72 protein-coding genes and 3 pseudogenes (1 of these 75 only partly in view) are annotated in these 86,042 nt (G+C 60.9%); 39 read left to right on the top strand and 36 right to left on the bottom strand.

What is annotated here, in order from left to right:
* Positions 1-1,161: 1,161 nt before the first annotated feature.
* From VSR34_RS21760 to VSR34_RS21745, 4 genes are all read left to right on the top strand, one after another.
* The gene (locus VSR34_RS21760) at positions 1,162-1,809 is read left to right on the top strand and encodes a hypothetical protein (RefSeq protein WP_342963477.1); all 648 of its coding nucleotides are present in this window, start codon (positions 1,162-1,164) and stop codon (positions 1,807-1,809) included.
* 18 nt (positions 1,810-1,827) lie between these two features.
* Positions 1,828-2,436, top strand: coding sequence for a hypothetical protein (locus VSR34_RS21755; protein ID WP_342963476.1), 609 nt, complete (start codon positions 1,828-1,830; stop codon positions 2,434-2,436).
* Between the two features lie 452 nt (positions 2,437-2,888).
* Entirely contained in the window at positions 2,889-3,290 is a 402-nt protein-coding gene (locus VSR34_RS21750; protein ID WP_342963475.1) for a hypothetical protein, read from the top strand.
* Positions 3,291-3,542: 252 nt separating this feature from the next.
* A complete protein-coding gene (locus tag VSR34_RS21745) occupies positions 3,543-3,836 on the top strand; it encodes a hypothetical protein (RefSeq protein ID WP_342963474.1) in 294 nt (97 codons plus the stop codon).
* 72 nt (positions 3,837-3,908) lie between these two features.
* On the opposite strand, the gene VSR34_RS21740 is transcribed toward VSR34_RS21745, so the two are convergent.
* Positions 3,909-4,262 carry an H-NS family nucleoid-associated regulatory protein gene (locus VSR34_RS21740; RefSeq protein ID WP_342963473.1) on the bottom strand — a complete coding sequence of 118 codons (354 nt, stop codon included), beginning with the start codon at positions 4,260-4,262 and terminating at the stop codon, positions 3,909-3,911.
* A gap of 323 nt (positions 4,263-4,585) precedes the next feature.
* Between VSR34_RS21740 and VSR34_RS21735 the strand changes: the two genes are divergently transcribed.
* Positions 4,586-5,038, top strand: a complete 453-nt coding sequence (locus VSR34_RS21735; RefSeq protein ID WP_342963472.1) for a hypothetical protein — start codon at positions 4,586-4,588, stop codon at positions 5,036-5,038.
* A 784-nt stretch (positions 5,039-5,822) separates the two neighbouring features.
* Here VSR34_RS21735 and VSR34_RS21730 read toward each other — a convergent pair.
* The gene (locus VSR34_RS21730; RefSeq protein WP_342963471.1) at positions 5,823-6,197 is read right to left on the bottom strand and encodes a helix-turn-helix domain-containing protein; all 375 of its coding nucleotides are present in this window, start codon (positions 6,195-6,197) and stop codon (positions 5,823-5,825) included.
* Positions 6,198-6,587: 390 nt separating this feature from the next.
* On the opposite strand from VSR34_RS21730, the gene VSR34_RS21725 reads away from it, so the two are divergent.
* Together VSR34_RS21725 and VSR34_RS21720 are read left to right on the top strand one after the other, a co-directional pair.
* Positions 6,588-6,746, top strand: a complete 159-nt coding sequence (locus VSR34_RS21725) for a hypothetical protein (protein ID WP_342963470.1) — start codon at positions 6,588-6,590, stop codon at positions 6,744-6,746.
* A 1,113-nt stretch (positions 6,747-7,859) separates the two neighbouring features.
* Positions 7,860-9,956 carry an AAA family ATPase gene (locus tag VSR34_RS21720; protein ID WP_342963469.1) on the top strand — a complete coding sequence of 699 codons (2,097 nt, stop codon included), beginning with the start codon at positions 7,860-7,862 and terminating at the stop codon, positions 9,954-9,956.
* 286 nt (positions 9,957-10,242) lie between these two features.
* Here the strand turns inward: VSR34_RS21720 and VSR34_RS21715 are convergent, their stop codons facing one another.
* Positions 10,243-10,998 carry a hypothetical protein gene (locus VSR34_RS21715; RefSeq protein ID WP_342963468.1) on the bottom strand — a complete coding sequence of 252 codons (756 nt, stop codon included), beginning with the start codon at positions 10,996-10,998 and terminating at the stop codon, positions 10,243-10,245.
* Between the two features lie 319 nt (positions 10,999-11,317).
* Between VSR34_RS21715 and VSR34_RS21710 the strand changes: the two genes are divergently transcribed.
* Positions 11,318-11,467, top strand: coding sequence for a hypothetical protein (locus tag VSR34_RS21710; protein WP_342963467.1), 150 nt, complete (start codon positions 11,318-11,320; stop codon positions 11,465-11,467).
* 1,007 nt (positions 11,468-12,474) lie between these two features.
* On the opposite strand, the gene VSR34_RS21705 is transcribed toward VSR34_RS21710, so the two are convergent.
* Entirely contained in the window at positions 12,475-12,876 is a 402-nt protein-coding gene (locus tag VSR34_RS21705) for a nuclear transport factor 2 family protein (protein WP_342963466.1), read from the bottom strand.
* Between the two features lie 1,734 nt (positions 12,877-14,610).
* On the bottom strand, positions 14,611-14,868 hold the full coding sequence (locus VSR34_RS21700) for a hypothetical protein (protein ID WP_342963465.1): 258 nt from the start codon (positions 14,866-14,868) through the stop codon (positions 14,611-14,613).
* Between the two features lie 168 nt (positions 14,869-15,036).
* On the opposite strand from VSR34_RS21700, the gene VSR34_RS21695 reads away from it, so the two are divergent.
* From VSR34_RS21695 to VSR34_RS21685, 3 genes are all read left to right on the top strand, one after another.
* Complete coding sequence (locus VSR34_RS21695) at positions 15,037-15,306, top strand: hypothetical protein (RefSeq protein WP_342963464.1); 270 nt, start codon at positions 15,037-15,039, stop codon at positions 15,304-15,306.
* 750 nt (positions 15,307-16,056) lie between these two features.
* Positions 16,057-16,617 carry a patatin-like phospholipase family protein gene (locus VSR34_RS21690; protein WP_342963463.1) on the top strand — a complete coding sequence of 187 codons (561 nt, stop codon included), beginning with the start codon at positions 16,057-16,059 and terminating at the stop codon, positions 16,615-16,617.
* Complete coding sequence (locus tag VSR34_RS21685) at positions 16,574-17,155, top strand: hypothetical protein (protein ID WP_342963462.1); 582 nt, start codon at positions 16,574-16,576, stop codon at positions 17,153-17,155. The genes VSR34_RS21690 and VSR34_RS21685 overlap by 44 nt, the downstream gene beginning before the upstream one ends.
* Before the next feature lie 368 nt (positions 17,156-17,523).
* Here VSR34_RS21685 and VSR34_RS21680 read toward each other — a convergent pair whose 3' ends face one another.
* Positions 17,524-17,823, bottom strand: coding sequence for a hypothetical protein (locus VSR34_RS21680; protein WP_342963461.1), 300 nt, complete (start codon positions 17,821-17,823; stop codon positions 17,524-17,526).
* Between the two features lie 2,195 nt (positions 17,824-20,018).
* Between VSR34_RS21680 and VSR34_RS21675 the strand changes: the two genes are divergently transcribed.
* On the top strand, positions 20,019-20,309 hold the full coding sequence (locus tag VSR34_RS21675; RefSeq protein ID WP_342963460.1) for a type II toxin-antitoxin system CcdA family antitoxin: 291 nt from the start codon (positions 20,019-20,021) through the stop codon (positions 20,307-20,309).
* Entirely contained in the window at positions 20,309-20,632 is a 324-nt protein-coding gene (locus VSR34_RS21670) for a CcdB family protein (protein WP_342963459.1), read from the top strand. The genes VSR34_RS21675 and VSR34_RS21670 overlap by 1 nt, the downstream gene beginning before the upstream one ends.
* A gap of 647 nt (positions 20,633-21,279) precedes the next feature.
* On the opposite strand, the gene VSR34_RS21665 is transcribed toward VSR34_RS21670, so the two are convergent.
* The 6 genes from VSR34_RS21665 to VSR34_RS21640 all read right to left on the bottom strand — a co-directional run bounded on the left by VSR34_RS21665 (position 21,280) and on the right by VSR34_RS21640 (position 27,762).
* Positions 21,280-22,053 carry an enoyl-CoA hydratase-related protein gene (locus VSR34_RS21665; RefSeq protein ID WP_342963458.1) on the bottom strand — a complete coding sequence of 258 codons (774 nt, stop codon included), beginning with the start codon at positions 22,051-22,053 and terminating at the stop codon, positions 21,280-21,282.
* Positions 22,054-22,505: 452 nt separating this feature from the next.
* Positions 22,506-23,954, bottom strand: coding sequence for an NAD(P)(+) transhydrogenase (Re/Si-specific) subunit beta (locus tag VSR34_RS21660; protein ID WP_342963457.1), 1,449 nt, complete (start codon positions 23,952-23,954; stop codon positions 22,506-22,508).
* Entirely contained in the window at positions 23,955-24,290 is a 336-nt protein-coding gene (locus VSR34_RS21655; protein WP_342963456.1) for an NAD(P) transhydrogenase subunit alpha, read from the bottom strand.
* Positions 24,291-24,310: 20 nt separating this feature from the next.
* Positions 24,311-25,465 carry a Re/Si-specific NAD(P)(+) transhydrogenase subunit alpha gene (locus VSR34_RS21650; RefSeq protein ID WP_342963455.1) on the bottom strand — a complete coding sequence of 385 codons (1,155 nt, stop codon included), beginning with the start codon at positions 25,463-25,465 and terminating at the stop codon, positions 24,311-24,313.
* Positions 25,466-25,595: 130 nt separating this feature from the next.
* Complete coding sequence (locus VSR34_RS21645; RefSeq protein WP_342963454.1) at positions 25,596-26,519, bottom strand: NAD(P)H-binding protein; 924 nt, start codon at positions 26,517-26,519, stop codon at positions 25,596-25,598.
* Between the two features lie 70 nt (positions 26,520-26,589).
* A complete protein-coding gene (locus VSR34_RS21640; RefSeq protein ID WP_342963453.1) occupies positions 26,590-27,762 on the bottom strand; it encodes an iron-containing alcohol dehydrogenase in 1,173 nt (390 codons plus the stop codon).
* A 209-nt stretch (positions 27,763-27,971) separates the two neighbouring features.
* Here VSR34_RS21640 and VSR34_RS21635 point away from each other — a divergent pair, with 209 nt between their 5' ends.
* The 3 genes from VSR34_RS21635 to VSR34_RS21625 all read left to right on the top strand — a co-directional run bounded on the left by VSR34_RS21635 (position 27,972) and on the right by VSR34_RS21625 (position 32,071).
* Positions 27,972-29,792 carry an acyl-CoA dehydrogenase C-terminal domain-containing protein gene (locus tag VSR34_RS21635; RefSeq protein WP_342963452.1) on the top strand — a complete coding sequence of 607 codons (1,821 nt, stop codon included), beginning with the start codon at positions 27,972-27,974 and terminating at the stop codon, positions 29,790-29,792.
* A gap of 67 nt (positions 29,793-29,859) precedes the next feature.
* Entirely contained in the window at positions 29,860-31,161 is a 1,302-nt protein-coding gene (locus tag VSR34_RS21630) for a CoA transferase (RefSeq protein WP_342963451.1), read from the top strand.
* 34 nt (positions 31,162-31,195) lie between these two features.
* Positions 31,196-32,071: an SDR family oxidoreductase gene (locus VSR34_RS21625; RefSeq protein ID WP_342963450.1), complete on the top strand. Its 876-nt coding sequence runs from the start codon at positions 31,196-31,198 to the stop codon at positions 32,069-32,071.
* 187 nt (positions 32,072-32,258) lie between these two features.
* Here VSR34_RS21625 and VSR34_RS21620 read toward each other — a convergent pair whose 3' ends face one another.
* The 5 genes from VSR34_RS21620 to VSR34_RS21600 form a co-directional block, all read right to left on the bottom strand.
* Positions 32,259-34,136: an AMP-binding protein gene (locus VSR34_RS21620; protein ID WP_342963449.1), complete on the bottom strand. Its 1,878-nt coding sequence runs from the start codon at positions 34,134-34,136 to the stop codon at positions 32,259-32,261.
* A 61-nt stretch (positions 34,137-34,197) separates the two neighbouring features.
* On the bottom strand, positions 34,198-35,334 hold the full coding sequence (locus VSR34_RS21615; RefSeq protein ID WP_342963448.1) for a thiolase family protein: 1,137 nt from the start codon (positions 35,332-35,334) through the stop codon (positions 34,198-34,200).
* A gap of 28 nt (positions 35,335-35,362) precedes the next feature.
* Entirely contained in the window at positions 35,363-35,824 is a 462-nt protein-coding gene (locus VSR34_RS21610) for a MaoC family dehydratase (RefSeq protein WP_342963447.1), read from the bottom strand.
* A gap of 54 nt (positions 35,825-35,878) precedes the next feature.
* Positions 35,879-37,972, bottom strand: a complete 2,094-nt coding sequence (locus tag VSR34_RS21605; protein WP_342963446.1) for a 3-hydroxyacyl-CoA dehydrogenase NAD-binding domain-containing protein — start codon at positions 37,970-37,972, stop codon at positions 35,879-35,881.
* Positions 37,973-38,224: 252 nt separating this feature from the next.
* Positions 38,225-38,920, bottom strand: coding sequence for a TetR/AcrR family transcriptional regulator (locus VSR34_RS21600; RefSeq protein ID WP_342963445.1), 696 nt, complete (start codon positions 38,918-38,920; stop codon positions 38,225-38,227).
* A gap of 356 nt (positions 38,921-39,276) precedes the next feature.
* Between VSR34_RS21600 and VSR34_RS21595 the strand changes: the two genes are divergently transcribed.
* The 7 genes from VSR34_RS21595 to VSR34_RS21565 all read left to right on the top strand — a co-directional run bounded on the left by VSR34_RS21595 (position 39,277) and on the right by VSR34_RS21565 (position 46,461).
* Positions 39,277-40,101, top strand: coding sequence for an ABC transporter ATP-binding protein (locus tag VSR34_RS21595; protein WP_342963444.1), 825 nt, complete (start codon positions 39,277-39,279; stop codon positions 40,099-40,101).
* 4 nt (positions 40,102-40,105) lie between these two features.
* Positions 40,106-40,870 carry an ABC transporter ATP-binding protein gene (locus VSR34_RS21590; RefSeq protein WP_342963443.1) on the top strand — a complete coding sequence of 255 codons (765 nt, stop codon included), beginning with the start codon at positions 40,106-40,108 and terminating at the stop codon, positions 40,868-40,870.
* A gap of 50 nt (positions 40,871-40,920) precedes the next feature.
* Positions 40,921-42,174 carry a branched-chain amino acid ABC transporter substrate-binding protein gene (locus tag VSR34_RS21585; RefSeq protein ID WP_342963442.1) on the top strand — a complete coding sequence of 418 codons (1,254 nt, stop codon included), beginning with the start codon at positions 40,921-40,923 and terminating at the stop codon, positions 42,172-42,174.
* A gap of 32 nt (positions 42,175-42,206) precedes the next feature.
* On the top strand, positions 42,207-43,154 hold the full coding sequence (locus tag VSR34_RS21580) for a branched-chain amino acid ABC transporter permease (protein ID WP_342963441.1): 948 nt from the start codon (positions 42,207-42,209) through the stop codon (positions 43,152-43,154).
* 22 nt (positions 43,155-43,176) lie between these two features.
* Positions 43,177-44,487 (top strand): branched-chain amino acid ABC transporter permease, encoded by a 1,311-nt coding sequence (locus VSR34_RS21575; RefSeq protein ID WP_342963440.1) that lies wholly within the window; start codon positions 43,177-43,179, stop codon positions 44,485-44,487.
* Between the two features lie 209 nt (positions 44,488-44,696).
* Entirely contained in the window at positions 44,697-45,770 is a 1,074-nt protein-coding gene (locus VSR34_RS21570; protein ID WP_342963439.1) for a porin, read from the top strand.
* A 124-nt stretch (positions 45,771-45,894) separates the two neighbouring features.
* Complete coding sequence (locus VSR34_RS21565) at positions 45,895-46,461, top strand: helix-turn-helix transcriptional regulator (RefSeq protein ID WP_342963438.1); 567 nt, start codon at positions 45,895-45,897, stop codon at positions 46,459-46,461.
* Between the two features lie 132 nt (positions 46,462-46,593).
* Here the strand turns inward: VSR34_RS21565 and grxC are convergent, their stop codons facing one another.
* Together grxC and VSR34_RS21555 are read right to left on the bottom strand one after the other, a co-directional pair.
* Positions 46,594-46,845 carry a glutaredoxin 3 gene (gene grxC / locus VSR34_RS21560; RefSeq protein ID WP_342963437.1) on the bottom strand — a complete coding sequence of 84 codons (252 nt, stop codon included), beginning with the start codon at positions 46,843-46,845 and terminating at the stop codon, positions 46,594-46,596.
* A gap of 100 nt (positions 46,846-46,945) precedes the next feature.
* Positions 46,946-47,197, bottom strand: coding sequence for a hypothetical protein (locus VSR34_RS21555; protein WP_342963436.1), 252 nt, complete (start codon positions 47,195-47,197; stop codon positions 46,946-46,948).
* Positions 47,198-47,967: 770 nt separating this feature from the next.
* Here VSR34_RS21555 and VSR34_RS21550 point away from each other — a divergent pair.
* Positions 47,968-49,515: an amidase family protein gene (locus tag VSR34_RS21550; protein WP_342963435.1), complete on the top strand. Its 1,548-nt coding sequence runs from the start codon at positions 47,968-47,970 to the stop codon at positions 49,513-49,515.
* Between the two features lie 116 nt (positions 49,516-49,631).
* Here the strand turns inward: VSR34_RS21550 and VSR34_RS21545 are convergent.
* The 6 genes and pseudogenes from VSR34_RS21545 to VSR34_RS21520 form a co-directional block, all read right to left on the bottom strand.
* Positions 49,632-49,781, bottom strand: a pseudogene (locus VSR34_RS21545) (hydroxylase); the annotation flags it as partial.
* 224 nt (positions 49,782-50,005) lie between these two features.
* A complete protein-coding gene (locus tag VSR34_RS21540; RefSeq protein ID WP_342963434.1) occupies positions 50,006-51,097 on the bottom strand; it encodes an alpha/beta hydrolase in 1,092 nt (363 codons plus the stop codon).
* Between the two features lie 55 nt (positions 51,098-51,152).
* A complete protein-coding gene (locus tag VSR34_RS21535) occupies positions 51,153-52,145 on the bottom strand; it encodes a carbon-nitrogen hydrolase family protein (protein ID WP_342963433.1) in 993 nt (330 codons plus the stop codon).
* A gap of 75 nt (positions 52,146-52,220) precedes the next feature.
* Positions 52,221-52,877 (bottom strand): MarR family transcriptional regulator, encoded by a 657-nt coding sequence (locus VSR34_RS21530; RefSeq protein ID WP_342963432.1) that lies wholly within the window; start codon positions 52,875-52,877, stop codon positions 52,221-52,223.
* Between the two features lie 293 nt (positions 52,878-53,170).
* Positions 53,171-53,545: pseudogene (locus tag VSR34_RS21525) on the bottom strand (methyl-accepting chemotaxis protein); the annotation flags it as partial.
* Between the two features lie 57 nt (positions 53,546-53,602).
* Entirely contained in the window at positions 53,603-54,031 is a 429-nt protein-coding gene (locus VSR34_RS21520) for a nuclear transport factor 2 family protein (RefSeq protein ID WP_342963431.1), read from the bottom strand.
* 820 nt (positions 54,032-54,851) lie between these two features.
* Between VSR34_RS21520 and VSR34_RS21515 the strand changes: the two genes are divergently transcribed.
* From VSR34_RS21515 to VSR34_RS21500, 4 genes are all read left to right on the top strand, one after another.
* Positions 54,852-55,253: a tautomerase family protein gene (locus tag VSR34_RS21515; protein WP_342963430.1), complete on the top strand. Its 402-nt coding sequence runs from the start codon at positions 54,852-54,854 to the stop codon at positions 55,251-55,253.
* Between the two features lie 206 nt (positions 55,254-55,459).
* Positions 55,460-56,386, top strand: a complete 927-nt coding sequence (locus tag VSR34_RS21510) for an alpha/beta hydrolase (protein ID WP_342963429.1) — start codon at positions 55,460-55,462, stop codon at positions 56,384-56,386.
* 154 nt (positions 56,387-56,540) lie between these two features.
* Positions 56,541-57,434 carry an alpha/beta hydrolase gene (locus tag VSR34_RS21505; protein WP_342963428.1) on the top strand — a complete coding sequence of 298 codons (894 nt, stop codon included), beginning with the start codon at positions 56,541-56,543 and terminating at the stop codon, positions 57,432-57,434.
* A gap of 26 nt (positions 57,435-57,460) precedes the next feature.
* Entirely contained in the window at positions 57,461-58,249 is a 789-nt protein-coding gene (locus tag VSR34_RS21500) for an enoyl-CoA hydratase/isomerase family protein (RefSeq protein WP_342963427.1), read from the top strand.
* A 160-nt stretch (positions 58,250-58,409) separates the two neighbouring features.
* On the opposite strand, the gene VSR34_RS21495 is transcribed toward VSR34_RS21500, so the two are convergent.
* Positions 58,410-58,895, bottom strand: coding sequence for a MarR family winged helix-turn-helix transcriptional regulator (locus VSR34_RS21495; RefSeq protein ID WP_342963426.1), 486 nt, complete (start codon positions 58,893-58,895; stop codon positions 58,410-58,412).
* Positions 58,896-59,390: 495 nt separating this feature from the next.
* Here VSR34_RS21495 and VSR34_RS21490 point away from each other — a divergent pair, with 495 nt between their 5' ends.
* A complete protein-coding gene (locus VSR34_RS21490; RefSeq protein ID WP_342963425.1) occupies positions 59,391-59,684 on the top strand; it encodes a hypothetical protein in 294 nt (97 codons plus the stop codon).
* Positions 59,674-60,129 carry a MaoC family dehydratase gene (locus VSR34_RS21485; protein WP_342963424.1) on the top strand — a complete coding sequence of 152 codons (456 nt, stop codon included), beginning with the start codon at positions 59,674-59,676 and terminating at the stop codon, positions 60,127-60,129. Before VSR34_RS21490 ends, VSR34_RS21485 begins: the two co-directional genes overlap by 11 nt.
* Before the next feature lie 574 nt (positions 60,130-60,703).
* Here VSR34_RS21485 and VSR34_RS21480 read toward each other — a convergent pair.
* Both VSR34_RS21480 and VSR34_RS21475 read right to left on the bottom strand, forming a co-directional pair.
* Positions 60,704-61,678, bottom strand: coding sequence for a hydroxymethylglutaryl-CoA lyase (locus VSR34_RS21480; RefSeq protein WP_342963423.1), 975 nt, complete (start codon positions 61,676-61,678; stop codon positions 60,704-60,706).
* Positions 61,679-61,704: 26 nt separating this feature from the next.
* Positions 61,705-63,027 carry a CoA transferase gene (locus tag VSR34_RS21475; RefSeq protein ID WP_342963422.1) on the bottom strand — a complete coding sequence of 441 codons (1,323 nt, stop codon included), beginning with the start codon at positions 63,025-63,027 and terminating at the stop codon, positions 61,705-61,707.
* Positions 63,028-63,605: 578 nt separating this feature from the next.
* Between VSR34_RS21475 and VSR34_RS21470 the strand changes: the two genes are divergently transcribed.
* Both VSR34_RS21470 and VSR34_RS21465 read left to right on the top strand, forming a co-directional pair.
* Positions 63,606-65,198 (top strand): MDR family MFS transporter, encoded by a 1,593-nt coding sequence (locus tag VSR34_RS21470; protein ID WP_342963421.1) that lies wholly within the window; start codon positions 63,606-63,608, stop codon positions 65,196-65,198.
* A 244-nt stretch (positions 65,199-65,442) separates the two neighbouring features.
* Complete coding sequence (locus VSR34_RS21465; RefSeq protein ID WP_342963420.1) at positions 65,443-67,224, top strand: Rieske 2Fe-2S domain-containing protein; 1,782 nt, start codon at positions 65,443-65,445, stop codon at positions 67,222-67,224.
* 225 nt (positions 67,225-67,449) lie between these two features.
* On the opposite strand, the pseudogene VSR34_RS21460 reads toward VSR34_RS21465, so the two are convergent.
* The 4 genes and pseudogenes from VSR34_RS21460 to VSR34_RS21445 form a co-directional block, all read right to left on the bottom strand.
* A pseudogene (locus VSR34_RS21460) lies at positions 67,450-67,626 on the bottom strand (porin); the annotation flags it as partial.
* A gap of 1,005 nt (positions 67,627-68,631) precedes the next feature.
* Complete coding sequence (locus tag VSR34_RS21455; RefSeq protein WP_342963419.1) at positions 68,632-71,730, bottom strand: efflux RND transporter permease subunit; 3,099 nt, start codon at positions 71,728-71,730, stop codon at positions 68,632-68,634.
* A complete protein-coding gene (locus VSR34_RS21450; RefSeq protein WP_342963418.1) occupies positions 71,727-72,848 on the bottom strand; it encodes an efflux RND transporter periplasmic adaptor subunit in 1,122 nt (373 codons plus the stop codon). Before VSR34_RS21450 ends, VSR34_RS21455 begins: the two co-directional genes overlap by 4 nt.
* A gap of 79 nt (positions 72,849-72,927) precedes the next feature.
* Positions 72,928-73,545, bottom strand: a complete 618-nt coding sequence (locus VSR34_RS21445) for a TetR/AcrR family transcriptional regulator (protein ID WP_342963417.1) — start codon at positions 73,543-73,545, stop codon at positions 72,928-72,930.
* Between the two features lie 87 nt (positions 73,546-73,632).
* On the opposite strand from VSR34_RS21445, the gene VSR34_RS21440 reads away from it, so the two are divergent.
* From VSR34_RS21440 to VSR34_RS21410, 7 genes are all read left to right on the top strand, one after another.
* Positions 73,633-75,135: an efflux transporter outer membrane subunit gene (locus VSR34_RS21440; protein ID WP_342963416.1), complete on the top strand. Its 1,503-nt coding sequence runs from the start codon at positions 73,633-73,635 to the stop codon at positions 75,133-75,135.
* A gap of 240 nt (positions 75,136-75,375) precedes the next feature.
* Positions 75,376-76,314, top strand: coding sequence for an AraC family transcriptional regulator (locus tag VSR34_RS21435; RefSeq protein WP_342963415.1), 939 nt, complete (start codon positions 75,376-75,378; stop codon positions 76,312-76,314).
* 426 nt (positions 76,315-76,740) lie between these two features.
* Positions 76,741-77,628: an MBL fold metallo-hydrolase gene (locus tag VSR34_RS21430; protein WP_202905111.1), complete on the top strand. Its 888-nt coding sequence runs from the start codon at positions 76,741-76,743 to the stop codon at positions 77,626-77,628.
* A gap of 69 nt (positions 77,629-77,697) precedes the next feature.
* Entirely contained in the window at positions 77,698-78,219 is a 522-nt protein-coding gene (locus VSR34_RS21425; RefSeq protein ID WP_342963414.1) for a TIGR01244 family sulfur transferase, read from the top strand.
* 46 nt (positions 78,220-78,265) lie between these two features.
* Positions 78,266-79,153, top strand: a complete 888-nt coding sequence (locus VSR34_RS21420; RefSeq protein ID WP_342963413.1) for an alpha/beta hydrolase — start codon at positions 78,266-78,268, stop codon at positions 79,151-79,153.
* Between the two features lie 120 nt (positions 79,154-79,273).
* Positions 79,274-80,014, top strand: a complete 741-nt coding sequence (locus tag VSR34_RS21415; protein WP_342963412.1) for an SDR family NAD(P)-dependent oxidoreductase — start codon at positions 79,274-79,276, stop codon at positions 80,012-80,014.
* Between the two features lie 34 nt (positions 80,015-80,048).
* A complete protein-coding gene (locus VSR34_RS21410; RefSeq protein ID WP_028232128.1) occupies positions 80,049-80,855 on the top strand; it encodes an oxidoreductase in 807 nt (268 codons plus the stop codon).
* 372 nt (positions 80,856-81,227) lie between these two features.
* On the opposite strand, the gene VSR34_RS21405 is transcribed toward VSR34_RS21410, so the two are convergent.
* From VSR34_RS21405 to VSR34_RS21390, 4 genes are all read right to left on the bottom strand, one after another.
* A complete protein-coding gene (locus VSR34_RS21405) occupies positions 81,228-82,352 on the bottom strand; it encodes an ATP-binding protein (protein ID WP_028213533.1) in 1,125 nt (374 codons plus the stop codon).
* Positions 82,353-82,602: 250 nt separating this feature from the next.
* Positions 82,603-83,568, bottom strand: a complete 966-nt coding sequence (locus tag VSR34_RS21400) for a hypothetical protein (protein ID WP_028232129.1) — start codon at positions 83,566-83,568, stop codon at positions 82,603-82,605.
* Between the two features lie 28 nt (positions 83,569-83,596).
* Positions 83,597-84,796, bottom strand: a complete 1,200-nt coding sequence (locus VSR34_RS21395; protein ID WP_342963411.1) for a glycosyltransferase family 2 protein — start codon at positions 84,794-84,796, stop codon at positions 83,597-83,599.
* Between the two features lie 984 nt (positions 84,797-85,780).
* Positions 85,781-86,042: the end of a GntR family transcriptional regulator gene (locus tag VSR34_RS21390; protein ID WP_028213530.1), read on the bottom strand. It continues 446 nt past the right edge of the window; 262 of the gene's 708 nt are visible here — the last part of the coding sequence; its start codon lies beyond the right edge, outside the window — the gene reads right to left on this strand; it ends in the stop codon at positions 85,781-85,783.

The following is an 86,042-nucleotide window of genomic DNA, read 5'->3' as shown; positions in this document are numbered from 1 at the left end:
TTTGAACACTACAATGAGCGCCACCCGCACAAAGCCCTGAAATACCGCTCGCCTCGCGAGTTCAGGCGTCATGCGGTGTCATCAACCTAACGGTGTCCAAGTGTCCTGAGTTACAGGGGCAACTCCAGTGCCACGTAGTGCACCCGTGAGTGTCGTGACGAGCCAGGGCGTGCTCAGGAGTGACTCTAGCAGGGACCATGCGCGATCACAGTTGTGACTAAATGTGACTATAGGAGGGAGCGTCCCTGTGAGCGTCAGTGCGAGCCATGGCGTGCTCAGTGGTGACTACTGGAGGGACCATGCGCGATCGCAGGTGTGACTATAGGAGGGAGTATCCGCGCGCGTCGACGGGACCAAATGAGACGAGTTGAACAGGTGCGCGAGCGTGATCTGGGACGGCTGTTGTGCTCCGGGACATGAATCGCGGCACCTCTCGACGAGCACGCCACTCTTTTGCGCGGTTCGCGTTTTGGATCGGGTGAGAGGGACGGTGCTCCACGGCCTGCGCCCGTTGCGGTTGTGATCACCGATGTATGAGATCGATACGATCGATACCTCAAGTGCGACTATCTGTGACTAGTTGCGTGACCTTCCAGGAGCGCAAAAGGGAGCACGTGGGACCACCAGAATGATTAAGAGTTCGCAACGGAGGGACCATAGACTGAGACCGAGAAAGTGCCCGAGAAGTGCGGAGTGAAGATGCCGCAGCAATCGGCGCGCGTGTTCGCCCTGAATCATTGCGGGAGCGCCCCCGGGGCAAAGTTAACCGGTCCGGCGCGCCACGCCGGCATCAGCTACCGGCTTAATGAGTGACCAACACCCCCCCTTTTTCGGGCCCACTACAAGGCGTGACAAGGTGAGAATGGTTCCCACGATGCGACCACGTGTGGGACCAGATACGTGCGGGCCCGTGACTTGTAAAGTGACCATATGTGACTAGCTGATCGACTATCCGGGACCCCCGCCAGTGACTTACAGGGATCATCTCAGTGAGCATCCGCTGCGATCCGCGTAGTGAGGGTGTGAGACATCCGGGGAACTATCCGCGGATAGATCGGGGCGTGTGTGGCGCGATGAGCCCGGGCGACGTGTGGTCGGTCCCGACTCGAGTGCTCACGGCCGGAGCGTGGCCTCAGTGATTGAACCGTTACGACAACAGATATGCACCAAAGAGAATCGCTTGCACCAGACGCGGCCGAGTTCCTGAGCCAACGTCGCCAAAGAAAGAGAAAGCTGGAGGGCAACACTGACCTTATCGTGGAACTCCTCGCGAAGGGGTTCACCCGGTACATGGTTTGGCGCTACCTCGTTGAAAGGCGCGAGGTCGACGTATGCCTGATGACTGTTCTACGGTTTATCCAGTCGCTTCCAACAGTCAATCAGGGCGGTGCATCGCCGTCATTGCAAAGTCGCTTCGACGTGTCAAACCTGGCCGTGGTTGCCGAATCTCGCGCACGTCCGTTAGTAGAGGCGTCGTTGTCGCCCGGGCTGCACGCATCCTCTGTTGAATCAGAGCGGGGGTGTTCGTCAGAGCCCGACGTTGAGAACGGAGCAAATGTCACTTCGCCAGCAGTGAGCCAGATAGCCGGTGAACCGTCTCGCCAGGAGACCTCGCAGGGAGCGAATAACGAAGAAACGCAGCCAGTTTTCGTTCCAGGCGACAGTCAAGCAGAAGCCAGAATGAGTGCACCTAACCAGGTCGTGATAATTCCGGAACCTGGGATCGTGAAATATGACTCGCTATCGCGGGAGCACCGTGAGCGTGAGCGGGCGATGCGCTTTCCAATGTTGCAACGCAATCCAAAGTAGACCAGCAAGGAGCGAAAGATGAGCGAAGTTCAGCAACAAACACAAGCGGTGAAAGTAGCGAACGCGAGGACTGGTGCGCCGGCTGTTGCCGGGCCTAAAGTCCTGGTAATTTGCCAGGTCGGGATGACGGGCAAAACCACGGTCGCAGCAAACGTGCTTCATCCGCGCCTGGGGGGGCTGCTGTTCTCCGTCGACTCGGTCAATCAGGACGCGGCGCAGCAATACGGGGGCGCAGCGCAGGCAGTGCATACAGACGACCTTTTCGAGATGCGTCAGGAGATGGTCCGTACAAAAGCGGCGGTCGTGGTAGACCTTGGCGCATCGGACTTTTCCGTGTTCGTCGACGAGATGGCGGCAAACAACATGGCCCGTTTGTTTGATTACTGCGTCATCGTGTCCGATACCACCCGCCGGGCGCAGGAGGAGGCGATCTCCACGTACGAGACGCTTCGCAAGCTCGGCATGCCTGCGACTTGCTTCCGCATTGTCCTTAACAAGGGGAAAGGCGGTAGCCGGGAGATCGCTGAGCAGTATCGGGTTCTGTTTGCCTATAAGAGCATGCAGCCAGATTTCCCGCTGAACGAGAAATGCTACATCCCTAGCAGCCACGTTTCGTTTGCCCACTGACGTCAGCGGGGCCGGCATGGCCGGCCCTCCTTCCTCTCCCCCTCCCCGCCTCCCCCCCTCACTTCGCTGTAGCATTTTTGCACCATCGAAGCCGCGATGGCTCGCTCAGGTCCGGCTCATGCCGCGAACCGAGTTGTTTTCGCACCGTGCGGCAACCGGAATCAACCGGATGTCGAAAAATCAATGACTTACGCTTGATCAAAGCCGCCAATCTGTCCGATAGCCGCGCTTACGTAGAGGGCTGCGGGACAAATTTCGCGTTCCTTTTCTGGTGGTATGAACTTTTTTTTGAAGACGCTCTTAATTTAACGGGCTTTTGTCCGATTACCGACCGTGAGCAGAGCGGAACGGCTGCCCGGCGATTGGAACCGGTAGCGGCCTCGTGGCAGAGATTGCTGTCAGATTTTGCCGCGACGCCCGGACGACGTGTCTAGATTAGGAGCCCTCCAACGATGTCAACGCAGACGCAGATTTCAGTAACTCCGGATTCGGTGTGGGTAGCACGTGGCAGCCTGCCTTCCGAGATGGACGTGTCGACGCGCGAGCAGGTATTGATGCTTGCGACGTCAATCCTGAGCGGTCACCAGCGGGCCGACCTCCAGATCGCACAGACTGCCCACGAACTGGTGAGTCTTAAGGGCTTTTTCGCTAACGAACGTGAGTTTCACCAGTTCTGTACTGAGGCGTTCGGGTGGCACAGGTCCCGCGTCTATCGTTACCTGAAAATCGGCGAGGTTGTCTGGACCCATTGGCTCGTTGACAAAACCACCTTGCACCCAGCGCTCGCCAACATGTCGGGCAAGATTTTCACGATGCTCGACGGCGATACCGCCCCGGAAGTCATTCAGCAGTAGACAGTCGCCGCCCAGGATCACGAGATCTCAACGGCAGAGGCGCAGAAGATTCTTGCCGAGGCGGCCGGCAAGTATGAGGCGCGTGAACGGAGCAATGCAGAGCGAATTTCCGATCTCACCGGCACGGTTGCGAATCGCGATGCGCAGATAGCTGAGCTGTCCAGGGAGCTGCGCGACGAAAAAGCGCGCGGTGATCGCGCGGAACTCCAGCTCTCGGCGCGGGTGGAGGCCTACTCAGTACTTTCCAGCGAGATGGACGCGCTGGTTCAGGACAAAACACGCGTCGATCAGGAACTCGCCGAGCTTCAGGCCAGGCCCGTTGAGATCCGGTTTCAGGATAAGGAGGTTGCGCCGCCCGGGTACACGTCGATCGCGGAGGCGATTGAGGCGGCCACTGCTCGCAGCGCGGAACTCGAACGGCAGATCGCCGCTCGCCAGCAGGAGCTGGACGCGATTGAAGCTCGTGCTGCTGCAGTTCGCGCGGCGGATGAGGCGGTCGCCAAGCTTCGCGCCACTATCAAGGCGGGGTCGTTGCGCAGACACTAGAGATCGTGGCGGTCCCGAAGGCCAGCCCTGCGGCCATGGGCGATGTGAAACTCCTTGGTCAGGAACTGGGCGTCATCGTGGGCCTGATCGAGAACGCGGCGGCGGCCTATGCGTGACCTGTCGAATGTCGATCTGAGGATCGCGGAAGGACCGCGCGAGAAGATTCTCTGTCCGGGGACAATTTGCCCGGCCTGCCTTCTTCGTGGCAACAGTCGTCTTTGCCGCCGTCTTCGCGACCTTCTTCGCGACGGCACGCTTCGCGGCCGCCTTCTTCGCAGGAGCCGCCTTTGCGCCGGCATCCTCTGCCGTTGCACCGGCTTCAACCAGGAATTTTGAGCGATCCTTCACATCGCGAATCCAGAGCTGTGCAAGGCCACGGCCCGACCACGTCGCGCCCGTTTTCGGATCCGCGTATTTCGGTGGCAACGTGATGAACAGCCGCGCGCGGTGCTTTCGCTGCTGCCGATTTCGTTACGGATAAAAGGCTACGCATTGCGCTACGCGCGAGAACCACCTTGCGTTCGCGGGACAGGGACGTAATGCCAGCACTGATGGATCTGGACGGTCATCGCTTGCCACCTGGTGGCGAACAAGCATCGCGGAACTGTTGCGCGCACCTTCTGCAAGTAGCGTGAGATAAAGCACGCAAACCCACAAGAGCCCGACAAGGCTTCGCGTATGACGCAAGACTTGCATCTGCAGAAACGTGGGTAAAGATGGAGGCATCCAGCACGAACAAACCATGAACGATGGAAGCCGCCAATCACATCAAGATTTCCGCAGAGCTTTCGGCCTGCGGCTACAGCATCGACATGAGTCCGCACGCACGTCAGCGGGCAGTCGAGCGAACATCCTTCGCCCCAAGCCGTGTGCTCGAACTGGTCGCGACGCGCCATGCTGTAACGCTGCCGTTTCGCGCCTCGAACCGTTCGTACCACCTCGTCCTTGACGCGAAGAAGATGGATTTCATGGTCGCGATCGTGGCTATCGACCGCGCGGGCAAGAGCCACTCAGCCAGCGTCGTGACGGTTCTGACGCGCGAACAGTTCGAGGCCGACGCAGGTCCGATCGGGAAAATGCGCCTACGTACGGCTGCGAGCCGTGTGCTCGACCCTGTCGCCTTCAGACGATGGGAGCAACGGGAATTCGGACAGGGTAGCGCACGCCGTCGATACCGTGTTCTCACTTACTACAGGAAGTAGGACGGCAGTATCGACCACAAGATCTTCAGGAACGCGCCGATCTGCGACCACTTCGTCGACGAATATGCGCTCACGAATGCGGCTGGCCACCCCGGCTTCTGGGACTGGTACGCCCGCGAGGCGAGTCGTGCCGACCTGCCCGTCGCCTCTGTCACCGCGATTCGCATTGCCGACACTGACAAGGTCTGGCTCGATATATCGGCTCCAGCACGCGAGTGCCCGTGCCGCCGGGCGAAGAAGCCCCATACTGCAGCTGCCGGTCGCCGGTTGTGACCCGCACCGCGTCAGATCGCCGGGTGCGGGAGCGAAAACGACACGGCTTCCCCGGCGCGGTGCGTTCATTGTCGTGGCGTGTATGACAGAAGCGTCAATCCAGGGTGGCACGAAGCGCATCTCAATCGTCTACCGAAGGAATCCGCCTTCCATTCACTTCGCGGCCCCGGTAATGGATTCAGGTTCGAGGCGAAAGAGAAAGATGCATGCGCGCTGCTACCTCAAGTCCGGACCCGGTCCCTGCCGGCAAACGGGGAACCTGGAAAAGGCCCGCTCCGGCTCAATGAAATCTGTTGCGCCCCGGTTCACGAACGGCAGATGCAGCGGGAGAGGTGTCAATCCAGCGGTGGCGCCCAACGTGGCACATCCCGCTCCACCGCATGCGGGGCGCCCCGCCAGCGTTCCATAACTGGCTTTCAGGAAGCATCTCACTTTCCTGAGACCGATTGAGAAGCGATCTTCTAACCGGCGCGTAGATCTCCTGAAGGTTGGCGTCTTCATGCCGGTCAGTTCATACGATGCGGGCATGCAGTTCGACGTGCGCTGCGGTGGCACGAACGATTTCGCGCGCACCACGACCCGCGTGGGGCATGTTTTCCACGACGACAAGCCCGGCGTCGCGCAAAACATCCACATCGCGCTTGACAGCGCTTCGGTCACGATGCAGGCGCCGCGCGATGACCGTCACCGAAGCCGGCTCAGCTTTAACGGTTCGGAAAACCCCGATGCGCGCGCGTGTCAAAAGCTGCAGAAGATCTGCCGGGTCCTCGAACGCGATGCTGAATGTCTCTGCAATGGGCTCCCCCCGATCCGCCGCGCGGGCAATGCGCCTGCCTTGCGCAAAGAAATCGTCAGGCGTGCCAGGTCCAATGCACAACTTCTTCATGCTTCTCTCCCCAAGGCGACCGACGTGTCTGCGACGCAGCACAGCAGTTCGACGCGAGCTTCACCATCAACGGGCCGCGGCATAAATATGCTCCATCATGCGTATCGCTGGATGGAGCATCATGGCGCGCAGTCCGTCCGCCAGCCACGCCACTCGCCCCCGGACGTTGCATCCCAGGTCTTCCGACGCCTCACGCGCTAACCAGCTCGGGCCGCCACTCGCGCACAATGGCCTCGAACTGCGTGCCATAGCCCAGCGTATCCGGATATTGATTAACGCGCGACGCCAGGCGGAACACCGTGATGATGTCCTCGACAACCGATGTCGGCGAAACAGCAATTATGGCCCGGAATCGGATGAAAACGAAAGCGGATCCGAGGACAATTTCCCGTGACCATTCGCTGGGATACCCTTCCAGCGCAGATTTCTGCCTCCGTGAACAAGCCGATATCCTTCATGGGCGACCCGATGTCGATGATGCATCTCGCATGCGTTAATGAAACCTGCGCGGTCATCTACGGAGCCTTCGACGTGCGCGCTTTCTCTTGAAGGTAGCCACATCCCATGGACCGCGACCTTGCCGCCGCCCCACCTCCGCGCATGTCACAGGGAATGCTGCCTCGCGACGCTGAAAACTCCATGAGTCCCCGTGTCAGACGACACGTTCTTTGCTCCCCACGATTCGACACCTACACGGATGAGCAGGCCTAACGCGCCTGCCCACAATGGCTTTTGTCGCCGTGCACAGCCCCTCGCCTTCAGTCCCGACGCACGAGTTCCTTTGTTCCCGCCGTCTATTCGGGAAGCTGATGAGCCTCACGAACGTCACGCACGAAGCTTGCGGTTGCGCCGTGGTGGCGCTCTGTTAGCCGCCGGCGCTACCCATCTCCGGCCACGTGCTGTACCCGGATCTTTCCCAGGCGACTTGCGCCCTGAAAATCTCATGAGAAGCTGAAAGTGTCACGAACATCAGCGAGCGTCGTGACAACGCGGCCCACGCGCTCCGCCCGGGTGTTTTTGCATCCACCACGGTAAAGCATGCGACATCACGCGTACAAGCTCGCCATCTAAATTTGGAGTACGAATAAATGAACTTCAAGAGGCTTCTGACGATTGCCATCGATGAGGCGCATGGGTTCCTTATTGACGTCCTTGGCCCTCTCATTAACTTCGTCAGATGGCTACGTCGACTCGGCAGGAAGTGAGTTCACCGCACCCCAACTCAACGGCCACCTCCTTCGGAGTCAGCTTATGAAGATTCGCCGGTTTACCTACAAGCCAAATGGGAAATCAGTGACTCGCGTTTCGAGCAAACGGATGACGCTTTATGTACCCGACGAAGTTCCTGTCGAGGTTATCCGGCTCTGGCTCGCCCGTCTTACCGTAGACCTGCCTCGTCGCCTGTCGACGCTGCGTTACGTCCGACGGCGCGAAACCAGGAGAAAACGCGTCCCGGTTTGCCGGTTCAAAAGACGTCGCACCCAGCGCAGGCGCGTGCGTGTGCCGGTCCGCTTCTGGCGTCACGAAGCGGCCAGGTAAGGCACCCCTCTGGTAGCCCCGCTTCTCGCTGTCGATTTGCGTCGCGAGGAGCGGGTCGCATACTGGATCCAGATCACCCGGACGACAATCTTCGCATCATCCCAAACCCGCTCTCATGAGATCATGATGAAAACCCTACATTTCGCATTGCTTACCATATTACGCGTTGCCGCAATTATCGCCTGCCTGGCTTATGTGCATCACGAATGGCACGCGCTACTTCACCACGAAACCGTGCATGCTCTTGCTGTTTCCGTTGTGACGCTTGTTGCTGCATCACTAATCTGGGTTCCAAACCGCGACGTGCGTGGCTGGACCTGGACAGCATTCGTCGTGCTTGTTTTCGGCATGACGCTCGCAGCGCTCACATTCACGACATGGAGTCCCGCTGCCATTGCCGCCATCGCGGCCGCTTCTTTCAAGCTTTGGCGTCTGCACCAGCGCCGTGCGCCTGTCGGGATTGTTGTGGAAGGCACGCGCGTGTTCATCCCGCTTGAAATGAAGATCACGTCCCGGCAGCCTGTACCCGATGTGTGTCCTGAAAATCGGGCACCGGCGGCACGCACCAGGCTGGCAGCTTCAGCAAACGAGTTGCCGGCTGTTCAGGAGCTACCGGTTGCTCCGACGCCGGCACATCAGCCGGCCCCCAGTCACGAGCCGCGCGCAGTACCGGCTGCGCAGGTAACCACGCCCGGCTGGGATTTCAGCGAGAACGTTCGAAAGCCGCGACATGACTTTTCAGCTATCGTCGGCATGGAGGACACGAAATCGCGCCTGTTGTGCTCGGCTCGGGAAATTATTGAAGGTGCGTCAAAAGCGCACCGGAACGGCATCCTGCTGTTCGGTACTCCGGGGAATGGCAAGACCCTCCTCGCGGAAGCGCTCGCGGGCGAACTGGACGTGCCCTTTCTCTCAATAAGCTACGGTGATATCGCGTCGAAGTGGGTCAACGAAACCCCTGCGAAGGTCAAGGCAGTCTTCTCAGAGGCTCGAAGGATCGGAACCTGTCTCCTGTTCATCGACGAGATAGACTCCTTCATCAAGCCGCGCGACGGAAACGTTCACTCGATGGATCGCGACTTGACCAACGTAATGTTGACCGAGATCGTTGGACTTCGTAGTACGAAATCTAATGTGGTCCTCGTGAGCGCCACCAATTTTCCGGAAGGGCTTGATGGCGCCGGCAAACGCGAAGGCAGATTCGACTACAAGATCGAAATTCCTCCGCCTGACCTCTCTGCTCGAGTCGCGCTGCTCTGGCGTTCGATCACCGATGAGCTGGGTGACGGTTTTGCACAGCGCGAGCCGATCACGGCGCTCGCCCGCCGATGGGAAGGATTCAGCGCCGCGCGATTGACTGCACTGGGAGGACAACTGCGCGAGATGAATCGCGACGGAAAATTCAAGGGCCCGGTGACGTTCGAGGTCGGCATGCAGGCGATGCGTCTGCTGCAGGGACGCAAGGGGCGACTACCCGAAAGCGTCAAGGACATCTCTGAAATCATCATGCCTGATACATCCCGCGGCGCGCTGCGCAATCTCGCTTACCGTATGAAGAAAATTGAAAATCTTGAGAAGCTCGGCTCGACACTTCCGCGCGGCGTGCTATTTGTTGGGCCGCCGGGTACGGGGAAGAGTCAGGCATCCCTGTCCCTTGCCAAAGCAGCTAACTTCGCATTCTTAAAGATTACTGGTGCAGATATCGTCGCAGATCCACGTTCGTGGGACACGCTATACCGCGAAGCCTGTGACATTCGTCCATGTGTTGTGTTTATCGACGAGTTAGATGGAATCCTGGGGGATCGACGACACAGCGGACATGGAATGCTGACCGAAAAGATCCTCGACACACTAGACGGGGCTTCCGGCCTGACACCCGATGTGCTCTTCATTGGGGCTACTAACCATTACGAACGAATTGACACGGCCGCAGTACGTAGCGGCCGGTTTGAGGAAAAGATCCTTTTCGACATTCCCACGAACAAGGCGATGTCCGCGTACGTGCGAGCAGCCGTCGCCAATAAACTGGATGGCGCCTGGAAGGTGGAACCGGAAGCCGTTGCCCAGATGATCAGGCTTCTCGGCGGCCGGACTATCGCCGACGCCGACGCGCTCCTGCGCAAGGCGGTCACCATCGCGGCGGTACGGCGCATGCGCGAACGAACGGCGGAATTCCGGGCGGTAGACGTGATACTTGGGGCGCAAGCAATCTTCCCCTGATGACACGTAGACACCAGCGGTCCGATGTGGCTGTTTGACGTGGAAGCGTGGCCGGAAAGGTCAGGGTTAAACGAACCAAACTGCGGATAGTTCGAACCTAAGCGAACCAAGGGTTCAACGTTGCCGGAACACTGGTCTCGCAAAGCCGTATCCCAAGAGGCGACGAGTGTCGAGATTCACTTAACTTGGGACCATACGCGCGTCAGAAATTCCGAACCGGCGCCATCCAGCCACTGAAGAACTGCTTCAACCTGCGTCTCGAATGGCGCCACCTGCTCAACTTCACTCATGCAAGGGTGTTCTTTTTGCTGCCCGACGGAACAGGGACGACGGGGTCACGCCGCTCGCCGCCCGGTGCGGACTTAATCAACGAATTTAAAAGGCCCGACGGCGCCGGGGCAAGACTGGCCTTCCATGCCTTGACACCATCCTCACCGAAAACCTTGCGAATCTGTGCCTCGCCGCTACGCGAATACGAGTCGGCAAACAGCGCGTTAAGGTCCGACTTGAGCTGTCCGTGCCACTTGTAGAAGGCACGTGCACGCATGCCGTCATCTTCATTCCAGCGCTCAGCAAAGTTCTCGCCTTCGTGCTCCGGATTGCATACGCTGTACCGACCACCGCAAACGCCAATGTAATCGGGCATGCTCTCAACCACATCAAGCAGAACCTCGATAGCGTTCGAATACATGTGGCGATTCGCGATGGCAGCGTTGTACGCGTGCGTGGCGAGTGACTTAACAACCTGACACATATTTTTACTGTGGTGCAATGCACAATAACGCTGCGGAGTGCCGGAGGCCCGATTTGTGCGACCGACGTTGCCTTGTATTGCCGGGCAGCGCAGGCTAGTGTTCATGTAAGTTCTGAGGTCTGCTGTGCGCTGCAACAGAAGCAATGCCTTGGGGGGCGCCCCGTGTGGAGACCACTCTGCCCGCTGCCACGAGGAGTTGAAATGAAACTTGATGTCGCTGTTTTCCGGCAACTGCGTCACCTGGCTCCCAACCTTGACGACGTCATTAACGCTGGCGAGGTCGAGCATGCCGGCCAGGCCGTGCATCTCGGTGCGCTGGCAACGGTGTGCTCACAACTGTTCGACGCCTACCACCAACTGCATCCAGACGATACAGAGCAAGCGGGCCGAGATGCGCTGCGATCGAGTTCTATCTCACCGGATGACGCGCACCAGTAGCGCGGACTTACGCCTGAGCGGCAGCGCCAGCAAATGATGCGGAGCGGATACCACTTTGCCTGGGTGCTGCCGAGCGAGTACAGTGTTGGCGCGGACTGCACGCCTGAGCGAAACCCATTTGGCAAAAGGTGGCGCCGGCGGTGAGCCAGACCCGCGACAGGGAACGAAGATGAACCTGAAAAGAATGAAGGCAGCGGGCCCGCTGGCCTGGGCTCGCCCGCTCAGCAAACCGGTCGTACTGTGGCTGGCGCTGGCCGGGCTGATATCGGCGACGCCGTTCGCCCTCTATGGCTTGGGCGTGCGCACCGCGAGCGATTGATCAAGCACGATGCGGTCACGCCGCCAATTTTTGAGCACCGATTCGATGTCGTTCGCTTCGCCACGAAGTCTGGCACGAACTGAAGGGTCTCTGAATAACATCCAGAGTTCCTCATCGGAAACATTCAAGGCTGGTCGCCACGAATCGAATACTGCTTGCCAGCTCTGTGGTATCCAGCGCCTGTCCCTCTCAAACTTGGCGAACTGAGCGCCACCCAGCTGTAGCCAGGTCAGTATCTGGTCGTACACGTGGTTGAACAGATACGAACGCTCGTACGCATAAATTGCCTCCTCTAGTTCTCGCGCTTGTTCATTCGGTAGTCCATCGATGCGGAATGCGTCTGGTTGTGCGGCTCGAAAGGTGATGTCTGTTCAAAACACCCCCCGCCTAATGCGCGGCCGGCTCTTACCGTCAAGGTCGAGCCTGATATTTACCTTGCCGCTGACGAAGAGAACCAGAGCGCCATCTACCAGCCGTAGAACCCAGTTTCTTGATTTTGTGAATATCTGGCCATAGTGAGAAGGCGCCCACTGCTTGTCGCGATCCGCGTTGGTCATTGAAATTAGCGGGCGTATGTGGTGCCCGGTAGTTGCACCGGCGCCGGCCTTTTATCTCAAAAACAGTAGGGTATCCGGTTCGAATGGCAAACGGAAGTCGTTGAGCTGGCGAAGCTCGGTCGAAGCCGGTGGCCGCCGGTCTATCAAGCACGAAGAGCGCACGAAGGTACCGACACGCCACTCGAACCTGCCCGTCACCGGCTCAGGTGCGGTCCCGCCGCGACGAGCAGAGGAACTGGCTCCGTAAACAAGGCGACAATTGCGACAACCTGGCCCGCGCGCAGGGGAAAATGCGCGCGGGCCAATCGAACTACTGGCGCGAATATCGGGCGGCGCATCCGGCGTATCGAGAGAGCAACCGCACTCTGCGGCGTTTGTGCAATGCGCTGCGGAGTCACAATCCAATTGAAAAAAGCCTCATCTCGCAACGCCGATTCGGCAAAGCGCTCTTCAATCGTGGTGATAGGCTTTATTGATAATCTTCCACCCGTCATCAAACTGGACCAGAGTCAGATAGTCGGTGAAACGTAGACCAAGGTATAGCGTAGCTGTCTTTACTGTCGCTACCTTGCCTGTAACGTCGGTCGCAACAATGCGCATATCGAAAGGCTCGTTGCTCTCTGACGGTTTTGGCTCGCTTCGCACTTCCTCCATCCAGTCATCGAGTGAAAGACGGGAGAAACTGCCTTTGTAGTATCCGAACAGATAGGCATCGGGATGGAATGCGTGCCGAAGGCAGTCCACGTCGCCGGTATGCATACCTGTAAAAAAAACGTCGATGGTTGCGCCAATGGCGCTGAGCTCATTACTCGTTTGCATAGTTTCGTTTTCCATCATCGCCAGCACGGTCATTCATTGATAGACCAAAATGACCTGAACGCAAGAGATTTCGATGATAGCCCGAGCGCTTCCCTATGCGAGAATTTTCAAGGTGCCGGCTTCAAAAGCGATAGCCAGGTCTTCTCGGTTCATGGCTTGGCTGCCTGATAAGCAGCTAGCGAAACAGCCGCTTCGTTTTGGTGTAAGGTCATGAACAATGGACACCGTTAACCGAAACAAAGGCGGAGTCGTGTCGTCGTGACGCCATATCGCAGTGCTATATAACGAGAAGCTCTCCGCCATATAACGAAATGGCCGTATATTTTTTCGGCAGACGAAGCATCTTTGTTAGGCATGCTTTATTTTACACACCGGGCTTACTGGCCCGATGGTGGTTCTTCAAATGCACCCGTCACCTCGACCACCGCGCGCGGAACTGCCGCGCTGTTGGTTCGCTTCAATCCGGTAGGAAGGGAAAGCCAAGAATAACGTTGTCGCAACCGGGTTACGGCACATGGTGGAATCGTTGGCGTCGCCATTTACTATGCTCACGCTGGCACGTTTGCCCAAGCCCACTCCGGTCGCCGCTGGATAAACTTCAAAACCTGTTTTCGTCGTAAAGGAGCAAGCCATGAAGACGACGTTTCTCATCTCTGCAGCGCTCGTGGGCATGCTCTCGTTAGCGTGCGCAGTGCAGGCTCAGGACATGTCCGTGCAGCAAAATGCTCAATCGGCCCCTTCGAGTGCTTCTCCCGATACGTCGTCCGGTGCCGCTCGCGGCACTTCGGAGTACGGTGGCGTATCTGGCGGCACCAGTTCAACTGGCCAGTTAAATCACTCGGGTTGGGCGCCGTGTGGTCACCTGCCCAAATGCAGCCCTGATAGCGGTCACTAAGCCAAGCACCACGCGCGCGCCAGTCATCGTCGTCGCGATAGGCCACCGCGACCGGAGCAGGCGCGTAAGCAACAGGCGGAGGAGCAACGTACACCGGTTGGGGACGCGAACCAGCCCGGACGACGTGTGAACGCGCATATTGGGCGTTGGGTCACTGAGGTCGCGACCGGTGCGTGCATGCGACGACACGCGGCCGGCGGCGAGGCCGATGCTCTCGCAAGCGGCGTTGTTGCCGCTGCATACATAAAATCCCAAGAGAATGATTCGTAATGTGCGGTCGCCGACGTTAGTCGGCAAAATAAGCGTATTTGATGGCGTAGCACTCCACACCATCAGAGCTCCTCCATCTCGCGCTATCCCATGAGTCCAAACAAGTGGATAACAATCGGCACAGTCTTGTTTGTCGCGGCGCTCTGTGCTTTCGTTGCACTGCTCGTTCGGGTATTCGGTTGACAGCAAGAGGACAAGGCGAGCTGCGGCAGGCTTTTTCCGTCATTGGGGGAAAGCAATCGACAGATTGGAAAGCGACCGGCAAAAGGGTCCCGGTGCGCAGAAAAAGTGCCAAAAACGAAACTCTTCCAGATTCGAGACGGTTTAAAGGGGCAACGATTGCACGCCCGGAATGCGGAGCCCCACCAAGTTTCGTCCGGGTACGCGCCGACACTTCCACAGTCGGTGGATGCTCGCCCGCCAACGGCGCACGCGCTTCAAGTGTCCGCCCTGCGCGAGTCTGACGGCAACACGTGCCCGTCACGACATCCGCACGTACGACGTGGCCTATCGAGCCGGAGCGCGCGCGGGCGCTGACCCGCGCGCGGGCGGCGTGGACGACCTCAGACGCCGCCGGCTTTTACTGCACGTTACCGGGGCGGTTACTTCAGCGTATCCTTGCTGCCCACTTTCGAAGTATCCAGCTTGACCGGCTTTGCCTTGTGATGGGTGGTCACCTTGTGGGTGTGCTTTTTGTGCGCAGCGGGTGCGGCCGCAGCGGGCGTGGCCGGTGCGGCAGCCGATTGGGCGGTTGCCGATTGGCCCGCACCGGTTGTAGCCGGTGCCGCCGGCGCGGCAGTCTGGGCGAAAGCGACAGTAGCGAACAGCGATGCAGTCAGAGCGGCAGCGAGCTTCTTCATGTCTGTTTCCTCGTAGGGGATGGCGGCGCATGGTTGCGTCGTCCCTATCCTTAACGCCGCAGACGCGGGTCGGTTGACGTCACCGCACGGCGCACGGATGTCCGGCTTAACCGGCGCGGTAGGCTGCCTGAGTGTGGTGCGGCGTCCACGGAATGAACGGCGCCACTGGTGAATATTGCCGCCCTGCCGGTGCTGCCCGGTATCGCAACGTTGACGATTGCGGCGAATAACAACAATGCAGGCATCGCCGCCGCCGACGAATGCAGCATGAAATGGCCCAATCCCGGTTGCGATGTGTACATCGTCAGCGAATCCGATTCGTACCGGCTGCGCCGAGAGCCCCAGATGGTGGTACCAGGCATACCGACTTGCAGGTGGCGAAAAGATAGTCGCAAAGCTGGAATTCCTGCTTTGCCGGTGAATCGCCGGGATAGATGACTCGCTCACCTCGCGCGCGGGTTTACCTGTCTGGATTAGCCGCGCGGCGGCGCATACCGTTGTGGTTGAGTAGCAGCGACCTCGCCCGCCCAGCGCGGGCTTTTTTCGTTCGCCAGCGAACGATTGCAGGGGCAATCGGCAATGGACGGGAGTTCTATGCCCACTGCTACGCATTCAAAACGCCGTCAAGGACCAGGAAAACCCTGCACAAGGCTAGGCAGCGAGCCGTCATGACCCTGAGGATTGAGGCTCGACCGGGAAGTCGTAGGGTCGTTTCCATACCATCCCGCAGGTTAGCTGGCCGTCGGCGCGGCTAAGCTGAAAGACCTCGCGTCCGCACATGAGATGCGACCTGCTCGCGTACCGCGCGCGGGCATCCTCAATTGCCGGGTGGGTGTCCGCGAGTAACGCCCAGATAGGCGTATCAGAATGAAATCGCGTCCGCCATGCCGGACAGCAATCGTCCGCATGGAGCTGAACAGCCGACCGATGCAATGTCACAGCTTTGGCGCAAACGCGTCTCCGCAGTATGTGCGCTCGACCACACAATAATCTAAAACCCATCTCGGCCCCAGTTGCGAATTTGTATCCTTACCGAAGTTACTTGAAGGCGACTCCTTCCTCACGAGATTCAGTGAGACGGGAGTCCCGACAGGCGCTGCCCATATTCCAATTACTTGATGCCGCAATAAGGTCATGGATCGTGTCAAGTAAGCGATATTTAAACGTTCAACGTATCGGAGGTCGAGCATGAGCAAAGATGCCCCGAAGCGTCTTGCGGTTGCTGTGCAGGGAGGCGGAGCACATGGTGCGTTCAGCTGGGGTGTGCTCGACCGGCTGCTAGAGGAAGTACAACGCGGCGAACTCGAAATTGTAGCGCTGAGCGGCACAAGCGCCGGCGGATTTAATGCTACCCTCTGCGCGTATGCTCTTGGTATGGATGGCGACCAGGCGTCTCGGGCTCATAGAGCACGACAGCTGTTGAAGGAATACTGGCTGGCAGACGCCGCAGATGCGCCCTTTAGCACATATACAACAACCGCAAACTGGTGGCACAGGGTGGTTGGTTCATGGAATATCGACAACTCTCCGGCTGCCTTGATGGCGGCACTAAATAATCAGCTTTTGTCACCCGCGTTCTTCCTGCAATACGACTGGCTCGCGCAGGTGCTCGGAAACAAGATTGACTTTCAAGGCATCGGCGAGCATCCCGCAGCTCTTCTTGCCTGCACACTTCGACAAGACATACTACTGGGACGGGGGCTTTATGGGCAACCCGCCTCTGAGGCCTTTGATTTATCACGCAACTGACCTCGCAATCATCCAGCTCAACCCATTCTCCCGCAACGCCCCGCCTCTAACAGCAATGGAGATTACCAATCGAATCAATGAGGTGACTTTTAACTCCTCCATGATTCATGAAATCAATGCCATTGTTGCCGTTAACAACGTTAACAAATACCTGAAAGACAACTCTGCAACGCATCCATCTCTTGAGGAGGCACTAAACCTGCTGCCAGTCAATCCGGTCAATCTTTACAGCATTACCAATCAGGACTATATGCGCACGCTTGGTTATGCATCCAAGGCGGTCATCGTGAAGGAGTTTCTCGAAGAACTCCATAGAGAAGGTCGGAATGCGGCGGACGAGTGGGTACGCTCCGAATCCTACCAGTCCCTTTCCACGACTGCGCCACCGGCCGCGGGCTTTCCCGACGACGCACGCGAAAAAGGCTTTCCCGGGGACGTCCTTGACAGGCAGCTTAAAAACATCATCCGGGCTCCAGGCAAGGTATCGCTCAAGCCTTCGCAAGCAAAGTATTCGGAGATTGCCACCAGTGTTAAATAGAGAGCAACTGGGGGACCTTGGTATTGCGCCGGGCATTCCCGCCCAAAAAATCTGAGCAGTGCAAATGACAATGGCGGGGCGTGCGCTCGCTACGCCAGGCAATCAAAGCACTCGAATTGCGCCGCCCCGAAGATTCCATGGTTAGGCGCGCTCGCTGCGACGTCGGAGGTAGTGTCACATAGTCAGCCGAGCGTCGGCATACTAGTCAATATCGCGTCGGCGCCGACCAAACTGTTCCTCGTTCGTATAACTAAGCTAGGTAGGTATAGCGTCCGACGAACAACGCTTTGATGCAGCGGTTGATACGAACGCGGTGAGAATTGGCCCAATCGCCGTATTGCACTGCCAGGCAGGCGTACCTAGTCACATCAAATCTGCGCCAGCGTGAGCGCCGCCAATCGGTCAATTTCCGCCATTTGGTTGGCCCACCGGGCAAAGCGCATCTGTTTAATGTCGTCCGGCATCTTGTGACATGCAGGTTCCGCACTTTTCGTGCCCTCCGGCCAGCGAAGGAACGTGGCGGTTTCGACGAACTTCGCGTGACGCCCGTCGGCGGCGCGCGCATCCGCACTACGCCAAGATATTCGCTGCGACAAACAACCGCTCGACGGCCGGCGTTTCAACGTACGGGCTTCTGGCAGAAGGTTGCCTACTTTAACTTCATCCAACAGTTCTTGAGGGCATCTCGCGACGAGCCGCCTGGAGAAGCATGGGCGCGCGGAAAGCCAGCTTTCTTCGAGGTGTTGCACGTGCTCCAGCCAGAGTTGGTGCTGTGCTTCAGTTCACGCAATGGAGGACGAGTGCGCGCACTCGCCGGCGACGTGGCCAGTTGCTGTAGTCAACCATCCATCGGCTCACCTTTCCTACGCGCGCGCAAATCCGGTCATCGCCAGGGGCTTCGAAGTGGCGCTTGGCGGTCTTTGATAGTCTTTTAGATAGCCAGGCGGCAGTCCGACCAACTTAATTGCTGCGCGACAGACTTAATTGTTTTGCATCACTGAAGACCGGTTTCGCGCTCCCGCGCCCTTGGGGGTGAAATGGGGGAAGACTGTTAGTCTCGTTTCATGGCCAGGCGACCACCGCGGGAAATGGCGGACGACGGTTTGACAGTTGGCCCGGTAATGTTAAAAATCGCACCCGGTGACGGGTGCCGGGCAGTTGGCATGTCGCTGGCGGACGCTCACATTACGCGGTCACTATTTCATTAGTATTCCTCTTCTAATGCGTTGATTGCATATATCACCGCTTCGCTTATGACGAGTCGCACTTTTTCAACTCGTGAGCCAACGGGTCGGGGCGACGCTCACCATGCACCTCATCTGCGCAGTTGCCCTGCAAGCCGATCGCCCAAAACCCTTTAGGGTCTTTGGGGTTGCGGCATCGTAAGGGGTCCCTTCGAAGTCAGCCCAGAACGCTGAATGTGCCATCGTTAATGGCGAATGTGCCGCGGCCAGGGGTAGAAAAGAGGAGGAAAACGGCCGGCTCTGTCGCCCGCAAACCCTTGCGGGGCAAGGCTCCGGTTGAATTGTGCCATCGCCAGGGCCGCCTTCGCAGGCGGTCCAGGACCCTGAATGTGCCATCGTCAATGGCGAATGTGCCGCGGCCAGGGGTAGGAAAGAGGAAGAAAATGGCCGGCTCTGTCGCCCACAAACCCTTGCCGGGCAAGGCTCCGGCTGAATTGTGCCATCGCCAGGGGCCGCCTTCGCAGGCGGTGCAGGACCCTGAATGTGCCATCGTCAATGGCGAATGTGCCGGTAGGAAAGAGGAAGAAAATGGCCGGCTCTGTCGCCTGCAAACCCTTGCCGGGCAAGGCTCCGGTTGAATTGCGCCATCGCGAGGCCGCCTTCGCCGCCGGTCCGGGACCCTGAATGTGCCATCGTCAATGGCGAATGTGCCGCGGCCAAGGGTAGAAAGAGGAGGAATATGGCCGGCTCTGTCGCCCGCAAACCCTTGCCGAGCAGGACTCCAGTTGAATTGTGCCATCGCCAGGGAGCCGTCTTCGAAGGCGGCCTGGGCCCTGAATGTGCCATCGTTAACGGCGAATGTGCCGCGGCCAAGGCAGAAGAGAGGAGGACAGCGGCCGGTGCTGTCGCCGTCAACCCTTGGCGGGGCAAGCCTTCTCGGGAATTGTGCTATCGATAATGGCGCATGTGCCACGACTTGGATCTCAAGACGCGCAATTCGGAGTGCCGTCGCGATACCCCGTTCCTTGTCAACAGTTGTGTGGCCGGCGCGCCATTTCGATGGGTCTGGCATCACACGTCACCAAAGGTCCGCCTTTCGAATTTCAGCGATGCGCAATCAGGAGCGACACAGGCAGAAATCGATTTCGCGAGAGGTCCGTGGTCGTGGGCGCAATTGACTTCGCGTAGGTCAGAATGCCATAGCGGCGAGGTCGCAGCTATCAGAAGCCCCTCGCCCATGCCTGATTTTGCAGTCGGTTCAGTTCGGCTCCCGGTATCGGCCTCTACGCACTGCCCCGGTATCGCGATTCCGGCGAAGCCGTGCACCACAGGGACCTCTGCTCGCGTCTCGGCGATGCACTCCATCTTGAGAAGATGGCAAAAGCACGAATCCATAGATTCCGTCGCGTGACCAATCAACCTAGCCATGCCGAGCCGGTGCCGTCCCCACGAACGCGTGGCCCTCGGGCACCTTTCCGGATTGCGCACGCGCTCTTCCACGAGAACGCCTGCGGGAGCTCCCTTTCAGTGACAGCAGTGCCACCCGTGCGACATAAGATAGAGCCGCCCCGAGGTCGCCAAATTGCTTCTATCGTTTAAGGGACGGCCAGTCCGAAGCTAGGTTCATGGCGGAAAGTATGGCAAACTATGCGCATGATTCATGCACATCGGAGATGCACATGATTAAGGCGTCTGTGGCGCAACCAGACGGCGTCAAGCGGGCCGCTCAAGCACATGCCCCATCAAAGGTTACGCGAAAACCCACCAACGTTTCACTTCCGGCGGATCTGCTCGAGCGCGCCAGGGAACTGAACGTCAACGTTTCGCGGGCGAGCGAACGTGGCTTGCGCGAAGAAGTTCAGGCGGCCGAGGCTCGTGCCTGGGCGGAAAAGAACGCGGACTTCATCGCGGAAATGAACGCACGTATCGAGCGTGACGGCCTGCCCCTGGAAGAACACCGGATGTTTTGATGGCGCGGTTTGACCTTTACAACAATCCTTCGACAAGTTCCAGGATCAAGTCGCCGTTTCTGCTCGACGTGCAAAGCGATCATCTCGGCAATCTCATGTCACGCGTAGTCATTCCCTTGACGCGCGTAGCAGGAAATTACACGACGAGCAAGGTTGCACAGGATCTCGCACCGATCATCGAGATCGAGGGAGAGCCGTTCGTGCTGGAAACTCCGTTGCTCGGCGCGGTCCGGACAAGTGATCTCGGCCCAGCGATTGGTACGCTCCAAGGTGAACAGGACCGGATCAGTGCCGCGCTCGATCGTCTATTCGGCGCTTACTGATCCCATTTAACCAGCGTCTGCAACGAGAAAGTGATGACTGACGCGACAGTATCGGCCACGCACCTCTCACGTCGCGGCACCACTGCTCACCGCGACACGCCCCAAGGCCGCAGCGGCGTGTTTAATACCTCCGCCGCACAACGCCCTTGCGGACTCTGGTCCGACAGCACTGCCGCTGGACAGCAGCCTGAGCATCAATCGCCAACCGCCTGAGCAGAGACTCACGCGCTCTCCTCTCCTGAAAGCGCATTTAATAGGCGCATAATATTTAGCTATCCGAATTAACATTCGCTCTTATAAATCATGTTAAAGAACAGCGATGCCAAGAACGCTAGTAATCCGAGAAGCGTCGGTTCAAGCAGTTTTATTCCCGCTCTGCAAGTGATTTTGGTCCCGCGCCCTTAACCATCAAAACCAGATATGCGCTCGGTAAAGACGTCTTCCCTGGTCCATCAGGCCGCTGACGGCAGCGGGAGGCGACCATCTGCATTCCATATTCGCGCAAGATTGCCGGTCCCCCTATCAATCGAGGCGTTGTCGTTCAGGTTTCGTGCCAGCATCGGATTCCGGACGTTTCAGCGTTACTTCCCGTCAGACGGGCGATCTGCTCCACACTTAGGCTTTCGCTGTTTTCGTCCGGGGTCCTGTCACCGACGCGGATTTCCGAAATTCGGTTGGCGCTTTTCCGCGAATGCGGCAAAGGCCTCTTTCGCTTCCGCGCTTACAAGGCGTTCCGCGAAAACAGCGCTCTCCGCGTCTATCAGCGCGATCAGTTTTTCTGCGTCCCGCATCAGCCGCTTCATCGCAATCAGCGATCCACTGGGCCGGGTGGCGATTTGTTCGGCAATGTTTCGTGCCTCTGTACGCAGTTCCGCCGCAGAGACGGTCCTGTTTGCGATGCCCCACGCGACGGCAGCTTGCGCTGAAACGGGCAAACCGAGCGCGAACATCTCGAACGCCCTGACATGTCCAATCCGCAACGGAAGCAGATAGCTCGAAGCGGCCTCCGGGACCAGCGCGAGATTCACGAATGGCGTTATCAACTGCGCGTCTTCGGACAGAAGCACGTAGTCACAGTGGAGCAACATCGTCGCGCCTACGCCGACGGCCTTGCCCTGCACCGCGGCAATGATTGGTACCGTCGCATCCGCAAGCGCGCGCAGAAAGCGACCGACATGGCGCTCTTTCGGACCGTCGCCCTTTGCCTGCGCTGCAAATTCCGACACGTCATTGCCCGCCGTGAAGCTGTCGCCATCGGCCTGAATCAATAGCGCACGAATCCCCGCCTCCTCGTTCGCCTTCGCCACGGCATCGGCAAGTACGCCGTACATGTCGTTAGTGATGGCGTTTTTTTTGTCCGGGCGTGAGATCGTGACGGTCAACACACCACCTGAAAGCACGACCTGAATTTTCTCAGCCATTGCGTTATCTCCTGAAACATGGGGTTTTGCCTCGCGAGCGAAGCGGAAAGTCATTCGCCAACGAGCGGCTGGCCAGCAGGATGACGGCGCGTTTGACCAGAGCTGCGTTGCCGGGAGCAGGTTCTCCTTTACCGCGATACAGGATCCGAGGCCTAAACGGAATCTAGCTGCGTCTGTCACGACGGCGTTGCGATTTGACGGCCGTGCGCGAGACGATCTCCCCTTGGAGAACCGGCCGCAAGCATCGACGCCTGAACGGGCGATCTGCGGTCAGATCTGTCGCCATGCAGGATTGCCGCGCCATTCAGGTTTACCTGAAAGGTCAATGACACGTCCTGCATCGCACGTCATCAGTCTATCTGGCTGCCCAATCTACCCGGAAACTGAGCAAAGCTGACAGACGTGCCGCCTCCCGTATTCTGGAGTCGGTGCTCAGGCGGCCAGCGGTTCCGTCATGCAGCTGCCTTCGACATCTCCTCAATCACCTTCTTCGCATCGCCAAAGACCATCATGGTCTTATCCATGTAGAAGAGATCGTTATCGAGCCCGGCATACCCAGCCGCCATCGAACGCTTGTTGACGATCACAGTCCGGGCCTTATAGGCCTCGATAATCGGCATCCCGGCGATCGGCGACTTCGGATCGGTCTTCGCAGCAGGATTCACAACGTCATTGGCGCCAAGCACGAGCACCACATCGACCTGAGCGAACTCCCCGTTGATATCCTCCATCTCATGAACGATCTCATAAGGCACTTCGGCTTCCGCCAGCAGCACGTTCATATGCCCCGGCATCCGCCCGGCAACCGGGTGAATCGCATACTTGACGTCGACACCCTTCTCGATCAGCAGATCAGTCAGTTCCTTCAACGCGTGCTGCGCGCGCGCAACCGCCAAACCATAGCCCGGCACAATCACGACCGTCTCAGCATTGCCGAGCATGAACGACGCGTCTTCCGCAGAACCCGACTTCACCGGTTTCTGTTCGCCCGACCCAGTCGCCGCCGCACCCGCCTCACCGCCGAAGCCGCCCAGAATCACGCTGAAGAACGAGCGGTTCATCGCCTTGCACATGATGTACGACAGAATCGCACCCGACGAACCGACCAGCGAACCGGCGATGATCAGCATCGCGTTGTTCAGCGAGAAGCCGATGCCCGCCGCCGCCCAGCCCGAGTACGAGTTCAGCATCGAGACGACCACGGGCATGTCCGCGCCGCCGATCGGGATGATGATCAGCACGCCCAACGCAAACGCGATCAGCGTCATGACGATGAACGACAGCCACGATTGCGTGAGGAAGAAGATCACGCCGAAGCCGATCATCGCGAGCGCGAGCAGCAGGTTGATCAGATGCTGGCCCGAGTACACGACGGGCGCACCCTGGAAAAGCCGGAACTTGTACTTGCCCGAGAGCTTGCCGAACGCAATCACCGACCCGCTAAACGTAATGGCACCGACGAACGTGCCGATGAACAGTTCGATCCGGTTGCCGTACGGCAGGAAGCCCGGAATGCCCTCTTCTGCGCCGAGGCGGAATGCAGCCGGCTCCGACACCACCGCATACGCGATACACACTGCCGCCATACCGATCAGCGAGTGCATCGCCGCGACGAGTTCCGGCATCCTGGTCATCTCGACGCGCGCGGCCACGAATGCACCCACCGCGCCGCCGACCACCAGTGCAAAGGACACCAGCGAAAGACCCAGCGACAGATTCGAGCCCAGAACGGCAGCCTGCTTCGCAATCAGCGCAACGGTCGTGAGAATCGCGATCGCCATGCCGACCATGCCGAACATGTTCCCGGTTCGTGCCGTCTTCGGATTGGACAGTCCCTTGAGCGCCTGAATGAAGCACACCGAGGCAATCAGATAAAGGAGCGTAACGACGTTTATGCTCATTTACGTACCCTCCTTCGCGGAATTGCCAGACCCGGCCAGCCTCTTGGGCTCTTTCTTCTTGAACATCTCCAGCATTCGCCGCGTCACGAGGAATCCGCCGAACACGTTCACCGCCGCCAGCGCGACAGCCACCGTGCCGAAGAACTTTCCCGTGCCGCCGACAGTCAGTCCCGCCGCAAGCATCGCGCCGACAATCACGATCGCCGAAATAGCATTCGTCACGGCCATCAGCGGCGTGTGCAATGCGGGTGTGACATTCCAGACAACGTGGTAGCCGACGTAAATCGCCAACACGAAAATGCTCAGGTTGATCACGGTATGGTTGATGACTTCCATGTAGCACTCCTCCCTTGGGTTCATGCCGCTTTGCGAGTCAACGAACCATCGCGTGTGATGAGCGTCGCGGCCAGGATGTCGTCATCGAGATCGATATTGAGCGTGCCTTCCTTCGTGACGATCAGCTTCATGAAGTCGAGCAGATTGCGCGCGTACAGCGCCGAAGCATCCGATGCGACCATCGATGCGAGATTCGTGTAGCCCGCGATCGTCACGCCATGCTTGACGACCACCTTGTCCGCTTCCGTCAGCGGACAGTTGCCGCCGCGCCGGCCGGTAGACTGGTCGACGACGGGGCCCCGCCCGGCCGCGAGGTCGATCAGCACGGATCCCGGCTTCATCGCCTGAACGGTTTCGACGGACAGCAGCGTCGGCGCAGGGCGGCCCGGAATCAGCGCCGTCGAGATGACGACGTCGGCCTGCTTCGCGCGCTCGTGTACGAGTGCCGACTGACGCGTGAGCCACGACGGCGGCATCGGCCTCGCGTAGCCGCCGACGCCTTGAGCGGCTTCGCGCTCCTCATCGGTTTCGTAAGGCACGTCGAGAAACTTCGCGCCGAGCGATTCGATTTGCTCTTTCACGGCAGGGCGCACGTCCGACGCTTCAATGACTGCGCCCAGACGCCTGGCGGTCGCGATCGCCTGCAAGCCCGCAACACCCGCGCCGAGAATCAGCACGCGCGCCGCTTTCACCGTGCCCGCCGCCGTCATCAGCATCGGCATGAAGCGCGGGTACAGGTCGGCAGCAAGCAGCACCGCCTTATAGCCGGCGATGTTCGCTTGCGACGACAGCACGTCGAGACTTTGCGCGCGCGTCGTGCGCGGCGCGGCTTCGAGCGCGAACGCAGTGATGCCCGCAGTTGCCAGCTTCGATGCGTTTTCAGGATTAAACGGCTCCAGCATGCCGATCAGCACTGCGCCCCGTTTGAGAAGCGGGAGTTCTGAATCGGTCGGGCTTTGAACCTTGAGAACGAGTTCTGCGCCGAATGCGGCTGGCGCATCGACGAGTTCGGCGCCCGCATTGCGGTAAGCGTCGTCCAGATAACTTGCGGCCGTCCCTGCACCGCGCTGTACGCTAACTCTATGGCCCTGCGACACGTACTTCTTGACCGTCTCGGGCGTCGCGGCGACGCGTGTTTCGTACGCGCGCGTTTCAGTCGGTATTCCGATATGCATGTCTGCGATCGTGACGTGGTTGATCCGCATGGCGCGGCGGCCGACGGCTCCGGCGCCTCATTTCGCACCCCGAGTCTCGCGTGATGCGCCTGCGCACGCATCGCCGCGCGCACAGGCGCATCGCAACGACTCAAGCTCCCTTTGGCGACGATGTAAACGTGGCTGCATGCTTCCTGACGAAGTCCTGCACGCTGAGCGGCGCCTGCCCAGACAGCGTGAGCACGTCGTCCGACATGCGGTCGTAGCGTCCCGCGCGATGCAGGTCTGCCATCGTCGCGAGGTGATTGACGAGGTGAATCGGCAAGCCGCGTTCGATCAGGCTCTCGCGCCACGGTCCCACGGGAATGTCCTGATACGTGATCGCGCGGCCGAGCGCCTTCGAATACTCCTGCGCGTAGAACGCCATGTTCTCGGATTGCGGGCCCGTCAGGTGATAGGTCTTGCCGATATGCGGCTGAGGATTCGCCAGCAGCGCCGCCACGACGCGCGCGACGTCTTCCGCCGCCACCGGTGACGTCTTGCCCTCGCCGCACGGCAACCTGATCTGATCGGACTTCTTCACCGAAGGCGATGAGAACATCAGGAAAAAGCCTTCGAGAAACACCGTCGGCCGCAGATGCACGACGGGCAGGCCCGACCAGTTCAACGCCTGCTCGGCGAGCCAGTGCAGCTTGTGCTGCGGGCTGGCAGTCGTTTCCGTGATGCTCATCTGCGAAAGCGTCATCTGCGACATGTTGACGAAGGCCTTCACGCCATGATGCTTCGCGACGGCCGCCGCGTTGATCGTCGCAGCCAGATACGCATCGGATACGGACATCGCGAAGTACATCGTCTCGCAACCGGCCACCGCCTTGTGCATCGAGTCGAGATCGAGCAGATCGCCGACCACCACTTGCGCACCCAGGTCGCGCAGCGCCTGCGCGCGTTCGTCGTCCGAGCGCACCATTGCGCGCACCGCTTTGCCCTGCTTTAACAGCAATTCCGTGACCGTACGTCCGACGGCACCTACACGCCCCGCAGCGCCCGTCACCAGAATAGGACTTTGCTCCGCCATTTCACTCTCCTTTTGAACTTCGCTATACGAGCAGACCGCCGATACGACGCAGCGGCATGCCCCTGCGCTTCTACGCGGCCAGCTTCAGGATCTCCAGCACGCCAGCCGGTTCCTGCACGGGCCGCGGATTGCTGAAGATGAAGAACTCCGTCATCGTGTTGCGTGCAATCAGATCGAACTGATCTGCGCCGATGTGGACTTCGCGCAAGCTGGTGGGCAAGCCGAGCGACTGGCAGAACGCGCGGAACGCATCTGCCGCCGCCATGTCGGGCCGACCGAGCGCGGCAGCGAGCGACTTCTGCGCATCGGCAGTGAACGGCTCGTTGTACGCGAGAATGCCCGGCATCATGACGGGCGTGCACAGGAAGTGAGGCACGTCGCAGGTGCCGCCGAGCACGTGGCCGATCGCGTGGCTCGCGCCCATCGGCACGCGCGCCTGCAAGCCGAACGAACACAGCCACGACGCGACCTGGCACTGCGTCGCCGCCTCGATGTCGTCGCGATTGCTGCGCGCGCGCGGCAGCCATTCGCGCATCAGTTCGATGCCGCGCAGCACCGTCGCATCCACGAGCGGATTGCCTTGCGGCGAGCACAGCGCCTCGATCGCGTGATCCATCGCGCGCGTGCCCGAGCCGAGCAGCAGCGACTCCGGCGCATAACGGAGCAATTGAGGATCGAGCACGATCGTGAGCGGCATCATCTTCTGATGAAAGAAGGTTTGCTTGAGCTTGCGGCGGCCGTCCGTCACAAGACAGGCCGCGTTGTACTCGCCGCCCGACAGGCTCGACGGCACCGCGATCATGCGCACCGACGGTCCGCGGAAGTTGCCGACCTTGCGCCGCCCCTTGTCGTCCACCTTGATCTCGAAACCGTCGAGTCCGTCTTCATCGGTGATGTGGTGTTCGAGACAAAGCGTCGTAATCTTTCCAATGTCAACTACGGAACCGCCGCCGATCGCCACGATCAGATCCGCGCCCGCTTCGCACGCGGCCCGCGTGGTTTCGATCGCACCTTCACGTGTGGTGTGCTGCGCGACGCCGTCGAACACGCCGGCGTAGCGTTCGCCGAGCGCCTCGGCAATCTTGCCGATTTCCGGCGTGGTCGTGTTCAGCGTCCGGCTGACGATCAGAAAAACGCGCTTCGACCCTAGCCGCTCGGCCTCCGCAGCCAGCGTGGCGCCGGCAGGCCGGCCAAAGACCACGCGGTCCATCATCGGGAAAAGATGGGTTCCCCGGCTCCTCATAGTGCCTCTCCTACATTCGGTTGATCGATGTGCGATCCATGACGACCCGTGCCTGAGCATTCGGGTTTGTCGCAGGATTATCTCCTCTTGCGTTGTCAAGTATCGGCAGATAACATAACAGTGTCAAGTTTAAAGTGCGACGGCTCGATGAATCACTGCGCAAGGTGACGAGCCGCAACGGTTAAGCCTCTCTTGAGCGAGTCCATGACATGCCCGGCTACGATGCCCCCATCCGCGAAATCCGCTTCCTGCTCGAAGACGTTTTTGGCTATCAGCAGAACACCCCGAACCTGCCTGGCTTCGAGGAGGCCACGCTCGACCTCGTGATGGCCGTGCTCGACGGCGCGGCCGAGTTCGCTAAAGACGTGCTCGTGCCCATCAACCTGCCCGGCGACGATGAAGGTTGCCACTTCGACCAGGGCGTGGTGAGGACGCCGCGCGGATACCGGCAAGCGTACGACCTTTATCGCGAGAACGGTTGGCCAGCCCTCGCGTCGGCGCCGGAATGGGGAGGCCAGGGCCTGCCGCCGTCGCTCGCGCTGATGGTGCGCGAGTTCGTGGCGTCGGGATCCATGTCGTTCGGCATGTACCCCGGTTTGTCCCAAGGCGCGTATCGCGCGATCCTCGCGCACGGCAGCGACGAGCTGCAGCGCATTTACTTGCCGAAACTCGTCGACGGCTCATGGACGGGAACCATGTGCCTGACCGAGCCCGACAGCGGCTCCGACCTGTCGAGGCTGCGCACGCGCGCCGAGCCGCAGCCCGACGGCAGCCATCGAGTGACGGGCACGAAGATCTTTATTTCAAGCGGCGATCACGACCTCACCGACAATATCGTGCATCTCGTCCTTGCGCGTTTGCCCGACGCGCCGCCCGGCACACGCGGCCTCAGCCTGTTCGTCGTGCCGAAGCGCCTTGCAGCGGACTTGCCTGACGCACCCGCGGGCACGCCGAACAACGTCAACACAGGCTCGATCGAACACAAGATGGGCATTCGCGCGCAGGCGACCGCCGTGCTGAATTTCGACGGCGCGCGCGGATGGCTGATCGGCAAGCCCAATGGCGGGTTGCGCGCGATGTTCACGATGATGAATTCGTCGCGCGTCGGCGTGGCGGTACAAAGCGTCGGCGTCGCAGAGATCAGCTATCAGAACGCGCTGGCCTATGCGAAGGAACGCCGTCAGGGTGTCGCACCCAAAGCGCCCAACGCGGCCGCGGGCGACGCGCAGACGAGCGGCGACACGCGTAGCGCCATCATCGACCATCCCGACGTGCGCCGCTCGCTGCTGACGATGAAAGCGCTGGTCGAAGGCATGCGCGCGTTCTATATCGAAGCGGCGCTGCTGCTCGACGTGCGGGCTGCGCACGCGGGCAGTCCCACCGGCGAAGCCGCCGAAAACCGGCTCGCGCTGCTCACGCCCGTTCTGAAAAGCTTCCTCAGCGACTGCGCGCTGAAGGTCACCGACCTCGGCGTGCAGCTACACGGCGGCCACGGCTACGTGCACGAGAACGGCATGGAGCAGTTCTATCGCGATGCGCGCATCGTGCCGCTCTATGAAGGCACGAACGGCATCCAGGCGGTCGATCTTGTGCTGCGCAAGATCGGTCTCGACGACGGCCGCGTGTTCGAAGCGTGGCTCGCGACAGTCGACGAAACCAGCGTGCGGGCTGCGTCCATAGCGGAGTTCGGGTCGATGGTGGCGGCGCTGCGGCTCGCCGCTGCACGGCTGCGCGACGCCACAGCGACCTTGCGCAGATGGCAAGCCGACGACGAGCGCGAAGCCGCGGGCGGCGCGACCGACTATCTGCAGCTGTTCGGCCTGGTCGCGCTCGGTTCGTTGTGGCTGCGCATGGCCTGCGCCGCACATGTGGGCCGCGAGCGGCAGCCGCAGTTGAAACCGTTCTACAACGGCAAGCTCCGCGCGGCCGAGTTCTTTTTCAAGCGGCTGCTGCCCGCCACCGAGGTGCATTTCGATGCAGTGATGAGCGGCGCAGACGCCTTGATGACGCTGCATGCAGAGGAGTTCTGAACGCCGCCGTCGTCTGACCAGAATGCCGGCCTCTACCACCGGCTTCGTACACTGAGGAGACAAGTAAATGTCCGTTGAAACCCCGCGCGGGCCGCTTGCAGGCGTGCGCATCCTCGACTTGTCGAGCATCGTCCTCGGACCGCTGGCGACTTTGACGCTCGCGGGACTCGGCGCCGAGGTGATCAAGATTGAAGCGCCTGACGGCGACAATGTGCGCGAGGCCGGCTCTATGCGCGTCGATGCACGCGGCAACGAACACGAAAAGATGGGCCACGTGTTCATGCACAACAATCGAGGGAAGAAGAGCGTCGTGCTCGATCTGAAGAAAGCGCCCGCGCGCGAGGCGCTGCTGACCCTCGCGAAAGACGCCGACGTGCTGCTGTCGAACATTCGCCCCGCGGCGATGGACCGGCTCGGGCTCGGCTATGAAGCGCTCGCTGCGGTCAATCCACGCCTCGTGTACGTGACGGCATGCGGCTACAGCGCGCGCGGGCCATATGCGGATCGCCCGGCCTACGACGATCTGATCCAGGGCGCGACCGGCCTGCCGTGGCTGATGCAGCAGTACGGCACGGGAGCACCGATGTTCGCGCCGGTCTCGCTCGCGGATCGTGTCACGGGACTGCACGTTGCCTATGCTGTCAGCGCCGCGCTGTTCGCGCGCGAGCGAAACGGCACGGGCCAGCACATCGAAGTATCGATGTTCGAAAGCGTCGCGCACTTCGTGCTCGCCGATCATATGGCGGGCCGCACGTTCGCGCCCGGCGCACATGGCGAGCACGTGAGCGCAGGCGAAGCGGGATACGACCGTCTGCTGTCGCCGCATCGACGCCCGTATCGGACAGCAGACGGCTATCTGTGTGTGCTGATCTACAACGACAAGCACTGGCGCACGTTCATGGCGGCCATCGGCGAACCAGAACTGTTCAACGACCCGCTGTTTTCCAGCCAGCGAAACCGTTCACGGCGCATTCGCGAAGTGTACGCATGGGTCGCGGGCGTCATGCCGACGCGCACCACGGAGCAATGGAAAGCGCTGCTCGACGTAGCGGACATTCCGTACCAGGCGGTCAATTCGATCGAGGATCTGCTCGACGATCCTCATCTGAACGCAACAGGCTTCATTGGCGAAGAACTGCATCCGACGGAAGGCCGCATCCGCACGCTCGGCAATCCGACCACGTGGTCGGGCACGCCGCTGCCGCCCCTTGCACCCACGCCGCGCCTCGGCGAGCACAGCGTCGACGTGCTGCTCGCGGCGGGCTATACGCACGATGAAGTGAAACAACTGATCGACGAAGGCGCAGCCTGCGCGCCGCATGACACTCACTCCGCTACGGCCGGCCACGCAGCGACCGCTGGCGCATGAACGATTCATCCATTCACCTGACCAAGGACTCACCATGTTCAAACACGATCTGCTCAAGGGAAAACGCATTCTGGTCACGGGCGGCGGCTCGGGCCTCGGCAAGGAAATCGCCGCACGGTACCTCGAACTCGGCGCAGACCTGTACATCTGCGGTCGCCGCGAAGGCATCCTGAACGAGACGGCAGACGAGCTGATGGGCCGCTTCGGCGGCTCGGTCAAGAGCGTTGCCGTCGATATCCGCAACGCCGAAGCCGTCGACCAGATGATCGATGAGATCTGGAAAGATGGCCCCCTGACGGGGCTAGTCAACAACGCGGCGGGCAACTTTGTGAGCCGCACGGAAGACCTGTCGTCGCGCGGCTTCGATGCAATCGCCAACATCGTTCTGCATGGCACGTTCTATGTGACGCAGTCGGTCGGCAAGCGCTGGATCGCAGGCAATCTGCCCGGCAGCGTTGTCTCGATTCTCGTCACGTGGGTCGTTAATGGCGGCCCGTTCGTCGTGCCGTCCGCAATGTCGAAGGCAGGCGTGAACGTGATGACGAAGTCGCTGGCCGTCGAGTGGGGCCGTCATCAAATCCGCCTTAACGCGATCGCGCCCGGCGTGTTCCCGACGGAAGGCATGAGCAAGCGCCTCTATCCGGGCCGCGACGACGCAGGCCGCGCCGAAGGCAGCAGCCCGATGGGCCGTGCGGGGCGCATGGAAGAGTTGCAGAATCTCGCGACCTTCCTGATGGCGGATGGCTGCGAATGGCTCACTGGTCAGACGCTGACGATCGACGGCGCCAACTCGCTCGCGACGGGTGGCAACTTCTATCACTTCAAGGACTGGACGGACGGCGACTGGGAGCTGGCACGCTCGTCGATCCGCGAGCAGAACGATAAGGACCGTCTCGCGCGTACGGTGTGAGTGATTCCTGAATCCCTGCTAGCGCCCGCCCTTTTCAAAGCGCGGGCTTTTTTGCGTCGCGCGTTTCGATACTTTCTGCGCGGCAGAAATAAAAAGATCCCGGCTCACACGAAATAAAACGTCGTGCAGACCGGGACCAGGCCAAGACAAACTGTTACGACACTCAACTACGAATAGCGTCCCGCACTTATAACGGCGACGCGACCACATGCTGCGCGCAATGCGCAGCGAACAGATCGTCGACGCAATGCTTGCGACGCTCGTTCACCGCGCGCTGGTTGATGCTACCTTTGTCGGTAACTTCGTAGTGCTGCATCGAAGGCGGCTCATCCAGCAGCATCAATCGTTCGATCCGCATCGACGCGCCCTTCTGCCCCGTGTTGACAGCCGCCAGCCGCCGTGAGAGTTCCTCCAGCAACAACGGATGCCGCACGAGTTCGGCCGCGCCGAGACCGGCCAGCGCGGGCAGCAGTTTCGCGCACGCGCCGAAATCCGGCCACGCCAGCGCGCCGACGGTATCCGCGCCGTCATGCGCGATCACAGCCTCCTTCACGAGCGGACTGCACGCATCGATCAGCCGCGTGCGCAGCGCCGCCGTGCGCACCCAGGTGCCGTTCGCGAGCTTGAAGTCCTCGGCAAAGCGCCCGGCAAAACGCAGCCCCGCAACGGGCCGCTCGGGATCGACGAAACGCACGGCGTCGCCGAGCATGTAATAGCCCTCTTCGTCGAATGCGGCAGCCGTTTTTTCGGGCGCGTCCAGATAGCGCTCGATGATATTCGGCCCCTTGATGCGCATTTCGTAGCGTCCGGGCAGATGCGGATCTTCGATCAGCTTCAGCGTCACATCGGAAACCGGCAAGCCGATACAGCCGACGTCGTCGACGGCCCAATATTGCGTGACGGCAGGACCCGAACTTTCCGTCGCGCCAAACACGGAAGTGAGCACGACACGCTCTCCCGTCGTGCGCACTGCAATGTGCTGAAAGCGGTCGTATAGATCGCGCGACAACACCGCGCCACCGTAGTACACATACTTGAGCCGCGAGAAGAAATGCTCCGCGAACAACACGTCGCGCTCGAGTGCAGCCACAAGCATCGCGAGACCCGCCGGCACGTTGAAGTACAGCGAAGGCGCGACGTCTGCGAGATTTCTCAAGGTAACGTCGAAGCGCTCGGGCAGCGGCTTGCCTTCGTCGATATAGAGCGTTGCGCCGAAACGCAGAATGCGGTTCAGCACGATATTGCCACCCATCACGTGATGCCAGGGCAGCCACTCCAGATAGACGGGCTGATCGTCGGGGTCTTTCTCGAATACGCGCGCCGTCATTTCCTGCGCGGCGGCGAGGTTGCGGCGCGATTGCACGACAGCCTTGGGCATGCCCGTCGATCCCGACGTGAACATGTATTTCGCCGCGAGATCGCCAGAAAGTTCGCGGTGCAGCGCTTCGAGATTGGGGTCAATTGCCGTTTTCACGAGCGATGTGAACGACAGCATGCCGGGCGCAGCGTGCTTGACGGCGATCACACGTTCGGGCGGCACACCGAGCGCAGTGAGGGCGCCCGCGAAGCGCTGCGCGTCCTCGACGAAGACCAGATGCGGCTTGACGAGCGACACGGCGTCCGTCAACCGTTTGTAATTTCCGTTGCCGCCCATTAGCGAATAGGCGGGCGACACGGGCGCAACAGGCACGCCGGCATAGAGCGCGCCCCACGTGACGAGCGCCTGCGCGCTCGAGTTCTCCGAGAGGATCACGATGGGCGCGCTCTGGCTCGCGCCGTGCCATAGAAACGCCGTCGCTAGCGAGCGGATCGCCTGCCACACTTCGCCGATGCTCAGCGATTCCCATGCGCCGGCGGGATTGCGTTGCACGAGCATCGGACGCGCCGGGCGCACGCTCGCCCAATGTTCGAGCCAGTCCGTCGTGCACGCGCGCGTCGGCGGCAGTGGCGGACCGGACTTGACGATCAAGGTGCCGTCGCCGCGTTTTTCGATATCGACCGTCGGCTCGCGAAATCCGACTTCACGAAACGGCCGGTCGATTGTCTCCATTACATTCGATGTCATTGTTGCCTCTGATACGTTTCCCTGCGCTAGTGAATGATCGGTCCGATCGCGCGGACCTGCATCAGACCGCTTCGAGCACGGTCGCGATGCCCTGTCCGCCGCCGATGCACTGCGTCGCGAGCGCGTAGCGGCCGCCCGTGCGTTTGAGCAGCGCCGCTGCTTTGCCGACGAGGCGCGCGCCCGTCGCGCCGAGCGGATGACCGATCGCGAGGCCGCCACCGTCGAGGTTCACGCGCGCTTCGTCGAGCTTCAGGTCACGCATGCACGCGATGGCCTGGCTCGCGAAGGCCTCGTTGATTTCGACCACATCGAGCGCACCGACGTCGATACCCGCGCGCGCAAGCGCCTTGCGCGAAGCGGGGATCGGTCCGATGCCCATCAATTCTGGCGCCACAGGCGCGACGGCAGCCGAGCGGATCTTCGCGAGCGGCACGAGTCCATGCTCGCGCGCGAATGCCGCGCTGCAAATGAGCGTGGCGGACGCACCGTCCGTCAATGGAGACGACGTGCCCGCCGTCACGCTGCCGTCATCGCGAAACGACGGCTTGAGCGCCGCGAGCGCTTCCATGCTGGTGCCGGGACGGATGCAGCCGTCTTCCGTGACGAGGCCGGCGGGCGTCCTGATCGGCACGATTTCATCCGCGAGCCGGCCATCCGCGCGCGCGGCTGCCGCTTTCGCGTGCGACACGACAGCCAGCTTCTCCTGCGCGGCGCGGCTCACTTCATAACGTTGCGCGACGTTCTCTGCGGTGATACCCATCGGCGTGTACACCTCGGCATGCGTGTCGAGCAGGAATGGATTCGGAATCTTGTTGAAGCCGCCTTGCGGCACGCGCGTCATCGACTCGACGCCGCCGCAGATGAACGCGTCGCCCATGCCAAGCGCGATCTGACCCGCGGCGTAGTGAACAGCCGACATCGATGAGCCGCAAAAACGGTTGATCGTCACGCCCGGCACGTGCTCGCCGATGCCCGCCCGGAAGCTGACGATGCGTGCGATATTGTGGCCCTGCTCCGCTTCGGGATACGAACAGCCGAGCACGATGTCCTCGATCAGTTTCGGATCGACCTTCGTTCGTTCGAGCAGACCGATCACCACTTGCGCCGCGAGGTCGTCGGGACGCATGTCGATCAGCGCGCCCTTGCGCGACGGATGAAATGGCGAGCGCGCAAAGCCCGCTACCACGATGTCGTTCATGTTTGTCTCCTGTTTCAGGTGCGTAATTTCACTGCGCGCCGTCGAGCGGACGACGCGGGATACTGGTCAGTCCATACATGCGCATCACGGTTTCGCCCCGCTGGTTGATCAGGTCGATGCGCGCTTTCGCGACACCGCGCCTGGGCCGGTCGGGGATGGTCTGAATCTCGACGAGTTCGCGTTGCACGTGCAGCATGTCGCCGGGGCGCACGGGCTGCAGCCAGCGCAGTTCGTCCGCGCCGACACCGACGATGGGCGTTTCCCCGAACAGGCGCGCCTTCACGCACAACTGCATCGACAACGACGCGAGATGCCAGCCGCTCGCGATGAGGCCGCCGAACGGACTCGCGCGCGCGGCATCGGGGTCGGTATGAAACGGTTGCGGATCAAACTTGCGGCCGAACTCGATCACGTCGGCGGCCTCGATCGTCACGGACTCGCTGGTCCATGTTTCGCCGACTTGCAGGTCTTCCAGATAACGCCTTGTCATTTCGCTGTTCCTTGCGGTGTTGCCCCGTGTTGCGTGCAGCGGACGCATCGACGCTCAGGCGAAGCTGTTGCCCTGTTCGGCGAGCTTCATGAGCAGCGCGCCCGGTAGCCACTGTGCGCCCTGATAGCCCTGCTGATAGCGTCGGATGCGCGCGAGCACCTCACCGAGCCCAAGCGTATTCGCGTAGTGCATCGGGCCGCCTTTGGTCACCGGGAATCCGTAGCCCGTCGCATAGACAACGTCGATATCGGATGCGCGCTGCGCAACGCCTTCATCGAGTATCTGCGCGCCCTCGTTGGCGAGCGCGAGCATCAGCCGGTCGACGATCTCGACGTCGCTTACCTCGCGCTGCGCGACGCCTGTTTCCGCGCGATACGCATGCAAGATCTGCGCGACTTCCGGATCGGGCAGTCGCTTGCGGCTGCCGGGCTCATAGCGATACCAGCCCTTTCCCGTCTTTTGGCCGAGGCGTCCCGCTTCGCAGATGCGATCGGCGATACGCGAATAGACCATCTCCGGCTGCTCCACATAACGGCGTTTGCGGATCGACCAGCCGATGTCGAGCCCACTCAGATCGCCAACGGCGAACGGCCCCATCGCCATGCCGAAGCGCTCCATCGCACCGTCGATCTGTTCGACGCTGCACCCTTCGTCGAGAAGAAACAGCGCTTGCTGCAAGTAGCGTTGCAGCATGCGGTTGCCGATGAAGCCATCGCAGACGCGCGAAAGCACCGCTGTCTTCTTCAGCTTGCGCGCAAGCTGCATTACCGTGACGAGCACTTCGTCGGAGGTATGAGCGCAGCGCACCACCTCGAGCAGCCGCATCACGTGCGCCGGGGAGAAGAAATGCATGCCGATCACATCGCTTTGGCGCTGCGTGACAGTGGCGATCTCGTCGATATCGAGCATCGACGTGTTCGTGGCGAGAATGGCACCCGGCCGCGCGAGACGATCGAGATCGCGGAAAATCTGCTGCTTCAGGTCGAGCCGCTCGAATACGGCTTCGACGATCACATCGGCGTCCGCGACGGCGGCAGCCAGTTCGAGTGTCGGCGTAACGAGCGCAACGGTGCGATCGTGAGCTTCTTGCGTCAGCCGTCCCTTGTCGAGTTGCGCGTCATAGACGCCGCGGATCGTCGCCATCCCGCGGTCGAGCCCATCGCGCTGTGCATCGACGAGGACGACGGGAATGCCCGCGTTGGCGAGGCACATCGCGATGCCCGTGCCCATCGTGCCCGCGCCGATCACGGTGGCCTTGCGGATCTCGCGCGGCCGCACATCGGACGAAAGACCGGCGATTTTCGCGGCCTCGCGTTCGGCAAAGAAGTTGTAGCGCAGCGCCTTCGACTCGGGACTCGCCAGCAATTCCAGGAAACGCGCGCGCTCGAATTCGCGGCCCGCTTCGAATGGCAGCGTGATCGCCGCTTCGCAGCAATCGACGATCGACAGCTTACCCTTGTGGCCCGGCGTGCGTTTGTCGATGTCGGCGCGAAGAGTCGAAAACAGGTCGGTCGGCGCCGTCGCCATGCGAGCGGGTAGCGCGCTCGTGCGGCGCAGCGGCAGGCGTTCCGCGATCAGCTGGCGCGCGTAGGTCAGTGCGTCTTCCACGAGGTCGCCGTCCGACAGCGCATCGACGAGCCCCAAGTCGTACGCCTGCTGCGCGCTCACGGGCGCGCCGCTCAACATCATGGTTGCCGCATGCTCCATCGGCACCAGACGCGGCAGACGTTGCGTGCCGCCAGCGCCCGGCAGAAACCCGAATTTCACCTCGGGTGAACCTAACTGTGCATATACACTTACGAGCCGATAATGCATGGCCATTGCGAGCTCGAGACCTGCGCCGTAGGCAAAGCCGCCGATAGCGGCAATCAGAAGCTTCTTGATTCCGTCGAGCCCTTCGATCAGATCTGGCATGGTCGGCGATGCCTTCTGCGCGGGCGTATTGAATTCGCGAATCTCCGCGCCGCCGCAGAACGGCCCCGCGCCTCCCGTCACGACGATCGCCTGAACGTCGTTGCGTGCGGCGGCATCGCGAATCTGTTCATGTAGCCGCTTGCGCTGCGCGGCGGACAGGCTGTTGACGGGCGGGTTGTCGAAGCTCACGACGGCAATGCCGTCTGTAACCACGTATGCAGACTCCATGTCCATCGCGTCTCCTGATTGCTGTTTCGTTTGCTCCACCGCGTACGCGGTTCGCTCGCAGTTCACGGCAGGTGATTTGATTGTGACAGCGTCAAGTTTAAGTGTCAACAGCGCAGACGGCAGGATGCGCATGCCATTGATCAGGTAGACATAGAGGATGGAGAGGACCGTGAATGGTGCGGTGCATGAAGGCCGCAAAGACAGTGCAGACGCGACCGTGCCGTCCGATGGCGACGCGGCCGTGCTGCGCGGAAAGACTTACTTCTTGCTGCGCGAACTGCTTCGCGTGGCGGGTGCGGCGCCCGCCTCGACATGCGGCGACTTGAGCCCGCCGAGCAACAGATTGATTACGCCCGTGCAGACGTCCTCGATCATCTCATCGGGAACCTGGCACAGGCCGCTGTCGCGATCCGCGAGCAGGGTCGCGAGGCCGTGCATGCCCGACCACACGGCGATTGCGGAGAAGCGCGGCGGGCGGCCGTCTTCCGAATGGTCGGCCATGAATTCCGCGATCGTGTTGCTCACGAACTGGAACGAGCCCGCGCTCGCCTCCATCAGCGGCAGGTACTTGCGCTTGTCCGGGATGCGCGGGCCGAACATCAGATGGAACAGTTCGGGCCGCTTCAGCGCGAAGTCGACGTACACGCGCATGACGACGCGCAGCCTCCGCTCTTTCGTCATGCCGTCTTTCAATGCGGACAGACGTTCGCTCATCAGCGCGTGGAAGCCTTCCGTCGCGAGCGCGGCGAGCAGACCTTCCTTATCGCCAAAGTGATGGGTTGGCGCGGTTTGCGACACACCGGCCAGCCGTGCGACTTCGCGCAGCGACAAGTCTGCCGCGCCGCGCAGTTCCAGCAGCGCGAGACCGCGCTGCAGCATCTCTTCGCGCAGATTGCCGTGGTGCCACGACACCTTCTTTGTCGGTTCGATATCGGTCAATGTCGTAGTGGACATGATCTTTTCACTGAAAAATTTACAGCTCGCCTGACTTTGCGTATGACACCCGTCGGCCGTTCAATGCGGTGTCATACGCCTCGTTCGCGTCATTGTACTCTCGCCGCTCGCGCACTTCCAAAGAGCACCTGCCAGTCAGTCAGAAAATACGCCGAACCCGCTCACGGCGGGCGTCTTATCCGACTAGGGAAATCCCCGACGCGAAACCGATTGCCAGCGCACGGGCCCGCTCCTATGATTCGTTGAACTTGACACTGTAACAATTCGAGTTGGCCTTTCAATCGAGACAGCCGCGCCGTGAGCAAGGTTCGACTGAGCAGGATTCAGCAGCAGGTCCAGATGTTCAGGATATCCAAATGACAGAAACGCATGCCGCAACCGCCCATGCGCCGAAAGCGGCGCTCAGGCTCGAACGAGTGAAGAAGGCGTTCGGCGCCACGGAAATCATCCGGGGCGTGGACTGGTCGATTTACCGGGGCGAATGCCATGTGCTGATCGGGCCGAACGGCGCGGGCAAGTCCACGCTGTTTCATTTGATGAGCGGTCGTTACCTCGCATCGAGCGGGAACATTTATCTGAACGATGTCGACGTCACGCACGACGGCGCGAACCGCATCAGCCGTAGCGGACTCGGCCGGAGCTTCCAGACTGCGAATCTGTTTGGGCGCATGACGGTGTTCGAGAACGCGCGCATCGGCGCGCTGCGTGCGGCCGGGCACGGCGCGTCGTTTCTGCGCGTCCTGCAACGCGGCGGTCCCGCCGACATCCGCGCGCTGGAAATACTCGACGAAGTCGGCCTGCTCGACAAGCGCAACGAACCCGCCGGCCTGCTTTCGTATGCGGACCAGCGCGCGCTGGAAATCGCGCTCGCGCTCGCGGGTGACCAGAAGGTGCTGCTGTTCGACGAGCCGACGGCAGGCATGAACAAGCATGAGACACGTAACGTCATCGAATTGCTGCAGCGCCTGCGCGCCGCAGACAGCGCGCGCACGATGGTCATCATCGAGCACGACATGAACGTGGTGTTCGAACTGGCCGACCGCATTTCGGTGCTCGTGTATGGCGAAATCATCGCGTGCGACACGCCTGCACAGGTGCGCGCGAACCGCGCCGTGCAGGAAGCGTATCTGGGCACGCCCGTCGAAGCGGGCGAGTACGGCGTGCAAAGACAGGGGCATTGAAGCGATGAACACACAGTCGATGGCTGCAACGTGCCCGCAATGCGGGCCGTTTTTCAGCGCTTCCGGCATCGTGGCCGGCTATGGCCAAAGCCAGGTGTTGCGAGGCACGAGCCTCCACATCGAGGCGGGCGAAACGGTTGGGCTGCTCGGGCGCAACGGCTCGGGCCGCTCGACCTTTCTCAAGGCCGTGATGAAGCTGCTGCCGTCGAGCGGCACGATCAGCCTGAACGGCACCGCGCTCGAACGCGCGAAAACGCATGAGATTTCCCGGGCCGGCATCGGTTACGTGCCGGAAGCCCGCGCGATCTTTCCCGATCTCACCGTGCGCGAGAACCTCTTGGTCGGCCTGCCGCAAGGCAGCCCTGCCAGACGGTCGAGGCCATCGCGCGCGAACCCATGGACGGAAGACGAGTTCCTCGACATGTTCCCGAACCTGAAGCGCCGCGTGAACGTTGCGGGCGGCGCACTGTCGGGCGGCGAGCAGCAGATGTTGACCATCTGCCGCGCCTTGATGGGCCAGCCGGCGCTGCTGCTGGTCGACGAGCCGACGGAGGGACTGAGCCTGTCGATGGTCGATCAGGTTGCGGCGCTGTTGAAAGAAGTGGCAAAGCGCGGCGTGGCGGTGCTGCTCGTAGAGCAGAAGCTGACCATCGCGCTCGGACTGTGCGACCGCATCAACGTGATGGGGCACGGACAGATCGTATTCGACGGCACCGTCGACGAGTTCGAAGCCAGCCCGGAGGTGCGGGCGGAATGGCTCGAAATCTAGCCGCGCTGCAGACGGCTAACAACGCATATCGGGTGAGTAAGGAGCACACTATGTTCAAACACATGACGGCCGGCTTGCGGCAACTATTGCACGCCAGTCTCGCAGCCACCGCGGGCGTCGCATTGCTGGCCGCCGCGCACGCGGCGGAGCCGATCAAGATCATGCTGATCGAGCCGCTGTCTGGTCCGCAGTCGTCGACGATGGAAGCGTCGGCGAAGAACCTGCAGTTCGCCGTCAAGCGCGACAACGATGCGGGCGGGATCCTGGGTTCGAAAGTCGACCTGCAGATGTGCGATGACAAGTTCAGCCCGAAAGACGGCAAGAACTGCCTCGACCGCGCAATCGGCAATGATGTGCACTTCGTGATGCAGGGCATCGGCGCGAACGTTACGACGACTCTGCTCGACGCGATCGAGAAGTACAACGCGCGCAATCCCGGCAAGGAGATCATCCTTGTCAACTGGGCGGGACTCGACGAAGCGATGACGGGCAAGTACTGCTCGTTCTGGCAATTCCGCACGGACGGCCATATTGGCATGAAGATGAAGGCGGCCGTGCTGTCGCTCGATCCGAAAGTCAAGCGCGTGTATCTCATCAACATGGACTATTCGATGGGCCAGAGCGCGGACTCGGCGATCAAACGTCTGCTCAAACAGTTGCGCCCGGATATCCAGATCGTCGGCAGCGAGCTGCATCCGCCGAATCGCGTTCAGGATTTCACGCCCTATGTGGCGAAGATCAAGGCCGCGAATCCCGATGCGATTTTTACGGCCAATATCGGCACCGATCTGAGCCGTCTGATTCGAGCGGGCGACGACGTCGGCCTGAGCGTGCCGTGGTACACGGTCTATGCGTCGCAGCACGGCCAGGTGACGAGCATCGGCGAGAAAGGCGTCGGCAGGGTGTTTCAGGCTTCCGATTCGATCATGAGCATGAACATCCCCGCAATGGATCAGTTGATGGTCCAGTCGCGCTCCGCGGGCTATGGCGACTTCGAGAGCATGCGCATCTATCGCGGCTATCTGTTCCTGACCGACGCGATCCGCGACGCGAAGAGCACGCAGCCGCTCGCCGTCGCCAAGGCGATGGAGAAGACGACGGTCTCCATCGGCGACTACAGGGCGACGATGCGCGCCGCCGATCACCAGGCGCAGTTGCCGCTGAACCTGTCGGTGCTCGCAACCGATGCGAAGTACAAACAGGACGGCACGCCCTGGGGCTTCCGGCTGCTCCGCACCTTCCCTGCCGCGCAGATCAGCGAACCCGTTGACGGCTGCAACATGAAACGGCCGCCTGGCGCCTGAGCGCGGCAGCATTCACGAACGGACGGATCGCCATGCAATCTCTTGCCCTGGGTTTATTCAACGGCGTCAGCTACGGCATGCTGCTGTTTTTGATGGCCGCCGGACTGACGCTCGTGTTCAGCATGCTCGGCATGCTGAACTTCGCGCACCCAGCCTTCTACATGCTCGGCGCGTACTTCGCGTACACCTTCGCGCAGCTGCTCGGGCTCGGCTACTGGTGCGGGCTGATTGCGGCGCCGCTGTGCTGCGCGCTGCTCGGCGCGATCGTCGAGCGATGGTTTTTGCGGCGCGTGATCCGCTTCGGCTTGCTGGGACCACTGCTGCTCACGTTCGGCCTCGAGATCGTGTTCGTCGAGGCCGCGACGCTGCTGTGGGGCAAGCAGCCTGTTGCGTACGCCGTGCCGCGCGCGCTCGACTTCCCGCTGTTTTCGCTGTATGGCATCGACTACCCGGCGTACCGCGCCTTCACACTGGCGGTGACGCTCGCCGTGCTCGCCGCGCTCTTCGTGATGCTCAAGCGCACGCGGATCGGCACCATCGTGCGCGCATCGCTGTCCCATCCCGACGTCGTCAACGCGCTCGGCCACAATCTGCCCCGCCTGCGCACCAATGTTTTCGCGCTCGGCGCCGCGCTCGCGGGACTCGCGGGCGCGCTGTCGGGCAACCTGATCGGCACGGAGCCCGGCATGGCGAACCAGCTCGGCACGATCCTGATGATCGTCATCGTGGTGGGCGGGCTGGGCTCGCTCGCGGGGGCGTTCGTCGCGTCGCTGCTGATCGGCGTGCTGCAAACGCTCGTTGTCTCGACGCAGATTTCGTGGGCCGATCTACTCGTGCCTTTTAGCGCGGTGATGCACGGTGTATCGAGTAGCGACGCGCTCGCGCAGCCATTGAGCCGCTTCGCGCCGCTTGTTCCTTTTGCCATCGTGATCGTCGTGCTGGCCATCCGCCCGCGCGGACTGATGGGTCACCGTCAATAACGGACTTGCAATGGATTTCAACATGCCGACGATGCGAGGCGCACGCCGCCCGACTGCTCTGCCACGCGAAGCAACTACCGCCGGGCGCGAGCGTGCATGGGATGCGTATCTACCGCCTTCACCGAACCGCCCGCGACGTGCATTCAACTGGGGCGCCGTACTCGTCGTCGCGGTCGCGCTGCCGTTTCTCTTCTCGGGCACCTTCGCGGTCTCGGTGCTCACGCAGATCTGCATCGCGATCACGTTCGCGCTCGCGTACAACATGCTGCTCGGTGGCACCGGTTTGCTGTCGTTCGGTCATGCGCTGTACTTCGGCGTCGGCGCCTACACGACTGCGCATTGTCTGAATGCGTTCGAGTCGACGCCCGTCGTGCTCGTGCCGCTCGTCGGCGGCGTCGCCGCGCTGCTAGTCGGCGCGTGCGTCGCGCTCTTCACCGTGCGCAGCGGCAAGGTGATCTTCGCGATGATCTCGCTTGCCGTGGGCCAACTGGCCTTCTCGGCGGCCACCATCATGACGGGCTTCTCGGGCGGCGACGAAGGCGTCCGCCTCGATCCGTCGCATGCAGCCGGCTGGGGCATCGATTTTGGATCGCCGGTGAACGTCTATCTGCTCATCGCAGGATGGACATGGTGCTCCGCGCTTGCGATGTATGCGCTGACCTTCACGCCGCTCGGCCGCCTGATGAACGCAACGCGCGATAACCCAGAACGAATGGATTTCGTCGGTTTCAATCCCGTGATGATTCGCGGGCTTGCGTTGACGCTGTCCGCGGGTTTCGCGGGAATCGCGGGGTCGCTCTATGCGCTGGGCTTCCAGGTCGTCACGCTCGACACGCTGAGTCTGCAGCAGAGCACGGCGGGGATGCTGCATGCGTATGTGGGCGGCTTCACGTCGTTCTTCGGTCCCGTGACCGGCGCGCTGCTGATCACGCTCGCGACCGCGCATCTGTCCACGTTGACGGACGCATGGCCACTGTATCTCGGGGTGTTCTTCGTGATGGTGACGATGTCATGGCGATATGGGCTGACAGGCGGCGTCGCCGACCTCGTGCGAATGGCGCCACAGGCATGCCGCGAAAAGGGTCTGGCGTACGTCGTGTTTCGCGCGTTTGCCGTTCTCTTCGGCGGGCTTGCCGCGTGCGCGGGTTTCGTTCTGTCGATCGAGATGGTCCAGTCGCTCGGCTCGAACATGGGCGCGCCGGTGCGGATCGCCTTATTGCCGGAAGCCTACGCCGCGGATCCGCGTAGTGCCGTCGCGTGGATCGTCGCCGTCGCCCTGCTCGCGGGCGGGATGGCCTTGATGTTCGTGCAGCAGCGCATCGTGCGCCGATAGTGAGCCTTTCGTCGTGACGTGAGTGGGCCGCGCACTTCGCCCACTCATGTTGTAGCAAAACCAGTCGTAATGTTCTCTGCATTTTTACGGGTATTAATACGTATACCTAAATATCTCTGTGCCATTTTCAGGCGCAACACGCTTCGCTTTCTTGCGGATCAAGCACGCGAAGCCCAACTAATAACTAAAGCAAGTCATTGGAGACGTCAATGAAAAAGTTTTGCTTCGCCGCACTCATGGCGGCGGGTGGCGCTGCCACGGTCGCTCACGCGCAGAGCTCTGTGACCCTGTACGGCATCGTCGATGCGGGTGTGCTCTACAAAACCCACGCGGCGGCGGGCGGCGGCTCTGCATGGTCGGTTTCTAGCGGCATCGATTCGACCAGCCGCTGGGGACTGACGGGGCGCGAAGATCTCGGCGGCGGGTTAAAGGCATTGTTCGAACTCGAAAGCGGCTTTCGCATCAACACTGGCCAGTCGATCAACGGCGGTCTGCCCACGAGCGCGGGCAATGTGCTCTTCGATCGCGGCGCAACAGTCGGTATTGGCAGCGACACGCTCGGCAGTGTAATGCTCGGCAAGAACCGCTCGCCAATACTGCGCATTCTGGCCCGCCTCGACATTGAAGGCTATTCGAACTTCGGTTCGCTGAATAATCTGCTCTACCAGAATCTTTCGGGCTATACGGGCTATCAGTATTCATGGGTCGACAATTCCGTCGAATACCTGAGCCCCGAAGTTTCCGGCTTTCAGGGCATGGCGATGTATTCGTTCGGCGGCGTTGCCGGAAACTTCTCGTCGAAGAGCGTGATGTCGTTCGGCGCGAGCTATAGCATCGGCGGCTTCACGGGCGCGGCTTCGTACTTCAACGGCCGCGACATCACGGGCGCGACGAATTCGACGACCGCACGCGCCTACACGGTCGGCGCAAACTACGGATTCGACGCGTTCAAGTTCCTGCTCGATTTCTCCAACTTCAAGAACCCGGCGCGCGGCACGAGCGACAACTTCTACACGGCGGAGTTTTCATACACGCCCACGCCCTTTTGGACGATCAGCCTCACCTACATCCACCAGGACGATCGCGTGACGAACGACCGCGACGCGAGCCTGTACAAGCTCGGCGCGAACTACGCGCTATCGCGCGCGACCTCGATCTATTCGTATGTCGGCTATGTGAAGAACAATCGCCTTGCGACCCTTGGCTTGCAGAATTCGATCCCTGCTGGGACACCCGGCGGGAATCAATTTGGGGCTGCGATAGGCGTGCGACATTTGTTCTGACGGATTGCGTGACCGTCCGAAGGGGTGCGGTCGATGATGCAATCAGTTGCCTGGAGGTACAAGCGGATGCGAGAATCCCGAAAACTCCGCCACTACCGGGCTAAGCTGCCGGCTCATCGATCCGATGTCACTTCCGCACGCCTTACTCACCGCGCTAGTCGAACGTTCATGTTCCGGATCTGAACTTGCCGCCCGGTTTGACCGTTCGATCGGCTATTTCTGGCACGCGACGCATCAGCAGATCTATCGGGAATTGGCACGTCTGGAAGAAGCAGGTTTGATCGAGTCGCTCCCGGAAGCGCCCACTCGGGGACGCAAGCGCGCCTACCGGGTTCTGCCAGCCGGGATCGACGAGCTAAAAGCCTGGATCCCTCGCGAGGATGAGCGAGTTGCTCTCCGTGATGAATTCATGGTTCGGCTGCGAGCCGAGGCAGCGGTCGGTCCCACGGGGTTGGACAACGAAATCCGGCGCCGTGTCCGGCTGCACGAGGAGAAGCTCGCGCTATATCGGGAAATCGAAACAAGAGATTTCCCCACCGAACCGCAGGATCGTGAAACTGCTCTGCGTCATCTTGTTCTGCAGGCTGGCGTTCGCTACGAGGAAAACTGGCTCGAGCTACTGAATCGGGCATTGGCCGCGCTTCTGAAACCCGCGGGCATCTGCAGCCCGAACGGCAGCGATAGCCGTTGAACAGCTTCAGTCCGGCTAGCGCACCTTGCCCGGGTAGGGGAAACGGTAATCCTCGTGATAGCGATTTATCGCCCGAAGAGCATCGTTGAGTGCTCGAAGAACTGCTCCATCCTGTCAGCTGTCATCGGCCGGTCAACCCAGTAGTTCGTCCAGGTGCCCGGCCACTTCAAGTGCTTTTAGATCGTCAAAGCCACCGACATGCGTCGTACCGATGAAAATCTGCGGTACCGTCCGGCGACCGGTCCTTTCGACGAGAGCGGATGCTGCGAGTCGATCGCCGTCGAGTTTTATTTCGTCAAACGATACACCTTTTGTTTTCAGAAGAGACTTGGCGGCGACGCAATAGGTACAATTAGACGTCGTATAAATCGTGACAGTTTTCATGACAAGATTCCTTGTTTAGACTACGACCTGCACTGATCACAGGTATATGTCGGCAAATTATTCGCGGATTGACATGCCAGCCTTCTGGCGCCTCGCACGCTTAGCCTGCGATGCTGACTGTCATCGGAATGGGATTGCGCAGTGAGTTGGCGACCGGCAAATAGAAGTTTGCCTGCCCGACGATTTCATCGAGTTCCTCCCTGGTCGCATCCCCATCGATCACGACTTTGACCTGGAGCATCTGGAAACCGATTTCAGGCGACTGGATCTCAGCCCCCGGCGCCACGCGGCGTGATTGCCAATGTCGGCTTCGATCAGTACCTCGGGCTTCGACAACCTCACTTCCTTCCACGCTGCTACAGCCGTCATCCCCACCTCCAGACACCCCCCAGACCGGATAAGACGATTCCCCCGGCGGCGGCGCGGTGTTTCCTGGTAACGGCACAGCACTTAGGGGAGAGTTTAAAGACCGCACGCACGACTATTAATGCTCCTTCAGCGCAAATCTATGCCCGATCGTCTCAACAGATTCACCCGGTCTCTTCGTGGCGTGCGACGACTCAAGGTCGTGTTGTTTGGCAAGTTCTGAAAGGCAAGCTTGCGCAGGCTCTGAGCGATGCCTTGCAGTGCCTTCGCCGCATAGTCGGGGTTGTGCGAGCGCCTCGGGCCGCGATTGCGCACACCTTCACACAGACATCAGTGGATGGTCCGCCACTTACCACGCGCCTGGACGAACAGGAGCCTGGGCGCGAAATGCCTCGAATCAATGCGCACCGCGGGGACGTGCGAATCGATCTATCCCTTCGCCCGGATTGCAAAGCTGGACAAAGCCACATTCATTACAGTGTCAAGTTTGTCCGGCAATAAAGTTAGGTGCTTGCTGGAAATCGCCTCCCTTGATGGGGATTTCTCCCATGTTTTCACGATTCATGCACGTGGCGTTGTATCCGTCGTTGACACTGAAACTTGACGATGACACACTAGCTCGCATCAAGCAACTGCTGTGCGGCGCTCGACAGCGCATCATACGGTCATGCGTTGCAACGGTGGGGTTTCATAGTGCATATGCACTGATCGCAGAAGTTTAATGTCGGTATAACCACTCAACAGGAGACGGTTCACGTGTCAAAAAATTCGATCAACCGGCGGGACTTTCTCAAGGTTGCTGCCGCAGCGACAGTGGCTGGGCCGGGGATGGTCATGGCCAACATGCGTTCGGATAGCGCTGCCGACTTGCACGAACTTGGGCTCGCAGCCGCAGCACGTGCAATTCGAAACGGAGAAATTTCCTCGGAGGCTCTCGTCGGTGCTCTGTTGGAGCGCTCGCGTGTCCACGCCGACCTGAAGGCATTTATCACGATCGATGAAGCCTCCGCGCTAGAGGCGGCGAGACAGGCCGATCAATCGATTCGTGCGGGACACAAGGCTCCGTTGCTTGGCGTTCCGCTGGCGGTCAAGGACAGCTACCTAACGGAGGGGCTTACCACCACGCTGGGCACCTCCGTGCTGGCCGGCTTCAGGCCAACACGCGATGCCGCGGCGGTTGCGGGTGTAAAGGATGCTGGGGCGATCGTCTTCGGAAAGAACAACCTCGTAGAGATGTCGTACGGCCTGACGGGGTTCAATGCACACCATGGCCAGGTGAAGAACCCTTACGACACGACCCACATCACTGGCGGGTCCTCTAGCGGAGCGGGTGCATCGGTGGCTGCGCGCATCGTTCCCGCAGCACTCGGTGGCGACACGGTCGGCTCGATCCGCGTTCCCGCTTCGTTGTGCGGCGTGGTGGGATACAAACCCACGCCCGGCCGCTGGCCGAACCAGGGCGTGGCGCCAATCTCCGAAACCCTTGATACGACGGGTCTTCTTGCGCGCAGCGTTGAAGACTGCGAGCTAGTGGACGCCATTCTCACCAGGAACCCTCTTCAACGCCTGAACGCAACCGGCGACCTGAGAGGGGTGAAGCTCGCCTACGCGCCCCGGCAGCATCTGGCCGGCGTAGACGCGGCGGTCGAGAGCGCTTTCCGTGAGACACTTCGTAAGCTCAAGGGGGCAGGAGCCGAACTTGTGGAGGTCGATCTGGGCGGAGATTTCCTTGCCCTCACCAATCGCACCACATGGCCCATTTTCTTTCACGAGACGATGCCCGCAGTTCGGGAATTTCTCGCCGCCAATGAGGTGCCCGTGTCCTTCGAGCAGATCTACGCGGGCCTGGGACCGGACATCATGGCCAGTTGGACGCGTGCCGTCTTGCCCTCGGGCGCAGGCTACTTCTCCGACGAGCAGTACCTCACGGCACTGAACACGTCCAGGCAGGAGCTGCGCGCACGGCTTGCGACGCTTGCTTTCGCGCGGGCCGATGCGCTGCTTTTCCCGACCACTCCATGCGCAGCACCCCAGATCGAGAACCAGTGGAGCTTTCAGGTCGCCGGCAACGCGGTCACCGATCTCTTCCTCTGCAGGAACACGCATCCCTCCAGCTCCGCAGGCGTGCCTGGGATTAGTCTTCCTATGGCGCTGAATCCAGAAGGGCTTCCGATCGGCATCGAACTCGATGCGTCCTTTGGGCGCGACCGAGATCTGCTCGCGCTGGCTCGCCGCGTCGAACAGGTCATCGGGAGCGTGCCCGGGCCAAGGGGGTTCCAGGCCGGGGCTGCGAAGGCTACGTAAATGCAGTGACACATGGGCGTGTGGCGATTGATAGCGCTTCTCTCTATCGGTCTCGCATCGATTAACCACGCCCATTCATTCGCCCTGGACACGAAGTCCATTTCTGTACAGGAACGTCTTCCCGACATGCCGAAATAAATGCGCGAGCAGCCTTCGATCGCGCGATGCATTGAAGCAAGATCGGTCAGATCGCCAACCATGGCTTCGGCGCCAAGCCGACGCAGTTCTTCAGCGCGTTCATCCTCACGCCGAACCAAGGCGCGCACCTTGTGCCGTGACGGCCGATGCCGCCGATCGCGCCGGCCGCTCCAGTGACGGGGATCGGGCGGTCATGTGCAGATTGACTAATCATATCGTTTCCCTATTTGGTGGGTTCAATTAAATGAGGCGGTTTGCGCAATTCCGGGTGAAGGACTCCCCCACTTGTCACCGCGGCTGTTTATGTGCCTATCCGAGGATCCATTTCATGCTGATTTTTCCCGCATTTCATCTAATCGGCGGCCGCAGATGATCGACTTTGCAGAAAATCATCGATTGTTCTGGCGACAAATTCCGGCTGTTCTTCCGGAATGAAGTGGCCGCTGTTTTCCACATTTACGGCAGTCAGATTCGCCACCTTCTTTCCCATGACCTTCTTCATCCAGCCGTAGGCAGGTCCGCCCAACGCAAGGACCGGCATCTGCAACGTTCCGTACTCCTTGTAGTCGCTCACGTCTTGCGGGAGAGCTTGATACCACGCGTTGCTCGCGCGGATTGCTTCGGCGCTGTTATATGCCTGCTCGTACACGGCGCGGTCGCGCGCGTCCACCGAGCCCTGATTCTTCAGAAAATAATTGAAGAGCCAGTCCTGCTCCAGGCGAATGTGACCCGCGAGCAGCTTCTCCGGCAGACCCGGCACCTGGTTGAACGCGAACCACCACAGGTATGGGCGTGACGAGCCCAGTTTGTCGCCGACGGTACCCTGCGCTGGCAGCAGCGGAAACGACAGCAGGCTGTCGTCCGGGTGCGGCAGTTCCAGCATTACCAGTTTGTCGGTCGCCTGCGGGTAGTTCGCGCCATACGCGAACGCCACCGCGGAGCCGATGTCATGTCCCGCGACATTGACCTTGTCATAACCCAACGACTTGACCAGTCCGTAGATATCGCCGGCCATGGTCTTCTTGTCGTAGCCGTCGGCCGGGCGGCCTGATGAGCCCATGCCGCGCAGGTCCACAGCGATGACCGTGTAATGCGTGGCAAGCGTCGGCATGATCTTGTGGAATGCCCACCACGTCTCGGGCCAGCCGGGCAGTAGCACCAGCGGCTCGCCTTCTCCGCCTGCGACATAGTGCAGCCGCACACCGTTGACCTCCGCGTAGCCGTTCCTGAAGCCGGGCAGCGACTTCACCAGCGCCGCATCAGATACGTTGGCGTGCTTCGCTGGCGTGCTCGTGTGTACGGCCACCGTATCGCTGTGTGCTTGCGAGGTCGGCTGCGCGTAGCCTGGTGAGGCGGTCACCGCGAGCGCTGCAAATACAGCGCTCGCCGTGACAATCCCCGTGATGGCTTTCAAGATGACTTTCATGGACATGGATGGGCTCATTAAAAGAACGCGTGGTTGATGATCGCGCGCGCGTGCCGCGCTTGATTCCTGGTGGCTAGATGAGCGTCGCGCGCGGATCGTCCGAACCTTGTTCCGTATTCGACTTGGGGTACGCAGTGCGTTCGTGAATGTTCGAAGTTGGCGTGCGGTCGATGAGCAGACTGAGCAGTTCCGGCCGGTTGTAGTGCCCGGCAGAGTCCATCAGGGACTTGCGGCGGTCGATCATCGAGAAGTCGAGGTCGGCGATGACCTCGCCTTCGCCAGAGCGCAGCGGTTCGCCCAGCAGCATCCCGTCGGGGGTGACGATCGTGGTGAAGCAGCCGCCCGAGATCGGACCGACCTGGCAGCCTGTGTCCTTCATGATCTGTGCCTGCTGGTCCGCGTCCAGCCAGGCGGTTGCGTTCACGACGAAGCAGCCGGACTCCAGCGCGTGCTGGCGGATATTGATTTCCATGCGTTGGGCGAACCCTTCGCCGAAAGCGGAACCCGGAGACATGGCCGAATGGATCTGCTCGCCGTCGGCCATCATCGCGTAGCGCGCCAGCGGGTTGTTGTGCTCGAAGCATGCGAGCTGGCCAATGCGGCCGACCTTGCTGTCGACCGCGCGCAGCCCCGAGCCGTCGCCCTGGCCCCAGATCATGCGCTCGAAATGCGTTGGCGTGATCTTGCGGCGGCGCTGGATCAGGGTGCCGTCGGCATCGAAGAGCAACTGGGTGTTGTAAATGGTGCCGCCGTCACGCTCGTTGACGCCGATCGACACCACCATGCCCGCCTTCCGCGCTGCCTCGCCGATTGCGTCGGTCGCGGGAGACGGCACCGTCACGGACTGCTCGAGCAGCCTGAGATGCTCTCTGCCGGACAGAAGCTCAATCCCAGTCTGGACTGCTGAAAAGTACGGAGAGTAAGGCACCACCGTTTCCGGGAAGGTCGCGAACTGTACGCCTTTCTCGCCGAGTTCGAGGATCTTCCGCACCACCTTCTCGACGGTCGCCTCACGGCTGTAAAGAACCGGGCTGATCTGGACTGCGGCGGCTTTAACAACTTTCATTGCAAACTCCTTGAATGGTAAGGGCGGACACATAGGCCCGTTGTTTATTGCATATGCAACATTGAGAATAAAAAATCAGCTTGTGCGGCGCGGCAACTCGCCCGCGATGCCCATGAGCGCGTTGGCCCCGGCCTCTCCCAGCAGGGCCCTCGCGTTCGTCTGCGCACTCGACCACGCGGGCGCGGCGCTGTTGAGCAATGCTTTGCCCTGCTCCGTGAGCGAAAGGGGGCGACTGCGGCCATCGCCTCCTGGTAAGCCTTCGGCCACCCACCCCTGCGAGATCAGGGGCTGCAAATTCCTTGTCAAGGTCGAACGGTCATGGTGATTTTTGCGACCGAGGTCCGAACGGCTCAGTGGTCCGTGCTCAACGATGAGCACGAGCATGCTGAACTGAGGGGCGTTGACGCCGAAGGGCCGTAGCGCGTCGTCGTAGATCGCGGTCAATACGCGCGAAATCTGCCCCGTGCGCGTCAGCAGGCAGTTCCGCGCGATATCACTGCTCACGCCATTGCCCGCATTGTGCAGAGCGTCAAACGTCGAACTCGATTTATGTTCCGTATGCATTGCATTAAAGGACAAATATTCCGAAGCGCCAGCGATTCTTCCGGCTCGATCGAGCGTGATCGAGTTATCTGCGTTGCTGTGCAGAGTCAGTGGTCGGTGACGATGTGCGTATTTGAGCGCGCCAACGTATCCGCGATGTGTCGGGCAAGGTGGCTTCTGTAAGTGCACGTATCAAACCGCGCACCGGATACATTGGAATACAAAGAGAACGGGGCTGGCACGCACTATGAATCTGCGCTTACTCCAGTCGTCAACAGGTCAGCTGAATACTTCTATAGACCGGCGTTTGGGCGCGATTTTGTGGCGTCGACGGGGTATTGCGGGTCTTGGTCGCAGGCGAATCGTGAAATTCATGCCCCTACGGCCCGCAATTCGTCCTTCCCGCCAGAAAATGCTGGAATCGTGTTTGGACTTGTCTTGGCGGCCCCATTGTGGCGCACGTCGGATCGCACCGTTCCGCCGTCGTTGACCTGGAACACGGGCACAACCTCTCGCAGGCGTCCCGTCTGGTATTCGAGCGACTGCGCAGCAGCCGCAGCCTCCTCGACGAGTGCGGCATTCTGCGTCGTGACCGAGTCCAATTGGGTGACGGCACGCGCCACCTGTTCGATGCCGCCGCTTTGCTCTTCGGAGGCCGCAGCGACCTTGCCCATGATGTCCGTCACCCGTTGCACGGAGCCGATGATCTCATTCATTGTGCGGCCCGCTACCTGCACAAGCTGCACGCCTGGATTAACGCGCTCGACCGAATCGTTGATCAGTTCCTTGCTTTCCTTCGCGGCCGACGCAGAGCGCTGCGCAAGCGCACGCACTTCTCCGGCCACTACTGCAAAACCGCCTCTCGCCAGCCATTGGCAGCGGATATCATGACGCGTGCTTCCCTGCGCCGTGAGTCAGTCCACGATTAACTTTGGGTAGCGCTTCGGCGCGCGGTCTTCCAGAATGTCCCGTCCGCGGGCGGTGTCGGCGTAGAGTCGACCGCGGACAATCTGGCCGTCGCGAACTTCAAACAGGAACAGATGCTCATTCTGCATCGAAAAGCCGTTGTAAGCCTTGGCGCGTGCGACGACCGGTACGATAATGAAATCGCCTGCTTCCAGAATTGCTCTCGCGTCGTAGTTGAAGTACTCCCATTTCTGGTACACGTGTTTCCAGAACGCGAGGAATTCGGCTTTTCCATGATAGGTTCCGCCGTAGGGGAGCGAGTCCGAGAATTCGAATTCGAGATCATCGGCAAGTAGCGCAACGAGGTGCGTCTTGTCATTGCGCTCGAAGCCGGTAAATGCCTTCTCGCAGGCCTCGATGATTTTCTGGTGTTCCATTTCCTATCTCCTGATACTAGATTTCTGTGTGCATATGCACACATCGACTACGAACTCGCCAACATTCGATGCGGATGCCGGTATCCCGCCGAGTTGACGTAATACCGACTGATGGCGCCTCGCTTACTGGTCCCGCAAGGCGCACTCGCCCCCTGCCCGCGGACTGAAACCGCTGCTCAACACATTGCGTAACGAACTGCGCAGTACGGCAGCGCGCTCCTGCCCATAACTACCTTCAAATTCCTGCCGCACCGCCCGCCATAGTGGAACGCAATCCTGTAGCGCGATACGCCCGTCGTCGTTATCAGAGCATTCTTCGTACGCTGATCCTGCCCCCCCACCATCTCGATCAACCCATTCCGCGCCGTTAGATACCGCGACGCCTGCCGCGCCGCAAGACAATTGCAGCGGCCGTCGATGCCTTCCACAGTCGCATTGTTCATTGTCACTTCACCCTTCTCTTCCGTTGCTGATGTGCGGCCGATTAAGTCTCCGCAGGCAACGACTTGCACGTTAAGGGTCCGCTTGAGTCGACTGATTCTTCACACATGAGACAGCGCCAGGCGGGACTGCTCCCTTCATAAAGCTCTTGCCATCCGGCTCGGGGAACCATATTATGAGCATATACTCATATTGTAAAGAAGAGAATTCTATTGAACCGCGGTAGCGTTCGCGGAGCTACTTCACAACAGTTGTCCGGCGTGGGCCAGAATCGCTTGTCGACCTCACGGGTTGTCGAACATCCGGGTCTGGATGACGCATCCCCGTTAGCGCAACGTCGAATAGTTGCGCGATCTTTCAACGCAAACGGAGCACCAAAATGCCTGTATTTCACGCACATATCCCCAAGGGTCGGTTTTCCAGAGAGCAGAAGATTGCGCTCGGTAACGCGCTAAATCAGTCGCTCGTCGAATCGCTGAACATTCCTCGCGGGGATCGCTTCGTAATGCTCAGCGAGCACGGCGAAGATGAACTCTTCATCGATCCTGCTTTCATGGATATGCACCGGACGGCCAATGCGATGATTATCACAGTGCTCGTCGGTGCCCATCGCCCCACCGCGGATAAGCAGGCGTTGTTGGCCGCCATCACGCGCCTGCTTGAAAGGGATGTCGGCATTTCACCCGACGACGTTTTCATCGCGCTTGTCCCGGTGCCGAACGAGAATTTTTCGTTCGGCCGTGGCGTTGCGCAACTTGCGGACGTTGCGCCGAAATGGTGATTCCTACAGCAATTGAAAGGGCGGCCAGGACTCGTTATTAGGCCCTAAAGGAAAGGGCGCGGAAAACGCGAATGCTGCGGGTTTCGATAGCGTCGACATTGCGAATCCCGACCTTTATCCCTCGCTCCAATCCTCTGTCTGATTTCGCGCCGTACTTGCCTCGGGCTCCACGCACTGAAATTTGAACCGCATAACCAGGAAGATCCATGAATTCGCATGCTCAAAATGGTGTGACACCGCACGGCTTTCCGGTGCTTGAACCCGCCTTTGTTTTCATTCACGGGTTCCTCGACGGAGCTGCCACGTGGGACGCTACCGTAGCCGCGCTCGGAGAAAGGGCCGACGATGCGCTCTGTGTTGACCTTCCAGGTATGGGCAATCGCGTCGACGACGACGGTCCGTACAGTCTCGATCGCTTCGCCGAAGACGTCGTCAAGCGCGTAGGCGCACTAAGGCGGCCGGTAATTCTTGTTGGGCATAGCATGGGTGCCCAAGTTGCGGAACTGGCTGCAAACGCATTGGGATCACAAGTGTGCGCCCTCGCATTGCTTACGCCGGTACCCTTGCGGGGTACTGGTCTGCCAGACGAGGTTATGCAAAGCTTTCACGCGCTTGGCGGAAATCCGGCCGCGCAGCGTGAGCTTCGTCGTCAGCTTTCGGTCCGACTAGACGACGATCGCCTTGAGGAGATCGCTCGGATCGGCGACCGGGTCAAAGCGGCAAATGCCGGAGTATTCGCAGACATCTGGAACCGAGGCCATCCGCTGGGCGCCCAGCCCACGCGTTACAACGGCCCCGTCCTAATTGTCCGGGGTGAGGATGACGCCTTTGTCAATGCGGAAATGATTTCTTCGTCCGTGGCTCCGCATTTCAGCCACCCGGAAACGGTTGTCGTCGAACGGGCGGGTCACTGGCCGCATGTCGAGCAACCGGCGTCCGTCGCGACGATTCTCGGTGCATTCATGGCCACTGTCGACCAGTCCGTGAAAGCCGGCGTCGCCGGGCAAGGGTGGACCCGTGCCTTCGAGCAGAAGTCTGCGGATACCTTTGGCGATTCATTCGCGGCGGACGTTGTGCTCGAAGCGACCGTTCTCGCAATGCCGGTATCAGGTGCGGATCCTCACGAAGAATGAAACAGGAGAGATCGTCCGCGCCGCTATTCACCATCGCCCGCTATGTAGCGCGTTGAAGTTCTCGTCGGAACTCGGGAGCCGACTGGCAGGCAAGGTAGACGCCAGTCTTTTCTACCTGTCCGCTAGATGAGCCATTATCCTCAGGAGATTTGAAATGGTGAAACGTACTGATGTGGAATTTGAGGTTGATGGCAACGTAAAGCTTCGCGGCTGGCTGTTCGTGCCGCCTGGAGAAGGACGCCGACCGGCCATTACAATGGCGCATGGCTACGCGGGCGTGAAAGAACACGGTCTCGAACCTTATGCGAAAGCCTTCGCAGAGGTGGGATTCGTAGTACTCCTGCACGACCACCGCGGCTTCGGCACGAGCGAGGGCTCGCCTCGCCATGACATTGATCCGTGGCGCCAAATTGCCGACTGGCGACATGCAATCAGCTATCTCGAGACGCTTGACGTTGTAGACCCGAAGCGTATTGGCCTGTGGGGCACAAGCTACGCTGGCGGACACGCGATAGTGCTCGGCGCGACCGACAGGCGCCTGCGTTGCATCGTTTCTCAGGTTCCAACCATTAGCGGCTATGAACAGGGCAAGCGCCGGATTGCCCCTGAAAATGTAGGTGCAATAGAAGAAGCATTTGCGGAAGACGACCGCGCGCAATTGCGCGGCGAACCTCCTCGCCGGCAGGCGATCGTCAGCGCGGACCCCGGCACTCCGGCGTCTTATCGCGCGAAGGATGCCATCGACTTCTATACTCAACCCCTGCCCGAGGGGGCATGGCAGAACAACGTCACTGTCCGGTCCACGCGCGCGGCTCGGATGTATGAGCCGGGACAATGGATTGCCCGCGTTTCGCCGACTCCGATTATGATGATCGTGGCCACCCACGACACCATCACGCTGACCGATCTCGAGCTTGCCGCATACGAGCGTGCACTGCAACCGAAACGTCTGGTGACCATCGAGGGCGGACACTTCGATCCGTATCAGTCGATGTTTAAAGAGTCCAGCGGTGCTGCAATTGAGTGGTTTGGGCTGCACTTGGGATGATTCCTGCCATCGATAAGGAGTGCACCATGAGTCACCTGACTGTCAATATCGCCGATGGCATTGCCACCATTATTCTGGATCGGCCGCCTCAGAATCGCATCGACGACCAGATGGTCGACGAGCTCGCCGCCGCAGTAACGGCAATAGAAAGCAGCGACGCGCGAGTCGCAATTGTCCGGAGCGAGGGAAACGACTTCTCTTTTGGAGGCGACATACTGACTTGGCCAGATGCGGACGTCCACCAGCTTCGTGCACGCTTCGCATACTACATGTCGGTATTCAACCGCTTCGAGAGACTTCCCTTACCGGTGATCGCTGCGGTGCACGGCTTGTGCTTCGGCGGCGGCCTCGAGTTGGCGCTACGTGCGGACCTGATCTTCGCCGCTGAGTCCGCCACGTTCGGGCATCCGGAGCAGTCGCTTGGCATTGTCACGGTGCTTGGCGGCGTGTACCGTATTGCCGAACGGGCAGGACGTTCGCGCGCGTCCGAATGGGCCATCACTTCCGAAAGAGTTCCTGCCGCCACCATGGCACACTTCGGCGTCGTCAACCGTGTGGTAGCGGAGGATAGACTTCTGGATGAAGCGATGGCCTTTGCGCAAAAGGCCGCACGTGGGCCTACCCGCGCATACGCGGCGCATAAGGCGCTTCTGCGCGCCTGGGCTATTGGTGGGGTGGCGGCCGCGGACGACGCCATGTTGGACATGGCCATGCCTCTGTTCGAAACTGAGGATGCGCAACGAGGGATCCAATCCGCGGTTGACGCCCTCGTCGCCGGGCGCATGCGCCCTGTGCTGGAATTTAAAGGGCGCTAGTTGCCAACGTCCCCGAAAAACGTGGGACCGGAGCGCGTTCTGATATCGGTTCGAACAGGCTTCTCCCCACTGGATGGGCTACATTTCACCCGCAGGGTCGTTCACGTCATCGGGCGGCCGCTCGTCCATCCAACCTTGGAGGCGCGGTTACCTTCACCGTTCAGTTCGTCTCCTGAACTTCGCCATTCCCTTCGGCCTCCGCCCAAGGCTCGAAACCGCTCTGAAGCACTTCGCGTAGCGACTTACGCAAATTCTCGGCCCGCCTCTCCCCGTAGCGACCTTCAAACTGACTCTGAACGGCTTGCCAATGCGGCAGAGCGGTGTGATATCTTGCCGCTCCCGCTTTCGTCAGCACAGCAATCTTCACGCGCCGGTCTTCGCCCGCCACCATATCAATCAGTCCATTCCGCTCGAGCAACTTTAGATTGGTCGCCAATGTGGTGCGGTCCATCGCGATAGCTGCCGCCAGCTCGCCGATGGCGAGAGGGCCGCCGGCCAGCAGCTTATGCAAAATGGAGAATTGAGTCGCACGGATGCCCGCCCGGCTGAGCGCTTGGTCGTAAACGGCCGTCAGGTATCGGGCTGCTTGACGTACCGCCAGGCAATTGCAACGACCCTCGGGGATATCTACCGTATTTTTGGGCATCGAATGCTCCGAACATAATCAGGAATGGCCGCGTTCCAGTATATGCGTATCTGCGCGTTTCCCATAGCGGCGGAACGAGCGCAAGCGCTTCGGGCACTCCACTGCCCTGCCTGACGTCCCAATCTGCTGCGAACGCCTTCTATCTCACACCAGGTACCTCTTGCAATTGCCTACTGCCGGACCGAACCGCGAGGTCGTCGCGGCGGCGGGTTTGAATTTTCAAATCAAGACACCAGGCTACATGCAGTTGCGCCCGCGCCCGGATTGGGGCAAGGAAAGTCGAAATTTGCCGCGACAGGAATGCCGGAATGGCGCTCCTGCCTTCGTGAAGGCCGCATTGCCGACATGGAGCGTGTACACTGGCGTGGGGCCCTGCGAGGCTGCAAGGGCGGTGCCGACGACGATTCCCATGAACCAGCCCCCCAGCAACCCGATCGAGCCGGGCGGCTCGGTGCACACGTTCTCGGTCCCGGCCGATGCAAGCGAGCCTGCGGCATGCCCTGGGACGGCCAGTCACTCCTTTTCGAAGTTGACGGGAAACACATGCTTGCAGACGCTTCGCTTTCCGAAGAAGTGTTCGGCCCCACGTCGTTGCTCGTTCGCGTTGCCGACGTCGAGCAGCTGATTGCGCTGGCACGGCAGTTCCGCGGTCAGCTCAGTGCAACGAGCAATTTCCCCATCGCCTATTCGGTCGCCGGTGGAGACACCGCTTCGGCGCTGGCAGCCGGATGCCCCGTCACAGACTGCGCCAAATCACGGCTTTTACCGGAGTTGTCGCATGAAAGCTGAACTGATCTATCTCGAAGATCTCACACCGGGCTCGGTGTACAAAAGCCTGGAGCACCGGCTCGACGCCGCGCAGATCCGCGAGTTCGCCCAGCGATTCGACCCACAACCGTTTCATCTGGACGAGGATGCGGCGCGGGAAACGTTTTTTGCCGGGCTCGCTGCAAGCGGCTGGCACACTGCGGCGATCACCATGAAACTCCTCGTGGAGAGCTTGCCGTTAGCGGGCGGAGTGATAGGTGCCGGAAGCGAGCTGTCATGGCCTCGTCCGACCCGTCCAGACGACGTCCTGCATGTCGTTAGCACGATAATGGAAATCACACCCTCCAGGTCGAAGGCAGACCGTGGGATCGTGACGGTGCAGAGCGACACGCTGAATCAGCGGGGCGAACTTTGTCAGCGATCGGTCGCCCGCCTTGTCGCGTTCAGACGCGGTTACAGCGCCTGAGCTTCGACAGCGCACCCCGGGAACGCAGTCGGCCGAGGACCTGTCGTTCGCGCGTTCGCAAAATGTCCCTTCTAACGGCCGCTCCGGATCGGAAACTTGCCTGGCATACTCCGCAGTCGTTTGTGCCGTTTAGCAGGTATGTTCGGCCACCACGCGGGCCACTGTCTCCAGCGACCGCTTGAGCGTGGTCAGATCGACGGAGCCAATTGCCAGGCGTCATGAACGCCACGCACGCCAGCACGACCGGGAGCGGTTCGCGCTGGCGCCTCGCGCCGGCGCATTTCGACCTACAACTTTCGCCGCGTATGTCATACCAGTGGACGGCCGGGCGACCAAAAACACTCTAGTGTGAGCGTGCGCTCAGGCAAGCAAAGTTGGGTCTATCGTTGCGCGAAGCACAATTTCGTCATCGCATCCTTAAGTCGCACGCGACCGAGCGGCAGATCGTCGTGATTCAGCACGACATCGAACAATTGCGCGAGGTTTCGTTCCACTGCCGCTGGCCAGCGGCGAGTGAGCAGGATACGCGGCAGGGGCAGAGCCGAAGTGGGGGGGCGGACACAGGACTGCCTCCTCAGGCGAGCGCCAACTTGGCGTCTGCGCGAGCCTTGATTTCGGGCAGCCACTGCGGTACGGAATGCAGATCCGAAACCTTGCCGGCCTTGCCGACTTGGCCCGGCACATCGTGACCGACCATAGCCGGGAGGCGACGACCACAGGCGATCAGGAGGTCCAGATCCACATTGGTGTCGTATCCGCTGAGAGCCAGCATGTGCGTCAGATCTTCGGTGCAGATATTTCCCGTCGCGCCGGGCGCGTAAGGACAGCCGCCCAACCCTCCCAACGAGGCGTCGAAGCGATCCACACCGGCCTCCAGCGCGGCTATCGCGTTGGCGAGTCCCATGCCACGCGTATTGTGAAAATGCAGCGTGAGTTCAGTGCTCGGCCAGCCTTGCTTGAAAGCAGTGCACATAACCTGCACCTGGGTGGGATGCGCCATCCCGGTAGTGTCGCAAAGCGTGATGCCGTCGACGCCGAGATCGACAAAGCGATGCGCCCAGCCAAACACCTCGTCTTGCTCGACGACACCTTCCATCGGGCAGCCGAAGGCGCACGACAGCGACACGTTCAAGGCCACGCCGGTCGGGCGTGCAAACTCGATGACCTCAGCGAGCTGTGAGAACGACTGCTCTCGCTTCATCCGCAGGTTGGTCAAGTTGTGCGTCTCGCTCATCGACATGACGATGTTGAGTTCGTCGGCACGGCAGGCCAGTGCGCGCTCGGCGCCGCGCACGTTGGGCACAAGTACGGTGTAGATCACGCCAGGGACACGCTCGATGCCCTGCATGACAGCCTCGGCGTCCGCAAGCGCAGGAATGGCTTTGGGCGATGTGAACGAAGTGACCTCAATCTTCGCGAGCCCAGTTCGGCTCAACGTATCGATCAGACCGATCTTCTCGCTGGTAGGGATGAATTCGGGCTCGATCTGGAATCCGTCGCGCACTGCGACGTCCTGAATGTAGACCCGCTGATTATTTCCGTGCTGCATTCGATTTCTCCGTTGACTGGGGAGCCTCAGGCAATCACGTGCTGCTCGCGCAAGTCATCAAGCTCCCCAGCGCTCAGGCCGAGGTCGCGTAACACTGCGAAAGTATGCTCACCGAGCGCGGGCGCGGACTCGCGGATCTGGCCGGGTGTCCCGCTCAGTTTCGGGACGACGCCGGGCACCTTCATACGCGTTCCGTCCTTCGTTTCTATGTCATGGATCATCTCGCGCGCCTCGTAGTGAGGATCGCTCATGATGTCCGCCGCTGAATAGATCTTCCCTGCCGGAACACCTGCCTTCGACAGCACGGCCAATACCTCCTCTTGGGAGCGAACGGACGTCCACGCCTCGATGGCGCCGTCGATTTCCTGAACGCCGGCGACCCGACCATCGTTGTGCTCAAACCGGGGGTCGTTGACCAGGTCATCCCGCTCGATCGACTTCATCAGGCGACGGAAGATGCCGTCGCCGTTGCCCGCCACCAGCACGTGGTTGCCGTCGTTGCAGCGGTAGGCATTCGTTGGCGCGATGCCAGGCAAAGAACTTCCCGTGCGCTCACGGGTATGACCCATGAGATCTTGCTCAGGGATCAGGCTCTCCATAACGTTGAACACCGACTCGTAAAGTGCCACGTCAATGTATTGGCCCTTGCCGCCATGGACGTCCCGGTGGTAGAGCGCGAACATCGTGCCCATGACGCCGTGCAGGGACGACAGCGAGTCACCAAGACTGATGAAGAACGCGACCAGGAATGTTTTGGCGGCGTTGCTCAAGAGAATGACCAGAGCCTGCGCCGCCAGATCGCGGTAGATGTCTGTAAGGGTGGCCTCGATGCGCAACACGCCGATGTTCTCCGGGTGTGCACCGCAGCAGACCAGCGTGAACTCCTTCGCCACGGCAGCGGAGGCGGGCCGCTCGCCGCGAGAAATCGTGAAGACGTCGGCGGGCGAAAGCGTCTCCCGCACCTGCACTGCGCGAATGGAGGGCAGGCGCAATATTCCATCGAGCTGCACCTTGAGTTGCTCTGAGTCCATTGCCCACAAGCTCTCGCCCAGGCTGCGCGACGTGGCCTGATCAATCTCGCCAAACCGGCTCTCGAGATTCGCCCGCTCGCTGCGGTAGCTCAAGGTCAACTGCAGGACAGTCAGGATCAATGTGACCACGGAACTGAAAAGCACCACGCGCAGCAGCAGCGCCATCGCGATGCCACCTCGAGGGATTCTCGCAATCGATGCCAACCACCGGCGATGCAGCGGCTGCAATTCGGATTGGTGTTCCTTGGGCGACATCCGTGAGTTCGCTCGAGATGAAATTTGAGCGTAGCGCTTTCCCAACCGTTCGGGAAGTGCCATGCGCGAGCAGTCTTCCTATGCTTCGCATGCATTGCACTATCCGGGAGCCGAGCCCGATCGCGACGATTTGACCCTTGTTCATATCCGTCTGGTCAAATGGTACGAGGTGCACGCTATTCTTGCGTGACCTTCTCTGTCCGCGCTGATTGAATCTTTGACCCATACGCGAATGTCGACGAAGGCCGACTTGTGCGCGTGACTCGTCCGTAGGTTTCCGAAGCAATGCAGCCGTTCGAACGGAAGGTTCCCTGGCACGCCGGACGGCAGGTCGTGGCCGAGAGCACCGGTTCGACGAGTCTCCACAGACCGGACGTTGAAATCGTCGAAGGCAGCTTTCGGACTACCTTCGTGAATGAGTAGAGTCGGCCACGTACAGCCGTTCATCGACGCCCTCGCAAGGACGCAGCGTCGGCTCCAGCTCGCTTTCGGACCCGAACACCCGTGATTCTGCCGTCACATTGGCGTTTGCAGGCGTACCATCACTGCACATCGCATGGAGGTTGCACACGCCCGCCCGGTTTGCCCAAGCCGGACGCCGCACAGCAGATCAGCCGCTTCACAGCGGCAAGGAGCGCTTCATGGCCACCGGCAATGATCTTCACGATCAAGGACGGCAACTGCTGCCGTTTCGCGAGTCGATATTGGCGATGCTCGGAGTCGCGTCGGTTTCGATGCTGATCGCGCTCGACCAGACCATCGTTGGCACCGCGATGCCGCGCATCGTCGCGGAGCTTAAGGGTTTCGAGCTCTATGCATGGGTCGCGACGGCCTACATGCTTGCATCGGTCATCACAATTCCGATTTTCGGGCGTCTTGGCGATCTGTTCGGTCGCAAGCCCTTCATGCTGGCCGCCATCCTTGTCTTCACCCTCGCATCGGTGCTCTGCGGGGTGGCGACCAACATGCTGTTTCTCGTGCTCGCGCGCGGCCTTCAGGGAATCGGTGGCGGCATCATGCTGGGAACGGTGTTCGCGACCGTCGCTGACCTGTTTCCCGACCCGAGGCTACGCCTGCGTTGGCTGGTGTTCGTCACCTCGGCGTTTGGCCTTGCGAACACGGTCGGGCCAACGCTCGGCGGCATGCTGACCCAGCACGGAAGCTGGCGACTCGTGTTCTTCGTCAACGTACCGATAGGTGTAGCGGCGCTCTACTTCGTGCGCACTTTCCTTCCGCATCTGCGCCATGCCCGCGACGGCGCGCGGCTGCGTCTCGACTGGCTCGGCGCATTCGTCGTCGCCGTCACGTTCGGCGCGCTACAGCTAGCGATCGAACTCGTGCCGAGGCAAGGATGGACGGATTCGACGATCGTGCTGGCTGTGATCGTGCTGGTCTGTTCGCTGACGCTTTTTTTCTGGGAAAAGCGCATGGGATATCCGATCATCCCCGTGGACATGTTGCTCGACCGCAAGCTCGGTGCGCTTTTTGCAATGTCAGTGCTCGGTGGGTTCGCGTTGTTCTCTCTGGTTTTCTACGTGCCGCTGCTGCTCCAGGGCGGCTATGCGATGTCTCCGCGGGCCTCTGGCATGCTGATCACGCCGCTGCTGCTCGGCACGACGGTCGGAAGCTTCATCAACAACCGCGTGGTCACGCGCATCCGGCGCGCCAATGCGGTCCTCTACGTCGGCTTCGCGTTGTGTGCTTTTGCGAGCCTCGCGGTGGTCGTTCTGCGAGGCAACGAGCCGCACCTCGTGTGGATGGCGTGTATGGGCGCGAGCGGCCTGGGGCTGGGCCTCGTAGGCACGAGCCTCACGGTCTGCTCGCAGCAGATCGTCTCGCGAGACCATGTCGGCGCCGCCACCGCATTGCTGCAGTCGCTGCGCACATTTGGCGGCATGCTGGGCACAGTGATGACAGGCGCGTTGCTCGGGCACCTTTACACGATCAGCGTGAATCGTTCGCTGGACTCGTATCAGGCGGCGCAGTGGTTCAAGTCGTTTGCGAGTCCCGAACTGCTCGTGGACCGCGCCGACCAGGCCGCGCTCATCAATCGCCTCGTGAGTGCCGGCCACGCCGGCGACGCAATGATGAGCTCGGCGCGCAGCGCGCTCGTGGATTCGATCCACATGGGCCTCATCGTGGCTGCCGTGGCTGCGATGGTCGGCCTGTGTCTCGCGTGGTTCGTGCCGCCGGTACAGGTCGGCTATCTCGAGGCACGGCCGCAAAAAGGATGACGATTAGATATCACCGTGTGGACGGTGAAAGCCGGATATTGCGACGTGCCGCGCAAAGATCTTTGTCGATCCTCAATACCAGGAACGCAACCCTGTAACCGCCTCGCCAGTGGGGCGCTGCAACTGAGACGGTGCACATTCACGCCCAATGCCTTTCGTATCTTGCATAAGAGTATCCTTATCTCAACAAGGGGACGGAAGTAGCTACGACGTCCCTTAAGGAGCCAGTGCAGGAGGTATGCGCATGGACGCGCCGAATAACGAATTCGTGCTCGTTGGGTGCCTTGAAGAGCTGAAGGCGAAAGGGCGGCTCGTTGTGCAAGGGGGCCATCGACCGATTCTTGTAATCCACGACCGAGGGCGGGTCTTCGCCTTCGACAATCGTTGCCCCCACATGGGCTTCCCGCTCGAGCGGGGCACTGTCGAGGACGGCATCTTGACCTGTCATTGGCACCACGCCCGCTTCGATCTGGAAAGCGGCTGCACCTTCGACCTTTGGGCGGACGATGTACCGAGCTACGCGGTCGAGGTGCGCAATGGCGACGTCTGGGTGGCGACAACGTTTCGTCATTCAGATCCCGCGGCGCACTGGCATCAGCGGCTTGCGGACGGCCTCGCACACGACCTCGGACTCGTCATCGCCAAAGCCGTGTATGGTCAGCTCGCGGCCGACGTACCAGCGGTCGATGTCGTGCAGCAGGTGACGCTGTTCGGGGCGCAAAACCGTGACGGCTGGGGCGTCGGTCTCACGATACTAACCGCGCTCGCCAATCTGTTGCCCGCGCTGCCAGCGGACGACGCCTATCTCGCCCTGTTCCACGGCGCAAGCCGTGTGGCGGCGGACTGCGAGGGCAAGGCGCCGCGGCGGGAACGGGCGTCGCTTGGAAGCCGGCCGGAGCCAGCCGCGCTCAAGCGCTGGCTGCGCCTTTGGACCAACGTGCGCCATCGCGAGGCAGCCGAGCGCACGCTATTGACGGCGATTTCTGCTGGTGCCTCACCCGCCATGCTCGCCGATGCCCTTCTTTCGGCCGGGACCGATCGGGCGTTCGCCGACACCGGTCATTCGCTCGACTTCATCAACAAGGCGTTCGAGTGCCTCGACCTGATCGGCTGGGAGCACGCGTCAGCTTTGCTGCCTACTATCGTCGCTCAGATGGTGGCCGCCCGCGGCGCAGAGGAATCAACCGCCTGGCGGCAGCCCATTGATCTTGTCGCGCTATGTGACGAATCAGCCAGCCAGATGGCGCAACTTTTCGCTGCCGGGCGCGGCTTGCAAGGCTGGTCGGACCATGCGGCGCTCGCCTCGGAACTGCTCGGAGACGATCCAGCGAGGATCATTGATGCGCTGAAGGGGGCGATCCGCGCTGGCGCCGCCCCTGCTGACCTCGGCCAATCCCTCGCTTATGGGGCGGCGCTACGCGTGGCCCGCTTCGGCAACGCCAACGAGCACGCCGACTGGGAGACGGCGCACCACGTCTTTACCCATGCCAACGCGGTCCACCAGATGCTAAAGCGGATCGGAACCTCAGGCATCGACGGTTACGTCCCTGCCGTGCGCAGCATAATGCACGGAGCCATGGCGCTCTACCTTGCCCGCTATCTGAACGTGCCACCGGCCCGCTTCCCGGGCGAGGACAACGATCAACTCGATGACCTTCCTGCCGATGCCGAGGCGATCCGCACCGCCTTGCTCGACGCCTTCGACCGGCAGCGACAGGTTGATCCTGCGGCAAGGCTGGTGGCGCGCCATCTCACGCTCGGCTATCCGCCACAGGCGCTGATCTCCACGCTCGCGTTTGCGGTGCTGCGTGAGGACGCGGGCTTCCATGCCTATCAGATGCTGGAGGCAGGCGTCCGGCAGTTTGCTGCCTGGGGCAATACTGCCGAGGGGAGGCATGTCCTTATTGCGGTCGTCCGCTATCTCGCGGCCCATTCGCCGACTGAACGCGGGTCGCTGCAAACGGCCGACATCGCCCGGCGTCTGATGCGAGGCGGCGAACTTCATGAGGGAACTGGAGCATCGTGACGGCGCGTGAGGGCTCTGTCGTGACAACGGATTTGATTGAGAAATGGGCGGTCGTGAAGGTCTATCTGTGCCCCTCCGGCTCCAACCGCCCGCTTGGCCTCATGCAGTTCATCGCGGGCCAACGTATCATTGAGTAGCCGCCGATGACGCCGAGTTCGGCCTGAACAAGGGCTACGCGCAGTTGCTGTACTCGTTCTGGATCGATTCACCGTTCTTCGTCTGCACTCAGAAGCTATGCCGCATGGCAGCACGCACAACGAGCTGCCCCGAGGTCGATGAAAGATCCTGCGCACCGGGCACGTATGCCTGGTCGAGCGACGAGCCGGTCCTGTCGCCCGCGACCAGTTGGAAGGCGCCTTGCAGGTAGACATCCGTGCGCTTCGACAGGTTGTAGTCGGCCACGCGACAAACGGCGCTTTGCCGATCAGGAAGCGCTGCTGCGCGAAGCCTTCGCTGACCTCGACAACGTTGACGACGACAACTAGCGGACCGCGCACCCGCTGTGACCATCAGGCGCGCTGGTCGCGTGGCCAACCGGCAATCCATTGAAGCTATTGTGTATGCGAGGCTTGTGGATCGCATCCCAGTCTGTGCTGTTGTACGACCGCGTGCTGCTTGCCTTGACTGCGACGCATGATAGAAATATTGACATGCAATTCCCTGAAACCGGAGACAACCCATGTCAATAACCGCAGCAAGAATCGCGCGCGATTACGTCGTCATCGCCACCTTCGCTCTCATCGCCGGCTTCGCTTCGATGGTGATCTCCTAGCACGTACGCGAACGCGTCTCCCAGCAGAAGAAGAACTGGCCGCAAAGGGAACTACGCGTCGCTGCATCGGCCGCTCTCGCGTTCCAGAAGGACCACGGTCGGCTCCCCTATTCCCTCAGCGAACTGAGCACCTCACAGTCTGATAAATACCTTCCGCACGAATTCGACCTCAAAGGAGTGATGTACTTTCGCGACGAAGGGGGTCGTCCACGTCCAAGCTGGCGGGACGACGTCGAACGTGGCGTCGCGTACTGCAGCCTTGAGGCTGCACTGGACGAACACTGCTAGCCTTTGAACTTCGGCGAGTCCAGTCTCCAATCCGCGTGAACTACCAGCGCCTGACGCACCGAACTCTGCCAGTCAAATTCGGATGAATGCAGGTTGCCAATTGAGGACCGGCTCGCTCCGCGTCCAGGAGAGCAAAAGACTAATCACCCCATCGCACGGCAGGTCCGGCATCCTGTGGCCTTATCACTTGTTGACCGCCCTTTATGATATCGACGGTGACGCATTCACCGTCGCATCGCCGGAACATGCTCTTTGTACAAGAGGCGAGTTCAAAAAGTGCCTCCGCACGTTTGAACACGTTCCGCGGACAAGCGAGCACAAGGTTCCGTGATTGCACGCGAGGGCGGCTACGCGATCGTGCTCTCGCTCTCCTCATGGGCGGCCGGAGCCTTGCCGGCTTCAGGCCTGATCTTGAACCAGATGGCGTACATCGCGGGCAGGAACACGAGCGTCATGATCGTTCCCGCGAAGGTGCCGCCAATCAGGGTGTAGGCCAGCGTGCCCCAGAACACGGAGTGCGTAAGCGGGATGAAGGCGAGCATCGCCGCAAGCGCGGTGAGTATGACCGGTCTCGAGCGCTGGATGGTCGCCTCCACCACCGCATGAAAAGGCGTCATCCCTTCGCGCGTATTCTGCTCGATCTGGCCAATCAGGATCAGCGTATTGCGCATCAATATGCCGGAGAGCGCAATGAGCCCCACCAGCGCGTTGATCCCGAATGGCTGGTTGAACAGCAACAGCGTCGGAACCACGCCGATCAACCCGAGCGGACTGGTCGCAAACACCATCATCGTGGCCGGGATGGACCGCGTCTGGAAGATGATGATCAGCAGCGTGAGTGCGATCATGATCGGAAAGAGTGGCACGAGCGCCTTCGTCGCCTTGCCAGCTTCTTCAATCGCCCCCGCCTCCTCGATCCGGTAACCGTCCGGGAGCTGAGCAATCACCGGCTGAAGCTTCGCCAGCATCGCCGTCGATACATCGGGCGGCTGCAAGCCCTCCGCAATGTCGCCGCGAACGGTGATCGTCGGCGTGCGGTCGCGACGGCGAAGGATCGGATCCTCCATCCTGATATCGACCTTCCCCACCTGGGACAGCGGCACACGCTGGCCGGCGGAACCGATCAAGGTGAACCCGCTGATTCGTTCCGGATCGAGCCGGGTGTCGCCCGCCGATCTCGCGACCACTTGCACGGAACGGATATCCTCGCGTACGTTCGTGATGGGTATGCCGGTCAGAAGAAACTGCAACTGCTGGGCGACCGAACTGGACGTCAATCCAACTGCCCCGAGGCGATCCTGGTCCAGCGTGAAGTGCATGGTGGGAACGAGCGGACCCCAGTCGGTATTGACCGTTCGCATCATCTGGCTGGCATTCATGACGCCCTCGACCTGCGCGGCGATGGAGCGCAACTTCTGCGGGTCGGGGCCCATGACGCGGAAGGCAACGGGATACGGCGAATAAGGACCGAACACGAGCTGGGTCACGCGGACCTGCGCGCCGGGCAGCAAACCCTCCGCAATGGCCTTGCGCAAACGCAATTTGAGCACTTCCCGCTCTTTCTCGTCATTCGTGCGTATCACGATTTTTGCGAACGACGGATCGGGAAGTTCGGGAGACATCGCCAGATAGAATCGCGGCGCACCCTGCCCGATGTACGACGTCACGATTTTTGCTTCGGGTTGCTTCGCGAGCCAGGCTTCGACCTTTTTCGTTCCCGCGGCGGTTTGTTCGATGGAGGTGCCATAGGGCATCTGAACTTCGACCAGAACTTCCGGCCGATCGGAAGTCGGGAAGAACTGCTTCTTCACCACACTCATTCCCATCACGGCGACCACGAACGATCCGACTACGATACCCGCGACCATCCACTTGCGCTGAACCACGCGCACAAGGAACTCGCGAAAACGCTGATAGTTCGGAGTGTTATAAATCGCCTCATGACCACCCTCGATCTTCGGAATATCGGGCAGCAGCTTGACGCCCAGATAAGGTGTGAAGACGACCGCAACGATCCATGAAGTGACCAGCGCGATGCCGACGATCCAGAACATGTTGCTGGTGTATTCGCCAGCCGTCGAGTGGGCAAAGCCATTCGGCATGAAGCCGACTACGGTGACCAGTGTGCCCGAAAGCATCGGCGCGGCAGTGTGACTCCACGCGTAAGCCGATGCCTGCACCCGGCTGTAGCCTTCCTCCATTTTCACGACCATCATCTCGATGGCGATGATGGCGTCGTCCACCAGCAGGCCCAGCGCGAGAATCAACGATCCAAGCGTGATACGGTCGAAGTTCTTGCCCGTCGCAGCCATGACGACGAACACGCCCGCGAGTGTCAGCGGCACCGCGGCCGACACCACGATGCCGACGCGCCAGCCCATGCTGACGAAGCTCACCACCATCACCACGAGCAAGGCAACGAAGAACTTGACCATGAATTCGTCGATGGCCGAATGAATATTCACGGCCTGGTCGGTCACCTTCGTAAGACTCATACCCAGCGGCAATCCCGAATTGATCGATGCGACTTCCTTGTCGAGCGCCTGGCCGAGGCTCAGACCGTTCCAGCCGTCCCGCATGACCACGCCAAGGAGCAACGCCGGTTCACCGTTGTTCCGGATCTGGAATGTCGCCGGATCTTCGTACCCGCGTTCGACGCTTGCCACGTCCGAAAGCTTGAGCGTGCGGCCCTGAACGACAATCGGGGTGTTGCGGATTTTCTGCAGCTTGTCGAAGGCGCCCTCGACACGAATGAAGACCTGCGCCCCAGCCGTATCGATCGAACCTGCCGGTGTCAGCACGTTCTGGCCGTTGAGCGCCGCGAAGATGTCTTGCGGCGTCACGCCGAGCGTCGCAAGACGGTCGTGCGAAAACGAGATGTAGATGCGTTCGGCCTGCTCGCCGACGATGTTGATCTTTTTGACGCCCGGTACGTGGAGGAGTCGCTGACGCAGATCCTCGGCGTCACGCACGAGCAAGCGCTCCGGTTGCCCTTTCGCTTTCAGCGCGAACAGCGCAAACGTTACGTCGGAGTACTCATCATTGACGAGCGGACCAATCACGCCATGGGGCAGATTCGCTGCCTCGTCGGAGAGCTTCTTGCGGGCCTGGTAGAACTGCTCCGGAACCTCGGCAGGCGGCGTGCTATCCAGGAACGTCACCGTGGTGAATGCCAGTCCAGGACGGGTATAGGTTTCCGTGCGGTCATACCAGCGCAGCTCCTGCATGCGCTTTTCGAGCGGTTCGGCGACCTGCTCCTGCATTTCCTGCGCGGTAGCGCCGGGCCATGCCGTGATGACCGTCATCGACTTGACGGTAAAGGGCGGATCCTCCGCGCGCCCGAGCTTGAAGAACGCGACGATCCCCGCAACGGAAATCAGAATGATGAGAAAGAGAGTGACGGAGCGCTCGCGAACGGCGAGGGCCGACAGATTGAAGCCGCTCATTGCGCCTCTCCTTCGCGTGTGACCGACGCCGTGGTCATGCCGTCATTGGCGAGGCGCACCTTTTCGCCGTCGTGAAGCAGCTGAGCCCCAAGCGCGACGACCTGCTCGCCTTCGCGGAGATCGCCGGTCACGGTCGCCGTCTCGTTGCCGAGTGCCGCGACGTGGACCTTATGCCAGGACGCGTGCGCCGGCGATCCTTCGATCGTCCAGACGCCCGTGCCGGTTCCCGGATCGAGCAACGCGCCTGCGGGTACCTCGAGCGCGGCCTGCCGCTGTCCGTCGTCGCCTGGCAGGTTGAGCGTCACCGTGGCGCCAAGCGGAGCGTCGGAAAGCGCGCCGCCGAGGACATACCTGGCCTCGTAAGTGCGCGTCAGACGATCGGCGGAGTCCGAGAGCTGCCGCAAAGTGGCGGGAACGCTCTTGCTGCCGGCGCCGTAGAGCGTCGCCTGCGCAGCCGAGCCCGGCTCGGGCCGAAGTGTTTCGGGAAGCTGAACAACGGCTTCGCGCGGCCCTGCGTGCGCAAGACGTACGACAATCTGGCCTGCGCCGACGACCTGACCCGGCTCGGCCAGGGTTTCGACCACCACGCCGTCCGCATCCGCCAGCAGCACGGCGTAGCCGGACGCGTTGTTCGCGAGATCGGCCTGCGCCTTTGCCGCTACAAGCTGCGCCCTGGCGGAATCGGCGGCCGCCTTGAGCTGCTCGTACGTCGACGCCGACACCGCACCTGCCGCCACGAGATCGCGGTAGCGGGCCTCATCGTCAGCCGTCTGCGTGGCCCGCGCCTGGGCGGCGCTGACCAGTTCCTGCTGTGAGCGCGCCTGCAATCCGAGATCGATCGGGTCGATGCGCATCAAGGGCTGGCCGCGTTTGACCGTTTGCCCCGCATCGACGAGACGCTCGGTGATTTTTCCCTGAACCCGGAACCCGAGATCGCTTTGCACGCGGGCGCCGACCACCCCCGTGAAGGAGCGGCTCGCCCCCGGGGCGCTATGGACCACGGCCGTGCGCACGAGCGGGGCTTCGGTGCGCGCGTCGGGGATATGGCTGTCACCGCAGGCCGCAAGCGCGAGCGATGCCAGGCTCAGGGTGTAGACAATGTAACGGTGCCGGAACATGAGGTCGCTCCTTGCGACGAGTAGGAGGCCTCATTCTGATCCTGGTGACCAAATCAGTCAATAGTCACAACGCGAAATTTTAGGGAGCCAGACTTCTGAGCACGAGGCTCGCCAGTTGGGCCGTCGCTTCGTCAGCCGCGTCGAGGTTGTATTGAAGGAGCAGCGGACTGAAATACGGCTTCATGACGAGGAAGATCGCATTCACCGTTTCGTCGAGTGGCGTCTTACGCTCGAATTCGCCCGTCTCGCGCCCGAGCAGCACGATATCGGAGAGCAGTTTCCGGATCTGCTCCTCGTAGCCCGCGACCGAAGGCCATGGCGAGCCCGCTGCAACGGCGGCGATATCGTAGAGCTTGCGATCCTGAAAGAAGAGTGCGCTGCCGGAGGCCAGTAACGCCTTGAACATACGGCGGAATTTTTCGGTTGCGCTGTGGGCGTCGCTCACCGCTTCGCTCACGGCCTCGACGATGGCAGCCAGGCGATTCGCGCAGATCACCTCGCCTATGGCCTGCTTCGAGTCAAAAAACTTGTAAATGTAGGCTTTCGAAAAACCAATTTCCTTCGCAAGGTCGGAAACGGTTGTCTTTTCGTAGCCGTAGCGGGTGAAATATTCGGTCGCTGCGTCGACGATCTGGGCGCGAACCTCATGGTCCGAAGGACCACGGGACGGCTGGGCGGAGGCAATGGGCTTGTTCATGGCTCAAGCTTAACTTCTCAAAGAGTGATTGACAACCAGTGACCGTATTGTATATTGGTCACTACGTTGCCACTCTTCGAGACTCCCATGTTTTCCCATCGACCTCTTCTGCTCCTGTTGAGCGCCGCCGTTCTTTCTGCCTGCACCGTGGGCCCCGACTATCACCGGCCCGACGCACCGCTCGCGCAGGGCTATATGACGCAGCCGCCGGCCGCAAAGACGGCGGCCGCTCCCTCGGCGAATCTGTCGGCCTGGTGGGAAGGATTCAACGATCCCCTCCTGACCCGCTACGTGTCGCTTGCGCTCGCCCAGAACCTGGACCTCGCCCAGGCCGTCGCGCGAATCGACCAGGCCCGTGCGCGCCTCGGTGCTGCCGACGCTGCATTGCTCCCTTCGGCCACGGTTTCGGGTTCGGCGGCACGAGCCTACCAGTCTGTCGATACGCCGGTAGGCCAGCTTCTCAACGCACAGCCGGGTTTCAAGCGTTGGGGCAGCGAGTATGAAGTCAACCTGGAAGCCGGTTGGGAGATCGACATTTTCGGCGGACTGCGCAGGCAGCGCGAAGCTGCGCTCGCAGACTATTCGGCGACCCAGGCAGCGGCTGTCGCCACCCGACTTGCCGTCGCCGCACAAACTGCGGATATCTACGTCACGATACGGGGGCTTCAGACACGTCTGGATATTGCGAACCGGCAGGTGAAAACGCAGGAACAACTGCTCGCCGACGTGAAGCTCCTCTACTCGAAAGGCGCGGCCGCCGACTATCAGGTCCAGCAGGCGCAAGGATCGCTCGACCAGGTGCAGGCAACGGTGCCCGTGCTCAATGCGGGCCTGGACGCGGCATTGAACTCCCTCGATGTCATGCTGGGCTCCCCTCCGGGTACGCACCGCGCAGACCTCGCGGATGCGCGTTCAATCCCCGCCGCCCCTTCCATTGCGGATATGGGAACACCGGCGGATCTTCTGCAACGGCGCCCCGACCTGATCGCCGCAGAACGTCATCTCGCGGCATCCAATGCCCGCATCGGCGCGGCAATCAGCGAGTATTACCCGACTGTCTCGCTGAGCGCGTTCCTCGGCAGTGCGACCTCGGCAGCGGCCGGCACCTTGTTTACTGGCGGCGCCAGCCAGATGGCAGGTCTCGTCGGTCTCCGCTGGCGCCTGTTCGACTTCGGGCGCATCAACGCCGACGTCGGCGAAGCGAAAGGCGCCGACGCGGAAGCCCTCGCGGCCTATCGCCAGGCCGTCCTTCGTGCCACCGAGGACGTCGAAAATTCGCTCTCTTCGCTCGTGAACCGGGAGGCTCAGGCCGCCACCCTGTCGCACGCGGAGTCGTCATTGTCGAAAGCGAAGGACTCCTCGATGGCGGCGTACCGTGGCGGCGCCGCGAGCTTCATCGATGTGCTGCACGCCGATGAAACCCTGCTGCAGGCTTCGGACGCGAGGGCGCAGGCGCAAACGGAATCCGCGCGAGCGGCGATTGCGACGTTCAGGGCGCTCGGTGGCGGCTGGAATCCGGAAACGCTGCAAACGCAGAAGCCCTCGCCCGCACATTCTGGCGCGCAGATTGCCGCCGCAAGCGCCCCATGAGTTGTAGCGGACAGTGCGCTGTTTGACGATTCCATATCGGCGGCGTATCGGACCGGCCGCCGCGGCGGAAATACGGGTCCGCGCGCAATGTTGCACCGGGACGGAGCACACAATCTGGGACAGGCAAGCGCGATAACGCGAGAGCCATGAAGCCGGGTTAAGCTAACCTGGCTGTCGTTCAACCCAGCTGCTCTTCAACGGTTCAAAACATCGGAACGGCGGCATTCATGGTGACGTTGAATGAACGAGAAAATCGATGCGGATTCCGGCCAGCACGCCCCGGACAGAGCCCTTGCCGGACGGTTTCGTCTGCGGCAAGCGCCGACACTGCAGGCGAGCGTTGCACCGCTCGCGCCGCCGGTTACCTTCTCGAGGCTGCGAAACGACCGGCCGCAACCTGGCCGCTCACTCCCGCCACCACCCGAAGAAGCGGTCATCTTTCAGATACCGCTTGTTGCCTGCCCCGAACCGGACATATGTTATTCAGGAATCCGTATCGACGACTCGGCGGCCTGCAGACAGGGCTGGAGCTATCTGCTCGACCTTCGCTGCGAGCCGACACGTCGGCTTGACAAGCCGTTCGACGCCGTACGGCTCTATCTATCCCGCAGCACGATCGATGACTTCACGTGGCAAAAGGGGCGCCGCCGCATCGGCGACCTCATGCAGCGCGAATTCGGTGTATACGACCCTGTCCTGTTTCACCTGACCCAGGCCGTGCTGCCCGTTCTTGAGCAGCCGGCGCTGGCGACCTCGCTATTTCTCGACTACGTGGGCCTCGCATTCTGCGAGCACGTGGTTACGCGCTACGGCCAAGCCGACGCGCCATCCCGTCGGCGGCGCGCCATGCTCGCTCCCTGGCAGATGCGGCGCATCACGGAGTTTGTCGAGAGCCATCCCGGCGTCAACCCGTCCATTCTCGACCTTGCAGGCCAATGCGATCTTTCCGCGAGCTATTTCGCCGAAGCCTTCAAACAGACAACCGGAATGTCGCCCCATCAGTGGCTGTTGAAGCGCCGGATTGAACGCGCAAAATCGAAGCTTCGCGATACGGACGCGAGCCTTGCCTCCATCGCTCTGGATTGCGGCTTTTTTGACCAGAGCCATTTCTCCCGCGTGTTCACCCGCTATGCAGGTTGCGGCCCGAAGGACTGGCGCGCGCACAACCGGTCGCGCTAGACAGTTTGCCGTCGGGTGACGGGAGCCGTCCTCTCGTGAGATATCAGGCGCGGGACGAATATCCGGATCGATTGATCTCCGACGCTTCGCGCCGCGAGGCAGGCTTTCGCATACCTTCCCGGAAAACAGCGTGTCGGCCTTTCGAAAGCCGAACGCCCATGGTTTGTGCATCGATGCGTAGTTTTATCCAAGACCGGCGCGAGCCTGACGGGATACCCTGCCTGCGCGCTGACGCCTGAAGTCGCCGCGCGAATGACAACCCGGCGTCGCGCTGAATATTCGCAGACTGGTGCGAGTCTGGCTGCACGCGAAGCACTTCACGAAATGCATCATTCAGGCATTCCATGGTCGAATGAATAGCAAGCCTGGAACGCCAGGAGGGAGGAAGCCGTGGATCAGCCGCTTCAACACGCGTCGGCAAGCGTTCTGCAGACGCGTGCCGGTGACCGTGCAACACCTGTCGTCCGGACATTCTTCGATGAAGCGACGTTCACTGCGAGCCACGTCGTGCACGATCCCGGCACGCTCGCCGCGGCGATCGTGGACCCCGTGCTCGACTTCGACGCCGCAGCCGGGCGAACCTCGACGAAGTCTGCGCAAGCGATCGTTGCTTACGTCGAATCCGAAGGTCTCTCGGTTGAATGGCTGCTCGAGACGCATGCGCATGCGGACCATATGACGGCGGCACCTTACCTGCAGGCACAGGTCGGCGGAAAGGTAGCAATCGGCCGTGCCATCACGGTGGTCCAGCAGATTTTTGGTGATCTCTTCAATGTCGGGTCGGAGTTCAGGCGGGACGGCTCCCAGTTCGACGCCCTCTTCGACGACGGCGATGAGTTCATGATCGGCTCGCTCAGGTGCGCGGTGCTTGACGTACCGGGCCATACGCCGGCCGACGTCGCCTATGTCATTGGTGACGCGGTGTTCTGTGGGGACACGATATTCATGCCGGACTACGGAACGGCGCGAGCAGACTTTCCCGGTGGCGAGGCGCGGCAACTCTACCGCTCGATCCGGCGCTTGCTCAGCCTGCCGGATCAGGCGCGGGTGTTTCTTTGCCACGACTACAAGGCACCTGGGCGAGACGCTTATGTCTGGGAAACGACGATCGGCGCCGAGCGCATGTCGAACGTACATGTTCGCGAGGGCGTGACCGAGAGCGAGTTTGTCGCCGCACGCAACGCACGCGATGCGACGCTTGCGGTACCCAGGCTGATCCTGCCGGCGATCCAGGTGAACATGCGTGGCGGCGCGCTTCCCCCCATGGAAAGCAACGGCACGCGTTACCTCAAGATTCCGCTCGACACGATCTGATGGATTCGCCCGCTTTTCGCCCCGACGTGTCCGCGCACCGACCGCCCGGTGCGGAAAACACGCGAAGCCATGCGGGCTTCCCTGAATCGCAAGACCATCCTCAAACATATCGCCATGCTCGTTAGACCGCTCGCACCGCACCTCTCGGTCAGTCCCCAGCTGAGTCTTGCCGATGTCGCCACCGTCAAGGCTCAGGGGTTCCGGTCCATCATCGTCAATCGTCCCGATGGCGAGGAAGCCGGCCAGCCCACCCTCGTCGAGATGCAGGAGGCGGCCAGCGCTGCCGGGCTCGGCTTCGCCGCGATTCCCATCGTTCCGGGGAAGGCCACGATGGAGGATGCCGGGCAATTCGCAGCCGCGCTGGCGGCGCTCGAAGGGCCCGTCGTGGCGTATTGCCGCACCGGCGTGCGTGCGGCCACGCTTTGGGCGTTGTCCGTGGGTGCAGGACTCGAGCCCGACGCCGTGCTCGAACGAATCGCTGCCGCAGGCTACGACCTGAACGGCCTGCGACCCAGGCTCGAAGCGCTTTATGAGAGCAGTCGCTCAGCCCGCGCAGACGGCCCATGCAACGGGAGGAGCGACGCGCCGTGAAACGCCGCGGGTGCGCCTGTTCTCAATCTCTCAAGGAATCGTTGAAATGGAATCTCCCAATCTGCCTCTCCCGGCTTTCGCCGAGCATCGCGTCGCGCGCGATCGCGGCAGCGTCTATGTCCGCAACTTCGCCGGCAACGGACCCGCCTTCGTCGTGCTGCACGGATTTCCCGATGATTCGCACATCTACGACCTGCTCATTCCACATCTGGTTGCAGCAGGGCGAAGAGTGGTGGCGGTAGACTTTCTCGGCTTCGGCGGGTCGGATAAACCGGACGGCATGCAATACAGCTTCCCGCAACAACTCGGCGACCTCGAAGCCGTGGTCGAGGCCCTCGCGCTCGATCGGATCATCCCGGTCGGCCACGACGCAGGCGGTCCCGCCGCCGTCAATTTCGCGCTGAAGCATCCCGAGCGCACGAGCGCGGTCGTCCTGATGAACGTCTTCTACGGGGCCTCTCCGGGGTTGAGGGTGCCCGAGCTCATCGAGCTTTTCTCGAACCGGGAATTGCGCGCACTGGCCCTGCATTTCCTCCAAAGCCCGCAGCAGTTCGCCTGGCTCGTCGATTTTCAGCGCAACCTGCTTCAACATGGGCTCACCGATGCGCAGAAAGTCAACTACTTCGATTTCCTCGGCCCCGTGATCGACAACAACTTCAGGCAACAGCCGAGCGCAGCCGTGGCCTTCGCGCAGATGACGTCCCAGCTGCACGAGGAGATCGCCGCCAATACGGCCCGCCTCGTGGACTTCAGGCGCTCCGACGTTCCGGTTCAGCTCGTCTGGGGCAACGCCGATCCTTACCTTCACGTGAGCGTAGCGCACCACATCCAGTCGCAGGCACGCAAAGCTACGCTTCACGCGGTCGATGCCGGACATTGGCCACAGATCGATGCCGCCGGAGAAGTCGCGCGAATCATGCTGGACGCGCACTAGACCTGTTTTTCCTCGAGCAGACAGCTCCTGCTGCCCGAGGGCCTCTGTGCCGCCCGCGTCAGTCTGGCGTGGGCGGCCATCGCAATTCCCCTTGACCTCTCCATATTTCCGGAGTCAAACATGAACATCGAAGGTTCCGTAGTACTGCTAACCGGTGCGAATGGCGGCATTGGCCGCGCGTTCGTCAGCGAGTTGCTGGACCGTGGCGCATCGAAGATTTATCTCGGCGTGCGAAATCTGACCTCGGTGCAGGATCTGCTTGCCGTTTCGGACCGGCTCGTCGCCATCGAGCTGGACGTCAGCCGGCCCGACCAGGTCGCGCACGCTGCGCAGATCGCTTCCGATATCAATCTGCTGATCAACAATGCGGGGACTGCCGCTTTTTCCGGCGCACTGTCTTCGAGCGACACGATTGGCGCGCGCGCGGAAATGGAAGTGAATTATTTTGGTGTCCTCGCGCTTTCCCAGGCCCTGCGCGATACCCCGGCATTTCGTCCGGGCGGCGCGGTCGTCAATATTCTTTCGATTCTGGCGCATGTCACGCTTCCCGTTGCCGGAACCTATTCAGCGTCGAAGGCAGCCGCATTGCATCTCACACGTACGATGCGCGCCGAACTGAAGTCACGCGGCGTTCAAGTTCTGGCGGTCATGCCGGCACAAACCGATACGGCACTCGGCGCTCCCCTGCCCGATCCCAAGCTGACGCCGCGGGAGGTCGCTGTCGGCACACTCGACGCGCTCGCCGCAGGCCACGACGAAGTCTTCCCGGGCGAACTTTCCCAGACGACGGCAAAGGCGTTCAGGGCCGACCCGGAGGGCACCCAGGCTTACCTGGCGAACCTCGTCCATGCAATTGCCTGAAACACGCCCATTAGTCGAAACTCAAACGCATTCAATGGAACAGAAAATTGTATTGATCACCGGAGCGTCCTCCGGCATCGGGGGCGCGACCGCGCGAACGCTGGCGGCGGCTGGATACCGGGTTTTCGGCGGCGTGCGAAGACTTGATTCTGTCACCAGCGTCCCGGGCATCGAGTGGATCCAGTTGGACGTGCAGGACGAGGAGTCGGTCGCAGCCGCTGTGAGGGTGATAATCGAGCGGACTGGCCGCATCGACATCCTCGTCAACAATGCGGGCGTTTCGCTCGTCGGCCCTGTCGAGGCAACGAGCATCGCCGAGGCAGGAGCGCTTTTCGACGTGAACGTCTTCGGAGTCTTGCGCGTTGTGAGGGCAGTCTTGCCCTCGATGCGAAGCAGACGCAGTGGGCTGATCGTCAACATAAGCTCCGTACTCGGCTTCCTGCCAGCCCCTTTCATGGGGCTTTACGCGAGCAGCAAGCACGCGCTGGAAGGGCTGTCCGAATCACTCGATCACGAGGTGAGGTCCTTTGGAGTCCGGATCGTGCTGCTAGAGCCGAGCTTTACGAACACGAATCTCGATACGAACGCGACGCGGACGAAGGCGGTCATCAAGGACTATGCCGCCGCTCTGGCATGCAGCGTCGATGCCGTGCGGCAGCAGGTGAGCAACGCCCCGCCGCCGGATGAAGTGGCGAAGAAAGTCCTCGCAATCGCCGAAGGGACGCGCCAGTTCAGACAACCCGCGGACGGACGGGCGAAGCTATTGAGCTTTTTGCGCCGCTTCGCGCCGTCCGGACAGGTCGACAAGAGTCTTAGACGCGCTTTCGGCCTCGAAGCATGAGGGGATGACAAGGCGTTTGCGCAAGGCGAAAGTCGCTTCGACTAACACGGTCATGGGGCCGCGCCCTGCGTCAATGGATAGACGGGCGATGTCGCGGCGCACGGAACAGGTTGCTTCCCGTGGCGCCGCGCCCCTCGGTCTCCAGATCCGTTGCCCGATCTGCGGGGTTTTTTGCCCGCCGTGAGCATCACGGGCGCAGATACCAACCGTCTGGACACCGGTTTTTGCGCAATCGACCTATATGGGAGGCGGGGTCCGCGGTAGACCGTTAGTCGCGTTTCTCGGCCGGACTTCGCAGCCGTCAACCGTCGAGTGCGGCCCTTGGATATGGAAAGGGTCCACATGATGCCGCGCATCGACGACACCGCGCATTCAGGCCCGCACATCCCTACGGCGACGCACCCACTCAGCGAATGCTTCATCCTCGATGCGGTAGTCACCGATAGCTAGTCTCGTAACGATATTGTGAGACTGGAGCCGGCGTAAGGCGTGGGCAGCCGTGTTCTTGGTGGCCCGCTTTCCGGTTAGTGCTGTGAGCCGCGCCAGACCTGAGGCACCGTGGATATCCCCTTCCCCACGCGCGAGCATGGTCACGATCGCCTGGTCCGCGGGATTCAACTCGGTCCACTGACGCAGAAAGTGTTCGTCCGAAAATACCGACGTTCTCGTATGCGCAAGCGCCGCCTCGTCGCCCTGGAGCTGGTAGAGCATGTACCGCTCGACGAACCGCTTGAAGAACTCGGGCGTTCGATGCAGCTCTTCGAACGCGTGCATGCCCTGCTCCAGTGTCAGCCTGTGACGGGCCATGCTGTTGAGCAGCTTCACCGTGAACGCGACGAATTCTTCACCAAGCAAGGGAAACGGCTCGAGCGCCGCCCAGTTGTAGAACGGCTCGGAGGCCCGGGCAAACATCTCACGCAGTGTCGTCTCCGAACTCCCTGCAAAGATCACCTTGATGCGATCCTTGCGAACGTCGAGTGCCGCGCGCAACGCATGCGCGAAATCGCTGTGGTCCGCAAGAGCAAGAACCTGCGCCTCGTCAATGACGAGGAGCAGCGGCCGTTTTTGTTTGTCGAGCTGGCGGAGCACCTCGCGTAGCGCCACTGCGCTGTCGCCTGCCGCGCCGAGTTCGGCTTCGAGGGAACCCTCCGCTCCCGCGATCCTGGCGGTCGCCTTCAGCTTCCTCACCGGACTACCGAGCTTCGCGAGCACCGCCCGCACACCCTGGGGTTCGAGCGCTTCTGCAAGTGCGCTGACCAGGGCCTCGTCCGGCGCGGAACGTTTGTCCCAAAGGTTCGTATACGCTACGAGGTAGTTTCTCTCTGCCGCGGCTGGCAACAGGTCCCGGCGGAGGAATTCGGTCTTTCCCATGCGCCGGCGTGCAAATAGCCCGCGAGCAGACGAAAGCTTCAGGTCGAAGGCCTGGAGATAGGCAGCAGCGAGGTCTGGACGGGGAAAATGCCAAGGGTCCGGCTGCAAGGTTTCAAGTGGTATCATCGATTACGATCAGTATCAAATCGCATGATACCGGATGATACTGCAGTGGGATGCCCAGCGCAAACCAGAAGTATCCGGTAGCCGACCTGATGCCCACGAGTCCTGGTGCCTGTCGATTGCACCCCCGAAGTCGCGAAGGCGCTGCAACAAGGCTACTGATGCGCAGCCGCGGGGCGGCCCTGATACGCAATGCGTCGACGTCGTTCCTGTTGTGCGCGGTAGAACAGCAGCGTACTGCCAGGCCGCAGATTCAGTTAAAGGGCACAACCAGCTGGCCAGTTACGGATGTATACCGGTACCCATCTCCGCCGCTAGAGAATCCAGACGTATGGTTGTTGGTCGTTTCGACCGCCACCTGCCACTGCATTTTCCGGCTGCGATGATTCTGCAGACCGATGCGTGCACCCCAGATGCCGGTACCGCCGCTCTCCGTATTCTGGCGGCCAGCGTCGGCGCTCACAAAAAATACCGCCTTGTCGCTCAGTGCGGCTCGCCACGAAAAACCACCCGAGACCTCTCCGAGCCAACGCGGCGAATAGTAGTTGCCCAGACCCGGATCAGTGTCGTAGTAGTGCCGGGTCTTGATATAAGCGTTGACCCCGCTGTTCTGCACGAGTTCGTAGCTCCAGCGCGTGCGCAGGAAAGGTCTGGTGTTGTGATCCGAGAACCACATGGCGCCTGCAACCGCGCCCACTGTGAATCTCGGGGTGAACTGGTGGTCCAGCACCAGCGCGAGACTGTCGTACGTCAGTCCTTTTTCGATACCCTTGATCGAATCGACAACGTCGCGCTCCGCGCTCACCCCGAGCGACGTGGCGGACGTGACATGACGCATGAAATCTAGCGCACCCGTAGGCGTCGTGTGACCGTCAGTGTCCATGACCCCGACGCGGGCCGACAGGGTTTGCTGCGCATCGGCGGACCGGTATTGTCCGAACAGGCCGCGCCCGCGGGCCGACCAGTCGGGCGCACCGTAGTAGGTGACGCCACCACCTAGTCCCCAGCCGTTCGAGAACAGGTAGCCAAGATAACCGCGCGCCTCCCGGAAGTGATCGCTGTCGTTGCTGAACAGGGCGTCTCCAGTGATCGCGCTATGCGTTGCCTGCCTATCCGCCGACTGCCCGAAAGCGGCGGAGACGGCGCCGATGGCCAGTGCGCCGGCGAGGCCGACTCTTAGCCAGGGCGCGGGTGTGCTGAGGGAGCGGCTTGCTTGCATGAATAAATTACCCATTTCGATTCAGTTGCTACTTGGTGCCCCAACGCTTGCCGCGCGTGACAAATTCCTGCACATAGCCCACTACACAGGCGGGTTGCAAGACGACGCCGTAAAAGAGGCTATAAAAGATGAATCCGAAGGCGTTGCGGCGCACCTTCAAGCCCTGTGCCGAGAACATCCCCGCCTGTATGCGGAACATGATCCAGTTGACGAGCATGGCCATCGGCAGCACCAGAAGCGTGATGGGGCCCGCTATCCAGTAGATGCCGAACAGCGCGAGCACCAGCCCGGGAACAAAGGCGAGCGTGTAGACCAGATCCATGTAGGGGAACAAGAGATTCCACCAAATGAACAACGTGCTCATGCGGGGGTGGAACAAAAGCTGCCAGTGCACCTTGAACGCTTCCATCAGGCCGCGGGACCAGCGCTGTCTCTGTCGAATGAACTGGCGCCACGTCGTGGGCGCGTTCGTGAAAAGACAGGCGTTTTCGGCGTAGCCAACCCGATAACCGAGCTTCAGAATTGCCCAGGTCAGCACAATGTCTTCGCCTACCGCGCCCGGCCACCCACCGACCTCGCGAAGAACGGCGGTGTCGTACACCGAAAATGCGCCCTGCGCGACAAGGGTGCCCTGGTAAAGGCTTTGCAGACGCTTCACGGACGCGATGCCGTGGAAATAATCCCATTCCTGAATTCGCGTGACGAGGTTGGCTCGCGAATTGCGCACCAGCACCGCTCCCGCGACTGCCCGCGTGTTTGGCGGGTCGTTCTGGTAACGGCGAATCAGGTTTTCGAGAGCATTGCGGTACAGGTATGAATCGCCGTCGACAGTGACCGTCAGGCCGTGGCGCACGCGCTCAAGCCCCGCGTTGAGCGCGCGCGCCTTGCCGACATTTTTCGGCATGTGAATGACTTCCAGCCATGGATATTCGAGTCCGTCCAACTGGTGCGCCGTGCCATCTGTCGAGCCGTCGTTGATCACAATCACCTGCAGCGGCCCCGCATACTCCTGCCGTGCAATGCTCTCGATGGTTTGGGCGATGGATTCTTCCTCGTTATAGGCGGCGACCAGAATGCTGAGTCCCGGCAGTGGCTCATGGGTTGTGCGAAGCCGGGGCCGGCGATCCAGCAACAGGCTCGACAGCAAGAACGCGTTCATTCCCCCTGGCAAAATCGCGATGCCGTACACGATCAGGTGGGCGCACACTGCCCCCAACTGGATACTCATCTCCCTCAGCCATCCCTGCGCAAGAAGGCACGACACCGCGGACCATAGCAGCGCGAGCGCAAAAGACAGCGCGAATTTGTACTTGACTGGAAGATACAGGCGGGACCTGTGATCCAACGGAAGGGATGCCGGATCCACCTGGCTGGGTGGAGGGCTTCTATCGACGGATTGAATACGGTTCGTCACTTTGAGACAGTCATGGAAGTTGAGATGCTTATTACTGAATACCAGATAGGGGTACTAAGTAGATGCAGTCGTTCTGCCTGTCGGACCCGGTGTCCGCCGACGCATCTAAAGCTGGCTGGAAGATTGGGGCGTGCGGCGACGCACGCGCAAGCGTGGAGCGGCAGTACGGCTTGCCGTCGTGAGCGAAAAGATTTGACCGAGCACCCGCTTCTGCTCGTCATGAGTAGGCAGCACTGACACTTCGTTTCCCCGGTATTGCTGTTGCGCCCACTGTTGACTTTTCTTTGCCAGCGGACGTTCTATTTTTGTTCAGCTCGGCGCGGTAAAGCTTAAGAGGCCGCAGTCTGTTCTTATTCGTTCTTCTGAAATGCCTTGACGCTCCCGTTGACGTGGGAGCTTCGATTTTCCGCGGCCAGGGACTGAAAAGTCTCGCTATTTCATTGCGATTCCAGGTTCTGCTGGCCGCCTTTTAGAAAATAGGCTGACGAAATGCTAACCAAATGTCCGGGTGGCGGCAACAGATTTTTGTTCTTCGCAACACTGCGCAACTGCGCATACGTTTGCGCAAACATTTGCGCCTTCTCACAAATTTGGGGGCGACTGAATGCGATCTTTTCTCCATGTTAAACATCGAGGGATCTCATTCAGATAACGGACGAAAGGCGGGGTCTTCCCGGTCACGCTGCGGAGATGCTCGCACGAGACCAGGTCATTCAGGCGCGGCCTGAATCGTGGGCGGTCAGCGCCGGACCGGCGTCGGACGCGGACTTCTACCCTCACAAATAATGCTAAAGATCACTAACCAGCCCGACGCCACAAAGCCTGCTCGTGCCCCTCCGCCAGCAATCCGCGCGCAATCTCGGCCACCCTGGCCACGTGCGCAATCGCAGCGTCGCGCGCGCCTGCCGTGTCTCGCGCCTCGATGGCGCTCAGGATCTGGCGCATCTCGTTCACAGCCTGGCAGCCGCGGTCGTCGGAAGCAATCGTGAGCGCTCTAAGCCTGTTGATGCGCGCCGTCAACGACTGCACGATCTCCCACGCCACCTGTTTCTTGCCGCCC

It is taken from the genome of Paraburkholderia sp. JHI2823, from assembly GCF_038900695.1.
GTDB lineage: Bacteria > Pseudomonadota > Gammaproteobacteria > Burkholderiales > Burkholderiaceae > Paraburkholderia > Paraburkholderia mimosarum.
The sequence above is the reverse complement of the archived record's forward strand: the minus strand, read 5'-3'. Positions and strand labels throughout refer to the sequence as shown.

Coding starts and splice junctions, on each gene's coding strand:
- VSR34_RS21690 (WP_342963463.1), top strand. CDS start 16,057: ATGAGCAAAGATGCCCCGAAGCGTCTTGCGGTTGCTGTGCAGGGAGGC.
- VSR34_RS21575 (WP_342963440.1), top strand. CDS start 43,177: ATGCCGACGATGCGAGGCGCACGCCGCCCGACTGCTCTGCCACGCGAA.
- VSR34_RS21615 (WP_342963448.1), bottom strand. CDS start 35,334: ATGAACGACATCGTGGTAGCGGGCTTTGCGCGCTCGCCATTTCATCCG.
- VSR34_RS21415 (WP_342963412.1), top strand. CDS start 79,274: ATGAACATCGAAGGTTCCGTAGTACTGCTAACCGGTGCGAATGGCGGC.
- VSR34_RS21655 (WP_342963456.1), bottom strand. CDS start 24,290: ATGGAAGTCATCAACCATACCGTGATCAACCTGAGCATTTTCGTGTTG.
- VSR34_RS21640 (WP_342963453.1), bottom strand. CDS start 27,762: ATGAGGAGCCGGGGAACCCATCTTTTCCCGATGATGGACCGCGTGGTC.
- VSR34_RS21435 (WP_342963415.1), top strand. CDS start 75,376: ATGAACGAGAAAATCGATGCGGATTCCGGCCAGCACGCCCCGGACAGA.
- VSR34_RS21625 (WP_342963450.1), top strand. CDS start 31,196: ATGTTCAAACACGATCTGCTCAAGGGAAAACGCATTCTGGTCACGGGC.
- VSR34_RS21620 (WP_342963449.1), bottom strand. CDS start 34,136: ATGACATCGAATGTAATGGAGACAATCGACCGGCCGTTTCGTGAAGTC.
- VSR34_RS21600 (WP_342963445.1), bottom strand. CDS start 38,920: ATGTCCACTACGACATTGACCGATATCGAACCGACAAAGAAGGTGTCG.
- VSR34_RS21440 (WP_342963416.1), top strand. CDS start 73,633: ATGTTTTCCCATCGACCTCTTCTGCTCCTGTTGAGCGCCGCCGTTCTT.
- VSR34_RS21400 (WP_028232129.1), bottom strand. CDS start 83,568: ATGCAAGCAAGCCGCTCCCTCAGCACACCCGCGCCCTGGCTAAGAGTC.
- VSR34_RS21405 (WP_028213533.1), bottom strand. CDS start 82,352: ATGATACCACTTGAAACCTTGCAGCCGGACCCTTGGCATTTTCCCCGT.
- grxC (WP_342963437.1), bottom strand. CDS start 46,845: ATGAAAACTGTCACGATTTATACGACGTCTAATTGTACCTATTGCGTC.
- VSR34_RS21495 (WP_342963426.1), bottom strand. CDS start 58,895: ATGCCCAAAAATACGGTAGATATCCCCGAGGGTCGTTGCAATTGCCTG.
- VSR34_RS21645 (WP_342963454.1), bottom strand. CDS start 26,519: ATGGCGGAGCAAAGTCCTATTCTGGTGACGGGCGCTGCGGGGCGTGTA.
- VSR34_RS21755 (WP_342963476.1), top strand. CDS start 1,828: ATGAGCGAAGTTCAGCAACAAACACAAGCGGTGAAAGTAGCGAACGCG.
- VSR34_RS21490 (WP_342963425.1), top strand. CDS start 59,391: ATGCCCTGGGACGGCCAGTCACTCCTTTTCGAAGTTGACGGGAAACAC.
- VSR34_RS21675 (WP_342963460.1), top strand. CDS start 20,019: ATGATTAAGGCGTCTGTGGCGCAACCAGACGGCGTCAAGCGGGCCGCT.
- VSR34_RS21685 (WP_342963462.1), top strand. CDS start 16,574: ATGGGCAACCCGCCTCTGAGGCCTTTGATTTATCACGCAACTGACCTC.
- VSR34_RS21445 (WP_342963417.1), bottom strand. CDS start 73,545: ATGAACAAGCCCATTGCCTCCGCCCAGCCGTCCCGTGGTCCTTCGGAC.
- VSR34_RS21450 (WP_342963418.1), bottom strand. CDS start 72,848: ATGTTCCGGCACCGTTACATTGTCTACACCCTGAGCCTGGCATCGCTC.
- VSR34_RS21470 (WP_342963421.1), top strand. CDS start 63,606: ATGGCCACCGGCAATGATCTTCACGATCAAGGACGGCAACTGCTGCCG.
- VSR34_RS21410 (WP_028232128.1), top strand. CDS start 80,049: ATGGAACAGAAAATTGTATTGATCACCGGAGCGTCCTCCGGCATCGGG.
- VSR34_RS21565 (WP_342963438.1), top strand. CDS start 45,895: ATGTCACTTCCGCACGCCTTACTCACCGCGCTAGTCGAACGTTCATGT.
- VSR34_RS21595 (WP_342963444.1), top strand. CDS start 39,277: ATGACAGAAACGCATGCCGCAACCGCCCATGCGCCGAAAGCGGCGCTC.
- VSR34_RS21395 (WP_342963411.1), bottom strand. CDS start 84,796: ATGAGTATCCAGTTGGGGGCAGTGTGCGCCCACCTGATCGTGTACGGC.
- VSR34_RS21480 (WP_342963423.1), bottom strand. CDS start 61,678: ATGCAGCACGGAAATAATCAGCGGGTCTACATTCAGGACGTCGCAGTG.
- VSR34_RS21420 (WP_342963413.1), top strand. CDS start 78,266: ATGGAATCTCCCAATCTGCCTCTCCCGGCTTTCGCCGAGCATCGCGTC.
- VSR34_RS21515 (WP_342963430.1), top strand. CDS start 54,852: ATGCCTGTATTTCACGCACATATCCCCAAGGGTCGGTTTTCCAGAGAG.
- VSR34_RS21735 (WP_342963472.1), top strand. CDS start 4,586: ATGGAAGCCGCCAATCACATCAAGATTTCCGCAGAGCTTTCGGCCTGC.
- VSR34_RS21710 (WP_342963467.1), top strand. CDS start 11,318: ATGAACCTGAAAAGAATGAAGGCAGCGGGCCCGCTGGCCTGGGCTCGC.
- VSR34_RS21465 (WP_342963420.1), top strand. CDS start 65,443: ATGGACGCGCCGAATAACGAATTCGTGCTCGTTGGGTGCCTTGAAGAG.
- VSR34_RS21630 (WP_342963451.1), top strand. CDS start 29,860: ATGTCCGTTGAAACCCCGCGCGGGCCGCTTGCAGGCGTGCGCATCCTC.
- VSR34_RS21730 (WP_342963471.1), bottom strand. CDS start 6,197: ATGAAGAAGTTGTGCATTGGACCTGGCACGCCTGACGATTTCTTTGCG.
- VSR34_RS21535 (WP_342963433.1), bottom strand. CDS start 52,145: ATGAAAGTTGTTAAAGCCGCCGCAGTCCAGATCAGCCCGGTTCTTTAC.
- VSR34_RS21670 (WP_342963459.1), top strand. CDS start 20,309: ATGGCGCGGTTTGACCTTTACAACAATCCTTCGACAAGTTCCAGGATC.
- VSR34_RS21590 (WP_342963443.1), top strand. CDS start 40,106: ATGAACACACAGTCGATGGCTGCAACGTGCCCGCAATGCGGGCCGTTT.
- VSR34_RS21580 (WP_342963441.1), top strand. CDS start 42,207: ATGCAATCTCTTGCCCTGGGTTTATTCAACGGCGTCAGCTACGGCATG.
- VSR34_RS21475 (WP_342963422.1), bottom strand. CDS start 63,027: ATGGCACTTCCCGAACGGTTGGGAAAGCGCTACGCTCAAATTTCATCT.
- VSR34_RS21760 (WP_342963477.1), top strand. CDS start 1,162: ATGCACCAAAGAGAATCGCTTGCACCAGACGCGGCCGAGTTCCTGAGC.
- VSR34_RS21570 (WP_342963439.1), top strand. CDS start 44,697: ATGAAAAAGTTTTGCTTCGCCGCACTCATGGCGGCGGGTGGCGCTGCC.
- VSR34_RS21715 (WP_342963468.1), bottom strand. CDS start 10,998: ATGCTCGACCTCGCCAGCGTTAATGACGTCGTCAAGGTTGGGAGCCAG.
- VSR34_RS21700 (WP_342963465.1), bottom strand. CDS start 14,868: ATGAAGAAGCTCGCTGCCGCTCTGACTGCATCGCTGTTCGCTACTGTC.
- VSR34_RS21635 (WP_342963452.1), top strand. CDS start 27,972: ATGCCCGGCTACGATGCCCCCATCCGCGAAATCCGCTTCCTGCTCGAA.
- VSR34_RS21520 (WP_342963431.1), bottom strand. CDS start 54,031: ATGGAACACCAGAAAATCATCGAGGCCTGCGAGAAGGCATTTACCGGC.
- VSR34_RS21660 (WP_342963457.1), bottom strand. CDS start 23,954: ATGAGCATAAACGTCGTTACGCTCCTTTATCTGATTGCCTCGGTGTGC.
- VSR34_RS21720 (WP_342963469.1), top strand. CDS start 7,860: ATGATGAAAACCCTACATTTCGCATTGCTTACCATATTACGCGTTGCC.
- VSR34_RS21425 (WP_342963414.1), top strand. CDS start 77,698: ATGCGGGCTTCCCTGAATCGCAAGACCATCCTCAAACATATCGCCATG.
- VSR34_RS21540 (WP_342963434.1), bottom strand. CDS start 51,097: ATGAGCCCATCCATGTCCATGAAAGTCATCTTGAAAGCCATCACGGGG.
- VSR34_RS21705 (WP_342963466.1), bottom strand. CDS start 12,876: ATGACCGTGCTGGCGATGATGGAAAACGAAACTATGCAAACGAGTAAT.
- VSR34_RS21510 (WP_342963429.1), top strand. CDS start 55,460: ATGAATTCGCATGCTCAAAATGGTGTGACACCGCACGGCTTTCCGGTG.
- VSR34_RS21750 (WP_342963475.1), top strand. CDS start 2,889: ATGTCAACGCAGACGCAGATTTCAGTAACTCCGGATTCGGTGTGGGTA.
- VSR34_RS21605 (WP_342963446.1), bottom strand. CDS start 37,972: ATGGACATGGAGTCTGCATACGTGGTTACAGACGGCATTGCCGTCGTG.
- VSR34_RS21665 (WP_342963458.1), bottom strand. CDS start 22,053: ATGGCTGAGAAAATTCAGGTCGTGCTTTCAGGTGGTGTGTTGACCGTC.
- VSR34_RS21650 (WP_342963455.1), bottom strand. CDS start 25,465: ATGCATATCGGAATACCGACTGAAACGCGCGCGTACGAAACACGCGTC.
- VSR34_RS21585 (WP_342963442.1), top strand. CDS start 40,921: ATGTTCAAACACATGACGGCCGGCTTGCGGCAACTATTGCACGCCAGT.
- VSR34_RS21485 (WP_342963424.1), top strand. CDS start 59,674: ATGAAAGCTGAACTGATCTATCTCGAAGATCTCACACCGGGCTCGGTG.
- VSR34_RS21745 (WP_342963474.1), top strand. CDS start 3,543: ATGGACGCGCTGGTTCAGGACAAAACACGCGTCGATCAGGAACTCGCC.
- VSR34_RS21500 (WP_342963427.1), top strand. CDS start 57,461: ATGAGTCACCTGACTGTCAATATCGCCGATGGCATTGCCACCATTATT.
- VSR34_RS21505 (WP_342963428.1), top strand. CDS start 56,541: ATGGTGAAACGTACTGATGTGGAATTTGAGGTTGATGGCAACGTAAAG.
- VSR34_RS21455 (WP_342963419.1), bottom strand. CDS start 71,730: ATGAGCGGCTTCAATCTGTCGGCCCTCGCCGTTCGCGAGCGCTCCGTC.
- VSR34_RS21610 (WP_342963447.1), bottom strand. CDS start 35,824: ATGACAAGGCGTTATCTGGAAGACCTGCAAGTCGGCGAAACATGGACC.